Origin of the sequence: Roseococcus pinisoli (assembly GCF_018413645.1) — a bacterium.
GTDB classification, from domain to species: Bacteria; Pseudomonadota; Alphaproteobacteria; order Acetobacterales; family Acetobacteraceae; genus Roseococcus; species Roseococcus pinisoli.
Genome location: NZ_JAHCDA010000004.1, coordinates 1 through 109437 on the forward strand (window position 1 = coordinate 1; position 109437 = coordinate 109437).

112 protein-coding genes and 2 tRNA genes are annotated in these 109437 nt (G+C 70.0%); 71 read left to right on the forward strand and 43 right to left on the reverse strand.

The window, feature by feature from the left end:
• The first annotated feature begins 274 nt into the window (after positions 1 to 274).
• From KHU32_RS18175 to KHU32_RS18195, 5 genes are all read left to right on the forward strand, one after another.
• Positions 275 to 841, forward strand: a complete 567-nt coding sequence (locus KHU32_RS18175; protein ID WP_213671594.1) for a hypothetical protein — start codon at positions 275 to 277, stop codon at positions 839 to 841.
• Positions 842 to 905: 64 nt separating this feature from the next.
• Positions 906 to 1148 carry a hypothetical protein gene (locus KHU32_RS18180; RefSeq protein ID WP_213671595.1) on the forward strand — a complete coding sequence of 81 codons (243 nt, stop codon included), beginning with the start codon at positions 906 to 908 and terminating at the stop codon, positions 1146 to 1148.
• Between the two features lie 231 nt (positions 1149 to 1379).
• A complete protein-coding gene (locus KHU32_RS18185) occupies positions 1380 to 2357 on the forward strand; it encodes a Bug family tripartite tricarboxylate transporter substrate binding protein (RefSeq protein WP_213671596.1) in 978 nt (325 codons plus the stop codon).
• Positions 2358 to 2408: 51 nt separating this feature from the next.
• Positions 2409 to 3317 (forward strand): SMP-30/gluconolactonase/LRE family protein, encoded by a 909-nt coding sequence (locus tag KHU32_RS18190; RefSeq protein WP_213671597.1) that lies wholly within the window; start codon positions 2409 to 2411, stop codon positions 3315 to 3317.
• Between the two features lie 71 nt (positions 3318 to 3388).
• On the forward strand, positions 3389 to 3730 hold the full coding sequence (locus KHU32_RS18195) for a phage baseplate assembly protein (RefSeq protein WP_408887860.1): 342 nt from the start codon (positions 3389 to 3391) through the stop codon (positions 3728 to 3730).
• Positions 3731 to 3901: 171 nt separating this feature from the next.
• Here the strand turns inward: KHU32_RS18195 and KHU32_RS18200 are convergent.
• Positions 3902 to 3978, reverse strand: a tRNA-Arg gene (locus KHU32_RS18200).
• 168 nt (positions 3979 to 4146) lie between these two features.
• Here KHU32_RS18200 and speB point away from each other — a divergent pair.
• From speB to KHU32_RS18215, 4 genes are all read left to right on the forward strand, one after another.
• Complete coding sequence (gene speB, locus KHU32_RS18205) at positions 4147 to 5121, forward strand: agmatinase (protein ID WP_213671599.1); 975 nt, start codon at positions 4147 to 4149, stop codon at positions 5119 to 5121.
• A gap of 291 nt (positions 5122 to 5412) precedes the next feature.
• Complete coding sequence (locus KHU32_RS23355) at positions 5413 to 5541, forward strand: hypothetical protein (RefSeq protein WP_283771092.1); 129 nt, start codon at positions 5413 to 5415, stop codon at positions 5539 to 5541.
• A 60-nt stretch (positions 5542 to 5601) separates the two neighbouring features.
• Positions 5602 to 6012 carry a DUF6481 family protein gene (locus KHU32_RS18210; RefSeq protein ID WP_249681382.1) on the forward strand — a complete coding sequence of 137 codons (411 nt, stop codon included), beginning with the start codon at positions 5602 to 5604 and terminating at the stop codon, positions 6010 to 6012.
• Between the two features lie 125 nt (positions 6013 to 6137).
• Positions 6138 to 6902 (forward strand): arginyltransferase, encoded by a 765-nt coding sequence (locus KHU32_RS18215; protein WP_408887861.1) that lies wholly within the window; start codon positions 6138 to 6140, stop codon positions 6900 to 6902.
• A gap of 20 nt (positions 6903 to 6922) precedes the next feature.
• On the opposite strand, the gene KHU32_RS18220 is transcribed toward KHU32_RS18215, so the two are convergent.
• From KHU32_RS18220 to KHU32_RS18280, 13 genes are all read right to left on the reverse strand, one after another.
• Positions 6923 to 7306: a hypothetical protein gene (locus tag KHU32_RS18220; RefSeq protein ID WP_213671601.1), complete on the reverse strand. Its 384-nt coding sequence runs from the start codon at positions 7304 to 7306 to the stop codon at positions 6923 to 6925.
• Between the two features lie 3 nt (positions 7307 to 7309).
• A complete protein-coding gene (gene parC, locus KHU32_RS18225; RefSeq protein WP_213671602.1) occupies positions 7310 to 9541 on the reverse strand; it encodes a DNA topoisomerase IV subunit A in 2232 nt (743 codons plus the stop codon).
• Positions 9534 to 10280: a DNA repair protein RecO gene (gene recO, locus KHU32_RS18230; protein ID WP_213672075.1), complete on the reverse strand. Its 747-nt coding sequence runs from the start codon at positions 10278 to 10280 to the stop codon at positions 9534 to 9536. Before recO ends, parC begins: the two co-directional genes overlap by 8 nt.
• A gap of 2 nt (positions 10281 to 10282) precedes the next feature.
• A complete protein-coding gene (locus KHU32_RS18235) occupies positions 10283 to 10504 on the reverse strand; it encodes a hypothetical protein (RefSeq protein ID WP_213671603.1) in 222 nt (73 codons plus the stop codon).
• Positions 10501 to 11430, reverse strand: a complete 930-nt coding sequence (gene era / locus KHU32_RS18240; protein ID WP_213671604.1) for a GTPase Era — start codon at positions 11428 to 11430, stop codon at positions 10501 to 10503. The genes KHU32_RS18235 and era overlap by 4 nt, the downstream gene beginning before the upstream one ends.
• Positions 11427 to 12098: a ribonuclease III gene (gene rnc / locus KHU32_RS18245; protein ID WP_213671605.1), complete on the reverse strand. Its 672-nt coding sequence runs from the start codon at positions 12096 to 12098 to the stop codon at positions 11427 to 11429. Before rnc ends, era begins: the two co-directional genes overlap by 4 nt.
• A 10-nt stretch (positions 12099 to 12108) precedes the next feature.
• Positions 12109 to 12867 (reverse strand): signal peptidase I, encoded by a 759-nt coding sequence (gene lepB / locus KHU32_RS18250; RefSeq protein WP_213671606.1) that lies wholly within the window; start codon positions 12865 to 12867, stop codon positions 12109 to 12111.
• Positions 12868 to 12922: 55 nt separating this feature from the next.
• Positions 12923 to 13348 (reverse strand): holo-ACP synthase, encoded by a 426-nt coding sequence (gene acpS / locus KHU32_RS18255; RefSeq protein ID WP_213671607.1) that lies wholly within the window; start codon positions 13346 to 13348, stop codon positions 12923 to 12925.
• Between the two features lie 21 nt (positions 13349 to 13369).
• Positions 13370 to 15631 carry a RelA/SpoT family protein gene (locus KHU32_RS18260; protein WP_249681385.1) on the reverse strand — a complete coding sequence of 754 codons (2262 nt, stop codon included), beginning with the start codon at positions 15629 to 15631 and terminating at the stop codon, positions 13370 to 13372.
• A gap of 10 nt (positions 15632 to 15641) precedes the next feature.
• Positions 15642 to 16037 (reverse strand): DNA-directed RNA polymerase subunit omega, encoded by a 396-nt coding sequence (gene rpoZ, locus KHU32_RS18265; RefSeq protein WP_213671608.1) that lies wholly within the window; start codon positions 16035 to 16037, stop codon positions 15642 to 15644.
• A gap of 92 nt (positions 16038 to 16129) precedes the next feature.
• Positions 16130 to 16627 (reverse strand): 2-amino-4-hydroxy-6-hydroxymethyldihydropteridine diphosphokinase, encoded by a 498-nt coding sequence (folK, locus tag KHU32_RS18270; RefSeq protein WP_213671609.1) that lies wholly within the window; start codon positions 16625 to 16627, stop codon positions 16130 to 16132.
• A 129-nt stretch (positions 16628 to 16756) separates the two neighbouring features.
• Positions 16757 to 17296 carry a glutathione peroxidase gene (locus KHU32_RS18275; protein WP_249681387.1) on the reverse strand — a complete coding sequence of 180 codons (540 nt, stop codon included), beginning with the start codon at positions 17294 to 17296 and terminating at the stop codon, positions 16757 to 16759.
• Positions 17289 to 17963 carry a sulfite oxidase-like oxidoreductase gene (locus KHU32_RS18280; protein WP_213671611.1) on the reverse strand — a complete coding sequence of 225 codons (675 nt, stop codon included), beginning with the start codon at positions 17961 to 17963 and terminating at the stop codon, positions 17289 to 17291. The genes KHU32_RS18275 and KHU32_RS18280 overlap by 8 nt, the downstream gene beginning before the upstream one ends.
• Positions 17964 to 18151: 188 nt before the next feature.
• On the opposite strand from KHU32_RS18280, the gene KHU32_RS18285 reads away from it, so the two are divergent.
• The 3 genes from KHU32_RS18285 to KHU32_RS18295 all read left to right on the forward strand — a co-directional run bounded on the left by KHU32_RS18285 (position 18152) and on the right by KHU32_RS18295 (position 21885).
• Positions 18152 to 19615 carry a M81 family metallopeptidase gene (locus tag KHU32_RS18285; RefSeq protein WP_213671612.1) on the forward strand — a complete coding sequence of 488 codons (1464 nt, stop codon included), beginning with the start codon at positions 18152 to 18154 and terminating at the stop codon, positions 19613 to 19615.
• 50 nt (positions 19616 to 19665) lie between these two features.
• Complete coding sequence (locus KHU32_RS18290; protein WP_213671613.1) at positions 19666 to 21252, forward strand: ABC transporter substrate-binding protein; 1587 nt, start codon at positions 19666 to 19668, stop codon at positions 21250 to 21252.
• A 105-nt stretch (positions 21253 to 21357) separates the two neighbouring features.
• Positions 21358 to 21885 (forward strand): hypothetical protein, encoded by a 528-nt coding sequence (locus KHU32_RS18295; RefSeq protein ID WP_213671614.1) that lies wholly within the window; start codon positions 21358 to 21360, stop codon positions 21883 to 21885.
• 60 nt (positions 21886 to 21945) lie between these two features.
• Here KHU32_RS18295 and smpB read toward each other — a convergent pair whose 3' ends face one another.
• Entirely contained in the window at positions 21946 to 22440 is a 495-nt protein-coding gene (smpB, locus tag KHU32_RS18300; protein WP_213671615.1) for an SsrA-binding protein SmpB, read from the reverse strand.
• Positions 22441 to 22501: 61 nt separating this feature from the next.
• The gene (gene dapA, locus KHU32_RS18305) at positions 22502 to 23392 is read right to left on the reverse strand and encodes a 4-hydroxy-tetrahydrodipicolinate synthase (RefSeq protein ID WP_213671616.1); all 891 of its coding nucleotides are present in this window, start codon (positions 23390 to 23392) and stop codon (positions 22502 to 22504) included.
• A gap of 122 nt (positions 23393 to 23514) precedes the next feature.
• Between dapA and KHU32_RS18310 the strand changes: the two genes are divergently transcribed.
• The 6 genes from KHU32_RS18310 (at position 23515) to KHU32_RS18335 (ending at position 28773) form a co-directional block, all read left to right on the forward strand.
• On the forward strand, positions 23515 to 25467 hold the full coding sequence (locus KHU32_RS18310; RefSeq protein ID WP_213671617.1) for a lytic transglycosylase domain-containing protein: 1953 nt from the start codon (positions 23515 to 23517) through the stop codon (positions 25465 to 25467).
• A complete protein-coding gene (locus KHU32_RS18315) occupies positions 25455 to 25898 on the forward strand; it encodes a phosphatidylglycerophosphatase A family protein (RefSeq protein ID WP_213671618.1) in 444 nt (147 codons plus the stop codon). The genes KHU32_RS18310 and KHU32_RS18315 overlap by 13 nt, the downstream gene beginning before the upstream one ends.
• Positions 25898 to 26392 carry a CinA family protein gene (locus KHU32_RS18320; protein WP_213671619.1) on the forward strand — a complete coding sequence of 165 codons (495 nt, stop codon included), beginning with the start codon at positions 25898 to 25900 and terminating at the stop codon, positions 26390 to 26392. The genes KHU32_RS18315 and KHU32_RS18320 overlap by 1 nt, the downstream gene beginning before the upstream one ends.
• Before the next feature lie 24 nt (positions 26393 to 26416).
• Positions 26417 to 27403 (forward strand): S1C family serine protease, encoded by a 987-nt coding sequence (locus KHU32_RS18325; protein ID WP_213671620.1) that lies wholly within the window; start codon positions 26417 to 26419, stop codon positions 27401 to 27403.
• Between the two features lie 69 nt (positions 27404 to 27472).
• Complete coding sequence (locus KHU32_RS18330; RefSeq protein ID WP_213671621.1) at positions 27473 to 28525, forward strand: YihY/virulence factor BrkB family protein; 1053 nt, start codon at positions 27473 to 27475, stop codon at positions 28523 to 28525.
• Positions 28522 to 28773, forward strand: a complete 252-nt coding sequence (locus KHU32_RS18335; RefSeq protein ID WP_213671622.1) for a GlsB/YeaQ/YmgE family stress response membrane protein — start codon at positions 28522 to 28524, stop codon at positions 28771 to 28773. The genes KHU32_RS18330 and KHU32_RS18335 overlap by 4 nt, the downstream gene beginning before the upstream one ends.
• Before the next feature lie 38 nt (positions 28774 to 28811).
• Here the strand turns inward: KHU32_RS18335 and KHU32_RS18340 are convergent, their stop codons facing one another.
• Complete coding sequence (locus KHU32_RS18340; RefSeq protein ID WP_213671623.1) at positions 28812 to 29774, reverse strand: Bug family tripartite tricarboxylate transporter substrate binding protein; 963 nt, start codon at positions 29772 to 29774, stop codon at positions 28812 to 28814.
• Between the two features lie 147 nt (positions 29775 to 29921).
• Between KHU32_RS18340 and KHU32_RS18345 the strand changes: the two genes are divergently transcribed.
• From KHU32_RS18345 to KHU32_RS18365, 5 genes are all read left to right on the forward strand, one after another.
• The gene (locus tag KHU32_RS18345; RefSeq protein ID WP_213671624.1) at positions 29922 to 30221 is read left to right on the forward strand and encodes a putative quinol monooxygenase; all 300 of its coding nucleotides are present in this window, start codon (positions 29922 to 29924) and stop codon (positions 30219 to 30221) included.
• An 11-nt stretch (positions 30222 to 30232) separates the two neighbouring features.
• The gene (locus KHU32_RS18350; RefSeq protein ID WP_213671625.1) at positions 30233 to 30499 is read left to right on the forward strand and encodes a YMGG-like glycine zipper-containing protein; all 267 of its coding nucleotides are present in this window, start codon (positions 30233 to 30235) and stop codon (positions 30497 to 30499) included.
• A gap of 75 nt (positions 30500 to 30574) precedes the next feature.
• On the forward strand, positions 30575 to 31672 hold the full coding sequence (locus KHU32_RS18355; RefSeq protein ID WP_213671626.1) for an amidohydrolase family protein: 1098 nt from the start codon (positions 30575 to 30577) through the stop codon (positions 31670 to 31672).
• Between the two features lie 13 nt (positions 31673 to 31685).
• Positions 31686 to 32792, forward strand: coding sequence for an amidohydrolase family protein (locus tag KHU32_RS18360; RefSeq protein WP_213671627.1), 1107 nt, complete (start codon positions 31686 to 31688; stop codon positions 32790 to 32792).
• Positions 32792 to 33196: a Rieske (2Fe-2S) protein gene (locus KHU32_RS18365; protein ID WP_213671628.1), complete on the forward strand. Its 405-nt coding sequence runs from the start codon at positions 32792 to 32794 to the stop codon at positions 33194 to 33196. Before KHU32_RS18360 ends, KHU32_RS18365 begins: the two co-directional genes overlap by 1 nt.
• 213 nt (positions 33197 to 33409) lie before the next feature.
• Here the strand turns inward: KHU32_RS18365 and KHU32_RS18370 are convergent, their stop codons facing one another.
• On the reverse strand, positions 33410 to 34558 hold the full coding sequence (locus KHU32_RS18370; RefSeq protein WP_249681388.1) for a phosphoserine transaminase: 1149 nt from the start codon (positions 34556 to 34558) through the stop codon (positions 33410 to 33412).
• A gap of 85 nt (positions 34559 to 34643) precedes the next feature.
• On the opposite strand from KHU32_RS18370, the gene KHU32_RS18375 reads away from it, so the two are divergent.
• Positions 34644 to 35696, forward strand: coding sequence for an adenosine deaminase family protein (locus KHU32_RS18375; RefSeq protein WP_213671630.1), 1053 nt, complete (start codon positions 34644 to 34646; stop codon positions 35694 to 35696).
• Entirely contained in the window at positions 35693 to 36661 is a 969-nt protein-coding gene (locus KHU32_RS18380; RefSeq protein WP_213671631.1) for a Bug family tripartite tricarboxylate transporter substrate binding protein, read from the forward strand. The genes KHU32_RS18375 and KHU32_RS18380 overlap by 4 nt, the downstream gene beginning before the upstream one ends.
• A 19-nt stretch (positions 36662 to 36680) precedes the next feature.
• Here the strand turns inward: KHU32_RS18380 and KHU32_RS18385 are convergent, their stop codons facing one another.
• Complete coding sequence (locus KHU32_RS18385) at positions 36681 to 37364, reverse strand: hypothetical protein (RefSeq protein ID WP_213671632.1); 684 nt, start codon at positions 37362 to 37364, stop codon at positions 36681 to 36683.
• A 230-nt stretch (positions 37365 to 37594) separates the two neighbouring features.
• On the opposite strand from KHU32_RS18385, the gene KHU32_RS18390 reads away from it, so the two are divergent.
• Positions 37595 to 38476, forward strand: coding sequence for a hypothetical protein (locus tag KHU32_RS18390; protein ID WP_213671633.1), 882 nt, complete (start codon positions 37595 to 37597; stop codon positions 38474 to 38476).
• A gap of 9 nt (positions 38477 to 38485) precedes the next feature.
• Here the strand turns inward: KHU32_RS18390 and thiD are convergent, their stop codons facing one another.
• Both thiD and glmM read right to left on the reverse strand, forming a co-directional pair.
• On the reverse strand, positions 38486 to 39292 hold the full coding sequence (gene thiD, locus KHU32_RS18395) for a bifunctional hydroxymethylpyrimidine kinase/phosphomethylpyrimidine kinase (protein ID WP_213671634.1): 807 nt from the start codon (positions 39290 to 39292) through the stop codon (positions 38486 to 38488).
• Between the two features lie 59 nt (positions 39293 to 39351).
• Positions 39352 to 40740, reverse strand: a complete 1389-nt coding sequence (gene glmM, locus KHU32_RS18400; protein ID WP_249681389.1) for a phosphoglucosamine mutase — start codon at positions 40738 to 40740, stop codon at positions 39352 to 39354.
• 330 nt (positions 40741 to 41070) lie between these two features.
• On the opposite strand from glmM, the gene KHU32_RS18405 reads away from it, so the two are divergent.
• Entirely contained in the window at positions 41071 to 42138 is a 1068-nt protein-coding gene (locus KHU32_RS18405) for an NAD(P)H-dependent flavin oxidoreductase (RefSeq protein ID WP_213671635.1), read from the forward strand.
• Between the two features lie 14 nt (positions 42139 to 42152).
• Here KHU32_RS18405 and KHU32_RS18410 read toward each other — a convergent pair whose 3' ends face one another.
• The gene (locus KHU32_RS18410) at positions 42153 to 42707 is read right to left on the reverse strand and encodes a GrpB family protein (RefSeq protein ID WP_213671636.1); all 555 of its coding nucleotides are present in this window, start codon (positions 42705 to 42707) and stop codon (positions 42153 to 42155) included.
• Between the two features lie 90 nt (positions 42708 to 42797).
• Between KHU32_RS18410 and KHU32_RS18415 the strand changes: the two genes are divergently transcribed.
• The 5 genes from KHU32_RS18415 to parE all read left to right on the forward strand — a co-directional run bounded on the left by KHU32_RS18415 (position 42798) and on the right by parE (position 49112).
• Positions 42798 to 44084 carry an NCS2 family permease gene (locus KHU32_RS18415; protein WP_213671637.1) on the forward strand — a complete coding sequence of 429 codons (1287 nt, stop codon included), beginning with the start codon at positions 42798 to 42800 and terminating at the stop codon, positions 44082 to 44084.
• Positions 44084 to 45673, forward strand: coding sequence for an MFS transporter (locus KHU32_RS18420; RefSeq protein ID WP_213671638.1), 1590 nt, complete (start codon positions 44084 to 44086; stop codon positions 45671 to 45673). Before KHU32_RS18415 ends, KHU32_RS18420 begins: the two co-directional genes overlap by 1 nt.
• Positions 45674 to 45738: 65 nt before the next feature.
• Positions 45739 to 46221: a DNA starvation/stationary phase protection protein Dps gene (gene dps, locus KHU32_RS18425; protein ID WP_213671639.1), complete on the forward strand. Its 483-nt coding sequence runs from the start codon at positions 45739 to 45741 to the stop codon at positions 46219 to 46221.
• 97 nt (positions 46222 to 46318) lie between these two features.
• A complete protein-coding gene (locus tag KHU32_RS18430; protein ID WP_213671640.1) occupies positions 46319 to 47032 on the forward strand; it encodes a hypothetical protein in 714 nt (237 codons plus the stop codon).
• Between the two features lie 106 nt (positions 47033 to 47138).
• Positions 47139 to 49112, forward strand: a complete 1974-nt coding sequence (gene parE, locus KHU32_RS18435) for a DNA topoisomerase IV subunit B (RefSeq protein WP_213671641.1) — start codon at positions 47139 to 47141, stop codon at positions 49110 to 49112.
• A 111-nt stretch (positions 49113 to 49223) separates the two neighbouring features.
• Here the strand turns inward: parE and KHU32_RS18440 are convergent, their stop codons facing one another.
• The gene (locus KHU32_RS18440) at positions 49224 to 49715 is read right to left on the reverse strand and encodes a glutathione peroxidase (RefSeq protein ID WP_213671642.1); all 492 of its coding nucleotides are present in this window, start codon (positions 49713 to 49715) and stop codon (positions 49224 to 49226) included.
• A gap of 1 nt (position 49716) precedes the next feature.
• Positions 49717 to 49929: a hypothetical protein gene (locus tag KHU32_RS18445; protein WP_213671643.1), complete on the reverse strand. Its 213-nt coding sequence runs from the start codon at positions 49927 to 49929 to the stop codon at positions 49717 to 49719.
• Between the two features lie 88 nt (positions 49930 to 50017).
• Between KHU32_RS18445 and KHU32_RS18450 the strand changes: the two genes are divergently transcribed.
• Entirely contained in the window at positions 50018 to 50350 is a 333-nt protein-coding gene (locus KHU32_RS18450) for a DUF1491 family protein (RefSeq protein WP_213671644.1), read from the forward strand.
• Between the two features lie 17 nt (positions 50351 to 50367).
• Here KHU32_RS18450 and galE read toward each other — a convergent pair whose 3' ends face one another.
• Both galE and KHU32_RS18460 read right to left on the reverse strand, forming a co-directional pair.
• Entirely contained in the window at positions 50368 to 51366 is a 999-nt protein-coding gene (gene galE, locus KHU32_RS18455; RefSeq protein ID WP_213671645.1) for a UDP-glucose 4-epimerase GalE, read from the reverse strand.
• A gap of 55 nt (positions 51367 to 51421) precedes the next feature.
• Positions 51422 to 52204, reverse strand: a complete 783-nt coding sequence (locus tag KHU32_RS18460; RefSeq protein ID WP_347265575.1) for a phytoene/squalene synthase family protein — start codon at positions 52202 to 52204, stop codon at positions 51422 to 51424.
• A 98-nt stretch (positions 52205 to 52302) separates the two neighbouring features.
• Between KHU32_RS18460 and KHU32_RS18465 the strand changes: the two genes are divergently transcribed.
• Complete coding sequence (locus KHU32_RS18465) at positions 52303 to 52941, forward strand: superoxide dismutase (RefSeq protein WP_213671647.1); 639 nt, start codon at positions 52303 to 52305, stop codon at positions 52939 to 52941.
• A gap of 164 nt (positions 52942 to 53105) precedes the next feature.
• Here the strand turns inward: KHU32_RS18465 and KHU32_RS18470 are convergent, their stop codons facing one another.
• From KHU32_RS18470 to yajC, 3 genes are all read right to left on the reverse strand, one after another.
• Positions 53106 to 53696, reverse strand: a complete 591-nt coding sequence (locus KHU32_RS18470) for a cysteine hydrolase family protein (protein WP_213671648.1) — start codon at positions 53694 to 53696, stop codon at positions 53106 to 53108.
• Positions 53697 to 53792: 96 nt separating this feature from the next.
• On the reverse strand, positions 53793 to 54671 hold the full coding sequence (locus tag KHU32_RS18475) for an alpha/beta fold hydrolase (RefSeq protein WP_213671649.1): 879 nt from the start codon (positions 54669 to 54671) through the stop codon (positions 53793 to 53795).
• A gap of 4 nt (positions 54672 to 54675) precedes the next feature.
• Positions 54676 to 55008: a preprotein translocase subunit YajC gene (gene yajC / locus KHU32_RS18480; protein WP_213671650.1), complete on the reverse strand. Its 333-nt coding sequence runs from the start codon at positions 55006 to 55008 to the stop codon at positions 54676 to 54678.
• A gap of 114 nt (positions 55009 to 55122) precedes the next feature.
• Here yajC and KHU32_RS18485 point away from each other — a divergent pair, with 114 nt between their 5' ends.
• From KHU32_RS18485 to hisD, 11 genes are all read left to right on the forward strand, one after another.
• Complete coding sequence (locus tag KHU32_RS18485) at positions 55123 to 55965, forward strand: ATP-binding protein (RefSeq protein ID WP_213671651.1); 843 nt, start codon at positions 55123 to 55125, stop codon at positions 55963 to 55965.
• A 37-nt stretch (positions 55966 to 56002) separates the two neighbouring features.
• The gene (locus KHU32_RS18490; RefSeq protein WP_213671652.1) at positions 56003 to 56608 is read left to right on the forward strand and encodes a pyridoxamine 5'-phosphate oxidase family protein; all 606 of its coding nucleotides are present in this window, start codon (positions 56003 to 56005) and stop codon (positions 56606 to 56608) included.
• On the forward strand, positions 56605 to 57561 hold the full coding sequence (locus KHU32_RS18495) for an MBL fold metallo-hydrolase (RefSeq protein ID WP_347265576.1): 957 nt from the start codon (positions 56605 to 56607) through the stop codon (positions 57559 to 57561). Before KHU32_RS18490 ends, KHU32_RS18495 begins: the two co-directional genes overlap by 4 nt.
• Before the next feature lie 91 nt (positions 57562 to 57652).
• Entirely contained in the window at positions 57653 to 59005 is a 1353-nt protein-coding gene (hflX, locus tag KHU32_RS18500; protein ID WP_213671653.1) for a GTPase HflX, read from the forward strand.
• A 141-nt stretch (positions 59006 to 59146) separates the two neighbouring features.
• Complete coding sequence (locus KHU32_RS18505; protein ID WP_213671654.1) at positions 59147 to 59980, forward strand: class I SAM-dependent methyltransferase; 834 nt, start codon at positions 59147 to 59149, stop codon at positions 59978 to 59980.
• A gap of 121 nt (positions 59981 to 60101) precedes the next feature.
• Complete coding sequence (locus KHU32_RS18510; protein ID WP_213671655.1) at positions 60102 to 60875, forward strand: class II aldolase/adducin family protein; 774 nt, start codon at positions 60102 to 60104, stop codon at positions 60873 to 60875.
• A 131-nt stretch (positions 60876 to 61006) separates the two neighbouring features.
• Positions 61007 to 61210, forward strand: coding sequence for a hypothetical protein (locus KHU32_RS18515; RefSeq protein WP_213671656.1), 204 nt, complete (start codon positions 61007 to 61009; stop codon positions 61208 to 61210).
• Positions 61210 to 61764: a dCTP deaminase gene (dcd, locus tag KHU32_RS18520; RefSeq protein ID WP_213671657.1), complete on the forward strand. Its 555-nt coding sequence runs from the start codon at positions 61210 to 61212 to the stop codon at positions 61762 to 61764. Before KHU32_RS18515 ends, dcd begins: the two co-directional genes overlap by 1 nt.
• A gap of 9 nt (positions 61765 to 61773) precedes the next feature.
• A complete protein-coding gene (murA, locus tag KHU32_RS18525) occupies positions 61774 to 63036 on the forward strand; it encodes a UDP-N-acetylglucosamine 1-carboxyvinyltransferase (protein WP_213671658.1) in 1263 nt (420 codons plus the stop codon).
• Positions 63036 to 63725 carry an ATP phosphoribosyltransferase gene (hisG, locus tag KHU32_RS18530; protein ID WP_213671659.1) on the forward strand — a complete coding sequence of 230 codons (690 nt, stop codon included), beginning with the start codon at positions 63036 to 63038 and terminating at the stop codon, positions 63723 to 63725. The genes murA and hisG overlap by 1 nt, the downstream gene beginning before the upstream one ends.
• Positions 63726 to 63727: 2 nt before the next feature.
• Entirely contained in the window at positions 63728 to 65035 is a 1308-nt protein-coding gene (gene hisD / locus KHU32_RS18535; RefSeq protein WP_213671660.1) for a histidinol dehydrogenase, read from the forward strand.
• 6 nt (positions 65036 to 65041) lie between these two features.
• Here hisD and cls read toward each other — a convergent pair whose 3' ends face one another.
• Complete coding sequence (gene cls, locus KHU32_RS18540) at positions 65042 to 66451, reverse strand: cardiolipin synthase (RefSeq protein ID WP_213671661.1); 1410 nt, start codon at positions 66449 to 66451, stop codon at positions 65042 to 65044.
• Positions 66452 to 66644: 193 nt separating this feature from the next.
• Between cls and KHU32_RS18545 the strand changes: the two genes are divergently transcribed.
• Complete coding sequence (locus KHU32_RS18545; protein WP_213671662.1) at positions 66645 to 66980, forward strand: SWIB/MDM2 domain-containing protein; 336 nt, start codon at positions 66645 to 66647, stop codon at positions 66978 to 66980.
• A 48-nt stretch (positions 66981 to 67028) separates the two neighbouring features.
• On the opposite strand, the gene KHU32_RS18550 is transcribed toward KHU32_RS18545, so the two are convergent.
• The 3 genes from KHU32_RS18550 to KHU32_RS18560 all read right to left on the reverse strand — a co-directional run bounded on the left by KHU32_RS18550 (position 67029) and on the right by KHU32_RS18560 (position 70316).
• The gene (locus KHU32_RS18550; protein WP_213671663.1) at positions 67029 to 67505 is read right to left on the reverse strand and encodes a hypothetical protein; all 477 of its coding nucleotides are present in this window, start codon (positions 67503 to 67505) and stop codon (positions 67029 to 67031) included.
• Positions 67506 to 67636: 131 nt separating this feature from the next.
• Positions 67637 to 69835 carry a xanthine dehydrogenase family protein molybdopterin-binding subunit gene (locus tag KHU32_RS18555; protein WP_213671664.1) on the reverse strand — a complete coding sequence of 733 codons (2199 nt, stop codon included), beginning with the start codon at positions 69833 to 69835 and terminating at the stop codon, positions 67637 to 67639.
• Between the two features lie 13 nt (positions 69836 to 69848).
• On the reverse strand, positions 69849 to 70316 hold the full coding sequence (locus tag KHU32_RS18560) for a (2Fe-2S)-binding protein (RefSeq protein ID WP_213671665.1): 468 nt from the start codon (positions 70314 to 70316) through the stop codon (positions 69849 to 69851).
• A gap of 198 nt (positions 70317 to 70514) precedes the next feature.
• Here KHU32_RS18560 and infA point away from each other — a divergent pair, with 198 nt between their 5' ends.
• The 7 genes from infA (at position 70515) to KHU32_RS18595 (ending at position 74481) form a co-directional block, all read left to right on the forward strand.
• Positions 70515 to 70733 (forward strand): translation initiation factor IF-1, encoded by a 219-nt coding sequence (gene infA, locus KHU32_RS18565; protein ID WP_007003972.1) that lies wholly within the window; start codon positions 70515 to 70517, stop codon positions 70731 to 70733.
• Positions 70734 to 70747: 14 nt separating this feature from the next.
• Positions 70748 to 71335 carry a Maf family protein gene (locus KHU32_RS18570; protein WP_213671666.1) on the forward strand — a complete coding sequence of 196 codons (588 nt, stop codon included), beginning with the start codon at positions 70748 to 70750 and terminating at the stop codon, positions 71333 to 71335.
• Positions 71336 to 71383: 48 nt separating this feature from the next.
• The gene (locus tag KHU32_RS18575; protein ID WP_213671667.1) at positions 71384 to 72400 is read left to right on the forward strand and encodes a ribonuclease E/G; all 1017 of its coding nucleotides are present in this window, start codon (positions 71384 to 71386) and stop codon (positions 72398 to 72400) included.
• Positions 72393 to 72569 (forward strand): DNA gyrase inhibitor YacG, encoded by a 177-nt coding sequence (locus tag KHU32_RS18580; protein WP_213671668.1) that lies wholly within the window; start codon positions 72393 to 72395, stop codon positions 72567 to 72569. Before KHU32_RS18575 ends, KHU32_RS18580 begins: the two co-directional genes overlap by 8 nt.
• A gap of 52 nt (positions 72570 to 72621) precedes the next feature.
• A tRNA-Phe gene (locus KHU32_RS18585) sits at positions 72622 to 72697 on the forward strand.
• 192 nt (positions 72698 to 72889) lie between these two features.
• Positions 72890 to 73459 (forward strand): hypothetical protein, encoded by a 570-nt coding sequence (locus tag KHU32_RS18590; RefSeq protein ID WP_213671669.1) that lies wholly within the window; start codon positions 72890 to 72892, stop codon positions 73457 to 73459.
• 65 nt (positions 73460 to 73524) lie between these two features.
• Positions 73525 to 74481, forward strand: coding sequence for a tripartite tricarboxylate transporter substrate binding protein (locus KHU32_RS18595; protein WP_213671670.1), 957 nt, complete (start codon positions 73525 to 73527; stop codon positions 74479 to 74481).
• An 11-nt stretch (positions 74482 to 74492) separates the two neighbouring features.
• Here KHU32_RS18595 and KHU32_RS18600 read toward each other — a convergent pair whose 3' ends face one another.
• A complete protein-coding gene (locus KHU32_RS18600) occupies positions 74493 to 75401 on the reverse strand; it encodes a LysR family transcriptional regulator (protein WP_213671671.1) in 909 nt (302 codons plus the stop codon).
• A gap of 100 nt (positions 75402 to 75501) precedes the next feature.
• Here KHU32_RS18600 and KHU32_RS18605 point away from each other — a divergent pair, with 100 nt between their 5' ends.
• A complete protein-coding gene (locus KHU32_RS18605; RefSeq protein WP_213671672.1) occupies positions 75502 to 76683 on the forward strand; it encodes an MFS transporter in 1182 nt (393 codons plus the stop codon).
• Between the two features lie 109 nt (positions 76684 to 76792).
• Here the strand turns inward: KHU32_RS18605 and KHU32_RS18610 are convergent, their stop codons facing one another.
• Positions 76793 to 77113, reverse strand: coding sequence for a DMT family transporter (locus tag KHU32_RS18610; RefSeq protein ID WP_213671673.1), 321 nt, complete (start codon positions 77111 to 77113; stop codon positions 76793 to 76795).
• A 255-nt stretch (positions 77114 to 77368) separates the two neighbouring features.
• On the opposite strand from KHU32_RS18610, the gene KHU32_RS18615 reads away from it, so the two are divergent.
• Together KHU32_RS18615 and KHU32_RS18620 are read left to right on the forward strand one after the other, a co-directional pair.
• The gene (locus KHU32_RS18615) at positions 77369 to 77716 is read left to right on the forward strand and encodes an ArsC family reductase (RefSeq protein WP_213671674.1); all 348 of its coding nucleotides are present in this window, start codon (positions 77369 to 77371) and stop codon (positions 77714 to 77716) included.
• A gap of 120 nt (positions 77717 to 77836) precedes the next feature.
• Positions 77837 to 78931: a sensor histidine kinase gene (locus KHU32_RS18620; RefSeq protein WP_213671675.1), complete on the forward strand. Its 1095-nt coding sequence runs from the start codon at positions 77837 to 77839 to the stop codon at positions 78929 to 78931.
• A gap of 15 nt (positions 78932 to 78946) precedes the next feature.
• On the opposite strand, the gene KHU32_RS18625 is transcribed toward KHU32_RS18620, so the two are convergent.
• Positions 78947 to 79546 carry a hypothetical protein gene (locus tag KHU32_RS18625; protein WP_213671676.1) on the reverse strand — a complete coding sequence of 200 codons (600 nt, stop codon included), beginning with the start codon at positions 79544 to 79546 and terminating at the stop codon, positions 78947 to 78949.
• Positions 79547 to 79610: 64 nt separating this feature from the next.
• Complete coding sequence (locus KHU32_RS18630) at positions 79611 to 80606, reverse strand: NAD(P)-dependent oxidoreductase (protein ID WP_213671677.1); 996 nt, start codon at positions 80604 to 80606, stop codon at positions 79611 to 79613.
• A gap of 116 nt (positions 80607 to 80722) precedes the next feature.
• On the opposite strand from KHU32_RS18630, the gene KHU32_RS18635 reads away from it, so the two are divergent.
• Entirely contained in the window at positions 80723 to 81109 is a 387-nt protein-coding gene (locus KHU32_RS18635; RefSeq protein ID WP_213671678.1) for a c-type cytochrome, read from the forward strand.
• 46 nt (positions 81110 to 81155) lie between these two features.
• Here the strand turns inward: KHU32_RS18635 and KHU32_RS18640 are convergent, their stop codons facing one another.
• Both KHU32_RS18640 and KHU32_RS18645 read right to left on the reverse strand, forming a co-directional pair.
• The gene (locus KHU32_RS18640; protein ID WP_213671679.1) at positions 81156 to 81812 is read right to left on the reverse strand and encodes a GOLPH3/VPS74 family protein; all 657 of its coding nucleotides are present in this window, start codon (positions 81810 to 81812) and stop codon (positions 81156 to 81158) included.
• A 154-nt stretch (positions 81813 to 81966) separates the two neighbouring features.
• A complete protein-coding gene (locus tag KHU32_RS18645; protein WP_213671680.1) occupies positions 81967 to 83547 on the reverse strand; it encodes a gamma-glutamyltransferase in 1581 nt (526 codons plus the stop codon).
• A 128-nt stretch (positions 83548 to 83675) separates the two neighbouring features.
• Here KHU32_RS18645 and KHU32_RS18650 point away from each other — a divergent pair, with 128 nt between their 5' ends.
• Entirely contained in the window at positions 83676 to 85814 is a 2139-nt protein-coding gene (locus KHU32_RS18650; protein WP_213671681.1) for a malate synthase G, read from the forward strand.
• A gap of 16 nt (positions 85815 to 85830) precedes the next feature.
• Here the strand turns inward: KHU32_RS18650 and KHU32_RS18655 are convergent, their stop codons facing one another.
• A complete protein-coding gene (locus KHU32_RS18655; RefSeq protein WP_213671682.1) occupies positions 85831 to 87414 on the reverse strand; it encodes an ABC transporter substrate-binding protein in 1584 nt (527 codons plus the stop codon).
• On the reverse strand, positions 87411 to 88847 hold the full coding sequence (locus KHU32_RS18660) for an amidase (RefSeq protein WP_213671683.1): 1437 nt from the start codon (positions 88845 to 88847) through the stop codon (positions 87411 to 87413). The genes KHU32_RS18655 and KHU32_RS18660 overlap by 4 nt, the downstream gene beginning before the upstream one ends.
• A 109-nt stretch (positions 88848 to 88956) precedes the next feature.
• Here KHU32_RS18660 and KHU32_RS18665 point away from each other — a divergent pair, with 109 nt between their 5' ends.
• From KHU32_RS18665 to KHU32_RS18675, 3 genes are all read left to right on the forward strand, one after another.
• Positions 88957 to 89598 carry a TetR/AcrR family transcriptional regulator gene (locus KHU32_RS18665; RefSeq protein ID WP_249681392.1) on the forward strand — a complete coding sequence of 214 codons (642 nt, stop codon included), beginning with the start codon at positions 88957 to 88959 and terminating at the stop codon, positions 89596 to 89598.
• Between the two features lie 43 nt (positions 89599 to 89641).
• Positions 89642 to 90610, forward strand: coding sequence for a tripartite tricarboxylate transporter substrate binding protein (locus KHU32_RS18670; protein WP_213671685.1), 969 nt, complete (start codon positions 89642 to 89644; stop codon positions 90608 to 90610).
• Between the two features lie 81 nt (positions 90611 to 90691).
• Positions 90692 to 91765, forward strand: coding sequence for an AI-2E family transporter (locus KHU32_RS18675; protein ID WP_213671686.1), 1074 nt, complete (start codon positions 90692 to 90694; stop codon positions 91763 to 91765).
• A 60-nt stretch (positions 91766 to 91825) separates the two neighbouring features.
• Here the strand turns inward: KHU32_RS18675 and KHU32_RS18680 are convergent, their stop codons facing one another.
• A complete protein-coding gene (locus tag KHU32_RS18680) occupies positions 91826 to 93256 on the reverse strand; it encodes an aldehyde dehydrogenase family protein (RefSeq protein WP_213671687.1) in 1431 nt (476 codons plus the stop codon).
• Positions 93257 to 93381: 125 nt separating this feature from the next.
• Between KHU32_RS18680 and KHU32_RS18685 the strand changes: the two genes are divergently transcribed.
• The 10 genes from KHU32_RS18685 (at position 93382) to KHU32_RS18730 (ending at position 108116) form a co-directional block, all read left to right on the forward strand.
• The gene (locus KHU32_RS18685) at positions 93382 to 94788 is read left to right on the forward strand and encodes an amidase (RefSeq protein WP_213671688.1); all 1407 of its coding nucleotides are present in this window, start codon (positions 93382 to 93384) and stop codon (positions 94786 to 94788) included.
• Positions 94789 to 94840: 52 nt separating this feature from the next.
• Positions 94841 to 95725 carry a fumarylacetoacetate hydrolase family protein gene (locus KHU32_RS18690; protein ID WP_213671689.1) on the forward strand — a complete coding sequence of 295 codons (885 nt, stop codon included), beginning with the start codon at positions 94841 to 94843 and terminating at the stop codon, positions 95723 to 95725.
• Between the two features lie 36 nt (positions 95726 to 95761).
• On the forward strand, positions 95762 to 95959 hold the full coding sequence (locus KHU32_RS18695; RefSeq protein WP_213671690.1) for a hypothetical protein: 198 nt from the start codon (positions 95762 to 95764) through the stop codon (positions 95957 to 95959).
• A gap of 89 nt (positions 95960 to 96048) precedes the next feature.
• Complete coding sequence (locus KHU32_RS18700) at positions 96049 to 96933, forward strand: tripartite tricarboxylate transporter substrate binding protein (RefSeq protein ID WP_347265577.1); 885 nt, start codon at positions 96049 to 96051, stop codon at positions 96931 to 96933.
• A 105-nt stretch (positions 96934 to 97038) separates the two neighbouring features.
• A complete protein-coding gene (locus KHU32_RS18705; protein WP_213671692.1) occupies positions 97039 to 98532 on the forward strand; it encodes a methyl-accepting chemotaxis protein in 1494 nt (497 codons plus the stop codon).
• 60 nt (positions 98533 to 98592) lie between these two features.
• Entirely contained in the window at positions 98593 to 99789 is a 1197-nt protein-coding gene (locus tag KHU32_RS18710) for a M20 family metallopeptidase (RefSeq protein WP_213671693.1), read from the forward strand.
• A gap of 182 nt (positions 99790 to 99971) precedes the next feature.
• Positions 99972 to 100346, forward strand: coding sequence for a hypothetical protein (locus tag KHU32_RS18715; protein ID WP_213671694.1), 375 nt, complete (start codon positions 99972 to 99974; stop codon positions 100344 to 100346).
• On the forward strand, positions 100343 to 102919 hold the full coding sequence (locus tag KHU32_RS18720; protein ID WP_213671695.1) for a hybrid sensor histidine kinase/response regulator: 2577 nt from the start codon (positions 100343 to 100345) through the stop codon (positions 102917 to 102919). Before KHU32_RS18715 ends, KHU32_RS18720 begins: the two co-directional genes overlap by 4 nt.
• Before the next feature lie 492 nt (positions 102920 to 103411).
• Positions 103412 to 105565, forward strand: a complete 2154-nt coding sequence (locus KHU32_RS18725; protein WP_213671696.1) for an EAL domain-containing response regulator — start codon at positions 103412 to 103414, stop codon at positions 105563 to 105565.
• A gap of 67 nt (positions 105566 to 105632) precedes the next feature.
• Positions 105633 to 108116 carry an ATP-binding protein gene (locus KHU32_RS18730; RefSeq protein WP_213671697.1) on the forward strand — a complete coding sequence of 828 codons (2484 nt, stop codon included), beginning with the start codon at positions 105633 to 105635 and terminating at the stop codon, positions 108114 to 108116.
• A 123-nt stretch (positions 108117 to 108239) separates the two neighbouring features.
• Here the strand turns inward: KHU32_RS18730 and KHU32_RS18735 are convergent, their stop codons facing one another.
• Positions 108240 to 109187, reverse strand: coding sequence for a crotonase/enoyl-CoA hydratase family protein (locus tag KHU32_RS18735; protein ID WP_213671698.1), 948 nt, complete (start codon positions 109185 to 109187; stop codon positions 108240 to 108242).
• Positions 109188 to 109437 lie beyond the last annotated feature (250 nt).

Genomic DNA, 109437 nt, shown 5'->3' on the forward strand with positions numbered 1-109437 from the left:
CAGATCAGACGGATAGCGCTTTGTCTTGCGGGCAATCTCGGCCATCCGGCGGCGCGTCTCTCGGGTCCACATCCCGAGCTTGAATCACCCCATCCACGACACGCCAACCCATTCTCAAACAGTCACTTAGAGCATCGGAGCGGCGGCCGGTCTGCCAGCCTGATCGCGAGGGGTCCCCCCCGGTCTGGGCCCTTCCTACGTAACAATGTTTCACGGGGGTTTCGCGAGCGCGGGCCATCACCCGCCAAAAATTATTCTGAGGGGCGCATAATAATTGTCCAGCCAATCTGACGTCGCCCGGCATCTGCTTCTGGACCAGAGCAGCGTGTCGAAACTGATCGCGAGCGGGATCTTGCCGCGTGCTGCTCGCGGCGCGCTGGACCTCGATGCGTGTCGCGATGCCTACATCCGCCACTTGCGCGACGCTGCGGCGGGCCGCGGGACAGCTTCTGAGGAGGACAGCGGACAGCTCACCACCGAGCGCATCCGCTACGCCAGAGCGCAGGCAGATGCGCTGCAGCTGAAGAACGACCTCGCCATGCGGCGGGTCGCGCCGGTCGACGTCATGGTCGACATGGTGACCCTGACCTTCCGATCGGTCCGCAACAAGTTCCTGGCGATCCCCTCAACTGACTCGCCCGCGATCTTCCAGTGCAAGACCGTCGGGCAGGTGTTCGCCCTGCTGACCCAGCACATTCACGAAGCAATGGAGGGGATATCCCGTGGAGGAACCGATGACGCTTTTGGAGATCCGAGCAGCAGCAAAGAAGGCGGAGGAGTGAGTCCTGATGATGCTGGTGCACCTGCAGCTCCGGGCCGACGCGGCCGACGCAACAGATGAGAATCGGGTGCACCTTGCTGACGCTGAGGGGGTAGTAGCGCGTGCGCGGTTTGCTGCCGGCCATATGCCCAAGGCGGATCGGGATGCCTGGATGGAGGCGCGCCGGCGCATGACCGAGCAGCTCGTTGCTGAAACCGCGGCGGCGGTGGCACGAGACGGTGAAGCGGGTCGCCAGCACGGCCTCGCGCGCCTCGAGCTCATGCAGGACGAGGACGACCGCTGGGTCCAGGGCTACGTGCTGGCAGCGCGGCAGACCGCCACGCGCGAGATCTCGGCCATAGTGACGGACCAGTCGATCGCCGCCTGAATGTCCGCAGTCCGCATGGATGTCCGCACCCGAAATAGAGACTCCGCGCGGCTTTCCGAGGTGCGGACAGTGCGGACAACTTTTGAGCCCCTTAGCTGGGATTAAGGCGCGGTCCCGAAACACCCGTACTTCAGCGGCCGCCAGGAAGGACCCGATGGGGGCCCGGGGGCCTAGTCACCTTCATCTCAGGCAATGATAGATTGTTTTCCAACCAAAATGGAGGAAAACGAGATGAAGACGACCCGCCGGCAAATCCTGCCACTGGTTGCAGCGACCACTTGCCTCGGCACACCCGCTATCGGCTACGCCCAGACGTATCCCGCGCGACCCGTCCGCATCATCGCGCCCTTCTCGCCTGGCGGCGCGGTGGATGCGGTGGCCCGCAAGGTCGCACAGAAGCTTACCGAGCAGATCGGCCAGCAATTCTTCGTGGAGAATAAGACCGGCGCCACCGGCACGATCGGCATGGCCGAGGTCGCGCGCGCGGCACCGGACGGGCTGACGTTGCTGGCCATCGACACGACTTATTCGATGGTCCCCCACGTCTTCCACCGCCTGCCGTGGGACCACGCGAACGGCTTCGCGCCGATCACCGACAGCGCGCGCGGCCGCACGGTGCTCGTGGTGCGCGACGGCCTGCCGATCCGCACCTTCTCCGAATTCGTGGATTATGCGCGCCGCAACCCGGAGAAGCTCACCTTCGGCAGCGCCGGTGTGGGCAGTGTGCTGCACTTCTATGCCGAGGGCCTGATGATGGAGGCCGGCATCCGCTGCTTCCACGTGCCCTATCGCGGCGCGGGCGATGCGATGATCGCCATGCTGGCCGGCCAGATCGACTTCGCTGTCGCGCCCACGGCCGCGACCATCGAGCATGTGCGCGGGGGCAAGATGCGCGCGCTGGCGGTGACGGGCGATTCGCGCTCTCCCTTTGTGCCCGAGGTGCCGACCTTCGCCGAGGTGGGGCAGCCGCAATTCTCGCCCATGTACTGGACCGGCCTCGCCGCGCCCGCCGGCACGCCCGCGGCTGTCACCACCCGCCTGCGCCAGGAGGTGCTGCGCTCCTTCGAGGCGGAGGACATGAAGGACTTCCTCGCAGCCCAGGTGGCGGAGAAGGGCGGCCTCACGCCCGAGGATCTCACTCGCCTCATCCGCACCGAGACCGACCATTGGGGCCATGTCGCGGCCCAGGCGCGCATCGAGCGCCAGTAGCGACCCGGCGGGCCCGCCTGGGCCCGCTATTCCCCTGGATTGGAGAAGGCCATGTACCACCAGACGCCGCGCGTGATCCCGACGCAGGCCCTCGACGCGATGCCCGCCACGTTGCGGCGAAACATCGTCACCGACTGGGCGCGGGGCAATAAATTCGGCCAGCCGACCGACTGCTTCCTGGAAGGCCCCTGTTTCGACGCCCAAGGCCGCCTGCATGTGACCGACATCCCGCATGGCCGGATCTTCCGCCTCGACGGGCCCGGTGAATGGGCGCTCGTAACCGAATATGACGGGGAGCCAAACGGCCTCGCGCTGCACCCCGACGGCAAGCGGATGTTCATCGCCGACTACAAGCAGGGCATCCTGGCGCTCGACCTCGCGACCGGCGCCGTCACGCCGGCTCTCGCGCGCCGTAACAGCGAACGTTTCAAGGGGCCGAACGACCTCGTTTTTGCCCGCAACGGCGACCTCTATTTCACCGACCAGGGCCAGACCGGCCTGCACGACCCGACCGGCCGCGTCTATCGCCTGCGCCCCGATGGCGGGCTCGACTGCCTGCTCGCCAATGGCCCCAGCCCGAATGGCCTCGCCCTTTCACCGGATGAGAAGGTGCTGTTCGTCGCTATGACGCGCGACAACGCCGTTTGGCGGCTGCCACTGATGCCGGACGGCACCACGACGAAGGTGGGTCGTTTTGCTTCCTTCTACGGTGTCGCGGGGCCGGACGGGATGGCGGTGGATGGCCTTGGGAACCTGCTCGTCGCCCATGCCTCGCTCGGCTGTATCTTTGTGGTCTCGCCACGTGGCGAGCAGATCGCGTGCATAGAATCCTGCCGCGGTGCAGTCACGACCAACCTTGCCTTCGGTGGACCAGAGGGAAAAACAGTCTTCGTGACCGAGTCTGAAACGGGCGCGATCCTCACAGCTGAGTGGGAAGCAGCGGGCGCGAGCATCCTCTGACCCGACGCCCGCGAAGACGTCTCGTCATAGAGGGCCAGTACTCCACTCGATGAGCGCTTCCGCGAATGACGATGCGATCGAGGCGGGCGCGCCGCCTAGGCCGCAGCCAGGTGCTGGAAGTCGAGGTCGACAGCTGGCGGGACAGCGCGGGGAAGCTCTGGGAGCCGAATTTTAAGGCGCCGCAGGACCTGCCTGCGCTCAAGCTGACCAACAAGGAATGGCTCATCGCGGAGGTGCCATATCTCCGCGGCAAGAACGGCACTCGGGCGCATCTGACGCTCATGCCGGAAGAGGCTTTTCAGCCGGAGCCGGTTATCCTAGCGCCGTTCGATTGGCAGGTGCAGGAGGCGCTGGAGAGATCCCGCCCCAGTCCTCGATATGGGCATGGCGACGGCGAAGGTCCTGGCAGGTGAAAAGGGCCGATCACAGTGGTCGTCCACCCGGACTATTGCCGGCGGAGAATCCAATGCGCCGGGTGACCTCGACCGTCACCGCGCCAGGGCCGCAGCCGACTACGGTTCTGGGGACTACACGAAAGGAAAGATCAGCCGACACGGCCGTTACCCCGGTGTTACCCGAGAGCTTGGCGGACCCGAATGGATTCGAACCATCGACCTCTGCCTTCGGAGGGCAGCGCTCTATCCAGCTGAGCTACGGGTCCAGAGGGCTTCTCACTAGCGCATGCTCAGGCGTCGGGAAAGGGCCTCCTCGCCTCCTAATTTCTCGAAGAGCGCCAACTAGGCCCAAACGTCCCTCTGCAGAGGCACCCGGCACCCTTGCCCCGTCGCAGCCGCCCGTCCAGGCTCCTCAAAACCATCAGGGAGCCAGCATGACGAACGACGCGCCACGGCCCGTGGACGGGCTGGTCACCCCGCGCTTTGCCGCGCCGGCCAGCTTCATGCGCCTTCCCATCCGCGAATCGGCGGAGGGGATCGACATCGCCATTCTCGGCATTCCTTTCGACGGGGCGGTGACGAACCGGCCTGGCACGCGCCACGGCCCCCGCGCCTTGCGTGACGCCTCGACGCTCATGCGGCGCGTACACCCCGTCACGATGGTCGAGCCCTTCAAGCTCTGCCGGGTGGCCGATCTCGGCGATGCCGAGACCAATCCGGTGGACGTCATGCAGACGCTGGCCTGGGTGGAGGACCGCGTCGCCGCCATCCGTGCCTCGGGCGCCTGGGTATTGGGGGCGGGCGGCGACCACCTCATGTCCCTCCCCCTCCTGCGCGGGCTGAAGCGCGCGGCGCCCGAGATGCCGCCGCTGGGCCTCGTGCATTTCGACGCGCATTCCGACACCGCCGACACCTATTTCGGCGGCAGCCGCTACACTCATGGCACGCCCTTCCGCCGCGCTATCGAGGAAGGCCTGCTCGATCCGAAGCGCATCGTGCAGATCGGCATCCGGGGCACGCTCTACGAAACCGACGATATGGCCTGGGCCGAGGGCGTCGGCATCCGCATCCTCCGCATCGAGGAATGCGAGGAGCTGGGGCCCTCCGGCGTGATCGCCGAGGCGCGCCGGGTGATCGGCGATGAGCCTGCCTATCTGACCTTCGACATCGACAGCCTCGACCCCGCCTTCGCCCCCGGTACCGGCACGCCCGAGGTCGGCGGCTTCACGCCCCGGGAGGCGATGCGGATCCTGCGAGGCCTTCGGGGCCTGAACCTGGTGGGCGGCGACCTGGTGGAGGTCTCCCCACCCTTCGATCCCGGGGGCAACACGGCCATGGTCGGCGCCACGATGATGTTCGAGATTCTCTGCCTGCTGGCTGAAGCCCGCGCGGCATTTTCCGCGACCTGAAGCCAACAGAATAAACCCCATAAATTCGAGGCTTCACCACGAATAATGAGGTCACCAGAGTGCAGAATTCGGGAGCCGCGGAAAAAATTCTTGATTTCGGCGGCAGCTTCCTCTATCTAGCGCTCATCAAACTTTTGGCATGGGCCAGGGTTATACGACGCAATGACAGCGTCCCCGGCCGGCCCTTTTCATGAAAAGATTGATTCCGCCGGCCTATTCCGGTCCGCGGACCGAACACACCCATCAGGGATATTGGCGGTACGCGCCCCGCGCGACTGCCGGAAATTTGGAATGAATCACACGCATACCCATTCGAGCACCTTCACTGCCAAGGCGCCCCAGCCCAAGCCCGAGACGATGCAGCCGATTGGCCTGACGCAGTCCGAGCTTCGGGACATCGTCGTCGCCATCCTCGGCTGAAGCCTCGCCTCCACTCGCCTTCCACCACCACCCACGGAATCAGGAAACCAACCCATATCCATGCAGAGCACCCAGCGCGACCGCCATCAGGATCGTGCCAAGGCGTCGGAAGCGGCGCGCAAATCCGCCCAGGCGCGATTCGCCGAATTGATGGCCCGGAAAGACGATCCGGTCGTTCAGGAACGCATGCAGGAGCGCATCGCCGTGGCGGAAGCCCGGCGGGAGCGCATCGCCAAGCGTGAGGCCGAGATGCGCGCCCTGGCGGAGGCCCAGGCCGCCGAAGCGGCGCGCATCGCCGCAGCCCAGGCCGCCGAGGCCGAGGCTGCCCGCGAGGCGGCGGAGGCCGCCGAGCGCGAGCGGATCGCCACCGCCATGGCCGGCAAGGCCAGCGCCATCGCGCTCATGAAGGACCAGAAGGCGGCTCGCGACGCGCGCTACGCCGCGCGTCAGGCCCGCCAGCGCAAGCGCTGAGTTCATGGGCGCCCGGCGGGGGCGCCCAAACGTGACGAGGTTCCCGGCTGGGCCAGGGCGGTAAACGCCCTGCCGCGCCGGGATCTCGTGGCGATCCTATTGAAATCCCGCGCGTGACCCGCGAGATTGGCGCCTTGCAAAGCCGTACCCGACGCCCCCAGTATTTCTACACGACCACGCCACTCCCCTGCCCCTATCTGGCCGGCAGGACGGAGCGGAAGATCGTGACCGAGCTCACGGGCGCGGATTCCGAGGCGCTGCACGACAAGCTTTCGCGCGCCGGCTTCCGCCGCAGCCACAACATCGCCTATTCGCCGGTCTGCCCCGGCTGCCGCGCCTGCATCCCCATCCGCGTCCGCACCGCCGACTTCGTGCCCAACCGCACGCAGCGAAAGGTGCTCGCGCGCAACGCGGATCTCGAGATCCGTCCCACCGCCGCCCGCGCGACGGCGGAGCAGTTCGCGCTCTTCCAGCACTACCAGCAGAGCCGCCATTCCGGCGGCGACATGGCCGCGATGGGCTTCTACGACTATCGCGCCATGGTCGAGGACACGCCCATCACCACCGGCATCGTGGAATTCCGCGAGCCCGGCGGGAAGCTGGTGGGCGGCTGCCTCACGGACTGGCTCTCGGACGGGCTTTCCGCCGTCTACAGCTTCTTCTCGCCCGAGGAAGATCGCCGCAGCCTGGGCGCCTTCGCGGTGATGTGGCTGATCGCCGAGGCCCGGCGCAGCGGCCTGCCCTATGTCTATCTGGGCTATTGGGTCCCGGAGAGCCGGAAGATGTCCTACAAGGCCGCCTACCGGCCGGCCGAGGTGCTGGTCCGCGGCAGTTGGCGCCCGCTCGGCGAGGAAATCCCCGCGACCGGCGAGGCCGTCCTCGCCGGCTGACGGCCGAACGGGGCCTGGGCCTAGCGGCGCCCTGCGGGCCGGCGGATCAGATCGTAGGTCAGCTGGCAGTCGTTCCGGCCGGGATGCGAGCCCGTGAAGCGCCGGGCGTTGTTCGGCCCCTCGTAGATCTGCCCCGTCCCCGCGCCGAAGAGGCCCAGCCGCGGCAGGCGCACCCCGCCGGTGCCGTCGATGGTCGCCTCAATCGGCGCGTCGCCCACAAAGCCGGGGATCGTCATGGTCGATCCATGGACCTCGGCGGTCAGCAGCTGCGAGCCTGAGCGGCCGCTGCGCCGGCACTCCTGCACGCGATGGCCGGAATAAAAGCCGTCATGGGGGCCGCTCCGCTGCGCCTCAGCAGGCAGGGCGGCGAGAAGAAGCAGAGAGGAAGCCAAAAGCAGGCGCATCGATCAGTTTCCAAACCGGTTGCTGCGAGGGAAACCATTGGGCGGCAGCTTCCCCGCGCCGGCGCGGTTGCCGCGCCAGGTCGTCAGGTCCAGCTCGGTGCGGGTCCGCTCTCCAAGTGCCCAGCTCAGCCCGTCGGCGGCGGCGAAGACCTTCGCATCCGCCAGGCCGCCATCCTTGTAGGATTGCAGCTGCACGCCGCGGCCGCGCGTCATGATCGGCAGCTGCTCCAGCGGGAAGACCAGCAGCTTGCGGTTCTCGCCGAGCACGGCGACGGAATCGCCCTCCCCCGGAACGCAGAGCGTGGCGCGGCCCAGGCCTTCCAGCGTCATGATCTGCTTGCCGGTGCGCTTCTCCGCCAGCAGCTCCTCGCCCTCGACCAGGAAGCCCTTGCCGTCGGTCGCCGCCACCAGGAATTTCTGGCCCGCCACGGGCAGGAACATCGCCAGCACGCTGTCCTCGTTCGGCAAATCCACGATCAGGCGCAGCGGCTGCCCATCGCCGCGGCCGCGCGGCAGGGTGTCGCAGCGCAGCGTATAGGCCTTGCCGTTGCTGGCAAAGATCACGAGCCGGTCCGTGCTCTGCGCGTGCAGGCGAAAGGCGAGCTCGTCGCCCTCCTTGAAGCGCAGCTCCGTCTCCTCGGCGAGATGCCCCTTCATCGCGCGGATCCAGCCCTTCTCCGACAGGATCACGGTCAGCGGCTCGCGCTCGATGAAGGCACTCTCATCCACGACCACGGCGGGCGCGCCGGAGCCGATGGCCGTGCGGCGATCGCCCAGGGGCCCCGAGCCGAACTTCTTCCGGGCCTCCTCGACCTCCTTGCCGATGGCGGCCCACTGCTTCGTCTTGCTGCCGAGCAGCGCCTGGAGCTGCTTCTGCTCCTTGCTGAGCTTGTCGTGCTCCTTGCGGATTTCCATTTCCTCGAGCTTGCGCAGGGCGCGCAGGCGCATGTTGAGGATGGCCTCCGCCTGCACCTCGCTCAGCTCGAAGCGCGCCATCAGCTTGGGCTTCGGCTCATCCTCGGTGCGGATGATGCGGATCACCTCGTCGAGGTTGAGATAGGCGATGAGGTAGCCGCCCAGGATCTCCAGCCGCCGCGCGATGGCCGCGAGGCGATGGTTGGTGCGGCGGATCAGCACGACGTGGCGATGATCGAGCCAGGCCCTCAGCGCCTCGCGCAGGCCCATGACGCGGGGCGTGCGGCTCGCATCCAGCACGTTCATGTTGAGGCTGAAGCGGCTCTCGAGCTGCGTCGCGCGGAACAGCGTCTCCATCAGCACCGCGGGCTCGACCGTGCGGTTGCGCGGCTCCAGCACGAGGCGGACCACGTCCGTGCTCTCGTCGCGCACATCGGCCAGCAGAGGGAGCTTCTTCTCCTCCAGCAGCAGGGCGACCTGCTCGATCAGCCGCGACTTCTGGACCTGGTAGGGGATCTCCGTGACCACGATGGTCCAGGCGCCGGCCTTGCCCTTCTCCACTTCCCACTTCGCGCGATGGCGGAAGCCGCCGCGGCCGGTCTCATAGGCCTCGGCGATGGCGGCCGCGCTCTCGACCAGCACGCCGCCTGTCGGGAAGTCAGGGCCGGGGACGTGCTTCAGCAGGTCCGCCGTCGTGGCCTCGGGATTGGCGATGAGCTCCAGCGCGGCGGCACAGAGCTCGCCGGCATTGTGCGGCGGGATGCTCGTCGCCATGCCCACGGCGATGCCGGTCGCGCCATTGGCCAGCAGGTTCGGGAAGGCCGCCGGCAGGACCACCGGCTCCTTGTCCTCGCCGTCATAGGTGGCGCGAAAGTCGACCGAATCCTCGTCGATGCCGGTCAGCAGCGCCTGGGCGACCTCGGTCAGCCGCGCCTCGGTGTAGCGCATGGCCGCGGCGTTATCGCCGTCGATATTGCCGAAGTTCCCCTGCCCTTCGACCAGCGTGTAGCGCGCGGCGAATTCCTGCGCCTGACGGACCAGCGCCTCGTAGATCGAGCTGTCGCCATGCGGGTGGTACTTGCCCATCACGTCGCCGACGATGCGGGCGCATTTCTTGAAGCCGGAAGCCGGGTCGAGCTTCAGCTGGTGCATCGCCCAGAGGAGGCGGCGATGCACGGGCTTCAGCCCGTCCCGCACATCGGGCAGCGAGCGCGCCATGATGGTGGACATGGCATAGGCGAGGTAGCGCTCGCTCAGCGCCTCGCCGAGGTGGGTCTCACGGATCTGGCCCGGATCTTTCAGCACGAGGTCGTCAGGCATTCTCACTCGATCCAGTCAAATTGGTCACACGGTCCTGCAACATCACCCGCGCCTGGGGCAAGGGGCGGTGCTGCAGACCGAAGGCATCCCGGGCAAGGAAAAAGCCCGTAAGGCGAAGTCCTGCAAGCCATTCCTGAAGATCTGACGGCTTTGTATCGTCGCGGAGAAAAGCCGGCAGGCGCAGCAGGCGGTCCGCATAGGGCGCGCCGGCCGCCGCGCTGACCGCGCGGCCGGATCGGGGGGAGACCCAGACGAGGTCTTCCGTGCTCCCGGTGGCGGCGCAGCTGGCCAGGTCGAGGCCGTAGCCCAGCTCCGCCAGCAACGCGGCCTCCCATTGGACCAGCAGCGGCAGGGCATCCTCCGGGCCGCGGGCCAGGGCGGAGATGACGCGCACCAGGCCATGGAAACAGGCCGGATGCGCCTCGCGCTCCGGCAGCGCGCCCTCGGCCACGGCACAGGCGGCGGTGAGGAGGGCGAGCGCCAGCGGGTCGTCCATCGCGCGGGCGGCCGCGGCATGCACCATCTCGCCGGAGACGGCGCCGAGCTGGTCCGCCAGCCGGCCGACCCAGCGCGCCTCGATCAGGTTCCCGGGCTGCCAGAGCGCGGCCTGGCCGCGGGAGGCACCGCCCTTGGCGAGGCCAGCATGCCGGCCATGGGCCTCGGTCAGCAGGGTGACCACGGCGCCGCCCTCGCCATAGGGCCGTGCGGCCAGGACGATGGCGGGCGCCGCCCATTCCACGCTCATCGCCGGCGCCGCCAGGCCATGAGGCTCATTCCCAGCGCGACGATCGCGGCGAGCGCGATCACCGGCGCGCTCAGCAAGGCGATGCCGAAGCCGCTGGTCCAGGGGCAGCGCCCCAGCAGGTTGCAGCTCTCCGGCGTCAGCGCCATGGCAAGGCCTGCCACGGCGCAAAGGCCCGCCGTTACGGCCCAGGCGATCAACCAGCCTGGGCGTCGGCTCACCCCTCGTCCTCGAGGCCGAGCGCCCGGATGCGCCCACGTTCCTCGTCCCAGCCCGGCCGTTCCTTCACGTTCAGGAACAGGTGGATGGGCCGTTCCAGCAGCGCCGTCAGCTCCATCCGCGCCCTGCGGCCGATCTCCTTGATGCGCGTGCCGCCCTCGCCGATCAGGATGGCCTTCTGCGTCGCGCGGGCGATGTAGATGGTGCAATCCACCCGGGCGCTGCCGTCGGGCCGCTCCGCCCAGCTCTCGGTCTCGACGGAGGCGTAGTGCGGCACCTCCTCATGGGTCTGGCGCAGGATCTGCTCGCGCACCACCTCGGCCGCCAGCATGCGGTTGGGCAGGTCGGACAGCTCGTCCTCGGGGAACATCCAGGGGCCGGGCTGCATGGCCTCGGCCAGCTTCTCGCGCAGGCGGTCGAGGCCCTTGTTCTTCTCGGCCGAGATCATGAAGGTCTCGGCGAAGGGCAGCATCTCGTGCAGCGTCGCTGCGAGCGGCAGCAGGATCTCGCGCGGGATGAGGTCGACCTTGTTCAGCGCCAGCCAGACGGTGCGCTTCTGCTCCGCCAGCCGCTCGATGATGGCGCGCACGGCCTCGGTGAGGCCCGTCTTCGCGTCGATCACCAGCAGCGCGAAGTCGGCGTCCTTGGCCCCGCCCCAGGCGGCCGAAACCATGGCGCGGTCCAGCCGGCGGCGCGGCGCGAAGATGCCCGGCGTGTCCACCAGGATGATCTGCGCCTCTTTCTCGATCAGCACCGCGCGCACGCGGAAGCGCGTGGTCTGCGGCTTGGGCGAGACGATGGTCACCTTGGTCCCCGCCATGGCGTTGACCAGCGTGGATTTCCCGGCATTGGGCGCGCCCAGGATGGCGACGAAGCCGCAGCGCTGCTTCTCGGGAGGGGTGGTGGCGGTCGGGCTGGCGTCGCTCATGCCGGCAGCCCCCCGAGCCAGGCTTCCGCCGCGGCCTGCTCCGCCGCCCGCTTGCTTTCGCCCATGCCTTCGGCCGAGCGCCCGGCCGCATGGACCGTCACGACGAAGACGGGCGCGTGCGAAGGCCCCGTCACGGAGACGTGCTGATAATCGGGCAATCCGAGGCCACGCCCCAAGGTCCACTCCTGCAATCTGTTCTTGGCACTGACGGGCGGCTTGGCGTCGACCTCGATCGCCGCCGCCCATTCGCGTCGTACCACATTCCGGGCCGCATCGAGCCCGCCATCCAGGTAGAGCGCGCCGAGGATCGCCTCGAGCGCGTCGGCCAGCACCGTCGCCCGGGCGCGCAGGCCGGTGCGCCCCTCGGAAGGCGGCACGCGCAGCGCCTCGGCGAGCCCCATCTTCTCGGCGATGGGCGCGATCACCTCCTGCGAGCAGAGCGTCGCCAGGCGCTTGCCCAGGTCGCCCTCGCGCTCCTGCGGGAAGCGCTCGGCCAGCCATTCGGCCATGCAGAGGCCGAGCACGCGGTCGCCCAGGAATTCGAGCCGCTCGTTGGAATCCAGCATGCCCCGGCGCGGATCGGCGGCGGAGCGGTGGGTCAGCGCCTGCTCCAGCAGCGACGCCTTGCCGAAGCGGTGGCCGAGGCGCTCCTCGAGAGCGCCCTTCATGCGGCCACCATCATCGGACGGCGCTGAACAGGCGCGAGTAGCGGATGGCGAAGGGCCAGGCCCAGACCTCCCACCAGCGCGCGCTGCCGTCGACGGAGAAGAAGATGAACTCGGCGCGGCCGACCAGGTTCTCGATCGGCACGTAGCCGACGGCGCTGGGGACGCGGCTGTCCAGGCTGTTGTCGCGGTTGTCGCCCATGGCGAAGAAATGGCCGTCCGGCACGCGGAACTCCGGCGTATTGTCGAGCGGCCCGTCGTTGGACTGCTCGATGATCAGGTGCGAGCGCCCGCCCGGCAGGAATTCGCGCAGCAGCTGCACCGTCATGCGCGGCCCGTCGCCCTCGGCCACGAAGGGACCGAGATTCTCCAGGCGGACCGGCTGGCCGTTGACGTGCAGGATGCCGCGGCGGACCTGGATGATGTCGCCCGGCAGGCCGATGATGCGCTTGATGTAGTCCTGGCTGGTGTCGCGCGGCAGCTTGAATACCGCCACGTCCCCGCGCTGCGGCATGGCGCCGAAGATGCGCCCCTGGAACAGGTTCGGGCTGAAGGGCATCGAGTGCCGCGAATAGCCGTAGGAGTATTTGGAGACGAAGAGATAGTCGCCGACCAGCAGCGTCGGGATCATGGAGCCGGACGGGATGTTGAACGGCTCGAAGGCCACGGTGCGGATGCCGATGGCGATCAGCGCGGCATAGACGACCGTCTTGACGCTTTCGAGCCAGCCGCCGGTCTTCTTCTTGGCCGTCAAGGTGGTGGATTTCGCCATGGGGAGGAGCACCGCGCGTTTGAGGCCCGGGATTGAGCCCAGGGCCTGTCAGGTGTCAAGGAACGGCAACGGGGGGCACGAGCGCCACCGCCGAAATGATCACGATGGCGCTGGCATAGGGATACTCGTCCGTCATGGTCAGCGAGATCTCGGCCCGGTGCCCCGGTGGCGTCATGGCGGCGAGGCGGGCGGCAGCCCCCCCGGTGAGCCGCAGCGTGGGCTGGCCGGAGGGCAGGTTCACCACGCCCAGATCCTGCATGAAGACCCCGGCCCGGAAACCGGTGCCCAGCGCCTTGCTCGCCGCCTCCTTGGCGGCGAAGCGCTTGGCGTAGGTCCCGGCGCGGATCTTCTCCGTCCGGCGCTCCGCCTTGGCGCGCTCGATGGGCGTGAAGACGCGCTGGAGGAAGCGGTCCCCATGGCGGGCCATCACCGATTCGATGCGACGGATGTCGCAGACGTCATTGCCGATGCCGAGAATCATGACTGCTTTATCATCCGGCCTTCAGCTCCTGGAGCGATCGACGCGGATGACGCCCTCGCACGCGCGGAGCGTGCCCATGAGCTCGGCGAGATGCCGCGTGTCGCGGACCTCGACGTCGATGTTGAGGTCGCATTCGTCGTCCTCGCGCCGGCCGAGGCGGAGGTTCGTCAGCACGGCCTTCTGCTTGCTGATGGCGTTCGCGACGCTGGAGAGGAGCCCCTGGCTGTTCATGGCCGTGACCGAGAGGCGCACCACATGCGTGGCCGGGCCCAGGGCACCCTCCTCCCAGTCCACGTCCAGGAACCGCTCGGGCGTGGCCGCGAAGTTCTCCAGCATGTGGCAGTCCTGGGTATGGATGGTGACACCCTTGCCGGTGGTGACGATGCCCACGATGCGATCGCCCGGAATGGGGTGGCAGCACTGCGCGAAGTGAAGCTGCATGCCAGCCACGACGCCGGTGATGGGCACCGCCGGCACCGTGGTCTGCTTCTGCGAGCCGGCGCGGCCGAGCCGCCCCCGGCCGGCCACCAGCGCCATGGGCTCCACCGCCCGCTGCGGCGCGCGCAGCTCGGGGAAGGCCGCATGCACCACGTCGCGCGCGGAGAGGCTGCCGGTGGCGACGGCGTGGTACATCTCCTCGACGCCGGACTGGCGCAGCGCCTTCACGGCGGGCTCCAGCAGCTTCTCGGTGAATTCCAGGCCGTTCTGCCGGAACATCTTCACGATGAGGGTGCGGCCCTCGTCGCGCTGCTTCTCCTTTTCCTCGGCCTGGGCGAAGCGCCGGATGCGCGCCTGCGCCTTGCCGGACTTCACGAACTTCATCCAGGCCGGGTTGGGCTTGCCGCCCTTGGCCGTGATGATCTCGACCTGGTCGCCGTTGGAGAGCTTGTCGTGCAGCCGCACGATGCGGCCGTTCACCTTCGCGCCGACGCAGGTATCACCCACCTGGCTGTGGACGTGATAGGCGAAGTCCACCGGCGTCGCGTCGCGCGGCAGCTCGATCAGGTCGCCCTTGGGGCTGAAGCAGAAGACCAGTTCGCGATGGAGCTCGAGCTTTGTGCTCTCCATCGCCTGGTTGGCCTCGGGCTCGTTCTCCAGGATATCGATGAGGGCGCGGACCCAGGGGAAGCTGCGCGCGGGCGCGGCCTCGCCGCCCTGCTTGTAGATCCAGTGCGCGGCCAGGCCGTATTCGGCGATCTGGTGCATCTCCCGCGTGCGGATCTGCACCTCGATCTTCGCCTCCTCGCGGCGGCCCGGCAGCAGGACGCCCGTGTGCAGCGACTGGTAGCCGTTGGTCTTGGGCGTCGAGATATAGTCCTTGAAGCGGCCGGCGATCACCTTGAAGGCATCGTGGATGGCGCCCAGCGCGAGGTAGCACTGCGACCGCTCGGGCACGATGATGCGGAAGGCCATCACGTCCGAGAGGCCCTCGAAGGCGACGTTCTTCGCCTGCATCTTGCGCCAGATCGAATAGGGCGACTTCTCGCGGCCCAGCACTTCCTCGACCGGGACGCCGTGCATCTCCAGCGTCTCGCGCAGCTCCAGCTCGATCTCGGGGATGATGTCGGCGGAGCGGCCGCGCAGATAGGTCAGGCGCTGCGCGATCGTGGCCCAGGCCTCGGGGTGGAGCTCCCGGAAGGCGAGCGCCTCCAGCTCGGTCTTCAGCCCCTCCATGCCGATGCGCTCGGCCAGCGGCGCGTAGATCTCCAGCGTCTCGCGCGCCGTGCGCAGCCGGCTGGCCGGCTTCGACACGAAGGCGATGGTGCGCATGTTGTGCAGCCGGTCCGCCAGCTTCACCAGCAGGACGCGCAGGTCCTCGCTGAGGGCCAGCAGCAGCTTGCGGAGGTTCTCGGCCTGCTTGGTGCGCTCGCTCTGCACCTCGATGCGGGAGAGCTTGGTGACGCCGTCGACCAGGCGCGCGATCTCGGCGCCGAAACGCTGCTCGATCTCGGGCAGCTTGTACTCGGTGTCCTCCACCACGTCGTGGAGGAGCGCGGTGGCGATGGTGGCGGTGTCGAGCCGGTAGCTCGCCAGGATCTCGGCGACGGCGACCGGATGGATGATGTAGGGCTCGCCGTTCTGCCGCTTCTGGCTCGCATGCGCCTCGGCGGCGAAGCGACCGGCGCGCAGGATCAGGTCGGCGTTGAGCCGCGGATCCGCGCTGGTGACGCGATGGCAGAATTCGAGAACGACATCGAGCCCTGGGGGCGGGGCGGCGCTCGTGCTCAGACCCTCAGGCGCGCGCGCGACCGCCGGTTCGTCCGGTTCGGTGCGCGGTATCAATCGGCGGCCCTCAGTCGGACTGGCCGCCCAGCTCCGCGGCCAGCTGGGCCTCGAGGTCGTCGGGCGAGAATTCCTCGGCGCCCATTTCGGCCGGGAGTTCCTCGTTGACGTCCATGACGCCGAAGATGTTCTCGTTGGTGTCGATGAGGTCCAGGACCTCGTCCTCGACGGGCTCCGGCTCCGGCGCGCGGCTCAGGGACTTGATGAGGTCCTGCTCCAGAGCCGGCAGCTCGACGGTCTGGTCCGCGATCTCGCGCAGCGCCACGACGGGATTCTTGTCGTTGTCGCGGTCCAGCGTCAGCGTCTCACCCCGGCTGATGTTGCGCGCGCGCTGGGCGGCCAGCAGGACGAGCTCGAACCGGTTGGGAACCTGGAGGATGCAGTCTTCGACGGTGACGCGCGCCATAGGGTTACCTCGGGCAATGGGGGGCGGGCGCAGACGTGCTGCGCCGCGGCGAACCGTTCAGATAAGCGTTGCGGCACGACTCCGCAAGCCGCTCATGGGTCCAGCGGGCGGAGATCCTGCGGCGGGAGGGCCTCGATCAGCGCCTGGATCCCCTCCCCCGTGACCGGATGATGCCATCCGGGCGCGACCTCGGCCAGGGGGAGCAGGACGAAGGCCCGCGCCGTCATGCGCGGATGGGGCAGGATGGGCGAAGGCCCTTCCCGGACCAGCCCCTCGCAATCCAGCAGGTCGAGGTCCAGCGTCCGCGGCGCATTGGGATAGGGACGCGCGCGGTGATGCGCGGCCTCGATGGCGTGCAGCGCGGCCAGGAGTTCGGCCGGGTCGGCCTCGCCGGCGAGGCGCGCCACGCCGTTCACGAACCAGGGCGCGCCGGGCACGGGCGGGATGGGCGCGCTTTCCCACCAGCGGGACAGCGCCTCGAGCTGCAGGCCGGGCAGCGCGCCGAGCGCGGCGGCGGCAGCGCGGCAGGTCTCGCGGGGAGCCGAGCCGTCAGGCCCGGGCAGGTTCGCGCCGATCCCGACCAGGATCATGGCTGCCGTCCCGCGGCGGCATGGCGGGTCGCGGCGCAAGGTTCCTGGCGACGGGACAAGGCGGCGGGTTCGGTCATGCCACCGGGATAGGGCAGAACGAGCCGGCCGGGAACGGACCCGCGCCCTTCCTCAGGCGGCGGGCGCGGCCAGGGCGGCCTCCACGGCGCGGAGCACCTCGGGCGCCTCGGGGTCCGTGCGGGTCGAGAAGCCCTGGATATGCCGGCCGTCCCGGCTGACCAGGTACTTGTGGAAATTCCAGCTGACCGGCCCGGCCTCGCGCGCGGCCCAGGCGAAGAAGGGATGCGCCTCCGCCCCTCGGACGTGGTTCAGCCCCGTCATCGGGAAAGCGATGCCGAACATCCCGTCGCAGAATTCGCGGATCCGTGCAGCGTCCGTGCTCTCCTGGTTGAAGTCGTTGGAGGGCACGCCGATGACCGTCAGGCCGCGCGCCTGGAAGCGGTCGTGCAGGCGCTGGAGCGCCGCGTATTGCGGCGTGAAGCCGCAGAAGCTCGCGGTATTCGCCACCAGCAGCACCCGGCCGCGATATTGCGCGAGGGGGAGAGGTCCGCCCTCCAGTGCCTCAAAGCCGAAGCCGAAGGCGTCGGGCTGCTGCGCCAGGGCCGGCCCGCTCACGGCGAGGCCCGCCAGCAATGTGCGTCGGTCAAGCATAGCGCTCCTCCAGCCAGGGGTCGGCATTGTTGTGATAGCCGCGGACTTCCCAGAAGCCTGGCTGGTCCTCGGCGCGAAGCTCGATCCGGGTGACCCATTTCGCGCTCTTCCAGAAATAGTAGCGCGGAATGACGATGCGAGCGGGGCCGCCATGCACCCGTTCCAGCGGCACGTTGTTCCAGGAATGCGCGACGAGCACCTCCTCGGCCGCGAAGACCTCCAGCGGCACGTTGGTCGTGTAGCCGTCATAGGAGTGGAAGACGACGAAGCGCGCCTCGGGCTTCGGGCGAGCCAGCATCAGCAGGTCGCGCGCCGAGACGCCGTGCCAGATATTGTCGTAGCGCGACCAGGCGGTGACGCAGTGGATGTCGTTCTTCCACTCGTGCTGCGGCAGGGCGTTGAAGGCCTCCCAGTCGAGGGCCTGACGCTCCTCCACCAAGCCTTCGATGCGCAGGCGCCACCGGTCAAGCTTCACCTCGGGCTGGACGCCGAGGTCGAGCACCGGGAAATCCGTCACCAGGCGCTGGCCGGGCGGCAGGCGATCGGCCTGGGGGGTGCTGGTCTCGCCGGTGAGGAGCCGGCCCTCGCGGGCCCATTTCTCCTTGCTGGCGATGAGCTTCTCCCGGACCGAGCCGGAAAGGGTCACGCCGTCGGTGGGTTCTTTCATGTTCCGCACGTCCTTGGCCTGACGGGATAGGTGCCCTTTCGGGCCGCGGATGCAAGGGCATCACGCCAGACGGCGCACTCGGTCCCTGGCAATTCCTTATATGCTTATCCCACGGCGATTGCCGAACCGGCTTCTTCTGGGGGTAAATCCCCGCAACGAATCACCTTGTGGTGACGACGGAGGAAACGATGCGCCTTTTCATGGCCGGGCTTGCGACCGAGACCAACACCTTCTCGCCTCTCCCCACCGGCCGGGCGGCCTTCTTCGGGAACCGCTTCTACCGCCAGGATGCGAGCCGCCAACCGGCCGGCTGGGGCAACCTCGCCATGCGCGAATGGCGTTCCATGGCCGAGGCCGAGGGGATCGAGGTCACCGAAAGCCTGAGCGCCACCGCCCAGCCCGCCGGGCTGACGGTCCGCGCCGTCTATGAGGAGCTGCGCGGCCTCATCCTCGAGGATCTGCGTGCCGCGCCAAGGCCGGACATCGTGCTGCTCAGCCTGCACGGCGCCATGGTCGCCGACGGCTATGAGGATTGCGAGGGCGACCTCGCCACGCATATCCGCGCCATCGTCGGCCCCGAGGCGGTCATCGGCATCGAGCTCGACCTGCATTGCCACCTGACGGAGGGGCTGCATGAGGCGACCGACCTCATCGTGCTCTACAAGGAATACCCGCATACCGACATCGCCGACCGCGCGCGCGATCTCTTCGCCCTGGCGCTGCGCGCCGCGCGCCGCGAGATCCGGCCGGTGATGGTCTTCCGCGACCTGCGCATGAGCTCCTCCTGGCGGACGCCGGTGGAGCCGGTCCGGAGCCTGGTGGACGAGATGACCGCGGCCGAGGGGCGCGACGGCCTTCTTTCCGTCTCCTTCGGCCATGGCTTCGCCTGGGCGGATATCGCCGATGTGGGCGCGAAGATGATCGCCATCGCGGATGGCGATGCGGCGGTCGCCGAAGCGGCGGCGGAGCGCTTCGCCCGGCGCATCTGGGACCTGCGGCATGAGACCTCGCCCAGAAGGCTGACGGTGGACGAGGCGCTGGACGCCATCCTGGCCGCGCCGGCGGGCAAGCCGGTCATCGTCGCGGATTCCACCGACAATGCAGGCGGCGGCGCGCCCTCGGACGCGACGCATTTCCTGCGCCGCTGCGTGGACCGCAACCTGCGCGACATCGCGCTTGGCGCCTTCTGGGACCCCGTCGCCGTCTCGATCTGCCAGGAGGCCGGGGTCGGCGCCAAGCTGCCGCTGCGGGTCGGCGGGAAGGTCAGCCGCAATGGCGGCCTGCCGGTGGACCTCGATGTCACCATCCGGGCCCTCGCCCCGAACCACGAGCAAACCGGCCTTTCGGGGGCGCGCGGCGCGATGGGCGCCTCCGCCTGGGTCGAAGCAGGGGGGCTGCATCTGCTGCTCAACAGCAATCGCCAGCAGATCTTCCACCCCGACGCCTTCGAGGGGATCGGCTGCCGGCTGGGCGAAATGCGCGGCGTGGTGGTCAAGTCCTCGCAGCATTTCTACGCGGGCTTCGCGCCCATCGCCGGCGAGGTGCTCTACGCTTCGACGTCGGGCACGATGTCCGCTGACCTCGCCGCCCTGCCCTATACCCGGCGGCGCCACCCCTATTGGCCGCGCGTCGAGGATCCCTTCGCCAGCTGAGGCGAGCCCCGGCCGCGCCACACGCCGATATAATTCAATAAGGAAACGTCATGTCCCTTCATCGTCGAAGCCTCCTGCACGCCTCGGGGGCGGCGCTGGCCGCCGCCCTGCCCGCCTCGCCTTCCCTGGCCCAGGGCGGCAGCGTCCTGCGCTTCGTCCCGCACGCCAATCTCACCGTGCTCGATCCCGTCTGGACCACGGCCTACATCACCCGAAACCACGGCTACATGGTCTTCGACACGCTGTATTCACTCGGCCAGGACCTCACCCCCAAGCCGCAGATGGCGGCCGGGCATGTCATCTCCGACGACCAGCGCCTCTGGACCATCAGCCTGCGCGACGGCCTGCGCTTCCATGACGGTGAGAAGGTCCTGGCGCGCGACTGCGTGGCCTCGATCCGCCGCTGGGCCTCGCGTGACACCTTCGGCCAGAGCCTCGCGGCCGTCATCGACGAGATGACGGCGCTGGACGACACGCGCATCGCCATCCGACTGAAGCGGCCCTTCCCGCTGCTGACGGACGCCCTGGCGCGGGTCAACGGCGCCTTCATCATGCCCGAGCGCCTGGCCCAGGTGGACGCCTTCACCCAGCTGCGCGAGGTCGTCGGCTCCGGCCCCTACCGCTTCCTGCCGGAGGCCTGGAATCCAGGGGCCGGCACCGCCTATGCCCGCTTCGAGGGCTATGTCCCGCGCGACGAGGCGCCGGACATGCTGGCGGGCGGCAAGCGCGCCCATTTCGACCGGGTCGAATGGCGCGTCATGCCTGATCCGGCGACCTCGGCGGCGGCGCTGCAATCGGGCGAGGTCGATTGGGTGGAGGCTCCCTCGGCCGATCTGCTGCCGCTGCTGCGGCGCCAGCGTCAGGTCGTGGTCGAGCAGATCGAGCTCTTCGGCGTGATCACGCTGATGCGCCCCAACCATCTTCAGGCGCCGTTCAACAACCCGGCCTTCCGCCGCGCCCTCTGGCCCGCGATCGATCAGTCCGACGCCATGCAGGTGGTCGCCGGCAATGACCGTGACCGCTGGCGCGACGGCGTGGGCTTCTTCACGCCCGACACTTCCATGGCTTCCTCGGCCGGCATGGAGGCCCTCACCTCCCCGCGCAGCCTCGACGCGGCCAAGCGGGCCATCGAGGCGAGCGGCTATAAGGGGGAGCGCCTCGTCTTCCTCGCGCCGACCGACAATGTGGCGCTGGATGCCGTCAGCCATGTGGTGGGCGACGTGCTGCGCCGGCTCGGCCTCAACACCGACTATGCCGCGACCGATTGGGGCACCGTCGTCCAGCGCCGCGCCAATCGCGGCCCCGTCGAGCAGGGCGGCTGGAGCGCGCTCTGCACCAATATCGCCGCCGTCGACTGCGCGACGCCAACGACCCACGGCTATCTTCGCGGGCTCGGCGCCAATGGCGCCTTCGGCTGGCCGGAACTGCCCCAGATGGAGGCGGCACGCAGTTCCTGGCTGGACGCGTCGGACATGGCCACACGCCGCACCATCGCTGAGGACATGCAGCGCCAGGCCTTCCGCGACGTGCCCTTCTACCCGCTGGGCCAGTACTGGCAGCCGGCGGCCTACCGGCGCGGCCTCAGCGGCTTCGTCCGCGGCCCCCTGCCGGTCTTCTGGAATCTGAAGAAGGCCTGAGCCTGAGTCTGAGCCGGCGGGAGGCCCATCCGGGCTTTCCGCCGATGCAACCCCCGGCCGGGCACAAGGTTACCCTTTCGTCATCCAACAGAGAGGGGATCTCGCATGGCCATTCGCTCCCGCCCGCCCAAGGACATCCTGACCGGCGCCGAGCTCGATGCCGTCCAGCAGAGCCAGCACCCCGGCCTGAAGACGCTCGGCCATGCCGACCTCGTCTCGCTGGCGCGGCGCCTGCGCGACCATCGCACTAAGGCGCGCGACATCGCGCGGTCGCGGCGGCGCGTCCAGCGGGGCAAGGCGGAGCCGCGCGGCGCGGGCGCCACGCCGGATGAAAGCGGCGTGCTGGTTAAGAAGCAGATCTTCGCCGCCGCGCTGCGGCGTGTGAACGCCCGCCTCGAACACCTCACCTCCGAGACGAAGTCGGAAGCGAGGCGCGAGCGGACGACGGAGCTGCTGCGCAGCGCCCTGGCCGCCAAGGAAGCGAGCGAGCCGCATCATCCCGGCCCGGGAAGGACCGCGCGCAAGGGCATGCGCTCCGTGGAGAACGAGGTGCCGGACCTCCCGCTCGATCCGCGCCAGATCGGCAGCGTCTCCCAGCAGGTCAAGAACGCGCAGGCGAAGCGGGACTCATGACCCCGCCTTAGCCTCGATCCGCGGCCATGGGCCTATCGCCCAGGGCCGCGGCCTGGCGGATCACTCCCCGCCCTTGTTCCGCATCACGCGCGCCTTGTCGCGCTGCCAGTCGCGCTTGGCGACGTCGGCGCGCTTGTCGTGCATCTTCTTGCCCACCGCCATGCCGATCACGACCTTGGCCCGCCCCTTCTCGTTGAAGAGGATCTCCATCGGCACGAGGGTGACGCCCTCGCGCGTCACCGCGCCCGTGAGGCTGCGGATCTCCTTCTTGTGGAGCAACAGCTTCTTCGGCCGCACCGGGTCGAACTTCGCCATGAAGCTGCCGGCCTGGTACTCGGGGATGTGGCAGCCGAAGAGCCACATCTCGCCGTCGCGCTCGCCCGCCCAGGCCTCGGCGATGGAGGCACGGCCCAGGCGCAGGCTCTTCACCTCCGGCCCATGCAGCACCAGCCCGGCCTCGAAGGTCTGGCCGATCTTGTAGTCGTAGCGCGCGCGGCGGTTCTGGGCCGCTGTGCCTATGCTGATGATCGATTTCTTGCGGGGCGCTACGGCCATGGGATTTTCTCTCTCGTCGCCCGGACCGGCCTTGGCCGGGGGCCGGTCCTGGGGCGCCGTCTCAGTTCAGAAGGCCGGCACCGCGCATCGCCGCCTGGACCCGCTGGCGGGTGCTCTCGGCGATGGGCGCCATCGGCAGGCGGCAGAAATCCGTGCCGTGGCCGAGCAGGCTGGCCGCGAATTTCACGGGGCCGGGCGAGGTCTCGCAGAACAGCGCGTCATGCACGGGCACGAGGCGATCCTGGATCGCCATCGCGTCCTGGACGCGGCCCTCGCGCCAGGCCTTGTGCATGTCGGCGCAGAGGCGCGGGGCGATGTTGCTGGTCACCGAGATGCAGCCATGGCCGCCGGAGGCCATCAGCGCCAGCGCCGTATGATCCTCGCCCGAGAGCTGGATGAAGTCAGCGCCGCAGGTCATGCGCTGGTGCAGCGGGCGCGCCAGGTTCGCCGTCGCATCCTTCACGCCGATGATGTTCTTGTGCTTGGCCAGACGCCCCATGGTCTCGGGCGTCATGTCCACCACGCTGCGGGGCGGGATGTTGTAGATGATCAGCGGCAGGTCCACCTCGTCGGCGATCGCCTTGAAGTGGAGGTACATCCCCTCCTGCGTGGGCTTGTTGTAGTAGGGCGTGACGACCAGCGTCGCATCCGCGCCGGCCTTCTTGGCATGGCGCGCGAGGTCGATCGCCTCGGAGGTGCTGTTGCTGCCGGCGCCGGCCACGACGGGCACGCGCCCGCGCGCCGTCTCGACGCAGATCTCCACCACGCGCTTGTGCTCGTCATGGCTGAGCGTAGGGGATTCGCCGGTCGTGCCGACGGGCACGAGGCCCTCGGTGCCCTCGGCGATCTGCCATTCCACGAAATCGGCGAAGGCCTTCTCGTCCAGTTTGCCGTCGGCGTGCATGGGCGTGATAAGGGCGGTCAGCGATCCCTGCAGGCGAAGGGTGGACATGGCGACTTCCTCGTTTGCTTTGCGCATTGAGCACGGAAGCGGCCACAAATAGGCCCGTGCGGCCATCGCAACAAGCGCACCAACTGGATTACAGCCTTGCACCGAGAGGCTAGGATGCGCGGATGCGACGTATCCTCACCCTCTTCGCCCTGCTCGCCCTCACCGCCCCCGCTTTCGCCCAGACCGGGTCCGTCCCTGGTCGCGAAGCCGGACGGCAGGCCCTGGCCGCGGCCCAGGGGCAGAGATGGAACGAAGCCTCCTCCGCCGCCGTCGCGGCCGATCCGCTCATCGCCAAGATGGTCACCTGGATGCGGCTGAGCCAGCGCGGCGGCGCGGCCAGCGCGGCCGAGATCGTGGGCTTCATCGAGACCGCCGCCGACTGGCCCGGCCAGGAAGCCCTGGCCCAGCGCGCCGAGGAACTCCTCTCCGCCGATCCCGACGATGCGCTGGCGCTGCGCTTCTTCCTGGGCCGGGCGCCGCGCACGCTGGATGGTGCCACGCGCTACCTCACCGCCCTTCTCAATGCCGGCCGCCAGGCCGAGGCGCGGACCGCCGCCGCACGCGCCTGGGGCGACGACACGCCCTCCGACGCCTTCGGCGAGACCACCTTCCTCGAGCGCGCCGGCTCCCTCCTGACGCCCGACGACCATTGGCGCCGCTTCAACCGCCTCGGCTTCGGCGGCGACTACGCGGCCAGCCAGCGCCTGCTGCCGATGCTCGACGCGGCCCGGCGCCCGCTGGCCGAGCTGCGCCTGGCCTATGCCACGGGCGGCGGCGCCGATCCCGACCCGACGGCCGCGGCGCGCGACGCCGGCGCCACGCTGGAGCGCGCCCGCATGCTGCGCCGCGCGGAGCGCGACAGCGACGCCGCCGCCGCCTGGGCCGCCGGTGCTTCCTCCCAGGCCGGCCTGCCGGCCGCCGCGCAGCGCGCCATCTGGACCGAGCGCCAGATCCTGGCGCGCAAGCTGGTCCGGCTCGGCGATGCGCGGACCGCCTATACGGTGGCCGCGCAGCACGGGCAGACCCTGGCCGGCGAGCCGCGGCAGGATGCGGAGTTCCTGGCGGGCTTCATCGCGCTGCGCCTGCTCAACGACCCCGGCCGCGCCCTGCCGCATTTCCAGCGTCTCGCCGAGGGCAGCCGCAGCGCCATCACGCAGGGCCGGGCCGCCTATTGGCAGGGCCTTGCCGAGCGCGACCGCACCCGCGCGACCGCCCATTTCCAGCGCGCGGCCGGCTTCCCGGTGACCTTCTATGGCCAGATGGCCGCCCTCGCCTTGGGCGAGAACGGCGCGCAGATCTCCGCCCGCATCAACAACCTCGCCGTGCCGCGCCCGACCGAGGCCGAGGCGCGCGCCTTCCTCGACCGCGAGTTGCCGCGCCTCGTCCTGGCGCTGGGCGACCTCGGCGAGGCCCGCCGCGCCCGCCCCTTCCTTCTGCGCCTGGAGGCGGTGGCGCCCAACAATGCCGAACGGCTGCTCATCGCCCGGCTCGGCACCGTCATCGGCCGGCCGGACTTCGCCGTCTGGGTCTCGCGTCGCGGCGGCGCGAACGGCGCCATGATGGTGGAGGACGGCTGGCCCGCGCCCTATCCGGCGCCGGAAGGCCAGGCCGAACCCGCCCTCGTCTTCGCCATCACGCGCCAGGAGAGCAACTTCCAGATCGACGCCGTCTCGTCCTCCAGCGCGCGCGGGCTCATGCAGCTCCTGCCCACGACGGCGCAGTACGTGGCCCGGCGCATGGGCATCCCGCACCAGACCAGCTGGCTGACGACCGACCCGACGCACAACATCCGCCTCGGCTCCTACTACATCAATGACCGGATGGAGACCTTCAGCGGCGTAATGGCCTTCGCCGCGGCCGCCTATAATGCGGGCGGCGGGCGCGTGAACGAGTGGATGACCAGCATCGGCGATCCGCGCACCGGCAATATCCGCCTGCTGGACTGGATGGAGCTGATCCCCTTCGCCGAGACGCGCAACTACGTCCAGCGCGTGATCGAGAATGTCGCGGTCTATCGGGCGCAGAGCCCCGCCAGCGCGGCGCTCGACCACCCGATGGCCGCGTGGCTGCGGTGATCGCGGCGGCCCCGCGCGCCATCGCCTCCCTGGGCGGCATCGGCTTCCTCCGCCCCGCGCCCGGCACCTGGGGCTCAGCCGTCGTCCTGCCGCTCGCGCTGCTGCCCGGATGGGTCGCGCTGCTCGCGGCGCTGATCTTCGCCGTCGCCGGCTATTGGGCCGTGGCGCGCCTGCCCGAGGCCGGGCAGGACCCAGGCTGGATCGTGGTGGACGAGGCGGCCGGGCAGTCCCTTGCCCTCGCGGCGGCGGGCGGATGGCTGGGCGTGCTGCTCGCCTTCGCGCTGTTCCGCGCCTTCGACATCCTGAAGCCCGGCCCGGTCGGCTGGGCGGACCGCCAGCACGGCCCCTTCGGCGTCATGGCCGACGACCTCGTGGCCGGCGCGCTGGCCGCGGCCGTGCTGCTTCTCCTTGCCTGGGTGGGAATCGCCTGATGCTCGACGAAGAAACCCTCGCGGAAGCCGCCGCCCTGCTGGAGGCGCTGAAGGCGCGCGGCCTCACCCTCGCCACCGCCGAAAGCTGCACGGGCGGGCTGATCGCGGCGGCGCTGACTTCGGTCGCCGGTTCCTCGGCCGTCGTGCTGGCGGGCTTCGTCACCTATTCCAACGAGGCCAAGACGGCGATGGTGGACGTGCCGGCCGCGCTCATCGGCCGCGTCGGCGCCGTGTCGGAGGAGGTGGCCCGCGCCATGGCGGAAGGCGCGCTGGCTCGCTCCGGCGCCTCGATCGCGCTGTCCTGCACCGGCGTCGCCGGACCCGGCGGCGGCAGCGCGGAAAAGCCCGTGGGCCTCGTGCATCTGGCTGCCGCGCGCCTTGGCCATCCGACCCTCCATTCTCGGAAGGTTTTCCCCGGCGACCGCACCGCCATCCGTGCCGCCACGGTTCGTGAGGCCTTCGCTCTGGCCCGCTCCCTGATGGGCGCTATATGAGCTTCATCAGGAGGGCCGAATCCCATGGATGATGACGACGACGACGAATGGGAAGTGCCCGAAGCCTTCCAGCCCGTCCCCGCGGAATTCGGCTTCGACCTCGAGGAGCGGCTGGCCAGCGTCGTCGCCATCAAGTCCCGCGTCCCGGCCGATGCCACCTCCGCCGCCGCGCTGGGCGTGGAGCGCGAGGGCTCGGGCGTGTGGATCGACGAGGGCGGGCTGGTCCTGACCATCGGCTACATCATCACCGAGGCCGAGCAGGTCTGGATCACCACCAATGACGGCCGCGTGGTCGAAGCCACGCCGCTCGCCATGGATTTCGAGACCGGCTTCGGCCTGGTGCAGACCCTCGGGCGGCTGCCCGGCCAGAAGGTCGCGCCGCTCGGCGATTCCGAGACGATGCGCCACGGCACCGCCGGCGTGCTCGCCGCCGCGGGCGGGCGCAGCCATGCGCTGGCCTGCACGGTCGCGGCGCGCCAGCCCTTCGCGGGCTATTGGGAATACCTGCTTGAGGACGCGATCTTCACCACGCCTGCCCATCCCCATTGGGGCGGCGCCGGCCTCTTCGGAAGCGACGGCAGGCTGGTGGGCATCGGCTCGCTGATCCTCCAGCAGGGCCGCGAGGGCGGCAAGCGGCTGGACCTGAACATGGTCGTGCCCATCAACGAGCTGCTGCCGGTGCTGGAGACCTTGCGCAGCACGGGCGTTTCCGGCCGGCCGGCACGCCCCTGGCTCGGCCTCTACGCCACCGAGGATGACGAGGCGGTGGGCGTGGGCTCCCTGGCCAAGGGCGGCCCCGCCGAGCGCGCCGGGGTCAGGGCGCGCGACCGCATCCTCGCGGTCGACGGCCAGGCGGTGAACGACCTCGCCTCGCTCTGGACCGCCGTGCGTGCGGCCGGGCCGGCGGGGGCCGAGGTGCGACTCACGCTCTCGCGCGGCAGCCGCCAGCTCGACCTCGCGATCGTCAGCAGCGACCGCGCGCGGCACCTGAAGGCGCCCCGCCTGCACTGAGGGCGGCGGCGGCGCTGCAACCGCGCCCGCTTTCGATGGTTGAGCCCCCGCATTTGGGGGGTCGGGTGGATGCTCGCGCGGGGCTATGCCTTCGTTCTGAACGTGGTCGAGGGGTTCCTGGCGGATGAGGCGCTGACGCGCGCGGCCGCCATCGCCTATTTCGCGCTGTTTTCCCTCGGCCCCCTGCTCTTCCTCATCAGCGGCCTCGCCGGCCTCGTCTTCGGCGAGGACCAGGTGCGCCAGGCCCTGGCCGACCAGATGCGCGGCCTCATCGGGCAGGACGCCGCCGGGGCCGTGCAGCGCATGTCGGACGACGCGCTGGGCGAGACGCGGGGCGGCTTCGCCCTGGCGCTCGGCATCGTCACGCTGATGCTCACCGCCTCCGGCGCCTTCGGCGCCCTGCAGAGCGCGCTCAACGCCATCTGGAAGACGGAGGTTCCCCCCGCCGCGGATGAAGGCCCCGCCGCCGCCATCACCGCCTTCATGCGGGCCAAGGCGCTGAGCATCGGCCTCGTCGGCACGACGGGCTTCCTGCTCCTTGTCTCTTTGGTGATCAGCGCCGGGCTCAACGCCTTCGGGCATTGGCTGGACGCGCGGATGCCGGGCCTCGGCGTGGTGCTGAGCCTGCTCAGCTTCGCGGTCTCGCTGATCCTCATCACGCTGCTCTTCGCGGCGGTGTACAAGATCCTGCCCGACCGCCGCCTCCAGTGGCGCGACGTGCTGGTGGGCGCCTTCGCGACGGCGCTGCTCTTCAGCTTCGGCAAGATGGCGATCAGCTTCTACATCGGCACCTCGGGCGCGGCGCGCGGCTTCGGCGCCGCGGGCGCGCTCGCGGTGGTGCTGCTCTGGCTCTATTATTCGGCGGTGATCTTCCTGCTCGGAGCGGAGTTCACCCGCGCCTGGTCGGGCAAGGCCCCGGCTTCGGCGCCGAAGGCGCCCCCCGTCGCCGTCGAGACTCTTCCGCCCGAGCTCCTTCCCCCTGCTACGCTGCCCGATGCCGCAGTCTCCGGCCGGCAGGACAGGGTCCAGGCGGCCTGGATCGTGGCGACCATCGCCCTGCTTACCGCGCTCGGCCGACGGGGCCGGCGGGAACGGACCACCATGGAGGCTGGACGGACATGAACGGCGTAGGATTCTTCGGCGCGATCGTCATCGGCCTGCTGGCCGGATGGATCGCGGAACGGCTGATGGCACGCAGCCATGGCCTTATCACGAACCTGATCGTCGGCCTGGTGGGCGCGCTGCTCGGCGGATGGATCGCGGGCCTTCTGGGCATCGCCTATCGGGGCTGGCTGCCAAGCCTGCTCGTCTCGACGCTCGGTGCCGTGCTGCTGCTCTGGCTATTGAGCGCGATGCGCCGACGCGCCTGAATGCAGGGGCGAGGGACAGTACCCTCGCCCCCTCGCCTTCAGTTCAGCGGGACTTCCATCCGGCTCAGCACGGGCCGCCAGGCGGCCAGCTGTGCCTGCAGGAATTCCGCGAATTCGGCCGGGCTGCTGCCCACCACGTTCTGCACGTCGCCGATGACGCTCTCACGGATACGCGGATCGGTCAGCGACTGCACTGCCGCGGCATTGATGGCCTGGATGGCCGCCTGCGGCGTACGGGCGGGGGCCAGGAGGCCGAACCAGCTCAATGCATCCACGCCCGGCGCGAATTCCGAGAAGGCGGGGATGTCGGGCGTCTGCGGCATGCGGCGCAGGCTCGTCCAGCCCAGGATCCGCCCCTGGCCGTTGCGCATCACCGGCATCGCCGTGCTCCCGGCCACGACCAGCAGGTCGAGATTGCCCGCGATGAAGTCGTTCATCGCCGCCGCGTCGCCGCGATAGGTCACGTCCTGCATGGTGATGCCGAGGCCCTGCAGCACCATCAGCATGGCGACGTTGGTCAACGTCGTCGGGCCATTGGTGCCGTAGGTGATCTGGCCGGGGCGCGCCTTCGCGGCCGCGATCAGGGCCGGGATGTCCTGCGGCCCATCCGGCCGCGCGATCACGGCGAAGGGATAGGTCGTGCAGAGCGAGATCGGCGCGAAGTCCTCGAGCTTGTAGGGCAGGTTCGGCTGGACGATCGGATTGATCGTCAGCGTCGTGCCCGAGGACATCAGCAGCGTGTAGCCGTCGGGCTGCGCGCGCGCGACGGCCTCGCCGCCGATGATGGTATTGGCGCCGGGGCGGTTCTCCACCTGCACCGTGCGGCCCAGCGTCTGCGTCATCTTCTCCGCCATGCGGCGGGTGAGCACATCCGTGCTGCCGCCGGGGGCGAAGGGCACGACGATGGTGACGTTGCGCGCGGGCCAGGCGGGCTGGGCGATCGCGGGGGCGGCCAGCAGGGAGAGCGACGCACCAAGGGTACGCCGGGTGAGTTTGGACATTCATTTCCTCCTATTCCGGGAAGTATGACACCCGCTTAAGCCGGAGGCGAGCTTGGAGGCATCCGAAGGGGGTTTCACGGCGTTCCGCTGACGTTAGGCTTGGACCTCCCCGGCCAAAGTGGCCGGCAGCAGAAACCAGGAAGCGTCATGGCGAAGATCTGTCTCGTGGTTGAATTTCACCTGAAGGAAGGCGCCCACGCGGCGTTCGAGGCGGTCATCCGGGAGCATGCCGCGGGCACGCTTCAGGACGAGCCGGGCTGCGAGCGCTTTGACGTCCTGCAACCGAAAGGCAAGGATGGCCCGGATCTCAGCCGAGTCATGCTGGTGGAGGTCTATGCCGATGACGCAGCGCTGGCCGCGCACACGGCGAATCCCCGCCTGGCGCGCACCCGTGCGGCCTATGCCGATCTGGTCACGGATCGGAAGATCACCGTCTGCAACTTCTGAAGGATAACAAGATGCTGGCAACCAAGCTTCGCCTCGCCGTCGTCGTCGCGGGTCTCGGCCTCGCCGTCACCGCGTGCAACAACCCCTATAGCCCTGGCCAGCGGGCCGCGGGCGGCGCGCTGCTCGGCGCGGGCGGCGGCGCCGCCGTGGGCGCCCTCGCGGGCGGTGGCCAGGGCGCCCTGATCGGCGCCGGCGTGGGCGCGCTGGGTGGTGCGGCCATCGGCGCAGCGACGACCCCGGAGCGGCCCCGCCGCGGCGGCTACTATCGCGGCTACTAAGCCTTAGGACCGAAAGGTCCGGACTTTCATGACCTCTCAGGGCGTGGCACAGTCGCGCCCTGAGAGGAAATGAACATGGAACTGCCGAAGGGCACCATCGACGTCGATCTGCACCCCATGGTGCCGGATCTTTCCGCCCTTGCCCCGTATCTCGAACCCGTCTGGCGCGACCAGATTCGCATGCGCGGCATGGAGGGCTTCGACTCTCAATCCTACCCGCCCCGCTCGCCCAAGACCGTCCGGGCCGACTGGCGCCCCGCGACCGGCGCGCCCGCCGCGACGGTGGGCCAGCTGCGCGAGCAGGTGCTCGATCCCTGGGGCATCGCGCATGGCATCGTGACGCCGCTTTACGGCGTGCAGCTCGTCTTCAACGAGGATCTGGCAAACGGCTTCACCCGGGCGCTGAACGACTGGACGCGCCAGGAATGGCTCGATGCCGATGCGCGGCTCGCGGCCTCCATCGTGCTGCCCATGTTCAACCCCGAGCACGCGGTGGCCGAGATCGAGCGCTGCGCGCCGGACCCGCGCTTCGTCCAGGCCATGGTGCTGGTGATGGGCGAGACCCCGCTCGGCCGCCGGCACAACTGGCCGATCTTCGAAGCGCTGGTGAAGCATGACCTGCCGCTCGCCATCCACGCCGGCAGCACCTACCGCAACCCGGTGACCTCCGTCGGCTGGCCCTCCTGGTACGCCGAGGACTACGTGGCGAACCAGCAGGGCTTCCAGAGCACCCTGGCCTCGCTGATCACCGAGGGCGTCTTCGTGAAGTTCCCGACGCTGAAGGTCGTGCTGCTGGAAAGCGGCGTGAGCTGGCTGCCGGCCTTCCTGTGGCGCCTCACCAAGGGCTGGAAAGGCGTCCGCTTCGAGGTGCCCTGGCTCGACCGCTCGCCGATCGAGGTGGTGCGGGAGAATGTGCGCCTCTCCGTCCAGCCCTTCGACGCGCCCGACGACGCCGAGACGGTGCAGCGGCTGATGGATCACCTCGGCAGCGACGAGATGCTGCTCTGGTCCAGCGACTGGCCGCACTGGCAGTTCGACGGCGCGCCGAAGCTTCCCCCGGGCCTGAGCCCGGAGCTCGTCCGCAAGATCTGCGTCGACAACGCGGTGTCGACCTACAAGCGTCTCGCCGTCCCCGGCCGCGCGGAAGCGCGCGAGCCGGCGGTGCAGCCATGAAGGAGACAGTGGCATGAACGTCATCCGTCCGCAGGCTTCTCCGGGCCGGCCCCTCGCGGCCACGCAGGGGCTTATCGACGTGGATATCCATCCGCGCGCCAGATCGCCCCACGACTTCGACCCCTGGCTCTCCGCCGCGATGCGCGACCGCCTGGCCACCTACGGCATGCGGGCGCGCCACGGCTTCGTGAAGGGGCCGCCCTACTTCAAGTCGCAGCCGCTGGCCTCGCGCATCGACGCCTGGACGCCCGAGGGAGGCACGCCGGCCAGCGACCCGGCCTTCGTCTCCACGCAGCACCTGGACTTCCATGGCGTGGACATCGGCATCCTCAATCCGCTGCAGCCTTCCGGCCAGGGCGACCAGAACAATCCCTTCTCGGTCGCGATGGCGCATGCGGTGAACGAGTGGCAGCTCGCGACCTGGGTGGCGAATGACGACCGGCTGCGCGCCTCCGTCGTCGTGCCCTACGAGGATCCCGAGGCCAGCGCGAAGGAGATCCGCCTGCGCGGCGGCGACAAGCGCTTCTGCCAGGTGCTGCTGATGAGCCGCACCTCGCACCCGCTCGGCAATCCGAAGTACTGGCCGATCTACGAGGCGGCGCAGGAGGTGGGCCTGCCCATCGGCATCCACGCCTTCGGCTATTCCGGCTGGGCCATGACCAATGGCGGCTGGCCAAGCTTCTACATCGAGGAGGTCAGCGAGCACGCGACCTCCTGCCAGTCGCTGCTTGTCTCCATGGTGCTGGAGGGCCTGTTCGAACGCTTCCCGAAGCTGCGCATCGTGCTCATCGAATGCGGCTTCGGCTGGCTGCCCAGCGTCGCCTGGCGCCTGGACAAGCAGTTCCCCTCCCTGCGGCACGAGCTGCCGCACCTGAAGCGCCTGCCCTCCGAGCAGATCCGCGAGCACGTCTGGGTCAGCACCCAGCCCGTCGAGGAGCCGCCGCGGCCGGAGCAGCTGCTGGACTGCATGGGCTGGATCGGCTGGGACCGCATCCTCTACGCCAGCGACTATCCGCACTGGGATTTCGACGACCCGCGCTTCGCGATCCCGAGCTTCATCCCCGAGGCGAAACGCGCCGCCATCTACGGCGGCAACGCGAAGAAGGTGTACGACTTCTGATGGCACGCCACGTCGTAGGACCCGCCACCGAGATCGGCCCCGGCGAGCGCCGGATGGTCGAGCTCGACGGCAAGAAGATCGTGCTGTTCAACCTGGGCGGCGAGTTCTTCGCGCTGGCCGACCGCTGCCCGCACCAGGGGGCCTCGCTGTCGCAGGGCACGTCGATGGCGGTGATCGACAGCAACTGCCCCGGCGAATACGGCTATGCCCGCGCGGGCGAGATCGTGCGCTGCCCCTGGCATGCCTGGGAGTTCGATATCCGCACCGGGAAATCCCGCTTCGACCCGCGGCGGATGAAGGTGCGCGCCTTCCCCGCCTGCGTCGAGAAGGGCGAGGCGCTGCAGCTCCAGGCGGAGACCTTCCCGGTCAGCATCGAGGAAGACTACGTCGTGGTGGAGATCTGACGGGCTTCTCTTTGCGTCGGCTCCGAAACCTTCCTTCGCCTTCGCGGTTACGCGATGAGCAGAAGGAAGCTCCTCATGAACAACATCATTTATATCGTTGGTCTCGTGGTCGTCGTCGTGGCCGTGCTCAGCTTCTTCGGCCTGCGCTGACGGGATAGACGCCCGGGCGCCGCGTCCCCGTAAATCGGGACGCGGATCGCCGCGGGGGTATCCTCAGCCCGCGAATTCCTGCGCGACCCGCGCGAAGGCCACGTCGAGCCAGGGCAGCAGCGCCTCGACGTCGGAGGTCTCCACCGTCGCGCCGCACCAGATCCGCAGGCCCGGCGGCGCGTCGCGATAGCTGCCCACGTCCAGCGCCACGCCCTCTTCCTCCAGGATCGCGGCCAGCCGCTTGGCCGCCTCGGCCTGCTTTGCGGAATCCAGCGCGGTGAACCAGTCGGCGACGATCGTCAGGCATACCGAGGTCGAGGAGCGGGTGGCCGGGTCCATCGCCAGGAAGCTGGCCCAGTCGCTCCCCTCCACCCAGGCCGCGACCGCGGCGAGATTGGCTTCCGAGCGCGCGATCAACCCCGGCAGGCCGCCGACCGACTCCGCCCAGCGAAGCCCGTCCAGCGCATCCTCGACGCAGAGCATGGAGGGGGTGTTGATGGTGTCGCCCTTGAAGATGCCCTCGTTGAGCTTGCCGTCCTTGGTGAGGCGGAAGATCTTCGGCAGCGGCCAGGTCGGCTTGTGCTCCTCGAGGCGCTTCACCGCGCGCGGCGAGAGGGCGAGCATCCCATGCGCCGCCTCGCCGCCCAGCACCTTCTGCCAGGACCAGGTGACCACATCGAGCTTGTCCCAGGGCAGGTCCATGGCGAAGGCCGCCGAAGTCGCGTCGCAGATGGTCAGGCCCTCGCGGCCATCGGCGATCCAGTCGGCCGCGACGAGGCGCACGCCGCTGGTCGTGCCGTTCCAGACGAAGACGCAGTCATGCTTCGGGTCCACCTTCCAGACGTCCGGCAGGCCGCCATAGGGCGCGCGGATCATCCGGAACTCGGACAGGTTCAGCTCGAAGGCGATGTCCTGCGCCCATTCGGTGGAGAAGCTTTCCCAGGTCAGCACGTCGACGGGGCGCGGGCCCAGCAGGCTCCACAGCGCCATCTCGACGGCCCCGGTATCGGAGGCGGGCACGATGCCCAGGCGATAGTCCTCCGGCATGCCGAGGATGGCCTTGGAGCGCGTGATGACCTCGGCCAGCCGGGCCTTGGGCGCCGGGGCGCGGTGGCTGCGGCCCAGCAGCGCGCCTTCCAGCGCGGCCAGCGAGAAGCCCGGGCGCTTGGCGCAGGGGCCGGAGGAGAAGCAAGGATTTTGCGGCTTCAGCATGGCCGCTTTCCTGGCATGGCCCAGCCGCGCTGTCATCAGCGCTCCGGCCTTCCCTTCCGGCGGGCCGCGAGGCAGTGTCCGCCGCATGTCCGACGCGCTCGAAACCTTCTGCCACGCCATGCCCAAGGTCGACCTGCACGTGCACCTGCTGGGCGCCGTGCGGCAGGCGACTTTCGCCGAAATGGCCGCGCGCTGCGGCATGACCGCGGCCGAGACCGAGGCGCTCTACGCCCGGGACGCCAAGCCCAAGGGCGTGCTGCACGTGCTCCGCACCCTGGAGCAGCGCGTGCTGCGCCAGTCGGGCGACCTGCATCGCATCGCCTATGAGCACCTGCAGGACGCGGCCGCCCATGGCGTGCGCCATTCGGAGATCTTCTGGAACCCGACCGGCACGGAGCACATCTTTCCCTATGCCAAGGGCGCCGACGCCATCCTGGCCGGCTTCGCCGATGCCGCGACGGATTTCGGCGTCTCGGCCCTGCTGATCCCCTCCATCGACCGCGAGGCCACCCCGGAGGACGCGACCCAGCTCGCCGAATGGATGCTCGCCCATCGCCGCGACCCCATCATCGGCATGGGCATCGACTATCGCGAGACGGACCGCCCGCCGGAGCTGTTCTGGAAGGCCTGGCGCCTCGCCAAGCAGGGCGGCTTCCGCCTCACCGCCCATGCCGGCGAGTTCGGCTGCCACCCGCGCAACGTCGAGACCGCGCTGGACCTGCTGGAGGTCGACCGGATCGATCACGGCTACACCGTGCTGGAGGACCCGGCGCTCGCCGCCCGCTGCGCCGAGCGCGGCGTGCTCTTCACCGTGGTGCCGACCAATTCCTACTACCTGCGCACCCTGCCGCCCGAGCGCTGGGCGGAGGACCACCCGATCCGCCGCATGCCCGCCGCCGGCCTGCTGATCCATCCCAACACGGACGACCCGCCGCTGCACCAGGTCACGCCCACGCGCTGCTGGCGGATGATGGTGGAGGATTTCGGCTTCGGCCTGGCGGATCTGCGCGGCTTCATGCTCAACGGCGTCCGCGGTTCCTTCCTGCCGGAACCCGCGCGCCGCCACATCGAGGCCGCCTTCGCCGAGGAGTTCGACGCGCTGGCGGCCGAATGCTTCCCCCAGGGAGTGCTCTCATGAATCGCCGCCACCTCCTCGTCCTCGGCGCCGCCTCGCCCGGCCTGCCGGCCCTGCCGGCCCTCGCGCAGTCGCGGACCATCACGCTGATCGTGCCCTTCGCGGCCGGCGGCAACGTGGACACAGTGGCGCGCCTCGCCGCCAGCGAGCTGACGCGGCGGCTGGGCCAGAACGTCGTCGTGGAGAACGCGCCCGGCGCCGGCGGCACGATCGGCACCGAGCGCGCCGCCCGCGCCGCGCCGGACGGCCATACGCTGCTGCTGGGCGTGGAAAGCCCCTTCACCATCTCCCCCTTCGTGACGCCGAGTGCCGTGCGCTACCAGCCGCTCCGGGACTTCGCGCCGATCGGCATGATCGCCTCGCTGCCGCTGACGCTGGTGGGCCGGCCGGACCTGCCCGCGACCGACATGGCCGGCGTCATCGCCCTGTCCAAGTCGAAGCCCGAAGGGCTGACCTTCGCCAGCTCCGGCACCGGCACCTCCCTGCATCTCTGGGGCGAGATCATCGCCCGGCGCTCGGGCGCGCGGCTGGAGCACGTGCCCTATCGCGTCGCGGCGCAGATCCCGACGGATCTGATGGCCGGGCGGCTGGACCTCGCCGTGCTCAGCGTCACCAGCACGGCCTCGCTGGTCCGTGAGGGCCGGATCAAGGCCTTCGCCGTCTCCTCGCTGGAGCCCAGCCCGCAGCTGCCGGATGTGCCTCCCCTGGCGCGCCTGCCGGAATTCGCGGGGCTGGAGATGCTGGCCTGGCAGGCGCTCTTCGCGCCCGCGCGGACGGACCCGGCGATCCTGCGGCGGATCGCCGGTGAGCTCGACGCCATGCTGGCCGATGAGAGCTTCCGCCAGCGGCTCGCCGCCGTCGGCATGACGCCCTGGCAGCGGACGCCCGACGAGCTCACCGCCCTCGTCCGGAGCGAGCTCGCCCGGTACGAGGAAGTGGTGCGGCAAGGAAACATCCGCGCCGAGTGAGGCTGCCGGCCCGCCGCGGTCAGCGCCGCATGTCGTCGTGGCTGAGCGTCATGTTCTGCCAGCCGAAGCCCTCGGTATAGACTTTCGGTACGTCGTCCACGTAGCGGACGAAGCGGTAGCCCTCGTCGCCCGCGTCGCTGCCATGTGCGCGGTAGATGCCGTAGGTCGTGCCGAGATTGCCCCATTTCTGCACCAGCTTGTCGCGGAACTGGCGGGCCAGCGCGCGCTTGCCGTAGTCGCAGCAGAGGTTGATGAAGGCCTGGCCGCTGAGCTCCATCATCACGAAGACGCGCCGCGTTCCCCAGCTCTTGATCTCGATCTGGTTCGCCATGATCGCATTCGCGTCCAGCCGCGTGGTGACGGAGGCGCTCGCCGATTTCTTCTTGGTCTCGCCGCCCAGCACCGTGAGGAACCAGTTGAGCTGGACGCCCTCCGTAGGGACGCGGAAGACCTTGTCCACCTGGTTGTTCAGCAGGTCGGGCACCCGCGACGCATGGTCCAGATACAGGTCGTAGAAGGCGGTCCGATGCCCGAAATGCTTGGCGACGGCGTAGACGGCCTGCGACACGGCGCGCCGCTTCGTGAACTTGCGGAAAGTTCCGCCCTCGAAGACCGCATGCATGTGGCGGAAGACGTCGGCCATGACGAGCCGCTCGGTGAGATTGGGGACGCTGTAGGAATCGACGTTGTACTTGTCCGGCATGGCGCTGTTCCGTGGAGGAGGAAGGTGCGGCGCGGACCATGCCAGCCGCCCCAGACTGCGCCGGAGTGGAATTTCCGGAAAATCCCGGAATGCCGATGGAAATGGCGCCGGGCCGAAACGCGGCACCGCGCGGCCCGCGGTTTTCTTCGCCGGGCGTCTCGAATTCCCGACCTTGCCGGCGTAGGAATCTCCCCGGAAATTCCCGGGGCGCCGAGGAGGGTGCCGCAGCGATGGCCACGCCGACCGAGATCGCCGAGAAGCTGCGGCTGACGATGCGGGCGCTCGGCTGCAGCAGCCTGAAAGACCTATGCGGGCGGTTCCGCGCGGTGAATGCCTCGACCTATTTCGACCTCCAGCGCTCGCAGAAATGGCTGCAGGGCAAGGCCGAGCCGCGCTTCGCCGAGGTCTATCAGGACTGGGCGAAGGTACTGGCCCTGCCGCAGGACGGGGCCTGGATCGCCACCTGCAGCCTGGAGGAGTTCCAGGCCGAGTTGGTGGCGCGCTTCGGCCCGCGGACGGCGCCCACGCGTACGCCGGCGCGCGCCTCTGCCACGCTGGGGGTGGAGATCGCGGGGCGCTACGCCGCCTATTCCCTCGCCTGGTCGCCGCATTTCGCCGGCCGGGTGCTGCGTGCCTCGCTGCAGCTCAACCTGGCGCGGGCCGGCACGATCGGCGCCGAGTATCGGGAGGATCTGCCGATCGGCGCGGCCTTCTTCCAGGGCACGGCGGCCATCGCTGGCCGCACCCTGCACCTGCCGCTGCACGACGTCGCGACCGGGCTGCCGCTCTTCATGAGCTTCGCGCTGCCAGGGCCGCCGGCGGCCGTGCTCTGCGGCGTGCAATGCGGCGCAGCCCTGCTGTCGCACAGCGCGGAGCCGATGGCCGGCCGTATCCTGTTGGTGCGGCTGCGCGGCGCGCCTGAGCTGCGGGCCTCTAACCGCTACCTGGCGCCCGGCGAGTCCGTGGCGGCCGACCTCGCCGCGCTCGGCGTGGTGCTGCCGCCCGGTGGGGAGGTGCTGCTGCAGGCGGCCCTCGGCGGGCTCGACCGGGTAACGACCGCCGAGCAGACCCGGCTCTCGGAGATGTTCGATCCGGCCTTCCTGGCCGGTTGAAGGCCGCCGTCAGTCGAAGCGGCCGGCCTCCACGGTGACCCCGTGGTCGAGCGGGCCGTGCCCGCCGCCATAGCCCGGCGCAGCCAGGATCGCGGCCCGCACATAGCGCCGCGCCCGCGCCACGGCAGGCTCCAGCGCCAGGCCCTGGGCCAGGCCCGTCGCGATGGCCGAGGCCAGCGTGCAGCCAGTGCCATGGGTATGCGGCGTGTCGATGCGGCGATCCTCAAAGCGGACCACGCCCTCGGCCGTGACCAGCAGGTCGACGAGAACCTCGCCCTCCATATGGCCGCCCTTCAGCAGCACCGCCGGGACGCCATGCGCCAGGATGGCGCGCGCCGCCGCGAGCATCGAGGCCTCGCCGTCGATCGGCATGTCGGCCAGCACCTCGGCCTCGGGAATGTTCGGCGTGGCCAGGGCCGCCAGGGGCAGCAGCCGGCGCTTGAGCGTCTGCACCGCATCCGGCGCCAGCAGGTGATGGCCGCCCTTGGCCACCATCACCGGATCGGCGACCAGCGGAATGCCCCGGGCACGCGCGGTGAGCTCGTCACAGACCGCCTCGATGGTCGGCACGTCGTGAAGCATGCCGGTCTTGATGGCGTCAGCGCCCAGATCGTCCATGACGGAGGCGATCTGCTGGCGGATGAAGGCGGGCTCCACGCCCAGCACTCCCTGCACGCCCAGCGTGTTCTGGGAGGTGAGCGCGGTGATCGCCGTCATGGCGAAGCCGCCCAGCGCCGTGACGCTCTTGATATCGGCCTGGATCCCGGCGCCGCCGCCCGAATCCGAGCCGGCGCAGATGAGGACGCGCCCCTTCATGTCATTTCTTCCTGGTCAGTTCCCGCCGGCGCTCTCGCGGCGCCCGGCAAGCGGGAGAGTCACGTGGTCACCTTGGAGCGGATGGTCCCGCACAGGCTGTCGAGCACCCGGTTCAGGCGCGCCTCTTCCTCGGCCTCCACCATCACGCGGATCACCGGCTCGGTGCCGCTGGCGCGGATGAGCACGCGGCCGGTATCGCCGAGCGCCGCCTGCTGTTCCGCGATCACGCCCTGCACGCCCGCATCCTTCAGCGGCGAGGCGCCGGTGAACCGGATGTTCACGAGCTTCTGCGGCAGCGTCTCGAACTGGCGGCACACCTGGCTGGCGGGCCGCTTCTCCTCGACCAGCACGGCCAGGACCTGCAGCGCCGCCACCAGCCCGTCGCCGGTGGTGCCGAAGTCGCTGAGGATGACGTGGCCCGACTGCTCGCCGCCGAGGTTGCAGCCGGTTTCGCGCATGCGCTCGCTGACGTAGCGGTCGCCGACCGAGGTGCGGTGCAGGGCAAGCCCCTTGCCCTTCAGGAAGCGCTCCAGCCCCATGTTGCTCATAACAGTCGCGACCAGGGCATCGCCCTTGAGGCGGCCCTGCCGCGCCCAGGAGGCAGCGATGAGCGCCAGGATCTGGTCGCCGTCGATCACCTGGCCCAGCTCGTCCACCAGCACGACGCGATCGGCGTCGCCGTCCAGCGCGATGCCGAGATCGGCCCGGCGCTCGCGCACCAGCGCGGCGAGCGGGCCGGGCGAGGTAGAGCCGGCATTGCGGTTGATGTTGAAGCCGTCGGGCGCCACGGCCACGCTCACCACCTCGGCGCCAAGCTCCCAAAGGACAGTCGGCGCCACCTTGTAGGCCGCGCCATGCGCGCAATCGACGACGATGCGCAGGCCCTCCAGCGTGAGGCCGCGGGGGAAGCTCGCCTTCGCGGCCTCGATGTAGCGGCCCGGCGCATCCTCGAGCCGCGAGGCGCGGCCGAGACGCTCGGGCGTCACCAGCGCGGCCGTGAGGTCGCCGTCCATCAGCGCCTCGATGGCGCATTCCTGCTCGTCGGAGAGCTTCAGCCCGTCGGGGCCGAAGAGCTTGATGCCGTTATCCTCATGCGGGTTGTGCGAGGCGCTGATCATCACGCCGAGATCCGCGCGCAGTGAGCGCGTCAGGAGCGCGATTGCCGGCGTCGGCAGCGGGCCGACCAGCACGACGTCGATACCGGCGGAAACGAAGCCCGCGGTCAGCGCCGGCTCCAGCATGTAGCCCGAGAGCCGCGTGTCCTTGCCGATGACGACGCGGTGGCGATGCGTGCCCCGGTTGAAGAACCGGCCGGCCGCCTGGCCGAGGCGCAGCGCGGTGCCCGCATCCATCGGCGCGCGATTGGCCGTGCCGCGGATGCCGTCGGTGCCGAAGAGCTTGCGCTTCGGGGCGCCGGGATGGGTCTTGAGGGTCATGGGCTTCGTCATGGGTTGGGCAGCCTCCCGGCTGCTACAGCCTCTCGGCCAAGGGGACAATCATAGGACGCGACGCGCAGGCGGACTATCCATACCCCCGGCAAGGCCAGAATGAGGCGAAGCCGGAAGGATGACAGTCCAGGCACGCACCGTCTCGATGATGGATTGCAGGAGCGCGACACCGAACAAGTTCAGCATGACGACATACTGGAAAAGGCAACGCGCCTTTTCCACGATTATTGCCGCACACCAAAGTAAAACAATTTTCCCGCAGATTGATCCGCTCGACCACCATGCCCCACGGTGGACAATCGCCGCGTCGGCGAGCAGCCTGCTTGCATCATGACGACCGCTCGCGAACGCACCGACGCCTTCTGCACTCGCTTCGGATTGCGCGTGCCCATCCTGCAAGCGCCGATGGCAGGCGCCTCGCCACCCGAGCTCGGAATCGCGGTGGCCCGGGCGGGCGGCATGGCGGGCTTCGGCGCGCTACTGTCGACGCCGGACGAGATCGTCGGCTGGGCGCGGAAGTTCCGGGCCGAAAGCAACGGCGCCTTCCAGATCAACCTCTGGGCCCCCGATCCCGCTCCCGCGCGCGACGCCGCGCAGGAGGATGCCGTGCGCGCCGCGCTGGCGACGCTCGGCCCCGAGCCCCCGCCGCCGGGCGAGGGTCCCTTCCTGCAGGACTTCGCCGCGCAGACCGCGGCCACGCTCGCGGCCGGGCCGGCCGTGGTCTCCACCATCATGGGCGTAGGCTGGAGCCCCGACGTCGTGGCCGAGCTCAAGGCCCGCGGCATCCTTTGGATCTGCAACGCGACCACCCTGGCCGAGGCGCGCGAGGCGGAAGCGGCCGGCGCGGACGCCATCATCGCCCAGGGTGCCGAGGCCGGCGGCCATCGCGGCGCCTTCGACGCGGCGCGGGCGGAACACCAGCTCATCGGCCTCTTCGCGCTCGTCCCCCGCCTGGCCGATGCGCTGAGCGTGCCGGTGATCGCCTCCGGCGGGATCATGGACGGCCGCGGCGTCGCGGCCGCGCTGACGCTGGGGGCCAGCGCCGTTCAGCTCGGCACCGCCTTCCTGCGCTGTCCGGAAGCGGGGATCGCCCCGGCCTGGTCGGAGGCGCTGACGCAGGCCGGCCCGGAGGACACGGTGCTGACGCGCGGCTTCAGCGGCCGGCTCGCGCGCGGCATCGCCAACGAGGCGACCGCCCTCTTCGACAAGGTGCCCCCGGCGCCCTACCCCATCCAGCGCATCCTGACCGGCCCGATGCGGGCCGAGGCGGGCAAGGCGGGCGATGCGGGCCGGATGCAGCTCTGGGCCGGACAGGGTGCGGCGATGGCACGCGCGGAACCGGCGGGCGAGGTCGTTCGCCGGATCTGGGCCGAGGCCGAATCCCTGCTGCCGGGCTAGCAGCCCGCGGCACCTCAGTCGCCGGGCGGAAGGCGCCAACCCGTGGCCCGGGCCCAGAGATTGGCGCTGGCCATCAGGATGTCGAAGACCGGATCCTTGATGTCGTAATAGGCGTCCTCGTCCTTCGGAAAGCGGTCGGCCAGGCGGCGCTTGATGAGCGCATAGGCCTCGGCCGCTTCCGGCTGGGCCCGGAGATAGTCGCGACAGAGCAGGGCATAGCGCTGGTTGAAGCGGCCCTGCTCGCGGACATGCAGGTTGGCTGCCCGAGGCCCACCCCGGAAGAAGCGCTTGGCCAGTTCCCCGGACGGCAAGGGCGCGCCCGGCGGCGCATGATCCGACAGTCCCGGCCGCTCGACGAAGCCGATCCCTGCCAGCGCGGCGCCATCTACCTCGTCCAGCGAACCGACTGTCATCTGGAGGTCGATCACGTCCTTCGCCGCCAGCTGCGGCACGGAGGTGGAGCCAATGTGATGCAGCTGCGCGCCGGGGGGCGTAACCGCACGAAGGCGCTCGGCCAACGCACGGTACTCGTCCGGCCAGTCCGGCCGATACTCGACGATCCTGATCACGAGAAAACAATCCTTCGCCGCTTCGGTGATTCCACCGCTTCGCATCGCACACTAGTCTCCGGCCGGCCACGCAGGGGAGCGGCACGGTTCATGGAGCGATTCTTCAGGCTCAGCGAGAACGGCACGACGATGCGCCGCGAGATGGCGGCGGGGGCCACCACCTTCCTGACCATGGCCTATGTGCTGGTCGTGAACCCGCAGATCATGGCCGCCGCCGGCATCGACCCGGGCGCGGCCTTCGTGGCCACCTGCCTCGCCGCCGCGATCGGCTCCGCCCTCATGGGCATGCTGGCCAATTTCCCGATCGCGCTCGCGCCCGGCATGGGGCTCAACGCCTACTTCGCCTTCGTCGTGGTCGGCACGCTGGGCATTCCCTGGCAGGCGGCGCTGGGCGCCGTCTTCATTTCAGGGCTGCTCTTCTTCGCGGTGAGCGTGCTGCGGATCCGCGAATGGCTGATCGGCGGCATCCCGCTCTCGATGAAGCTCGGCATCGCCGCCGGCATCGGGCTGTTCCTCGGCCTCATCGGCATGAAGAATCTCGGCCTGGTCGTCGCCCATCCCGCGACGCTGGTGAGCATGGGCGACCTCGCCTCCACGCCGGTCGCGCTGGGCTGCGCCGGCTTCGTGCTGATGGCGGCGCTTTCGGCCCGGGGCGTCCCGGGCGCGGTCATCATCGGCATCCTCGCCACCGCCGCGGCGGGCATTCCCTTCGGCCTGACCACGATCCAGGGCGTCTTCGACCTGCCGCCCTCGCTGGCGCCGACCTTCCTGCAGCTCGACATCGCGGGCGCGCTCTCGCTCGGCATCCTTGGCGTCGTCTTCACCTTCTTCCTGGTCGACCTGCTGGACAATACCGGCACGCTGATCGGCACCACCCAACGCGCCGGGCTCATGCGCCCGGACGGCAGCGTGCCCCGGCTCGGCCGCGCGCTGATGGCGGATTCCGGGGGCGCCATGATGGGCGCCGTGCTCGGCACCTCCACCACCGTCAGCTACATCGAGAGCGCGGCCGGCATCCAGCAGGGCGGCCGCACCGGACTGACGGCGGTGACGGTCGCGGCCCTCTTCCTGATCGCGCTTTTCGTCGCGCCGCTCGCGGCCTCGGTGCCGGCCTTCGCGACCGCGCCGGCGCTGATCTTCGTCGCCTGCCTCATGGCGCAGGCCCTCAAGGGTTTGAACTGGCAGGATGAAACCGAATACCTGCCGGCGGTGTTAACCATGCTTGCCATGCCCTTCACCTTCTCCATCGCAACCGGGATCGGTCTCGGTTTCCTCGCCTATGCGGGCATCAAGACGCTGGCCGGCCGCGCCCGGGAGGTGCATGGCGCCGTCTGGCTGCTGGCCGGCCTCTGCGCCATCAAGTTCGCTGTGATCTGATGCGTCGCCCCGCCGCCTTCGCGCCGCTGCGCCACCCAGCCTTCCGGCTGCTCTGGCTCGCCAACCTCGCCTCCAATACCGGGCTCTTCATCCAGAACACGGCGGCCGGCTGGCTAATGACCAGCCTGGACCCCGCGCCCATCATGGTGAGCTTCGTGCAGGCCTCCTCGATGCTGCCGGTCTTCCTGCTGGCACTGCCGGCCGGCGCCCTGGCCGACATCATGGACCGCCGGCTCTTCCTCATCGCGGCACAGGTCTGGATGGTCCTGATGGCAGGCCTCCTGTGCCTGCTGACCTGGAGCGGCGGGCTAGGGCCCTGGGGGCTCATCGCCTTCACCTTCGCGCTCGGCGCCGGCCTCGCCATGACCTTCCCCGCCTGGGCCGCCACCACGCCGGAGCTGGTCCCGCGCGAGGATCTGGTGGGCGCGATCGCGCTCAACGGCATCGGCTTCAACCTGACCCGCGCGGTGGGCCCTGCGATCGGCGGCCTCGTCATCGCCTGGTTCAGCGTCGAGGCCGCCTTCGCGCTCAATGCCCTGTGCATCCTGACGCTGGTGGTCTCCCTGCTGCTCTGGAAGCGCGAGAAGGTGACCTCGCGCATGCCGCGCGAGCAGTTCCTCTCCGCCATTCGCGCGGGCTCGCGCTTCGTGGCGGCAACGCCTGCCATGCACGCCGCGATCATCCGCGCGGTGACCTTCTTCCTCTTCGGCTCCGCCGTCTGGGGCCTGCTGCCGCTGCTGGTGAAGCAGACGCTGCAGCTCGGCCCGCAGGCCTTCGGCCTGCTGCTCGGCTGCATGGGCGCGGGCGCGGTCGGCGCGGGCTTCCTGCTGCCGGCGGTGCGCGGGCGGCTCGACCGCTCGGGCCTGGTCTTCTGGTCCTCGCTGCTGAGCGCCCTGTCGCTGCTGATCCTGGCGACGCTCCACCACTGGGCCTTTGCCGCGCTGGGCATGCTGCTCTACGGCGTGTCCTGGATCTCCGCCGCCTCGACGCTGCAGGCCTCGGCGCAGCTGGCGGCGCCGGCCTGGGTCCGCGCGCGGGCGATGGGCGTCTACCAGATGTGCTTCTTCGGCGCGATGGCGGCGGGCGCGGCCTTCGCGGGCTGGATCGCCGGCCGCATCGGCGTCGAGTTCACCATGATCCTCTTCGCGGCCGGCGCTGCGGGCGGGGCCATCGCCGTGCGGGGCTGGCGGCTCGAAGGCGTGGTCGCGACGCCGCCGGCCACCGTGCAGCTCGCCCGCCCCGAGCCCGCCGCGGCCGAGCTGCGCGCCATGCTGCATGAGGGCGACCGGCAGGTGATGGAGGCCGTCCGCTACCGCGTCTCGCCGGCCGACCGGCCGCGCTTCCTGGCGGCGATGGCGGAATGCCGGCGCGTCCGCCTGCGCGGCGGCGCCGCCTCCTGGCGGCTCTACGAGGACGTCGCGCATCCCGAGCGATGGGTCGAGCTCTGGTCGATCGAGAGCTGGGCCGAGCATCTGCGCGAGGCCGCGCGGCTGACCGAGGAGGACCGGGCCATCCTGGCCAGGGCGGCAGGCTTCCACAACGTCGAGGGCGGCCCGGAAGCCGCGCGCTACGTGAATGTCAGGGTCTAGGCACCGCCGCGTGACGCCGCCCGGGCACCTTCCCATAATGGCCATGACCAAGGAGTCAGGAAGTCATGGCCAAGCTTGCGAAGACCCGTAACTCTCTGGGCGAGAACACGCGCATCGCCAGCGTCGCGCTGCTCAACGCCGCCCTCGTCGACCTCATGGACCTCACCAATTCGGTTCGCATGGCGCATTGGAACGTGAAGGGCCCGCATTTCGCGGCGCTGCACGCCCAGTTCGAGACCTTCTACGACCAGCTCGGCGTCGCGGTGGACGACACGGCCGAGCGCGTCGTCCAGCTCGGCGGCACGCCGACGGGCACGACACAGCAGATCGGGGCGGCCACGCGCCTCGCGCCCTACCCCGCCGATCTCAAGGACGGCCTGGCCCATGTGGCCGCGCTGGCGGAGCGCTACGGCGCCCTCGCCAACACGACCCGCGAGGCGATCGACGCCGCCGCCGAGGCCGGCGACGCCGACACGGCCGATCTCTTCACCGGCACCTCGCGCCTGCTCGACAAGGCGCTGTGGATGCTGGAGGCGCATCTCGGCTGACGATAGGCGTCGCCTATCGGATCCATCGCCACGAATATGTTGCCGCTCCCCCGGTTTGGCTCCACGAAATGAGCCACACCGCGGGGATGCCCCTCCAATGGCGACGATCGAAACATATCTGGACATCGCCCAGGCCTGCTACGCGCGGGCCGGCTCGGCGGTGGATGCGCCCGCCGACTGGACCGTCCAGAAATGGGAATGGGCCACCTGGTACGGCAATGGCTACCAGGGCGGCGTCTTCGAATCCGCTTCCGAGATCATCGTCGGCTTCTCGGGCACCAAGGGCGGCCTGACCACCGCGCCCATCTCCCAGAATTCCGGCAATGTGCGGATCGGCCTGAACGTGATCCCCAACATGTCCGGCAGCGCCTTTGCGATGGTGAAATGGGCGCAGGCCAATGCCTTCGGGCGCTCCATCAGCATCGTCGGCCATTCGCTGGGCGGCGGGTTGGCGCAGGTGGTGGGCAACTGGTCAGGCCTGCCCTTCATCTCCTTCAACGGGCCGGGCATGGCCTCGCACCTGAAGATGTCCGCCTTCAACCTCTTCAAGCCGCAGCAGATGGTCCGTTCCGCGCTGGCGAAGAACACCTCGGACACCGTCGGCATCTGCTTCACGGTGAAGGGTGATTTCGTCGGCGAGTTCGGCGCGCATGTGGGCCACGAGATCGTCGTGCCCAAGCGGAGCCCGGACGACTCGCACAGCCTCGATGCGATCCTGGCCGGCTTCACCCTCGCCAAGGCGCGGGCCTCGACGCCTCGGACCCTGCTGTCGATCTGGCCGGCGCTGGCCGGGGGCCGCGCCCGGCGCTGAGTGGAGTATCCCCTTGGTAAGGGAGAGGCCCGGGGATCGACGGCGCTGAGGTTGCGAAGGCCCCCGCGCCTCGGGTAAGGTCCGGCCCGGGGACAGCGAACACATCATGAACGACCTTTTCGGGGGGCGCGGCGGCAAGGCTGGCGCGGCCACCAGCTACAACGCCGCCGACATCGAGGTCCTGGAAGGGCTCGAGCCCGTGCGCCGTCGCCCCGGCATGTATATCGGCGGCACGGACGAGAACGCGCTCCACCACCTGGCCGCCGAGATCCTGGACAATGCCATGGACGAGGCGGTGGCCGGCCATGCCGACCGCATCGACGTGGTGCTGGAGGCGGGGAACTGGTTCTCCGTGCGCGACAACGGCCGCGGCGTGCCGGTCGATCCGCATCCCAAATTCCCCAAGCTCTCGGCCCTCGAGGTCATCCTCACCACGCTGCATTCGGGCGGAAAATTCTCCGGCAAGGCCTATGACACCTCGGGCGGCCTGCATGGCGTGGGCAGCAGCGTGGTGAACGCGCTCTCCGAGGAGCTGGAGGTCGAGGTCGCGCGCGGCGGCGAGCTCTTCCGCCAGACCTATGCGCGCGGCAAGCCTACCTCGAAGCTCAAGCGCAGCGGCGAGGTGCGCAACCGCCGCGGCACGCTGATCCGCTTCAAGCCCGACCCCGAGATCTTCGGCAGCCTGCAGTTCCGCGCCGAGCGGCTGTTCAAGCTCTGCCGCTCCAAGGCCTATCTGTATCGCGGCGTCGAGATCCGCTGGCGCTGCGACGCCTCCCTCGTGAACGGCGACACGCCGACCGAGGCGGTGCTGCACTTCCCCGGCGGCCTGTCGGACTTCCTGGCCTCGGCCGTCGAGGGCCGTTCGGCCGTGGTGCAGGCGCCCTTCGCGGGCACCGCCGAGTTCCCGAATTCCGCCGGCCGCTGCGAATGGGCCATCACCTGGCTCGACCAGGGCGACGGCTTCCTCTCCACCTACGCCAACACCATCCCCACGCCGCAGGGCGGCACGCATGAGGCCGGGCTGCGCGGCGCGCTGCTCAAGGGGTTGCGCGCCTATGGCGAGATGAAGAAGGAGAAGCGCGCCGCCAATATCACCGCCGAAGACATGCTCGGCGGCATGGCGGGGATGCTCAGCGTCTTCATCCGCGACCCGCATTTCCAGGGCCAGACGAAGGACAAGCTCACCAACGCCGACGCCCAGCGCCTGACCGAAGGCGCGCTGCGCGATCCCTTCGACCATTGGCTCGCCGGCGATCCGCAGAACGCCGACAACCTGCTCGCCTTCGCGATCGAGCGCTCGGAGGAGCGGCTGCGCCGCCGCGCCGAGAAGGACACGCCCCGCAAGTCGGCCACGCGCAAGCTCCGCCTGCCGGGCAAGCTCACCGACTGCTCCAGCGAGAGCAGCGTGAACACCGAGATCTTCCTGGTCGAGGGCGACAGTGCCGGCGGCTCGGCCAAGCAGGCGCGCGACCGCGAGACCCAGGCGGTGCTGCCGCTGCGCGGCAAGATCCTGAACGTGGCCAGCGCCTCGGCCGAGAAGCTGCGCGGCAACCAGGAGCTCAAGGACCTCATCGAGGCGCTGGGCTGCGGCGTGGGCGACCGGTTCGACATCGCGAGGCTGCGCTACGGCCGCGTCGTCATCATGACGGACGCCGACGTCGACGGCGCGCATATCGCCGCCCTGCTCATGACCTTCTTCTACAAGGAGCTGCCGGAGCTGGTGCGGCAGGGGAAGGTCTACCTGGCCCAGCCGCCGCTCTTCCGCCTGCAGGCCGGCGACAAGAGCGTCTATGCGATGGATGACGCCGACCGCGAGCGGCAGCTCAAGCGCCACTTCAAGGCGAACCAGAAGGTCGAGGTCAGCCGCTTCAAGGGCCTGGGCGAGATGCCGGCCGCGGTGCTGAAGGAGACCACCATGGCGCCCGCCAAGCGCGTGCTGCTGAAGGTGGTGCTGCCGCCGGAGGAGCGCGCGAAGACGGCGGAACTCATGGAGGCGCTGATGGGCCGCAAGCCGGAGCTGCGCTTCAAGTTCATCCAGGACAATGCCGCGACGCTGGATGCCGAGGCCGTGGATGCGTGATCCTGTTCCTCAGGCGCCGGGCGCGGCCTCTGGCCGCCTGAGACGGTAGGTCGGTCCGCCCACGCCGGCCGCCGTGCGGCCGGTCCTCAGTGCACGTGACAGGCTGGCCGGTCAGCCCTTGCCGTTCAGCAGCCCCTGGATCGCGCCCTTGATCGCCTCGGGCTTGGTCGTCGAGCCGTAGCGGCGGACCACCTTTCCCTGACCGTCGACCAGGAACTTCGTGAAGTTCCACTTGATCGACGAGGTGCCGAAGAAGCCCTTCGCCTGGCTCCTCAGCCATTGATACAGGGGATGCGCGCCCGGCCCGTTGACCTCGACCTTCGCGAACATCGGAAAGCCGACGCCGTAGGTGAGCCGGCAGAACTCGCCGATCTCCGCCTCGCTGCCGGGCTCCTGCGCGCCGAACTGGTTGCAGGGGAAGCCCAGCACCGCGAAGCCCCGGCTGGAGAATTCCTGATGGAGCTTCTCCAGTCCCTCATATTGCGGGGTGAAGCCGCATTTGCTGGCCGTGTTGACGATCAGCAGGACCTGGCCGCGATACTCGGCGAGCGGGACGTCCCGGCCGGCGAGGTCGCGCGCGGCGAAGTCGTAGGCCGTCGTCACCTCAGATCGGCTTGTGCGCGCGGTCGATCAGCCGCGAGAAGAAGCCAGGCTTCTTGGCGGGGGCCTCGGGCGCCACGACCTTGGTCGCCGCCGCGGCCTCCTCCCGGGCGCGCTTCTCCTTGTCGCGCATCCAGGCCTCCAGACTCATGCCGGCCTTGGCCGCGCGCTTCGCTTCGTAGCTGCGCTGGCCTTCCGTGAGCTTCTTCGCGTCCATCACTCAACTCCGGGGAATCTCGATTCCGCTCCTTGTGCCCATCGCCGGGGCTTGCGGCAAGCGGGGCGCAGCGCTTAACGCAGGCGTCATGGACGCACGCGTCAAAGCCCATATCTGGGTCTCCATGGCCATTCGCATGTCGGACATGGCCGGCCGCCCCGCCGCCGTGCTGCGGAAGGGCGATCCCGATTCCGGCGGCCTGCTCTGCGTGCTCGAGGGGCGCGAGGGCCAGGTCGTCCTTTCCCAGGCGCGCGACGCGGAAGGCCGCGCGGCCTGGGTCCGCGGCACCGGGCCCGCGCCCGTCGACCGCGAGACGGTCGATGCCTATGTCGAGCGCCAGGTGAAACGCGACCCGGACCTCTGGGTCCTGGAATTCGAGGCGCCGGACTACCTGCCGCCCTTCGAGGCGCGGATCATCTAAGGGGCAAAGCCCTGACCTCAGGCCGCTTCGCGCGCCGCGTAGCCCTGCGGGTTGGCCAGATGCCAGTTCCAGGCCGTGCGCACGATATCCTCGAGCGCGGCGTGCTTCGGCGTCCAGCCGGTCTCGGCCCGCAGCCGCGCCGAGGAGGCCACCAGCGACGGCGGGTCACCCGCGCGGCGCGGACCATTCTCGTGCGGGACCTTGCGGCCGGAGACGCGCTCCACCGCCGTCATCACCTCGCGCACCGAATGGCCAGCACCGTTGCCGATATTGTAGCGCACCGAGCCCTGCTCGAGCCGCGGCAGGACCGCGATATGCGCGGCAGCCAGATCCGCCACATGCACATAGTCGCGGATCGCGGTGCCGTCGGGCGTGTCGTAATCGGTGCCGAAGACATGCAGCGGCGGCAGGTGGCCGAGCGTCGCCAGGATCGCACGGGGGATGAGGTGGGTCTCCGGCGTGTGATCCTCGCCGGCGCGGCCGAGCGGATCGGCGCCCGCCGCGTTGAAGTAGCGCAGCGCCGCCGAATGCAGGCCATGCGCGCTCTCCGCCCAGGCCAGCGCCTGCTCGATCATCAGCTTGGAGAGGCCGTAGGGATTGACCGGGGTGGTCGGAGCCTCCTCCGGGATGGGCGTGGATTTGGGGACGCCGAAGACGGCGGCCGTGGAGGAGAAGACGAAGCGCAGGCAGCCCGACTGCGCCGCGGCCTCGGCCAGGTTCAGGCTGTTGGACAGGTTCTCCCGGCAGTAGCGCAGCGGCTGCTGCATGCTCTCGCCGACCAGCGAGAGCGCGGCGAGGTGGAAGACGGCGTCGAACTTCCAGGCCGCGAAGACCTCGTCCAGGCGCTTCCGTTCGGCGAGGTTGGCATGGATGAAGGTGGCCCCGGCCGGCACAGCCTCGCGATGACCGGTGGAGAGGTCATCCACCACGACCACCTCATGGCCCGCATCGAGCAGGGCCAGGACCACATGGCTGCCAACATAGCCGGCACCGCCGGAAACCAGATAACGCGACATGATTCACCCGTCCTTCTGGGTCGGATCAATGGCCGGTGATTATGGCACGAATTCGCTAGCGGCTTGGCATCTGCGCCGCAAAGAGAACGGCCAGCCGGTCGCCCAGGCCCCGGCGCACCTCCCTGCCCCGCGCGAGGCGGCGCAGGTCCCGCCGCGCCAGTGTCAACGGCAGGGCGGCGGCGACGGCGGAACGCGGCAGCCCGCGCAGGCTCGGCGCCGGCGGCGCGGCGGCCGCGAGCTGCCGGATCACGGGCGCCGCGGCCTCGGGCGCGGCGACCACCTCCTCGGGTGCGATGAGCTCGGCCGGCAGCAGGCAGCGGCCCTGCCCGGCCAGGACAGGCACCGCCCGCAGCAGCCCCGCCAGCCCATAGAGCGCGCCCCCCTGCTGCAAGGCCGGCAGCAGGGCCGGCGGCGCGCCCAGCAGGCGGCCGGCGACCACGGCGAAGCCGCCCGCCGTGCCCCGCAGATAGGCATGGAGCGCGGCCGTGGTGGGGATGCCCTCCTCGTCCATCTCCGCCTCGCGCGCCTCGGCCATGGCGATCAGCCCCTCGGCGTCCAGCGTGCCGTCGCGGATGGCGGCGTGCAGCGGGGCGGCGACCTCGTGCTGGCGGGCCGGGCGGCCGGCCACCGCCTCCTCCACGGCCTCGCGCCACCAGGTGAGGCGGATCAGCGCGATCATGGGGTTATGTGCGGCCTCGCGGGCGCGGGCGATCTCGTGGTTGAAGGCGATCAGGGTGAAGAGCGCCTCCCGCTTCTCGGCCGGCGCGAAAAGCGCGCAGAAGAAGCGGTCCGGGTCGTGACGGCGCGCGATCGCGCCGCAGGGGGAGAGTTCAGGCACGCGAAAGCGCATGGCCTCAACCGTGTCACGGTGCAAGCGGTTGACGGACGGAGATACCCTGCTTAGCTGCGGAACCAGGTTCCTCCAGGAGAAACGCCATGGCCTTCAGCCTTCCCCCCCTCCCCTACGCCACCGCCGCCCTTGCCGCCCAGGGCATGTGCCAGGAGACGCTGGAGCTGCATCACGGCAAGCACCACAACGCCTATGTCACGGCCCTGAACGGCCTGATCGAGAGCAAGGGCCTCGCCGGCAAGTCGCTGGAGACCATCGTGGCCGAGGCCGGCAAGGCCGGCGCCGACGGCCTGCCCGTCCTCAACCAGGCCGGCCAGCACTACAACCACGTGCTGTTCTGGCAGGTGATGAGCCCCGCGGGCGGCGGCGACAAGCTGCCGGCGAAGCTCGCCGCCAAGATCGACAGCGACCTGGGTGGCCTCGCCGCCTTCAAGGAAGCCTTCAAGCAGGCGGGCGTGACGCAGTTCGGCTCGGGCTGGGCGTGGCTGATCATCGGCAATGACGGCAAGCTGAAGGTCACGAAGACCCCGAACGGCGCGAACCCGATCTCGACCGGCGAGGGCAAGCCGATCCTCGGCGCCGACGTGTGGGAGCACGCCTACTACCTCGACTTCCGCAACGTCCGTCCGAACTACCTCGACAACTTCCTCAACAAGCTCGTCGACTGGAGCGTGGTCGAGAGCCTGCTGGACAAGGGCGGCCTCGAGAGCGGCCAGACCGCCTAAGGCCTTCGGCCTCAGGCTTCGTCTTTCCCCTCAGACGCCGGGCGGCCGCCTCCGCGCGCCGCACCGGCGGCCCGCAGAAGCGGGCTCGGCATCGACGGAAGCCGATGCCGTCAGGTTCAGAGCGATGAAGGGGCGCCCGGGAGACCGGGCGCCCCTTTTCTTTGTCAGGTGAGCGCGGCGGCCGGAACGACGATCGCAAAGCGGTCGGCGAGCTCGGCCAGCGCGTGGCGGTGGATCTCGGCGCCGCTGATGGCCCCACCGCCCACCGGATCGGGCAGCGCGCGGGTGGCGCAGGCATCGGCGGCGATGGTGACGCGGAAGCCCAGGTCCAGCGCCGCGCGGGCCGTGGAGCTGACGCACATATGCGTCTGGAAGCCCACGATCACGAGCTCCTTCCGGCCGGCCAGCCTCTCCGCGAGGTCCGTCTGCGCGAAGGCATTGGGCAGCGGCTTCTCGACCACCGCCTCGCCCTCCTTCGGCGCGGCGGCCGGCAGAATGGCGCCGCCGGCCGCATCGCGGTCGAAGACCCCGCCCGGCCGCCCCTTATGCGCGACATGGATGACCAGCGCGCCCGCGGCCCGGGCGCGGCCCAGCAGGCCGGCCAGGACGTCCAGCGCCGGGTCGATGCCCTCCAGGGGCAGCTTGCCGTCGCGATACTCGCCCTGGGCGTCGATCACGACGAGGGCGGCCTCGGCGAGGCGCGGCGGCACGAGGCTGGCGCCGGCAAGTTGCAGCAAGGTCTTGGGTTCGGTCATTGGGTCTGGCTCCCTGGGGAAGCGGCCAGACTGGCACTCCGGATCAGGCCTGTCCCCTGCGCAGGACGCCGCGCACGTCATGCGGCCGGAGCATGCTCAGCCAGCGAGGTCCAGCACGGCGCGCGCGAAGGCCTCAGGCGCCTCCTGCGGCGGGTTATGGCCCACGCGGGGGAGGATGCGGCGCTCGAAGGGCCCGGTGAACCGGGAAGAAGCCTTGGACGGCGGCGGGTTCACCCCGTCCGAGGCGCCGTGGAGGTCGATGCTGGGCACCGTGATCGGCGGCAGCTGCGCCAGCGCCGCCTCGATCGCGTCATGGGCCGGATCCCCGGCCACGAGCCCGAAGCGGTGGCGGTAGGAGTGGATGACGACAGGAACGTAGTCGTCATTGTTCCAGTGGAAGGCGCTCGCCGCGAAATCCGCCGACACGAAGTGCCAGTCGGGCGACCATTGCTGCCAGAGCAGCCGCCCGAGCTCACGGCGGTTCTCGGCGAGGCCACGCGCGCCGCGCTCGCCATGGAAATAATACTGGTACCAGTGCCGCATCTCGCGCTCGGGCGCGGCGGGCTCGGCGCTGCGGGCAATGTCCTGGATGTTGTAGCCGGTGCAGCTGACCAGGCCCGCGCAGCGCTCCGGATGCAGCGCCGCCACGACACAGGCCGCGCGGCCGCCCCAGTCATAGCCGGCGAGGACGGCGGAAGGGATCGCCAGCGCGTCCATCAGCGCGAGGAGGTCGGCGCCGAGAGCACCCTGGGCGCCGGAGCGCATCACGCCGGGCCTCAGCTGCGTCCGGCCATAGCCGCGCAGATGCGGGACGAGGACGCGATGGCCGGCCTCGGCCAGGAGGGGCGCCACGGCATCGTAGCTGCGTGCCGAATAGGGAAAGCCATGGAGGAGAAGGACGGGCGGCGCCTCGGCCGGCCCGTGCTCCTCGACGGCGATGACGGCCTGCGGGGTTTCGACGAACCGCAGGACCATCGCCTCAGCCCTTGGCGTCGTTGGCCGCCTGCGGGCGGATCACGCTGCTGATCGTGCCCCGGACGATGCTGACGCGCACGTTCGGGGCGATCTCGACCTCGACCTCGTCCGTGTTGTCACGGACCTGCTTGATCTCGCCGACGATACCGCCGGAGGTGATCACGCGGTCGCCGCGCTTCAGGCTGGTCAGCATGGAGCGGTGCTCCTTCATCTTCTTCTGCTGGGGGCGGATCAGCAGGAAGTAGAAGACGACAAAGATCAGAAGCAGCGGCAGAAGCTGCATGACCATGGCGCTCGCACCGGCGGCGTCCTGGGCGTAGGCGGGGGAGATCAGCATCGTTCCTCGCGTATGATTAGGCTGCGGCCAGATGAACCGCGCCGCCCCCCACGTCAACCATTGATGGCTTCGTCTCCCTTGCGTAACGCCCGATCCGGCGCTTCAAAGCCATGCATGGAAACGGAACTCCTCGCTCGCATCGCCGCCGCCCTGGAGCGCATCGCTCCGCCGCCGGCCCCTCCGCCCTCGCTGGAAGGCGCCGACGCCTTCGTCTGGAAGCCCGAGGGGAACCGGTTGATCCCCGTCCCCCATGTCAGCCGGGTCGAGATCGGGCTGCTCCAGGGCGTGGAGCGCCAGAAGGGCATCATCCTCGAGAACACGCTCCGCTTCGCCCGCGGCTTCCCGGCCAATAACGCCATGCTCTGGGGCTCGCGCGGCATGGGCAAGTCCTCGCTCGTGAAGGCCGCGCATGCCGAGGCCAATGCGCAGATCCCCAACAGCCTGGCGCTGATCGAGATCCACCGCGAGGATATCCGCACCCTGCCCGACCTGCTGACGCATCTGCGCGCCCAGCCGCGCCGCGCCCTGGTCTTCTGCGACGATCTGTCCTTCGAGAAGGAGGATGCGGACTACAAGGCGCTGAAGTCGGTGCTGGATGGCGGCATCGAGGGCCGGCCGGCCAACGTGCTCTTCTACGCCACCTCGAACCGCCGCCACCTCATGCCGCGGGACATGATCGAGAACGAGCGCAGCACGGCCATCAACCCCTCCGAGGCGGTGGAGGAGAAGGTCTCCCTGAGCGACCGCTTCGGCCTCTGGGTGGGTTTCCACAACTGTGACCAGGACACCTTCTTCGCGATGATCGACGGCTATGCCGGCGCCATGTCGCTGCCCATCTCCACCGAGGACCTGCACCGGGCGGCGGTGGAGTGGAGCGTCACGCGCGGCGGCCGCTCGGGCCGCGTCGCCTGGCAGTTCATCCAGGAGATGGCGGGCCAGCTCGAAGTGAAGGTCTGAGGCCGCCGCCGCGGCCGTCGGGACAGGAGGAGTACCCATGAAGTACATCGAATCCCTCGACGAGCTGCACGGCCATTACGGCGTGCCCGGCCCCGCCTCCACCGAGAAGGAGGCGGACTGGTTCACGCCGGAATACCGCCGGATCATCGAGGCGGCGCCCTTCCTGGCGCTCGCCACCGGCGGGCCCGAGGGGCTGGACTGCTCGCCCCGCGGGGACCTGCCCGGCCAGCTCGTGCGCGTGCTGGACGACCGGACGCTGGCCCTGCCCGACCGGCGCGGCAACGACCGGATCGACAGCCTGCGCAACATCGTCCGCGACCCGCGCGTGGCGCTGATGTTCCTGATCCCCGGCAGCGGCAATGCGCTGCGCGTGAACGGCACGGCGCGCCTCACGGCCGATGCGGCGCTCTGCGACAGCTTCCGGATGCAAGGAAAGTCGCCCCGCACCATCGCCATCATCCGGGCCGAGACCATCTACTTCCAATGCGCCCGAGCCGTGATCCGAGCCCAACTCTGGGAACCCCATGCGAAGCCCGACCTGCCGACGCCCGGCCAGATCCTGGCGGCGATGACCAAGGGGGCCGTGGGCGGCCCGACATACGACCAGGAATGGCCGGAGCGCGCCGCGAAGACGATGTGGTGAGGCTGGCCCCCGCGGTCCGCGACGCGCAGGGGCGTTTCCGCAATCCCGATGGCGGCGTGGCCGGACAGTCGCTGCGCAACGTCTTCCGCATGATGCGCGAGCGCGGCGGGACGCCCTGGCCCATGAGCCTCGTCGATCCGCCCTGCCCGCCGCCGCCGGCCAGCGTCGCGGCCGGGCATGCCGCCTTCACCTTCATCGGCCATTCGACCTTCCTGATCCGCCTGGACGACGGCACGACGATCCTGACCGACCCCATTTTCAGCGAGCGCTGCAGCCCGCTGCGCTGGGCCGGCCCCAAGCGGGCGCGCCCGCCGGCGATCGCGCTGGAGGATCTGCCCCGGATCGACGTGGTGCTGGTCAGCCACGGCCATTACGACCACCTGGACCTTCCAAGCCTGCGGGCGCTGCACGCGCGCTGGCGGCCACGGGTGGTCACCGGGCTCGGCCATGCGGCGTTGATGGCGCGGCACGGCATTCCGGACGCCGTGGAGCTCGACTGGGGCGGCCAGGCCGAACTGCCGGGCGGCCATCGCGTGACCTACCTGCCCATGCGGCATTTCTCCGCGCGCTGGATCCATGACCGCTCGAAGGCGCTCTGGGGCGGCTTCGCGGTCGAGCCCGCTTCGGGCGGACGCCTCGCCTTCCTGGGCGACACGGCGGCGGGTGGGCATCTCGACGTGATCGGCCGCGCCATGGGCGGCTTCGGCGCGGCGCTGATCCCCATCGGCGCCTATGAGCCCTTCTGGTTCATGCAGGCCGTGCACATGACGCCGGAGCAGGCGCTGGAGGCACAGCTCCAGCTCCGCGCGAAGACCGCGGTGGCCATGCATTTCGGCACCTTCAAGCTGACGCAGGAGGCGATCGACGAGCCGGGACGGCGGCTGATGGCCGCCCGCAACGGCCAGGATTTCCGCCTGCCCGACTTCGGCGGGAGCATCACGCTCCCGCTCTGATCTCCGCAACTGGCGGAGATCAGAGGCCTTCGCCGGCCATCGCGGAGGGGCCGCATTCCGGGCTTTGGCCTTCCCCGTGCTATCGTCGCCTATGGAGACAAAATCCCCGATCCCCCTTGCGGTCCTCGTCGGCATCCAGACGCCGGAGATGGACGACGTCACGCACGAAGCCAGCCTCGAGGAGCTGGGGCGCCTGGTGAAAACCCTGGGCTACACGGTTGTCGGGACGGTCTCGCAGAAGCGCGAGGGCACCGGCGCGGCGTCGCTGCTGGGCAGCGGCAAGCTGGCCGAGCTGGCGGCGCTGACCGGCGGCAGCGGCGTCGTCGGCTCGATGGCGCCGCAATCGAAGTCGAAGGCCCGGCAGCGTTTCGAAGGCGCCGACGAGAGCGACGACACGGCCGAGCCCGAAGCGGAGGCCGGCCGCAAGCCCGAATTCGTCATCGTCGACCACGAGCTCTCGCCCAGCCAGATCCGTAATCTCGAACGCGCGACCGGCGCTCAGGTGCTGGATCGGACGGGCGTCATCGTCGAGATTTTCCATCGCCACGCCAATACCCGCGAGGCGAAGCTGCAGGTGGAGATGGCGCGCCTGAAATACGTGGCGCCCCGCCTGCGGGAATCCTCCTCGGGCGGCGGGCGCCAGCAGGGCCCGGGCGCCGGCGAGACCACCCTCGACCTCGATCGTCGCAAGGTCCGCGACCGGATCTCCGAGCTCAGGACCCAGCTGGAGGCGGTCCAGCGCGACAGCGACCAGCGCCGGTCCGCCCGCCGCGACCAGCTGCGGGTGGCCCTGGTCGGCTACACCAACGCCGGCAAATCCTCCCTGATGCGGGCCCTGACGGGCAGCCAGGTCCTGGTCGAGGACAAGCTCTTCGCGACCCTCGACACCACGGTGCGCATCCTGCAGCCGGAGACCCGGCCGCGCGTGCTCATCTCCGACACGGTCGGCTTCATCAAGCAGTTGCCGCACGATCTCGTGGCCTCGTTCCGCTCCACCCTGGCGGAAGCTCTGGAAGCGTCCCTGCTGCTCTTCGTGGTCGACGCTTCCGATCCGACCTATGAGGCGCAGTTGGAAGTCAGCCGGAGCGCGCTGCGGGAGATCGGGGCGGATGCCGTGCCCTCCCGCCTGGTGCTGAATAAGCTGGACCGGCTGGATGCCGAGAGGCGCGCAGCCCTGATCGAGAAGCATCCGGACGCGATCCTCCTCTCCGCCCATGCGCCTGGGGATGTGAGCGCCCTGCGGGAGACCGTCATCGCCTTCTTCGAGGCCGCGATGGTGGAGGACATGCTGGTGCTGCCCTATGCGAAGCAGGGGCTGATCGGCGAGGTCTACGAAAGCGCGCGCGTGCTGGCCGAGGATTACGACGAGAACGGCCGCGTGTTGAAGGTGCGCGGCCTGCCGGGCGCGATCACGCGGCTCCAGCGGAAACTTGCCGCGGATTGAGGTGTCCCCCAGGCGGAGATGGCCTGCCCGCTGGCAGCTGGTTGCCTCCCTGCCCTATGCCGCCGCAAGGAGCCGCGCCGCATTCCGCTATAAGGATGGGCGTTCCACCCCATATCCTGTCCATGGGGAGCCAGGGAGCGAATGATGACGCCGGAACGGGTCAAGCTGACGGGGGCAAAGGAAACCCTCCTCGTTACCCTCGCCGCTAAGGCGGGCGAGAGCCTTCTGCCCGACAGCCTGCTGCACGACCATTTCGCGGCCGAGGCCGTGGCGCGGATCGACTATGACTTCGCGAGGCTGGGCGTCGATCGGGACCTGATGGTCGGCCTCGCGCTCCGTTCCTATCTGCTCGACGTCTGGACGCGGGATTTCCTTGCCCGTCATCCAAGGGCGGTGGTCCTGCATCTCGGCTGCGGGCTGGACAGCCGGGTGTTCCGGATCGACCCCGGCCCCGATGTCCTCTGGTTCGATGCGGATTTCCCCGAGGTCGTGGCGCTGCGCCGCCGCCTCTACCCGAAGCGCGAGGGCGTTACGCTGATCGGCACCTCGGTGACCGAGCCCGACTGGATCGCCCAGCTGCCGACGGACCGGCCCCGGCTGATCCTGGCCGAAGGCTTGCTGCCCTATATCGCCGCGGAGGAGGTCCCTCCCCTGCTCGACCGGCTGACGGCCGGCGGGCCGGGCGGCGAGCTGGCCTTCGACGCCTATAGCCGCCTCGGGCTCTGGATGATCCGCAACAACGGCGCCATCCGCCGGACGGGCGCGGAGCTGCGCTGGTTCCTGGAGGACCCGACCGAGCTCGAGCGCCAGGTCCCTCGCCTGCGCCTGCTGCAGGAGCTGCTGCCCAATGACCCCGAGGGCTGCAGCGCCGAGCAGCTCGCGCGCCTGTCGCCGGTGGCGCGCTGGGCGGCGCTGGCCTGCCGGATCGTGCCGGCCTTCGGCAAGGTCGGCCGGCTGCTGCGCTACGCCTTCTGAGGGCGGGCGAGGACGCGAAATCCCGGCCGAACCCGGTTGCATCCGGGGCCGGCCCGTGGGTTCATGACGGAAGATCATGGGCCGACGCCGTCCGTCCGCCCCCCGGGAGGAGAGAAGCCCCATGGACACCGTCACCCAGCTGCCCGCCGACCTGCTGGAAGCCCAGCGGCGGCAGGCCCGCATCGACATGGCCGCCGCGCATCGCCTGGCCGTGCTGCACGACTTCCACGAGGCGATCGACAACCACTTCACCCTCATGGTGCCGGGCCGGCCGAAGCACTACTACCTCAACCAGTACGGCCTCTACTGGTCCGAGGTGACGGCCAGCAACCTCATCGAGATCGACTACGACGGCAAGGTGACGGCGGGCGAAGGCCCGGCGGACCGCAGCGCCATCTGCATCCACACGCCCATCCACGAGATGGCCGGCGTCGAATGCGTCCTGCACACGCACATGCCCTACGTGACCGCCATCTCGCAGCTCGAGGACATGACCATCGAGATGACGGGCCAGAGCGCGCTGCAGTTCAACAACCGCATCGCCTACGACTACGACTACAACGGCTTCGCCCATGATCACGACGAGGGCGAGCGCATGGCCCGGCTCATGGACGGCAAGCCCATCCTGATGCTGGCCAATCACGGCGTGGTCGTCACCGGCAAGACGGTCGCCCAGGCCTATCACCGCCTCTACTACCTCGAGCGCGCCTGCCGCACGCAGCTCTTCAGCATGTGGACCGGCCATCGCCGCCGCTTCGTGACCGAGGAGGTGCTGGAGAAGATGCGCGCCCAGGCCGCCTGGAAGGACCCGACCATGGCGATGACGGGCCCCGAATACCATTTCGCCGCCCTGAAGCGCCTCCTCGACCGGACGCAGCCGGATTACGCGGAGTAAGGGGCACGGCCGGCCGGGCGGGCCCCGCCCTTCCGGCCCGCCGGCTTCGCCGGTAGTCAGGCGGGCTCCACCGCGGGGATATCGAGCGTGACGACGACCCATCCTGACCAGCGCGCGGCGCCGTCTGCCCCATGACGGGCCCCGACGACCGCGAGGGCCGGCTGGCCGCCGCGCTCAGGGCCAACCTCCGCCGCCGCAAGGCCCAGGCCCGGGGGCGGGAGGCGGTGCGTGCCGAGGACGCAAATCAGCCTCCCGGCCCGGCCGATGGACGCAGCGCCCCGGAAGAGGTTAGACCGGCCCTCCGCGAGGACCTCGCGCGCCGGAAGGACCCCTGATGCCGATCATGCCCGACCACTGGATCCGCCGCATGGCGACGGAGCACGGCATGATTTCGCCCTTCGTCGAGGCTCAGAAGCGCGAGGGGGTGATCTCCTACGGCCTCTCCTCCTACGGCTACGACGCGCGCTCGGCCGACGAGTTCAAGGTCTTCACCAACGTGGACAACGCGGTGGTGGACCCCAAGGCCTTCTCGGATACGGGCTTCGTCACCCGCAAGGGGCCGGTCTGCATCATCCCGCCCAATTCCTTCATCCTGACCCACACGATCGAGGTCTTCCGGATCCCGCGCGACGTGCTGGTGATCTGCCTGGGCAAGTCCACCTATGCCCGCTGCGGACTGATCGTGAACGTCACGCCGCTGGAGCCCGAATGGGAGGGCCAGGTGACGATCGAGATCAGCAACACGACGCCCCTGCCCGCCAAGGTCTACGCCAACGAGGGCATCTGCCAGTTCCTCTTCCTCAAGGGCGAAAGCGCGCCCGAGGTGAGCTATGCGGACCGGGCGGGCAAGTACATGGGCCAGCGGGGCGTCGCCCTGCCGAAGCTATAGGAATAGCCGATGGACCGTATCCGCATCCGGGGCGGGGTGCCGCTGAACGGCACCGTCCCCATCTCCGGCGCCAAGAACGCCGCCCTGCCCCTGATGGCCGCGGCCCTGCTCTCCGACGGGCCGCTGGTGCTGACCAATGCGCCCGACCTCGCCGATATCGAGACCATGCGCGCGCTGCTCACCCAGCACGGCCTCACGGTCGTCCATGACAAGGTGGCCCGGACCCTCACCCTGAGCGGCGCGGCCACCAGCCTCGAGGCGCCCTACGACATCGTGCGCAAGATGCGCGCCTCGGTGCTGGTGCTGGGCCCGCTGCTGGCCCGCTACGGCCAGGCCCGGGTCTCCCTGCCCGGCGGCTGCGCCATCGGCACCCGCCCGGTGGACCTGCACCTCAAGGGCCTGGAGCAGCTCGGCGCCGAGGTCGAGATCACCGCCGGCTACATCGAGGCCCGCGCGCCCCAGGGCAAGCTGCGCGGCGCCCGCATCATCTTCCCGCAGGTGAGCGTCGGCGCGACCGAGAACCTGCTGATGGCCGCCTGCCTCGCCGAAGGCGAGACCGAGCTGGTCAATGCCGCGCAGGAGCCCGAGATCAGCGACCTCGCCATGTGCCTCATGCGCATGGGCGCGCGGATCGAGGGCATCGGCACCGGCACGCTGCGGATCGAGGGCGGCGCCACCCTGCGCGCGGCGACGCACCCCATCGTGCCCGACCGCATCGAGGCCGGCACCTATGCCTGCGCGGCCGCCATCACCGGCGGTTCGCTGCACCTCGAGGGGGCGCGGCTTGAGCATCTGGGCGCCGTCGCCCGCGTGATGCGCGACAGCGGCGTGGACGTGGCCGAGACCAATACCGGCCTCACCGTCAGCCGGCTCAACGGGCTGCGCGGCGCCGACGTGATGACCGAGCCCTTCCCCGGCTTCGCGACCGACATGCAGGCCCAGTTCATGGCGCTGATGACCGTCGCGGAAGGGGCCTCGATGATCACCGAGACGATCTTCGAGAACCGCTTCATGCACGTGCCCGAGCTCATGCGCATGGGTGCCCGCATCAACTTCCACGGCACCAGCGCCATCGTGCGCGGCGTGCCGAAGCTTTCAGGTGCGCCCGTCATGGCGACGGACCTGCGCGCCTCGGTGAGCCTCATCCTCGCGGGCCTTGCCGCCGAGGGCGAGACGATCGTCAACCGTGTCTACCACCTCGACCGCGGCTACGAGCATGTCGAGCAGAAGCTCGCGGCGGTGGGAGCGCAGATCGAAAGGCTGGCCAACTGATGGACCTGCCCCTGCCATTAAGTGAGGCCGACGCGGCCACCAGCCTCGTCATGGCGCTGCCCAAGGGCCGCATCCTCTCCGAGCTGAAGCCTGTGCTGGCTCGCGTCGGCATCGTCCCCGCCGCGGATTTCGAGGATGAGGACAGCCGCCGCCTGCGCTTCGAGACGAACCACGCCGGGCTCGACGTCGTGCGCGTGCGGCCCTTCGACGTCGCGACCTTCGTCGCCCATGGCGCCGCGCATATCGGCGTCTGCGGCGCCGACGTGCTGATGGAATACGAGACCGACCAGATCTACGCGCCGCTCGACCTCGGCATCGGCCGCTGCCGCATCTCGGTCGCGGAGCAGGTGGCGACGGCGGGGCAGGACGATGCCTCGCGCTGGTCGCGCATTGCGGTGGCCACGAAGTATCCCAACATCGCCCGCCGCCACTTCTCCGCGCGCGGCATCCAGGCGGAGGTCGTGCACCTCAACGGCGCCATGGAGCTGGCCCCCTCGCTGGGCATCTCGCGCGTCATCGTGGACCTGGTGCAGACGGGCTCCACGCTGAAGGCCAATGGCCTCGTGGAGACGGAGGTGATCGCGGGCGTCACCTCGCGCCTCATCGTGAACCGCACGGCGCTGAAGACGCGGCCCGAGGAGATCGCGGGCTGGATCGCGCGCTTCCGCGCCGCCCTCGCCGCGGCCTGAGCATGGAAATCCTCTCCACGGCCCAGGCCGATTTCGAGCCGCGCTTCCAGGCGCTGCTGGACGATGCGCGCGAGACGACCGCGCGCGTGGACGGCGCCGTCTCGGCCATCATCGGCGAGGTCCGCGCCGAGGGCGACGCCGCGCTGCTGCGCCTGACCTCCCGCTTCGACGGCTGGGCGCCGGAGGGCGTCGCGGCACTCCGCGTCACGCCCCAGCAGATCGACGCCGCCGTCGCCTCCATCGAGCCTGGGCTGATGCAGGCGCTCGACACCGCCGCCACGCGCATCGAGGCCTTTCATCGCGCGCAGCTGCCTGCCGACATCGACCTTCCCGGCACGGACGGCGTGGCGCTCGGCATGCGCTGGAACGCGCTCGACGCCGTCGGCCTCTACGTGCCCGGCGGCAAGGCCGCCTACCCCTCCTCGGTGCTGATGAACGCGCTGCCGGCCCGCGTCGCGGGCGTGGAGCGCGTGGCCATGGTCGTCCCCACGCCCGGCGGGGCGCTGAACCCGCTGGTGCTCGCCGCGGCCAAGCGCGCGGGCGTGGCGGAGATCTGGCGCGTCGGCGGCGCACAGGCCGTGGCCGCGCTGGCCTGGGGGACGGAGAGCATCGCCCCGGTCGACCGCATCGTCGGCCCCGGCAATGCCTATGTGGCCGAGGCCAAGCGCCAGGTCTTCGGCCGCGTCGGCATCGACAGCATCGCCGGCCCTTCCGAGGTGCTGGTGCTGGCGGATGCGCGGAACGACCCCGCCCATGTGGCCATGGACCTGCTGGCCCAGGCCGAGCATGACGAGGCGGCGCAATCCATCCTCATCACCGACGACGCCGCCTTCGCGGAGGCGGTGATCCGTGAGGTCGAGAAGGCGCTCACCACCCTGCCCCGCCGCGCCATCGCCGGCGAGAGCTGGGCACGGCATGGCGCGGTGATCCTGGTGCGCGACTGGGACGAGGCCTGCGCCCTGGCCAACCGCCTGGCGCCCGAGCATCTGCAGATCATGCTGGACGACCCGCGGGCGGTCTTCGGCAAGATCCGGCACGCGGGCGCGGCCTTCCTCGGCCGACACACGCCCGAAGCGATCGGCGACTACGTGGCCGGGCCGAACCACGTGCTGCCCACCGGGCGCAGCAGCCGCTTCTCCTCGGGCCTGTCGGTCTTCGACTTCCTCAAGCGCACGACCTGGGTGCAGGCCGAGCCGCATGGGCTGCGCGCGATCGGGCCGGCCGCGGTGCTGCTGGCCGAGGCCGAGGGGCTGGGCGCGCATGGCGCCAGCGTCCAGATCCGCCTGGACGAGATGCAGCTCCGCCGCTGAGGGGCTCTACAGCAGCGGGCTGACCACCGCGACCGTGTTGTTCCAGAGCCGGCGCCAGGCCGGCCAGGCCGCGACCTCCTCGCGCGTCACCTCGCGGCTCGCGGCGATATAGGCCTCCTGCCGTGCACGCACCGCCGCCGTGGTCGCCGGGTCCTGCAGCAGGATGTTGTTCTCGTAGTTCAGGTCGAAGCTGCGCCGGTCCATGTTGGCCGAGCCGATGAGCGTCACCTCGCCGTCCAGGGTCAGCGTCTTGGCGTGCAGCAGGCCGAGCGGATATTCCAGCAGCCGCACGCCCGCCGCCAGCAGGTCGGCGTAATAGCTGCGGCTCGCCGCCGCGACCGCCCAGTTGTCGTTGCGCGCGGGCACCACCAGCGTGGTCGCGACGCCCCGGTGGCCGGCCGCGCAGAGCGCCGCCTGCAGCGGCCCGTTCGGCACGTAATAGGGCGTCGTCACCACCAGCTCCCGCCGGGCCGCGTAGATCAGCGTCTGGAAGATCTCGGGCATGGCGGAGTTGCGCTCGGTCGGGCCGCTGGCGATCACCTGCGCGGCGAAGCCCTCGCCCGAGCCTTCGCAGGCATCGCGCAGCAGGGCGCTGATGTCGTCCCCGCCCCAGCTCATCCAGTCGCTGGCGAAGAGGTGCTGGTTCTGCAGCGCGATCGGCCCCTCCAGGCGCATCATCGTGTCGACCCAGGGCGCGAAGCGCGGCTTCACGCGGAACTCCGGATCGGCGCAGTTCTGGCTGCCGCACCAGGTGATGCGGTTGTCGATGACGACGATCTTGCGGTGGTCCCGCAGGTCGATGCGGCCCTGCAGCGGACGCAACAGCGGGAAGCCCACGCGCAGCGCGCGGGCGAGGCGGACGCCGTCCCCCTCCATGGCCGCCCAGTGCGGGCTGCGCACCAGCGCGCGCGAGCCGATATCGTCCACCATCGCCCGGCAGGCCACGCCGCGACGGGCCGCGCGCCGCAGCGCCTCCACGACGCGCAGGCCGTTCCCGTCATCCAGCCAGATGTAGAAGAGGACGTGGACGTGGTCCGTCGCGGCGTCGATGTCGGCGACCAGCCCCACGATGGCGGCATTGGAATCCTCGGCCAGCCGCGCCGTGTTGCCGCCGACCGGGGGATAGCCGCTGATCGACCGGCCCGCGTGGAAAAGCTGCTCGTAGCGCGGGGGAACATCGGGCGCGGGATCGGAGACCGGCGGCGGCAGGGCTTCCAGCGCGAGCCGGACGCGGGCGGCGCGCCGGCGGCCGATGCTGGTCTCGCCCATCAGGAGATATCCGATCACCCCCACGACCGGCACGGCCAGCACCACGGCGACCCAGGAGATGCGCGAAGCGGGGTCCCGATGCGGCCGGAGCAGCACCCGGATGATGGTGGCGATCTGGGTGGCGATGACGGAAAGGGCGAGAAGCATTCCCTCAATCGTGGCCCGAAATGACCGCGCGGGCGAATTCAATTGCCGTTCCGCTGCGCTCAGGTCCACGATTTCCGCCGCGAATCGAGGAGATGGCCTTCTCGCGGCGCGTGAAACGGTGGCATTCCCGGGGCGTTAGCGACCCTGGAGCCGGGGAGTGAACGGCGCCATCCCAACCAACCGGAGCGACTCGATGCCCAGCAAGACGCCTGAGAAGAAGCCGACCGCGAAGTCGGCGGCCGCGGCAACCTCCACCAAAGCGGACGATAAGAAGGCCGCGCCGAGCAAGCCCAACGCCCTGCAGCAGCCGCTCACGCCTTCGGCCGAACTCGGCGCCGTCGTCGGAACGGCGAAGATCGCCCGCGGCGAAGTGGTCAGCAAGATGTGGGAGTACATCAAGGCCCACAACCTGCAGAACCCTGAGAACAAGCGGGAAATCCTGGCCGACGACAAGCTCAAGAAGGTCTTCGGCAAGGACAAGGTCACCATGTTCGAGATGAACAAGTACCTCTCCGCCCATCTGAAGTAGTCGAATGCCCCCGGCCGCGCGGCCGGGGGCAATCTGGCCCTGCGGCGCCTATCGGCGGGCGCAGCGCTCGACGATGGTGCCGCCCGCGGGCTCGGTCAGCACGGTGCGGGCATTGGCCAGCGGGAATTCCTGCCGCCAGTTGAGTTCCGGAATCTCGGCGACGAAGCTACGGGCGTTGCTCGCCGAAATGGCCTGAGCGGCCTGGATCACGCTCGCATCCCGGTTCGCCACGCCGTTCAGCAGCGGCATGGAGAGGCTCTGCCCGTCGACCACGAGCTGCAGGGTCTTGGGCCCGTCCAGCGAGCGGCCATGGGCTTCGACGGAGATCGACGCTCCCTGCTGGAACTCGGCATTCGAGCAGTTGAACGCGACATAGGACTGGTCGGGCGAGCGGATCATCGCTTGCAGCACGCCCTGGCCGTAGCCGGTGGCCCACTGATAGGACAGAGGCTGTTGCTGCTGCGCCAGCGCGCCGCCGGAAATGGCGCAGAGCGCGCCCAGTGCCAAAAGTGCCTTGCGGGCCATGGTTTTATCCCTTCGTTCGGATTCTGCTTCGTGACATTGAATGCAGAAGCCACCCGAAGGGTTGCCCGCCGCCCGACGGAGGGACCGCGCCCGGTACTTCCCCTGACGCGGCCCGACCGTGGTCGCGGCCGTCAGCTGCTCTGCGCCGCCGCCCGGAACTTGGCGGGCAGGAAGGGCACCGAGCGCAGCCGCACGCCGGTCGCGTCGAAGACCGCGTTCGACACCGCCGAAGGCACGATCGCGGCCGAGGGCTCGCCCGCGCCCCAAGGCACCTCAGCGGGGCGGTCGATGAGCTCGATCTCGATCCGGGGCACCTCCGGGAAGGCGATGACGCGATAGCTGCCCCAGTCAAGGCTGGTCACCGCGCCACGGTCGAAGGTGATTTCCTCGAACAGGGTGCGGCTGAGCGTGTGGATGATATTGCCCTCCACCTGCGACCGCACGCCGTCGGGATTGATGATCTGGCCGCAGTCATGCGCGCAGAAGAAGCGCGTGACGCGAATCTCCCCGCTGTTGCGGTTGACCGACACCTCAGCGACCCCGGCCACATAGGTGCGGACGAGCTCGTATTTGCAGTAGGTCACGCCCCGGCCGGTCACCCATTCGCCGGAGATGTCGCGCTGCGGGCTCGGGCGCTTCTGCCAGTTGGCCAGGCGCGCCACGCGCTCCAGCACCTCCCGCCCGCGCGCCTCGTCCGGTGGAAGCAGCCGCAACCGGTAGTCGATGGGGTCCACCTTCGCCTCGGCGGCGCATTCGTCGAGGAAGGCCTCGTTCGCGAAGGTGTTCTGCATGCGCCCGGGCGTGCGGATCCAGCTCGGCCGAAACGGCGTGGTCTCGAGCCGCCGGCAGGTCGTCTTCACCGCCGGCAGCGCATAGGGCAGCGCGAGGTTGTGGACGATGTTGCCCGGACTCAGCAGCGATTCCCGCGGTGCCCCGGCCAGCTCGGCTGCCGTGAGATCGACATTGCCGCCGGCGCCCTTCGGGATGAAGGCCTCGCTTTCCCAGCCGAGGATGCTTCCCGAGGCATCCAGCCCCGCGCGGAGATCCACCAGATGCGGCGGGCCCTTGGGGTCCCAGCCATGCTCGTCGGCCCGCATCCATTGCACGCGGACCGGCCGGCCCACGGCCTTGGCCAGCATCGCCGCATCGGCCGCCGCATCCTCGTGGCCGTTGCGCCCGTAGCAGCCGGCGCCCTCGACATAGATGCAGCGCACCGCCTCCGCCGGAATGGCGAGCATCAGGGCGAGCTGCTTGCGGAGATTGTGCGTCGCCTGGCTGGCCGACCATGTCGTCAGCCGGCCATCCTTGAACTCGGCCACCGCGCAGGAGGGGCCCATGGAGCCATGGGTGTGGATGGCGAAGTCGTAGGTCGCGGAAAGCCGCTTCGGCGCGCCGGCCAGACCCGCCGCCGCATCGCCGCGCTCCTGCGTCACCTGCGTCTGCGCGACCGGGGTGGCGCGGACATGCTCCCAGATCTTCGCCTGGTCCGGCAGGGCCTCCCAGGCGGACCAGCGCACCTTCAGCTCTCGCGCGGCCCGGACGGCCGACCATTCGTCCTCGGCGACCACACCGACGAAGGCGCCCTGGTGCACGACCCGCACGATGCCCGGGATATGGGCGATGCTGGCCTCGTCCACCGCCTCGGCCGTGGCGCCCATCTGCGGCGGCCGGATGGGGCGGCCATGCAGCATGCCCTCCCGCCGGACGTCATGCACATAGACCGGCCGGCCGAAGACCTTGTCCGGGATGTCCACGCGTGGCACGGCCTGGCCGACGACCCGCCTGGCCCCCGGCGCCTTGATGGGCGCGGCGGTGTCCACCTTCATCTCGAGCCCGCCGGCACGGACGAGCTCCCCGTAGGAGACGCGGCCGGAGGGGCCGATGACCACGCCTTCCTCCACCCGCAGGGCCGCGACGGGCGCGCCGAGCCGCCCGGCCGCCCGCGTCAGCAGCTCGCGCCGGGCCGTGGCCGAGGCGGCACGCAGCGCCACGCCGGCCACCTGGATGGAGAGCGAACCATAGGTCGGCCCCTGATCCGGCGTCAGCGCCGTATCGCCCTCGACGACGCCGACGCGCGCCAGCGGTACATCCAGCTCCTCGGCAGCGATCTGCATGAAGCCCGTGCGGATGCCGGTGCCGAGATCGACCTTGCCGACGAAGACCGTGACCTTGCCCTCCGGATCGATGGCCAGGAACGAGGCGACCTCGTCCGCCGCCACCGGCTTTTCCGTCCAGGCCGAGGCCGGGCGAGGCAGGCCCGCCGCGAAGCCGACGATCAGGGCCCCGCCGGCATTGAGCCAGGAGCGGCGGTCCATGTGGATGGCGTTCATCTGCCCGCCCCCCTCAGCCCTGCGCCGCGGCGCGCATCACGGCGGCCACGACGCGCGGATGGGTGCCGCATCGACAGATGTTGTTGGCCAGTTCCTCGCGCACCTGGTCCTCGGTGGGCCGCGGCGTGCGGACCAGCAGCGCCGCCGACTGCATGATCATGCCGTTGGCGCAGTAGCCGCACTGCACCGCCTGCTCGGCGATGAAGGCCTGCTGCAGCCGGTGCGGGCTCGCCGGCGTGCCCAGCCCCTCGAGCGTCACGATGGCCCTTCCCTCGACGGCGGAGACCGGGGTGACGCAGCTGCGCGCGGCCTCGCCGTCCAGATGCACCGTGCAGGCGCCGCATTGGCCGAGGCCGCAGCCGAAATGCGGCCCGCTCAGCCCCAGCTGGTTGCGCAGCGCGTAGAGCAGCGGCATGTCGGGGTCGTCGAAGGTGACGGTGGTGGCGCGACCATTGACGGTCATGGCCAGTGTCTGGCTCATCGTTTTCCTCCTGGCGCCGTTGGTTCGGCAGCGCGGTGAAGGCGATATTCAGCGCCGCACCGCCTGCCGAAGCAACAGAAACGCGCCTCAAACTTGACCTTATGGGGTGGAGAGCGCATTTCACGCCTGCCCGTGCCGGGGCCTGCCCGCGGCGCGATCCCGCGCGCCCGCGCAGTCTGCACCCTCGCAAGGATAAGAATGTCGAAAGAGGATATGATCGAGTTCAGCGGCCAGGTCGTTGAACTTCTGCCCAACGCCATGTTCCGCGTGAAGCTCGACAACGAGCACATGGTTCTGGCCCACACCTCGGGGAAGATGCGCAAGAACCGCATCCGCGTCCTCGCGGGCGACCGCGTGAACGTCGAGATGACGCCTTACGACCTGACCAAGGGTCGCATCACGTTCCGCTTCAAGTAAACGGGCCGCCTCAGGTGACCGCGAGCGGGGAACGCCCGCCCCTGGTCCTGGCCTCGGCGAGCCCGCGCCGGGTCGAACTTCTCGCCCGCATCGGCGTGACGCCCGATCGGGTGGCCCCCACCGACATCGACGAAACGCCCCGCCGCGACGAACTGCCCCGCCAGCTGGCCGCGCGCCTTGCCGCGTCCAAGGCCGAGGCCGCCGCGCAGGCGGACGGGCTGGTGCTCGCCGCCGACACCGTGGTGGGCGTGGGCCGTCGCATCCTCGGCAAGCCGGCGGACGAGGCCGAGGCCGCGCGCTTCCTCAACCTCCTCTCGGGACGGCGGCACCAGGTGCATACCGGCGTGGTGCTGCGGCGCCCCGACGGGCGCCTCGGCAAGCGGCTGGTGACCACCGTGCTGGCTTTCCAACGGCTGACCGACCAGCAGATCGCGGCCTATGTCGCGGGCGGCGAATGGCGCGGCAAGGCGGGCGGCTATGCCCTGCAAGGATCGGCCGAGATGTTCGTGCGCTTTCTTTCCGGCAGTCATTCCAACGTGGTGGGCCTTCCCCTCTTCGAGACGGCGCAGCTCCTCCGGGGCTGCGGCTGGCTGCGGCCGTGACCGGACATGATTGAGATCCGACTGGCCCGCTCGCCCGGAGAGCGGCGGGTGGCATTGCTCCGCGACGGCGAGCTGGAGGGCTATCGGCTCGAGCGGCCCTACCGGCCCGACGGCGTCGGCGACATCCTCCGCGGACGGATCGCCGCCGCCATGCCCGCGCTCGCCGGGGCCTTCGTGGCCCTGCCCGACGGCGAGACGGGCTTCCTCCCCGAGGGCGACGTCGAGGGGCGCCGGCTGCCGCCCGAGGGCACCTACCTCACCCTGCGGGTCACACGCGCCGCCCAGGGCGGCAAGGGCAAGCGCCTGACGGCGCGCATCCCCCAGACGCCCGGCGAGGGCGTGCTCGAGCGCGGACCGGATGCCGCGCTGCGCTGGGCCCTGGCGCATCCCCAGGCCATCGTCCTCGCCGACGACGCGGCCGAGGTCGCGCGCCTGCGCCGCGCCCTGGCCGGCTCCTCCCGCATCCGCCAGGCCGCCGCCTTCGACGAGGCGCTGGAGGACGAGACCGCCCGCCTGCACGACGCGTCCTGGTCGTTGCCGGGCGGTGGGTGCCTGATCTTCTCCCCCCTTCCCGCCCTGACCGCCGTCGACGTCGATTCGGGCGGCGCCGACCTGCGCGAGACGAATCGGATCGCCATCGCGGAATTCGCCCGGCAGCTCCGGCTGCGGGACCTGGCGGGGCCGATCCTGCTCGACCTCGCCGGGCTTTCGGTGAAGCAGCGCACGGCCCTGGAGCCGGAGCTGCGCGCCGCGCTGGCCCATGACGGGCCAACGCAGCTGCTGGGAATCGGCCCGCTCGGGCTTTTCGAGCTCCGGCGGGCGCGCATCCATCCGCCCCTGCACGAGGTGCTGGCCGATCGCTCGCTGACGGCGGGCCTCGCTCTGCTGCGCCGGGCGGCCCGGGAATCGGCCGTGGCGCCGTCGCGCCGCCTCGCGCTGCATGCGCCCGCCGCGGTGATCGCCGCGCTCGAATCGATGCCGGAGGCGCTGGCGGAATTCGCGGAAGGCGCGGGCCGCCCGATCGAGCTGCGCGTCGCCGGCCAGGAGGACGTCACCGATGCGTGAGGCCCGCTGCCCGATCTGCCGCAAGCCGGCGGCCAAGCGCGAGGCCGGCCAGAAGTCGGCCTTTCCCTTCTGCTCGGAGCGGTGCCGGCAGGTGGATCTGGGCCGCTGGCTGACCGAGAGCTACGCCGTTCCGGCCGTCGATCCGGAAGATCAGCAAGAAGAGCCCTAGGGGTGGCTGGACACCCCTTCGCCACTCCGTTATCACCCGCCCACCCAACGGCGCCCAGGTAGCTCAGTTGGTAGAGCATGCGACTGAAAATCGCAGTGTCGGCGGTTCGATTCCGTCCCTGGGCACCATTCCTCAAATTTCATTGACTGATCAGCCGTCGCGCTCGTTGCGCCGCGCACAACGTCGTTGCGGATGCTGATCCGGACGTCCGAAGAAATCCGGCACCTTCTCCCCTCGTCGTACTAGGCTGGCGGTCGGCCCCGGCCCTCCCGCAACCTCTGCGGCCTTGCGCCGTTGGCCCGAGGCAAATGGAGAATGCCATGTCCGACCGTTTCCTCGACGACCGCCGCACCGGCCTGGAAGAGGCTTTCTTCGCCCGGCAGAACGAAGAGCTCCGCCGCCGCCTCGTGGAGGCCGGCGCGAAGAACGACCGCCGCCATGACCTCGCCGAGGCCTCCCATATCCAGGACACCGCGCTTCTGGACCGGCTGCTGGAGCTCGGCCTCGGCGCCGAGACCCTGTCCGCGCTTACCCTCGTGCCGCTGGTCCTGGTCGCCTGGGCCGACGGCGACCTCTCCGACCTCGATCGCAAGGCGGTGATGGATGCCGCGGCGCTCGAGGGCATCCATCACCGCAGCCCCGGATACGCGCTTCTCCAGGGCTGGCTGCGCACCAGGCCCGGCCCTAACCTCACGGCGGCGTGGAAGGACTATGTAAGCGCCCTGGCCAAGCCGCTCGACCTCAGCGCGCGGCGCGAGCTCGAGCACCACGTCATGGACCAGGCCCGCAAGGTCGCCGACGCGTCGGGCGGCCTCCTCGGCCTCACCTCCCGGATCTCCGCCGCCCAGTTCGCCCTGATCTCGGAGCTCAGCACCGCCTTCCACCCCTAGCGCCGGGAGGCGGCGATGCGGGCGGCGCGATTGCGGCACGGGGCCATGCCGGAAAATATGCCGGCATGATCCGACCGACCCGACGCGCCCTTCTCGCCACGCCGCTCGCTGCCCCGGCCCTGGCGCAATCCGGCTTTCCGAACCGACCGATCCGCTTGATCATCCCCTGGCTGCCCGGCGGCGTCGCGGATCACCTGCGCCTGCTGGCCGATCTGGCGGGCCAGAACCTCGGCCAGACGGTCGTCCCCGAGAACCGGCCGGGTGTCAGCGGCACGCTCGGCCCGGCCCTGATCGCCCAGGAGCCGCGCGGCGACGGGCATCTGATCGGGCAGATCCCCATCACCGCCTTCCGCATCCCCGCGATGCTGCGCCGCCCGCCCTTCGATCCGATGGCGGACTTCACCTGGGTCATCCATCTCTCCGGCTATTGCTTCGGCGTGGTGGTGCGCCAGGACAGCCCCTTCACGACCTGGGAGGAGCTGCTGGCCCATGCCAAGGCCAATCCGGGCCGCATCAGCTACGCCTCGCCCGGCTCGGGATCGAGCGCGCATATCGCCATGGAGCGCATCGCCGAGGAGAACGGCGCCCCCTTCCTGCACGTGCCCTATCGCGGCGGCTCGGACACGGCGCAGGCGCTGCTCAGCGGCGCGGTGGACTGCACCGCCGACAGCACGAGCTGGGTGCCCCTGGTGCGGGACGGCACCTTCCGCCTGCTCGTCACCTGGGGGGCGGGGCGCGCGCGGTCCTTCCCCGAGGTGCCGACGCTGCGCGAGACCGGCATCGACCTCGTCTCCGACAGCCCCTTCGGCCTGGCGGCGCCGAAGAACACCGATCCGGGCGTGGTCCGCGCCCTGCACGACGCGCTCCGTCCCGCGCTCTTCGACCCGCGGCACGTCGAGATGCTCGACCGTTTCGACATGCCGATGCGCTACATGGGGCCGGAGGAATACACCGCCTTCGCGCGGCGCCTGAACGAGGAGGAAGGTGCAGCCGTGCGCCGGCTGGGCCTGCGGATGGACTGAGCAGCGGCGCCTCAGGCGTCGATCGAGATGCGTTCGGCCAGGAAGTCCAGAAAGGCGCGGACCCGCGCGGGCAGCGGCCCGCCCTGCCCCAGATAGACCGCGTGGATATCCTCGCGGTCGCCGGGATTGAGCTCCTCCAGCACCGGCACCAGCCGCCCGGCCGCGATGTCCTCCACGAGATGGAACCGGCCGAGCCGGGCGAGGCCGACCCCGCCGATCGCCAGTTCCCGCGCCACCTCACCGTCGCTGGCGCGCGCGACCGTCCGCGGGGAGGCCATCACCGTTCCCTCGCCGTCGCGGAACGGCCAGCCGCTTCGCATCCGGCGGAAGGTCCAGCCGATGCCCCTGTGCCGCGCCAGCTCCGCCAGGCTTCCGGGCGTCCCATGGCGCGCAAGATAGGCGGGGGAGGCCACGACCACGACGCGGCTCGTGCCAAGCTTGCGGGCCATCAGGCCGGAATCGCGCAGGGGCCCCACGCGGATGGCGATGTCCGCGCGCTCATGCATCAGGTCGATCACCGGATCCGACAGCATGAGGTCGAGCGTCATCTCCGGGTAGAGCGCCAGGAATTCCGGGACGAGCGGCAGCAGGTAGCGCCGCCCGACGACGACATTGCTGTTCACCCGCAGATGCCCGCGCGGCGCGGCGCCGGCGGCGGCCTCGCGCTCCGCCTCGTCGAGCTCGGCCAGGATGCGCAGGGCGCGGTCGTAGAAGGCCTGGCCCTCGGGGGTGAGCTGGAGCTGCCGGGTGGAACGGTTGAGCAGCCGCGCGGAAAGCCGGGCCTCCAGCCGCGAGACCAGCTTGCTGACGCCGGAGGGCGTCAGGCGGAATTCGTGGGCGGCGGCGGTGAAGCCTCCGAGCTCCACCACACGGGCGAAGACCTCCATCTCCGCGGCGCGGTTGGTGTCGAGGCGCGGCATGATGAATTCATCTCACATATTATTGTAATTCACGAAGACTAATTCGGCCTGCTGCGGCGCACCATCCTGGATGGCAAATCTTCCTCTGGAGCCCCGGGCCATGCCCATCGCCGTCCTTGCCCTCACCGCCGGTGCCTTCGGCATCGGCACCACCGAATTCATCATCATGGGCCTGCTGGTCCAGGTTGCCGAAGAGATGCACGTCGCGATCTCCACGGCCGGCCTGCTCATCTCGGGCTACGCGCTCGGCGTCTTCATCGGCGCGCCCGTGCTGACGCTCGCCACGCGCCGCATGCCGCGGAAGTTCGTGCTGCTGGCGCTGATGGGCATCTTCACCCTCGGCAATATCGCCTGCGCCATGGCGCCCGACTACGCGACACTGATGGCGGCGCGCGTGCTGACCTCGCTGGCGCATGGCACCTTCTTCGGCGTCGGCTCCGTGGTGGCCACGAGCCTCGTCCCCGAGGACCGGCGCGCCTCGGCCATCGCGACCATGTTCGCGGGCCTGACGGTGGCGACCCTGCTCGGCGTGCCCTTCGGCGCCTGGCTGGGGCTGGCCTATGGCTGGCGCGCGACCTTCTGGGCCGTGGCCCTGATCGGCGTCGCGGCGATGGCGATCCTCGCGGTCTTCGTGCCGGCCCATGTCGGCCGCGACGAGGCGGCGACGCCGATCGGCCAGGAGCTGCGGGCCATCGCGCAGCCGCAGGTCCTGCTGGGCTTCGCCATGACGGTGCTGGGCTTCGCCGGCGTCTTCACGGTCTTCACCTATATCCAGCCGATCCTGACGCGCGTCACCGGCTTCTCCGACGCGGCCGTCTCGCCGATCCTGCTGGTCTTCGGGGCGGGCCTGGCCGTGGGCAATATCTGGGGCGGCCGACTGGCCGACCGGGGGCTGGCGCGGGCCCTGCTGGGCACGCTGGCCGGGCTCGCCCTCGTGCTGCTGCTGCTGACGCCGGCGCTGTGGTCGCCCGTCGCCGTGGTGGTCATGCTGGGCGCACTGGGCATCGCGGCCTTCGCGACGGTCGCGCCGCTGCAGCTCCGCGTGCTGGAAAAGGCCGGTCCGGCCGGGCGCAACCTGGCCTCCAGCCTCAACATCGCCGCCTTCAACCTGGGCAATGCCCTGGGCGCCTGGGCGGGCGGCGTGACGATCGACCACGGGCCCGGCCTTGAGGCCCTGCCCATCGTCGCCGCCGCGCTGACCGTCGCGGGGCTGGCGGTCGCGCTGATCAGCCTGCGGATGGACCGCGTGGGTTCGACCGCGGCGCTGCGCCCCGCGGCCTAGAGCATCACCCGATCAGGTGGAATCATCTGGCCGGGCAAAGATGCTCGAAAAAACAAAATGCTCTAGCCATCGGGTCGGGCGGAAACGCCCGACCTCTGGGAAAATGCCGTTACGAACTGGCCGAGAGCTTCATGAGCACGAGGCCGCTCACGACCAGCAGGGCGGCGGCGATCCTCATCGGGTTGATCGCCTCCCCCAGCAAGGTCACGCCGACCAGGAAGGCGCCCACGGCGCCGATCCCGGTCCAGATCATATAGGCGGTGCCCAGCGGCAGGACGCGCATCGAGAGCGCGAGCAGGCCGAAGCTGCCCACCATGGAGACCAGCATGACGACGGTCGGCACGAGGCGCGTGAAGCCGTGCGACTGCTTCATCGCGAAGGCCCAGACGATTTCGAGAATGCCGGCGACGAGAAGATAGATCCAGGCCATGAATCGGCCCTCCTTCAAAGGGCCGGGTCGTCCCGGACAGCAGCTCCGATAGGGGAGGTCGTCCTCGCCTCCTTCATATAGGGGACCGCCGAGCCCCGGTCCAGGACGGAATGCCCCCTCGCCCGCCGCGCCCGGCATCGACAAAGCCCCGATCCTGGCCAATGGTCGCCGGCCCGCAGGGTCACCACCCCGGCCCGCAGGAAGGATCAGCCTCGCCGCCACGGGCGGCCCCAGGCCTTTTTCGGACAGGCACGCATGACGACCACGATCTATGGCATCAAGAACTGCGACACGATGAAGAAGGCCCGCACCTGGCTCGACACCCAGGGCGTGGCCTACGCCTTTCACGACTACAAGGCCTCGGGCATCGAGGCGACGACCCTCAGGGGCTGGGCCGGCCAGGTGGGGTGGGAGAAGCTGCTCAACCGCGCCGGCACCACCTTCCGCAAGCTCCCGGAGGCGGATCGCGAGGGGCTCGACGAGGAGAAGGCCATCGCCCTGATGGTCTCGCAGCCCTCCATGATCAAGCGGCCCGTCCTGGCCCATGGGTCGAAGCTGCTGGTTGGTTTCTCCGCGGACACATATTCCAAGGAATTCGCCTGAACGACCGTCGCCAGGCAGGCGAAAGCTTGCATGGGCGGGGTCGAAGCGCGACACAGGGGCGGGCGCAGGATGGACGCGCCCCTTCGTCATGACGACCAGCAGTGAAAGTCAGGTTCGACCATGACGGCACCCGACGACGATTCACCCCCGATCGAGAAGCTGCTCGACACGCCCGAGCTGGCGGCCGCGCTGGAAAGCGACCGGTTCAAGCAGTTCCTCGACCACGTACCCTTCGCGATCGCGGTGGCCGAGCTGAACCCGCAGGAGCGGATCACCTACGCCAATCCCGAGTTCCGCCGCCTCGTCGGCACGGATGAGACCGCGATCGTCGGGCGCCCCTGGAACCTCGTCGCCGCGGTCGCGGCCGCCGCGGATGGGGACCGGAAGCTGATCGAGGCGCTGGACGTCGCCGCCGCCACTTCGGGCCAGGAGGATTACGTCGGCGTCTTCGAGATCGATCATCTCGACACGCCGCTGACGGTCGATGTCTGGCTCAACCTGATCGAGGACGAGCAGGGCCAACCGGTCTTCCGCCTCCTCGCCCTCGCGCAGAGCCGCCAGCGCGATGCGGCGGAGCTCGCCGCCTATGAAAGTCGGGTGAAGGAGAAGGACGCCCTGCTGCGCGAATTGCAGCATCGCGTGAAGAACAACCTCCAGATGATCACCGCGCTGATCCGCCTGGAGGCGCGCAACATGCCGGACGACGCCTCGGGCGAGGCCTTCGAACGGCTGGCCGGGCGCATCGAATCCCTGGCGCTGCTCTACCGCTCCCTCGCCGACCAGGAGGAGAACGGCACCGTCGATCTCGGCATCTACCTCAGCCAGATCGCCGCCGCCGTGATGCGGGCCCATGCGGTGGAGGGCCTTCGCCTCGACCTCAAGGTCGATGCCTGGCCGGTCTCGGTGAATGTCGCGATGCCGGCCGGCCTCGTGGTGAACGAGCTGCTGACCAATACGCTGAAACACGCCTTCACGGGACGCGAGGGCGGGACGCTGACCCTGCACAGCCTCGTCGACGACGAAGGCTGCCGCGTGGTCATCGCCGATGACGGCGTCGGCCTGCCGGAAGGCGTCGAATGGCCCGATCCCGGCGGCCTGACGGCGATGATCGTGCAGTCGCTCAAGCAGAACGCCGGCGCGAGCATCGACGTCGTGTCGACGCCCGGCCAGGGCATGCGCGTCACCATCAGGTTCGACCGGGCCGACGCCATCTAGGCGCCGGCCGGCACCTCAGGCCCGGATCCAGGTCTCCGAAAAGGCCAGCATCGCCGTCGAGATGCGCTGCCCCGCGATATCGCGCGGGACGGGCGCTCCCGGCCTGGCCTTGCCGTTCACCGTGACGCTCGCCTTGTCGCAACCGACGAAGAGCGTCGGCATGTGGTGCTTGCCCGTGGCCGAACCGCCCGGCGCCAGCGCGAAGCAGAAGGGCTTGCCGAGGCCCGACCAGTCCAGCTTCACCGTCAGATCGCCGGCGCGCACCGTCTCGCCATAGCGGCCGATGGCATCGCCATCGGCCTCGACGTGATCGAGCTTGCGGAAGTTGATCGACTGAAGCCCCGCGAGCCCGCGCCAGGCGCCGAAATGCGAGACGTATTCGGCGATCAGCCATCGCGCCAGCGGCTCGTTATCCGTCAGGCAGACATTGCCCGGCGAGGCTTCCTGCGGCGATTGCAGCAGCACCAGCGCATGCCCGCGCCCATGCGGCGAAAGCACCACCCGGAAGAAGGAGGCCAGCGTGGTGAAGGGCCCGTTCGGGTCCTCCTTCAGCGAGATGCCGGGGTTCTCGCCGGACCATTCGACGGTGCCGGGGAAGATCGTCGTTTCGGACATGAGGCCGCTCCCTTTGTGTTCTTGCCGCCATTGGGACCGCGGGGGCGGCCCGCGTCAACGGAGCTCAGCCGGGCGCGATCCCCAGGCGCGAGAGCCGGTGCGCGGCGGCCGCATTCACCGCGCCTTCCGGCAGCCGCCCGTCCGCCAGCGCCGCGATCTGGCGCACGGTGTCCATCGCCTGGTGATAGGCGGCCTCGGGCGTCACGCCGCCGATATGCGGCGTGGCCACCACATCCGGCCGGCGCGCCAGCCGCGGGCTCGGCATCTGGTCCGGCGCGCGGCCCACATCCATGGCGGCCCCGCCGAGCTGGCCGGAATCCAGGGCCGCCTCCAGCGCCGCCTCGTCCACCAGTTCGCCGCGCGAGAGGTTGATGAAGAAGGCGCCGCGCTTCATCCGCGCGAAGGCGGAGGCGTCCATCAGATTCGCCGTCTCGGGGCTGGAGATGGCGAGGCAGACGAGGAAGTCAGCCCGCGCCTGCACCTCCTCGAGGCTGGTCTCCGGTCGCACATGGGGGTCGTGCACCAGCACCTTCATGCCCAGCGCCCGCGCGATCTCGTCGAGCCGCCGCGCGATGCGCCCATAGCCGATGATGCCCAGCGTGGAGGCCGAGAGCTGAACGTTGCGGCCCGGCGTCGGCGCTTCCCCGCGCCGGTACTGCTGGCCCAGGCGCGAGATGCCGCGGGCGAGGTCCACGATCATGCCGATGCCGAGCTCGGCGACGGAATCCACGAAGCCCGGCGTCGCCCGTGTCACCAGAATGCCGTGCGAGGAGGCGGCCGGGACGTCGATGGTGCTGATATCCACGGCGCAGCGCAGGAAGGCCACGAGGTCGGGCGTCGCCGCGAAGGTCGCCTCGGTGCCGGGCGATCCGCGGAAGGCGATGATGGCCTGGCAGCCCTTGGCCGCATCCGCCAGCTCGGCGTCCCGCAGGTCGCGGCCGGTCGGGTTGCGGACGACGTCCGCGTGCCGCTGCAATTCCGCCAGCGCCTGGTCCCCGAAATAGCCGGCAAAGGTGTCGGTGCCGTGACTCAGGAAGACCTTCAGTCGATTGCCGCTCATGATTTCCTCCCCCGGAGGCGCGAGGATGCGGCCAAGGCAGGGCTCCGTCCACCTTCCCCGGCTTGCCGGATCATGCCGAGGCGCCAAGATGGTCCCCGCAAATGGGAGCGGATTTCATGCGGTTCACGATCATGGCGGCGGCTCTCCTCGCCTTCGCCCCCTGGCAGGCAAAGGCACAGGACGTCGCGGCGGGGCAGCGCGTGTTCAACCAGTGCCGGGCCTGCCACACGATCAATGCGGGCGGCCGCAACGGCGTGGGGCCGAACCTGCACGGCGTGTGGGACCGTGCGGCGGGCGCGGTCGAGGGCTTCCGCTACTCGGCGCCGATGCGCGAGCGGGCGGCGGCTGGCCTCGTCTGGAACGAGGAGAACCTGCTCGCCTACATCACCGACCCCAAGGCGGTCGTGCCGCGCGGGTCGATGTCCTATGTCGGGCTGCGCAACGAGCAGCAGCGGAACGACCTGATGGCCTATCTGCGGGAAGCCAGCACCGCCGCCAACTAGGCGAGGCTCGTCACCGCGCGCCGGACCGGCGCGCGGTAGCCGGGCATCAATGCGAGCCGGCGAAGGCCAGCATCATGGCATAGACCTCGCGCGTCACGGCCGACAGCGTGCGGCCGAGTTCCTCGAGGTCGGCCACCTGGTCCACGCGGGGGCCCACCGCCTCCTGCTCTTCCGGCGTCAGGATCAGGGGGATGATGCCGGTGGCGCGCGCCAGGCCGATCATCAGCGAATCATGGGGCTCGGGGATGTCGTCCTCCAGCAGCACCTTCCGCAGCCGGGCGCGGACCTCCATCACATCGGCCTCGCCCTCAGCGGCCTTGGGATAGCGCCGATCGGGGATGACCCAGAGGAAACGGCCCTCCTCCTTCTTCAGCACGCCCTTCGCCACCAGCCGGTCCAGGATCATGTGGCGGAAATGGTCGCCCTGCCGGCCGAGCTCCACGATCCAATGCCGGCTGTCGCGCAAGCCGAGGCTGGTCGCGATCTGGGCCAGCGCCTCGTCCAGCACCGGGTCGCCGGAGGGCTTGTGGCTGGTGACCATCAGCCGTTCGGGATCGGTGTCGATGCGGTTGTCGAGCGAGAGCTGCATGAGGATGGCGCTGCCCAGCGCATAGTCGCCTGCCGGCGCCGGCCGGCCCACGGGGCGCCCCGTCTTGTCGTCGAGGAGGAGGAGCATGATCTCCTCCGGCATCGTGAGCTTCATGGCAGGTCCTCTTGGGCGATGCCGCCGCCGGACGGGCGGGCGCTGATCCCGGCGCGATGTTGTTCGCGGCCGCGGCGCCTGTCCAGCGCCGGGCACGCCCCGCGGACACCCCCTTACCGGCGGCGGGTCGCGCCGCCGGCCCGAGGTTGCGTGCCTACTCCGCGATCGCCGCCGACCAGGGCGACATCACGTCCGAGACGCCGACCCGCATGCCGCCGCGCTGCAGGATGAGGTTCGGGCAGGCGAAGTTGCCGGGGGCCACGGTGTGCTCCACCACCTCGAGCTCCGCATCCGCGGCCAGCGCGGCGAGCATCGCCTCGCCCAGGCGCTGATCGGCCATGACGCCGTCCGGCCCGGAGACGTCGAGGCGCGGGTGATGCGCCGCAGCCTCCGGCTCCATCGCGAAATCGGCGACGTAGGTGAGGTGCTGGAAGACCGAGGCCATGATCTTGCGGCCGCCCGAGGCGCCCATCGCGATCTCCGGATTGCCTTTCGCATCGAGCGCGATCACCGGGCACATGTTGCACAGCGGCCGCTTGCCCGGCGCGATGGCGTTCGGGCTGCCGGGCTGCGGGTCGAACCACATCACGCCGTTGTTCATCAGCACGCCCGTGCCGGGCAGCACCATGCGGCTGCCCATGGAGGAGAGCAGCGTGGTGGTCATCGCGATCATCATGCCGTCCTTGTCGGCGACGGTCAGATGCGTGGTGCAGCTGTCGGCGCCGACGGGCTCGGCCTCGGTGGGCGTCCCCTCGCCCAGGCCGGCCAGACGCTCGGCATAGGCGGCGCGAAGCGAGCGCGCGAGATAGGCGTACCAAGCGGCATCCGGCACGGCGCCGTAGGGCGCCTTCTCCATCATCGCCAGCAGGCGCTTGAGCGTCGGCGCGGCGGTGAGGCCGTTGGCCAGCATCAGCTTGCGGCCGCGGAAGGTGACCTCCATCGCCGGCAGCACGCGCGCCTCGCAGGCGGCGAGGTCCTCGGCGGTGACGAAGCCGCCCATCGCCTTCATGTCGGCCGCGATCGAGGCCGCGACGTCGCCCCGGTAGAAATCGTCCAGGCCCGCCGTCTGCAGCCGCTCCAGCGTGTCGGCCAGCCTGCCCTGCGGGAAGTAGCCCGAGGCGCCCTGGTAGGGCGGGACGGGCGGCAGGCCGTTGGGCAGATAGATCCGCGCGCTCTCGTCATAGAGCCGCAGCACCGACGCGCTGTTGGCGATCTTCAGCGTCGTGAACCAGTCCTGCGCGAGGCCGCGCTTGGCCAGCGCCACCGCCGGGGCCAGCACGTCCTTGATGGGCATGCGGCCGTAGCGCTTGTGGATCTCGGCATAGCCCGCGACGGCCGAAGGGATCAGCGCCGATTTGGGGCCGTGGATATTCGCGTCGCCCACCACCTCGGGCCAGGCGAAGAGGTCGTTCTTCATCCGCCCGGTCAGCGGATAGGCGGAGGCATCGAGGCTGCGCGGGGCCACGGGGCCGAAGTCGAAGGTCTCGGCCGCGCCGCCGGGCTTCATCACCTGCGTGAAGCCGATGCCGCCGATGCCGGAGTTCCAGGGCTCGGTCGTGGCCAGCGCGAAGGCCGCCGCGACCGCCGCATCGGCGGCCGTGCCGCCGGCGCGCAGGATGGCGACGCCCGCCTCGGCCGCGTCACGCGACTGGCTGGCGACCATGCCTCGCTCGCCGCGGCCGGCGGGCTTGCGGACGTTCCAGTGCTGCGTGGTGTGCGGAGGGTGACCCATCATGCGCTTCCTTCGTTTCGCTAAGACAAATCTGCGCCTTAACCGAGGGATAGGGCAAGCGGGCGGCCCCTTTCCCCCCGACGCTTTGCCGGTTAAGGCTCGTTCAGAAGACGTCCTGAGGAGCACTCCCGATGAGCCTGAATGTCGCCGCACCGCTGAAGAGCTTCATCGAGACCGAGGCACTTCCTGGAACGGGCCTGGACGCCGCCGCCTTCTGGGCCGGCCTCGAGGCGATCCTGCGCGACCTCGCGCCCCGCAATGCCGCCCTGCTCGCGAAGCGCGACGATCTGCAGGCCAAGATCGACGCCTGGCACCGCGCCAACCCGGCCAAGCCGATCGACGTGCCCGCCTACGAGGCCTTCCTGCGCGAGATCGGCTACCTGCTGCCCGAGCCCGCCGATTTCGCCGTGACGACCGCGAACACGGACCCCGAGATGGGCGGCGTCGCCGGCCCGCAGCTGGTCGTGCCGGTCAACAATGCGCGCTACGCGATCAACGCGGCCAATGCGCGCTGGGGCAGCCTCTACGACGCGCTCTATGGCACGGATGCCATCCCCGAGGCCGACGGCGCCGAGCGTGGCGCCGGCTACAACCCGACGCGCGGCGGCAAGGTCATCGCCTTCGCGCGCAAGGTGCTGGACCAGGCCGTGCCGCTGATGGGCGCGGGCCATGCGGAAGCGCTGAAGTATGCGGTCAAGGACGGCGCGCTGGATGTCGTGCTGCAGGGCGGCGGCTCCGTGCCGCTGAAGAACCCGGCGCAGCTGGTCGGCTTCGTGGGCGAGCCCGGCTCGCCCTCCGCCCTGCTGTTCCGCCACAACGGCCTGCACCTGGAGCTGCGCATCGACCGCGCCAGTGAGATCGGCAAGACCGATGCCGCCGGCGTCGCGGACGTCGTGATGGAAGCGGCGCTCACCACCATCCAGGATTGCGAGGACAGCGTCGCGGCCGTCGATGCCGCGGACAAGGTCGAGGTCTATCGCAACTGGCTCGGCCTCATGAAGGGCGACCTCAACGCCGACCTCGAGAAGGGCGGCCGCACCATCACCCGCCGCCTCAGCGAGGACCGCAGCTACACGACGCCCGCGGGCGGCACGCTGACGCTTCCCGGCCGCTCGGTGATGCTGGTGCGCAACGTCGGCCACCACATGATGACCGACGCCGCGACGCTGGACGGCGCCGAGGTCCCGGAGACCATCCTGGACGCCGCGATTACCAGCCTGATCGCGATGCACGACATCAACGGCAAGCGCCTGAACAGCCGCGCCGGCAGCGTCTACATCGTGAAGCCCAAGATGCACGGGCCGGAGGAAGTGGCCTGGGCCGTGGAGCTCTTCGGCCGCGTCGAGAAGCTGCTCGGCCTGCCGCATGCCACGCTCAAGATGGGCATCATGGACGAGGAGCGGCGCACCACCGTTAACCTCAAGGCCTGCATCAAGGAGGCGTCCGAGCGCGTCGCCTTCATCAATACGGGCTTCCTGGACCGCACCGGCGACGAGATCCACACCTCGATGGAAGCCGGCGCCATGATCCGCAAGAACGACATGCGGGGCACGGCCTGGATCAAGGCCTATGAGGACTGGAACGTCGATATCGGCCTGATCTGCGGCCTGCGCGGCAAGGCGCAGATCGGCAAGGGCATGTGGGCCATGCCCGACGCCATGGCCGCGATGCTCGAGCAGAAGGTCGGCCATCCGAAGGCGGGCGCGAACACCGCCTGGGTCCCCTCGCCCACAGCCGCCACGCTGCATGCGCTGCACTACCATCAGGTGGACGTGGCCGCACGCCAGGCGGAGATCGCCGCCGGCGGGCGCCGCGCGCAGCTGACCGACCTGCTGACGGTGCCGGTGGCAACGCAGACCAACTGGCCCGCGCAGGACCTGCAGGCCGAGCTCGACAACAACGCCCAGGGCATCCTCGGCTACGTGGTCCGCTGGGTGGACCAGGGCGTCGGCTGCTCCAAGGTGCCGGACATCAACAATGTCGGCCTCATGGAGGACCGCGCGACGCTGCGCATCTCCGCGCAGCACATCGCCAACTGGCTGCGCCACGGCATCGTGACGCAGGACCAGGTGCTGGAGACGCTGCGCCGCATGGCCGCGGTCGTGGACCGGCAGAACAAGGACGACGAGGCCTATACGCCGATGGCGCCCGATTTCGGCGGCGTCGCCTTCCGGGCGGCGGCGGCACTGGTGCTGGAAGGCGCCGCGCAGCCCAACGGCTACACGGAGTTCCTGCTCACCAAGTACCGCCGCGCAGCCAAGGAAGGCTGAATGGAGCGCGCCGGGCTCAGGCCCGGCGCACGTTCCAGAACAGCGGGAAGCCCTTCAGCACCCCCTCGAGGTTCGAGCGGTAGGCCGTCGGCTGGTAGAAGACGCCGAGCGGCAGGTAGGGCACCTCCTGGAAGGCGAGCGCCTGCATCTCGCGGCAGGCCGCCTGCTGGGCCGCGAGGTCCGGCGCCTGGAACCAGCGATCCCGCAGCGCCTCCAGCCCCGGGCTCGTCGGCCAGCCGAAGGTCGTCGCCCGGCCGATGCCGCGCAGATAGGCCTGGGAGGCCGGGTTCACGCAGCTCACGCCCAGCGTGTAGTTCGCCCAGATGTGCCAGCCGCCCTGGTCGGCCGGCTGCTGCGAGGCGACGCGCTGCAGCACCGTGCCCCAGTCCAGCGCCTGGTAGTCGAGGTTGAGGCCGATCCGACGGAACATGTCGCCCGCCACCTCGCTCATCGCATTCAGCGCGGCGAAATCCGTGGGCACGGGGAAGACGATGCGCTCGCCGCGATAGCCGGCCTCCTGCAGCGCGCGCTTCACCGCATCGAAGTCGCGGGGCCCACGCAGGGCCTCGAGCCCCGCATCATTCGCCATGGGCGAGCCGGGAGCGAAAAAGCCCACATCCTCCCGCCAGCGGCTGCGGTCCTCGCCCGCGACGGCGATCATGTAGTCCGCCTGCCTGATGGCGCCGAGCATCGCGCGCCGGATCGCCGGATTGTCGAAGGGCGGCAGCAGGTGGTTGAAGCGCAGCATCGGCAGGAAGCCCAGCGTGTCGAGCACCTCCACCTTCAGGTCGCGCCGCCGCTGCAGCAGCGGCAGGAAGTCGGAGAGGGGCTGATCCCACCAGTCGATCTCACCGCGCTGTAAGGCCGCCGCGGCGGTGGCGGCGTCCGGCATGGTGAGCCACTCCACCCGGTCGAAATGAACGTGCTTCGGCCCGGAGAGGTAGTTCGGCGTCCCGCTTTCGCGCGGGACATAGCCGTCGAATTTCGCATAGACGGCGCGGGAGCCGGCGATGCGCTCATTGGCGACGAAGCGATACGGCCCGCTGCCCACCATCTCCGTGACCTGGCGCAGCCCGTCCTGGGCCGCCAGCCGCTCCGGCATGATGACGCACACATTCGTGCCGGGCTTGCCGAGGACGTCGGGCAACAGCGGAAAGGGATGCTTCAGGCGGAAGCGGATCTCGCGGTCGTCGGGCGCCGAGAGCTCGTCCACCGCGGCCATCATGGTCGCCGCATAGGCGTCGCGCGAGGCCCAGCGGCGGATCGAGGCGACGCAGTCGCGCGCGCGCACCGGCTCGCCGTCATGGAAGCGCAGGTTGGGGCGCAGCCGCATCTTCCAGAGCAGCCCGTCATTCTCGACGACATGGCCCTCCACCATCTGCGGATGCGGACGCAGGTCCATGTCCACGCCGTAGAGCGTGTCGAAGACCAGCAGGCCGTGGTTGCGCGTGACGAGGCCGGTGGTCTGCACGGGATCGAGCAGCGCGAGATCGGCCTGGGGCACGAATTTCAGCACGCGCTGGTTCTGGGCGGCGACGAGCGCCGGCTGTGCGACGGCCCCCGCGCCCGCCGCCCCTAGAAGTTGTCGGCGCCCGATCATGCCGCCACCTCGCGCGCCCGTTGCGCGGCCGGCGGGCGCTTGTTGGCCCAGGGCCGCGCCGCCTCGAAGGCCGCGGAGGCCTGCAGCACGCCGAGGTCGTCGAAGCGGCGTCCCACGATCTGCAGCCCGACCGGCAGCCCCTTCTCGGTGAAGCCGCAGGGCACGCTGGCCGCCGGATTGCCGGAGAAGTTGAAGGGGTAGGAGAACTCCGCCCACATCAGCCAGTCCCAGGGATGCTGCGGCCAGTCCTCGGGCTGGAGGAGATGCGCCGGGAAAGCCGCCGTGCTGACGGCAGGCGTCAGCAGGAAGTCCCAGTCCTGGAAGGAACGGTGGATCGCCTCGACGTAGTCGAGCTTGGCGGCGCGCATGACGTGGTACTGCTCGGCCGTGAAGCTGCGCCCCGCCTCCATCATCGCGACGAGCGCGGGCTCCATCTGGTCCCGCCACTTGTCGAGGTAGAGGTTGGCGCGCGCGAGGTAGCCGGCCGGCCAGAAGAAGCGCGCGAGATCCACGCCCTTCGGTCCCCATTCGGGCCGCACGAGTTCGACGGTGGCGCCCATCTCCTCGAAGGCCGTCACCGCCTTGGCCACCAGGGCCGCGACATCGGCATCGACGCGGGCATGACCGAAGTCCGGGCTATAGGCGATGCGCTTGCCGCGCAGGTCGGCCTTCAGCAGGTTGGGATAATCGGCCGGCGGCGTCTCGCAGGAGGTGTGGTCCCAGGGGTGCGGGCCGGCCATGGCCTTCAGCATCATGGCGCCATCCGCGACGGTGCGGGTCAGCGGGCCCATATGGGTCGCGTAGTCATTGTTCGGCACCGGCCAGTAGGGAATGCGGCCATAGGTCGGCTTCAGGCCGAAGACGCCGCAGAAATGCGCGGGCATGCGGACGGAGCCGCCGCCATCCGAGCCCAGATGCAGCGGCCCGTAGCCGGCCGCCGCCCCCACCGCCGCGCCCGCCGAGGAGGCGCCGGCATTGTAGCCGTGCTTCCAGGGATTGTGGGTGATGCCGTGGAGCGTGCCCTGGCTGACGCCCTTCCAGCCGAACTCCGGCACCGTCGTCTTGCCGAGCATGACCGTGCCGGCCTCGTGCAGGCGGGCGATGCAGGGCGCGTCCTCCTCCGGCACGTCGTCCTTCGTCGCGAAGGAGCCCATGCTGGTCACGAGGCCCTTGGTGGGGTGCATGTCCTTGATGGTGACCGGTACGCCCTCGAGCGGGCGCGGCGACCCGCCGGGCGCATAGGCCGCCTCGGCCGCGCGCGCCTGGGCCAGCGCGATCTCCGGCGTCAGCATCGTGATGGCATTGAGCTTCGGATCAATCGTCTCGATCCGGTCCAGCAGGACCTTCGTCACCTCGACCGGCGAGAGCCGGCGCGCGGCATAGGCCCGCTGCAATTCCACGGCCGTCATAAAGCCGATGTCTTCACTTCCCATTTCGGACGCCTTCCTTCGAAGTTGGCTGCCAATTCCTGCCCTCGGGTCCGTGATTGCGGCGGGCGGCCGGGGGTGCCAGCCTGCGCCAAACCTCGTTGGACCTCGTTGCTTGAATAGCAAGACGCCGCGTTCCGTATGTCAATCGCCAAATGCGCCGAGCCCGATCCGGGCCGGCCGGCCGCGCAACCCCGCGATCGACGTCGCGATCCAGGAGGCGGCGAAGAGCCTGCTGGCGGAAGTCGGCTGCGGCGCCTTCACCATGGAGGGCGTGGCCGCACGGGCGGGCATCGGCAAGCAGACGCTCTACCGCCGCTGGCCCTCGCGCGGGGACCTGCTGATCGACCTCTTCTACCTGGACGAGCTGCAGGAGCCGGAGATCGCGCCCGACCTGCCGGCAGCCGAGGCGCTGGGCGCCTATCTCGATGCCAGCTTGCAGCGGCTCTACCGCCCCTGGAACCGCAACCTGCTGCGCAGCCTGGCCGTGACCGCCCAGGACGACCCCCTGCTGCGCGAGGTCATGCTGGCGCGCATCACCTGGCCGCGGGTGGAGATGGGGCGCGCCATCCTGCGCCGCCTGAAGGCCGCCGGGCAGGTCCGCGCCGACCTGGATGTCGAGATGGCGGTGGACATGGCGAACGGGGCCATCTGGTTCCACCTCCTCTTCATGCCCGATCCGATCGACGCCGCCCTGCGGGACCGCATCCTGCGGGAGCTGCTGGCGCTCGCGGCGGTGCCTTCGTTGCCTGGATGACCCGGCCCCCGCGGTGGTGCAGACTGGCCGCGGAGGAACCAACATGAAGCGTCGCTCAGCCCTCGCGCTGCTCGCCACCCCTGCGCTTGCCGCCCCTGCGCTCGCTCAGGCCCAGGCGGCCTGGCCGCAGCGGCCCATCCGCATCATGGTCCCCTTCCCGCCCGGCGGCTCGAACGACGTCATCGCGCGGCCGCTCGCCGAGCGGATGCAGCAGCGGCTCGGCCAGCCCGTGGTGATCGAGAACCGCCCGGGCGCGGGCGGCTCCATCGGCGCCGGGCAGGTCGCGCAATCGGCGCCGGACGGCCATACGCTGATGATCAGCAGCAGCAGCTTCGCCGCCTCGGCCGCCATTCAGCAGACGTCCTACGACGCCATCCGCAGCTTCGACACGGTCTCGCTGCTCGCCCGCGCGCCGTTCCTGGTGCTGACCAACCCGAACTTCCCGCCGCGCGACATCAACGAGCTCATCGCCTATTGCCGGGCCCGGCCGGGCGAGATCGACTTCGCCAGCTCCGGCCCCGGGGGCATCAACCACTTCGTGACGGAGCTCTTCGCGCTGCGGGCCGGGCTGCAGCTCAACCACGTGCCCTATCGCGGCATGCCGCCGGCGGTGACGGACCTCATCGCCGGCCACATCCCGCTGCTGATCACGACCATGGCCAGCGCCTCGGCCGCCATCCGCGAGAACCGCGCCCGGCTGCTCGCCTATTGCGCGCCCGGCGCGCCGGCCGGCAGCCCGCCCGCGCCGACCGTGAAGGAAGCGACGGGCATCGACTACGAGGCCTCCATCTGGTGGGGCCTGCTCGCCCCGCGCGGGATTCCGGCCGAGCCCCTGCGCGTCCTGAACGCCGCCGTCGCGGCCAGCCTCGCGGAGCCGGAGGTCGCGCGCATCTACGAGGCCGAGGGCGCCACGACCGACCCCTCGACCCCCCAGCACTATGCCGAGGTGCTGCGGCGGGACATCGCCGCCTTCCGGGAGGTCGCGCAGGCCGCCAATATCCGGCTGGACTAGCGCTCTTTGTCCTCCGGGGCGCCCCCCGACTTATTCCATGGACGAAGCAACCGCGGGGCCCGGGCCGTCATTGAAGCGCGCATGTCTCGCACGCTCCTCTCCGCGCTGATCCTCCTCGGCACGCTGCTGCTGCTCTTCATCCTCACGCCCGGGGTCCTGCTGGTCCTTTTCGCCGGGGTGCTGCTGGCCGTGGCCATCCGGGCCGTCGCCGTCCCCCTCGCCGCGCGGCTCGGCCTCGGCGAGGGCTGGGGCGTGATGATCGTCTCCCTGCTGGCCGTCCTGATGGCGGGCTTCGCCTTCTGGTTCGCCTCCGACGCCATCTCCTCCCAGGCGGAGAGCTTCCGGCAGCAGCTGCCCGAGCTGGTGCAGCGCGTGCAGGAGCGGTTGTCGCAATACAGCTGGGGCCGATGGGTGATCGAACAGATCGATCCCCGCCGCCTCGTGCCCTCGGGCCAGACCGCCAGCACGGCCGCCACCTACGCCTTCTCGGGCCTCGGCGGCCTGCTCGGCGGGCTGGGCGACGTGGTGCTGATCCTGCTGCTCGGCCTCTACCTGGCGAGCGATCCTGCCCCCTACCGCAAGGCGGCGCTGGCGCTCGTCGCCCCCCCGGGGCGGCCGCGGCTGCTGGCCGTGATGGACCAGGGCGGCCAGGCGCTGCGCGGTTGGCTGCTGGGCCAGCTCTTCTCCATGGTCGTCACGGGCACCTTCATCGGCCTCGGCCTCTGGGCGCTCGGCGTCCAGATGGCAGGGCTCCTGGCGCTGATCGCGGCCGTGTTCGGCTTCATCCCCTATATCGGGCCGCTGATCTCGGTGGTGCCCTCGCTGCTGGTCGCGCTGGGGCAGGACCCTTCCCTGGTGCCCTGGGTGATCGGCCTCTTCGTCGTGTCGCTGACCGTGGAGGGCAATATCCTCACGCCCATGGTGCAGCGGCAAACGGCCCATCTGCCACCGGCCTATCTGCTCGGCGCCCAGGCGCTGATGGGCTCGGGCTTCGGCCTGATCGGTGTGATCCTGGCCGCGCCGCTGGCAGCGCTGACCATGGCGGCGGTTAAGGTCGGCTATGTGGAAGGCTGGGTCGAGGCCGAAGGCCCCTTGCGGGCGCCCGAAGGCAGCCCGGCGGCAAAGGCCGCCACCGCGCCCGAAGGCCGCGGCTGACGCGCGAGGCGCGCCGGAAAGCCAGCGCCGCGCCCCGGGGGGCGCGGCGCCTTTCGCCGATCAGGCGGTCTCGTAGCCGATGACGGCCTTGATCTCCGTGAAGTCGTCGAGCGCCCACTTGCCGTATTCGCGGCCGTTGCCCGACTGCTTGTAGCCGCCGAAGGGCGCGGCCGTGTCGCCGACCGGGTAGTTCATGAAGACGTTGCCCGCGCGCATCTGCGAGGAGACCTCACGCGCCTTCTTCACGTCGCTCGCCTGCACATAGGCCGCGAGGCCGTAGATGGTGTCGTTGGCCATCTCGATGACCTCGGACTCGTCCTTGTAGGGCAGGATCGAGAGCACCGGGCCGAAGATTTCCTCGCGCGCAATGGTCATGTCGTTGCGCACGCCGGCGAAGATCGTGGGCCGCACGAAGTAGCCGCGGTTGAGGTTCTCCGGACGGCCGGGGCCGCCCGTCACCAGCTCCGCGCCCTCGTCGATGCCGGCCTGGATCAGGCGCTGGATCTTCTCGAACTGCACCTCGCTCACGACCGGACCGAGGTTGGTCTTCGGATCGGCCACGTCGCCCACGACCAGCTTCTCCGCCGCCGCCTTGGCGATGGCCTTGGCTTCCTCGTGACGCGCGGCGGGGACGAACATGCGGGTCGGCGCGTTGCAGGACTGGCCGCTGTTGCCCATCATGCCGACGACGCCCTTCGTGACCGCCGTCTGGAGGTCGACATCCGGCAGCAGGATATTGGCCGACTTGCCGCCGAGCTCCTGCGACACGCGCTTCACCGTCGTGGCCGCCGCCTGGGCGACGAGGATGCCCGCGCGGGTCGAGCCCGTGAAGGACATCATGTCGATGTCGGGATGCGAGGACATGGCGGCGCCGACCACGTGGCCCTCGCCCTGCACCATGTTGTAGACGCCCTTCGGCACGCCGGCGGCATGCATCACCTCGGACCAGATGATGGCGTTGAGCGGCGCGACCTCGGAGGGCTTGAGCACCATGGTGCAGCCCGCGGCGATGCCCGGCGCGACCTTGCAGACGATCTGGTTGATCGGCCAGTTCCAGGGCGTGATGAGCCCGACAACGCCGATCGGCTCGCGCGCGATGAGCGTCGTGCCCTCGAGCTTCTCGAACTCGTATTCCTCGAGCACCTGGATCATGCGCTTGAGGTGGCCCGTGCCGGTGGCGGCCTGGCGCTCCAGCGCGAACTTCACCGGTGCGCCCATCTCCTGCGAGAGGGCGTCGGCGATGTCCGACTTGCGCTTCTCGTATTCGGAGAGGATGGCCTTCAGCAGGTCCAGGCGCTGCTCGCGGCTGGTGCGCGAGAAGGAGGGGAAGGCGGCCTTGGCCGCGGCCACGGCACGGTCCACGTCGGCCGCGCCGCCGACGGCGATCTGAGTGAAGACTTCCTCGGTGGACGGATTGACCACGTCGAGCAGCTTGGGCTCCAAGGGCTCGACCCAGGCGCCGTTCACATAATGCTGGCGTTCGTGTTGCATGTGGAATTCCTCCGCGGATGGACCGGTGGCCCGGCTCGTTATCTTCCATTGTATATAGCGTGACGACAAGCCGAGGGGCACCCCCGGGACGTGACGCCGGCCCGCCTTCGGCGCATCCTTCCCCCATGCACGACCTGACCACCAAGACCGATCCTGCGCTCATGTCCGCGGAGGAGCTGCTAGCGCTCTTCGCCCGCCGCGCGCTTTCCCCCGTCGAAGCGCTGAAAGCGGTCTCCGAGCGCATCGCGCGCTACAATCCCTGGGTGAACGCCTTCGCGGCGCTCAATCCCCGCGCCCTGCAGCAGGCCGGCGAGAGCGAGGCGCGCTGGATGGCCGGCCGGCCCATGGGCCAGCTCGACGGCGTGCCCGCCACGGTGAAGGACCTGCTGAACCTCGCGGGGTTCCCCACCCGGCGCGGCAGCCGCACGACCGACGCCACGCCCGCCACGGAGGACGCCCCCTCCGTCCTCGGCCTCAAGCAGGCGGGCGCCGTGATCGTGGGCAAGACGACGACGACGGAATTCGGCTGGAAATCGCCCGGCGACTGCCCGCTGCACGGCATCACCCGCAATCCCTGGAACCGCGAGCGCACGCCCGGCGGCTCCTCCAGCGGCGCGGGCGCAGCCGGCGCGGCCTGCTTCAGCCCGCTGCATATCGGCACCGATGCCGGCGGCTCGATCCGCATCCCCGCCGCCTTCTGCGGCCTGGTCGGCCTGAAGCCGAGCTTCGGGCGCGTCCCGCAATGGCCGCTCGGCGCCTTCGCCCATGTCGCCGTCGCCGGCCCCATGGCGCGCTCGGTCCGCGACGCGGCACTGATGTTCAACGCCCTCGCCCGGCACGACCTGCGCGATCCCTTCTGCCTGCCGGACGACAAGCGCGAATGGCGCGACGGCATCGAGGACGGCGTGAAGGGCATGCGCGTGGGGCTGGTGCGCCGGCTCGGCTTCGATGCCCCGCTGGATGCCGACGGGGAGACCGCCCTGATCGAGGCGGCCCGGGCGCTGGAGGAGGCTGGCGCCATCGTCGAGGAGGCCGATCCGGGCCTGCCGGACACGCGCGCCATCTTCGGCCGCGTCTGGGGCGTGGCCCTGGCCCGGCTGGTCGCGACCGTGCCGGCGGAGCGGCGCGCTTTGCTCGACGCCGGGATCACCGACGTCGCCGAGGCGGAGTCGGCCATGAGCGCGGTGGATTTCCTGGGCGCCGAGGCCCTGCGCTTGGAGGCGGCCCATGCCATGGCACGCTTCCACCAGCGCTACGACGTGATGCTTACCCCCTGCACGCCGACCGCCGCCTTCGCCGCGGACCAGCCGACGCTGCACCCCCAGATGGCCCTCTGGCGCGACTGGGCGCCCTGGACCTTCGCCCATAACCTGACCCGCCAGCCCGCGATCTCGGTGCCGGTCGGCCTCGATTCGGAGGGGATGCCCCGCGCCGTCCAGATCGCCGCGGCGCTCTATCGAGACGACCTCTGCCTCCGCGTGGCGCGGACTCTTGAAATCGCAAGGCAGATCCCCACCGCCCCGGCCTTGTAACGTAAACGTAAAGCTGCTTACTCCGCCCCCAGGACTTGGGCGGAATTGCAGCATGCGGCTGGTCACATTCACCCGCGCCGGACAGGTGCGGCAGGAAGTGGGTGCGCTCGACGCGGAGGGAGCTGTGCTCGACCTCTGCGCGGTCGAGCCCCTGCTCCGCGGACAGACCATGATCGACGTCGCGGCCGGCGAGCCCGCCCTCCTCGACAAGCTGCGCCAGGCGGCGGCCAAGGCCCCCGTCGTGGTCGATGCCAAGCTCTGCGCGCCCATCCCCCGCACGCCGAAGAACATCTTCTGCGTGGGCAAGAACTACCATGAGCACGCCAAGGAATTCGCGGGCTCCGGCTTCGACGGCGGCGCCAAGGACGTGGTGCCGCCCTTCCCCGTCGTCTTCAGCAAGCCGCACACGGCCATCATCGCCGATGGCGAGCCCATCCTGGGCCATCTCGATCCGACCGGCGGCCTCGACTACGAGGGCGAGCTCGGCGTGGTCATCGGCAAGGGCGGCCGCGGCATCTCCAAGGCCGACGCCCTTTCTCACGTCTTCGGCTACACCATCGTCAACGACGTCACGGCGCGCCACCTGCAGAAGCGCCACAGCCAGTGGATCCTGGGCAAGGGGCTCGACAGCTTCTGCCCGATGGGCCCGGCCCTCCTCACCGCGGACGAAGTGCCCGACCCGACCCAGCTCACCCTCACCACCTGGGTGAACGGCGAGCGTCGGCAGCACGCCCCCGTCTCGGACCTCATCTTCGATATTCCGACGCTGATCGAAGCCATCAGCGCCGCCATCACGCTGGAGCCGGGCGACCTCATCGCCACCGGCACCCCGGCCGGGGTGGGCATCGGCTTCAATCCACCCGTCTTCCTGAAGACGGGCGATGTCGTGCGGATCGAGGTGCCGGGTATCGGCACCCTGGAGAATCGAGTGGCCTGAGGGCCGGATTGCAGCCCCCGCTGCAGGAGATGACGAATGCGTGGCTTTAATCCCCTTCCGGCGGCCCGCCGCCGCTGCGTGACCGCCGGCCCGGCGAAACGGACCGAGCGCCTGCCGGACGCGGCTTCCTTCTACGAGCCCCCCCGCTCGCTGGAGGAGCCCGAGGGCCGTAACGCCGAGGACCGGCTGTCCTGGCACAGCCAGACCGTGACCTGGATCGGCCCGAAGGAATGAGGGCGGCGTCGCTATCGCGGCGCCTCCTCCTGGCGGCGCCCCTCGCCGCCCCTTCCCTGGCCCATGGCCAGGACTTTCCCAGCCGGGCCGTGACCGTCATCGTCGGCTTCCCGCCCGGCGGCCAGGCCGATCTCGCGGCACGCCCCGTGGCCGCCGCGCTGGAGCGGATCTTCCGCCAGCCGGTCGTGGTCCAGAACCGTGCCGGCGGCGCGGGCGCCATCGGTTCGGGCTTCGTCGCCCGCGCGCCCGCGGACGGGCATACCCTGCTCATGGCCCTCTCCTCCCTCGCCGTGATCCCCGAGGCGGAGAAGCTCTTCGGGCGCCCGCCTCCCTATACGGTCGACCAATTCACGCCCGTCGCGCTGGTGAATGCCGACCCGACCATGCTCGCCGTGCCGGCCGAGGCGCCCTGGCGCTCCATCGACGACTTCGTGCGCGACGCGAAGGCCCGCCCCGGCGACATCCCCTATGGCTCCTCGGGCGCCTATGGCACGCTGCATGCGGCGATGGAGATGTTCGCCACCGCCGCCGGCATCCGCCTGCTGCACGTGCCCTTCCAGGGCGCGGGCCCGGCGATCACCGCGCTGCTCTCCGGCAATATCCAGGCCCTGGCGACGGCACCCGGCACCCTGACCCAGCACACGCAGTCGGGGCGTCTGCGCGTGCTCGGCTGCTGGGGGCGTGAGCGCGCGCCGGCCTTCCCCGAGGTCCCGACCTTCATGGAAGCGGGCTTCCCGGAGGTGGAGTTCTACATCTGGGCCGGCCTCTTCGCCCCCGCGGCGACGCCGGCGCCGGTCCTGTCCCGCCTTCGCGAGGCGATGCGCGGCGCCATGCAGGACGCCGATCTGCGCCGCGCCTTCGAAGCCGCCGGCTCGCCCCCGCGCTACCTGGACGCCCCGGATTTCGCCCGCTTCTTCGCGGAGGACAGCGCGCGCCTGGTCGCCGCCGTGCAGCGCATCGGCCGCGTGGAGTAGGCCGATCGCCACCGCGCCAGGGCGCGCGTTTCACCCGATGTTAACCGGCTTCCCCGACCCTACCTCCGCCTCCGGATTTTCCGGACGCGAAGGAAAGCCGCACGCATGTTCGACGCCATCCGATCCCGGCTGCACTCCCGGGCGCAGGCCCGGCTGGATGCCGTCCATGCCTCCTATGCCGTGATCGAATTCGCGCCCGACGGGACCATCCTCCGTGCCAATCCGCATTTCCTGGCCGCGACCGGCTACAGCGCCGAGGACCTGCGCGGGCAGAAGCACGCCCTCTTCGTCGACCGGCGCATGGCCGAGAGCGAGGATTACCGCCGCTTCTGGGAGACGCTGCGCAGCGGCCGCCACCTGACCGACGAATTCCGCCGCCTGCGCAAGGACGGGCGGCCCATCTGGATCCAGGCCTCCTACTGCCCCGTCCTCGATCGGCGTGGCCGGGTGGCGAGCGTGATCAAGTTCGCCACGGACATCACCGACCGCCGCCTGCGCGCGGCGGACCATGCCGGGCAGGTCGCGGCCATCGGGAAGTCCCAGGCGGTCATCGAATTCGACGTCGACGGCACCATCCTCGGCGCCAACGCCAATTTCCTGAACGCGCTGGGCTATACGCTCGAGGAGGTGCGCGGCCGTCATCACCGGCTCTTCGTCGATCCCGCCGAGGTGGCCCGGCCGGACTATGCTGCCTTCTGGGCCGCGCTCGGCCGGGGCGACTATCAGGCGGGCGAATATCGCCGCCTGGGCAAGGGCGGGCGGGAGGTCTTCATCCAGGCCTCCTACAATCCCATCCTCGGCCCCGACGGCGCGACGTGGAAGGTCGTGAAATACGCCACCGACGTGACAGCCCAGGTCCGCGAGCGGCAGCGCCGCGCGGAGGTGGGACGCGACGTCGATGCCCGGCTGGGCGAGGTCGCGGGCGCCGTCTCCTCGACCAATGAGCGGGCCAGCGGCGCCGTCGAGGCCTCGCGCGAGACCTCCATGAGCGTCCAGGCCGTGGCGGCGGGCGCGGAGGAGCTCGCGGCCTCGGTCGGCGAGATCGGCCGGCGCCTGCTCGACGCCTCGCGCTCCACCTCTTCCGCCACCGACCAGGCCGAACGCGCGACGCGGATCGTGGGCGAGCTGGTGGCCGCCGCGCAGCGGATCAGCCAGGCGATCGGCCTCATCAACGACATCGCGGGGCAGACCAACCTCCTCGCGCTCAACGCCACGATCGAGGCCGCCCGCGCGGGGGAGGCCGGCAAGGGCTTCGCCGTGGTGGCGAGCGAGGTGAAGGAGCTCGCGAGCCAGACCGCCCGCGCCACGGAGGAGATCTCGGGCCAGGTCGGGCAGGTGCAGGGCGCGGTGGAAGGCGCGGTGCGCGCCATCGATTCCATCGCCAAGGCCATCGCCGATATCGACGGCATCACCACGAGCATCGCCGCCGCCGTGGAGCAGCAGGCGACAGTGACGCGCGAGATGTCCTCCCGCATGCAATCCGCGGCCTCGGGCGTGGAGAGCGCCAATCGCACGCTGGAGGAGATCGCGCAGGCGGCGACGGGCGCCGCGGCGCTCACGCGGCAGGTCGCCGAGAAGTCGAGAACGCTCGCCGCCTGAGGTTGCGCCGCGGGACGGGCCATGCTCGCCTGCGGCCGAACGACGGCAGGAGTAGCCCAGATGAATACCGAGACCACCGAAGGCAAGATCCTTGCCTGGCTCGCCACGCAGCAGCAGGCGATGATCGACACGCTGGAAGCCATGGTGAACACCGATGGCGGCAGCTACGACAAGGCGGGCGTGGACGCGACCGGCAAGATCGTGAAGGATTTCTGCGAGGCCCAGGGCATCACGGTCGAGACCGTGCGCGGCGAGAAGTATGGCGACTGTCTGCGCGCCGTCCTGCCGCATGAGGGCACGGGCGCGGTGCGCACGCGCGGCAACCAGGCCGCCAACATCGTGCTAATGGGCCATCGCGACACCGTCTTCCCCAAGGGCGAGCCCACGCGCCGGCCCTTCACCATCAAGGATGGCCGCGCCTATGGCCCCGGCGTCGCCGACATGAAGGCGGGGCTGGTGATGAACATGTATGTCCTCGCCGCCTTCAAGAAGTTCGGCGGCGCGCCGGGCCCGATGGTCGGCCTCTTCACGGGCGACGAGGAGATCGGCTCCCCCGAGGGCCGCGCGGTGATCGAGGAGGAGGCCCGCGGCGCCCGCGTCGTCTTCAATTCGGAGCCGGGTCGCCCGACGGGCAATGTGGTCACGGGCCGCAAGGGCGGCGTCTTCAGCATCTTCGAGATCGAGGGCAAGGCCGCCCATTCCGGCGGCAACTTCGAGGCCGGCATCTCGGCCATCGGGGAACTGGCGAACAAGATCGTCGCGATCCATGCGCTGACCGACCTCAAGCGCGGCATCACGCTCAATGTCGGCCTTGTCTCGGGCGGGCAGAGCGTGAACACGGTGGCACCCTCGGCCACTGGCCAGATCGACCTGCGCTACGTGAACCCGGCCGACCGCGACGAGATCATGGGCAAGATCCACGAGATCATCGCCAAGAGCTACGTGCCCGGCACCAAGGCCAAGCTCACCATCAAGGGCGAGTTCCTGCCCCTCACCCAGGACGAGGCGGCCGCCCGCCTCTTCAGCATGTACCAGGGCGCGGCGAAGGATGCCGGGCTGGACGTGAAGCCGGAATTCTCGGGCGGCTGCGCGGATAGCGGCTTCACGGCAGCCCAGGGCGCGCCGACCATCTGCTCGGTCGGTCCGGTCGGCGGCCTCGCCCACAGCCCGGAAGAGTATCTGGAGGTCGCGAGCTTCGTGCCCCGTGCGCAGGCGATGGCGAGTGCCATCCTGCGGCTCGAGAGCGCCAGCCTCTGATTTTCGGCCGGCGCGGGGGCAAATCCCCGCGCCGCCTGCCCGCGCCCATGAATTCGCATTGAGCTTAACAGAAGAATTTGCAGCACTCGCAACCTCCAGTTGCGGGCCGTCGTCATCATCGATAGACGTGATTTACGATGCGACAAGAACGGCCGCAGGTCTCATTTCTTCCGGAGATCGCCGTGTCCGGCGGGCCGCTTCGCGTGCCTGCGAAGCGTGGCGCGTCGCCTCCTGGCAAATTCGGCTCCGCCCTCGCCGTCCTGCTGTTCCTGGCCTTCGGCCTCGCCGGCCCCCTTGCGATCGGCATGATGCCGCGGGACGGGCAGACGCAATTCGCCGTCATCGCGGCGCCCTGGCGGGGGCTGGAGGAGACGGCGGCGCTGGTCGCCGCAGCGGATGGCCGCATCGTCGATGCCGGCGGCCTGCCGAATGTCATTTTTGCTCAATCCGATAGCCCGGCCTTCGTCGCCGCGGCCTATCGCGCCGGTGCCTGGCTCGTGCTCGATCCGGTGCTGCTGCGCGGTTGCCTTCAAGCCCTTGGGAGGGCCTCGTCATGACCGAAATTGAGATGCTGCGGAACCGCTTCGGTCGCGCAATGGTCTGGATCCTCTGGCTCCACGTCCCGATGATCGCGCTGGCCGCCTACCTCCTCGGCCATGCGCCGGCCCCAGCCGCGGCCTTCTCGGCCGTGCTGGTCGGCGCCTATCACCTCTGCTGGCGCCTCTGGGGCGCGGCGCCCGTCACGCGCTACATCTCCGCCATCGCCATCATGGGACAGCCGGCGCTGATGCTCTACCTGCTCGCGGGCCACCCGTGGCAGATGGACGTACATATGTACTTCTTCGCGGCGCTCGCCCTGCTGATCGGCTGGAGCGACTGGCGCACCATCATCGTCGGCGCCGTGACCATCGCGCTGCATCACCTCATCCTGAACTTCGCGCTGCCGCTGGCCGTCTTCGCCAACGGGTCCGACCTGCCCCGCGTCTACCTCCATGCCGCGATCGTGCTCTTCCAGAGCGCGGTGCTCGTGACGCTGAGCAGCACGCTGGTGCGGACCTTCGACCGCATCGCCGCCATGGGGACGGAGGTGCTGATCCAGACGCAGGAGGCCCAGGCAGCGAACAACGCGAAGACGCTGTTCCTGGCCAATATGAGCCATGAGATCCGCACGCCGATGAACGCGATCCAGGGCTTCAGCCACCTGGCGCTGCGGACGGAGACCGACCCCCGGCAGCGCGACTACCTGCTCAAGATCAAGACGGCGAGCGGCGCGCTTCTCGGCCTCATCAACGATATCCTGGACTTCTCGAAGATCGAGGCCGGCAAGCTGCATCTGGAGCGCTCGCCCTTCGATATTCGCGCGGCCCTGGACAGCGTCGTGGCCATCGCCGAGCTGCGGGCGCGGGAGAAGGGCATCGGCCTGCGCGTCGACATCGACCCGGCCGTGCCGAAGGTGCTGATCGGGGATTCCCTGCGCCTCAACCAGGTCATCCTCAACCTCGTCTCCAATGCCATCAAGTTCACCGAGCGCGGCTCGGTCACCGTCTCGATCCACTCCGCCTCGGATGTGAGGGACGATATTGCGCTCGAGATCGCCATCCGCGACACGGGCATCGGCATGACGCCGGAGCAGCAGGCGCGCCTCTTCGCCTCCTTCAGCCAGGCCGATAGCTCCACCACGCGCCGCTTCGGCGGGACCGGCCTCGGCCTTGCCATCAGCAAGCAGCTGGTCGAGCTCATGGGCGCCAATATCCTGGTTGAAAGCGCGCCCGGCGAGGGCAGCTGCTTCCGCTTCACCATCCGGCTCGGCGTCGCCGACGCCGCCACCACGGCCAACCGCCCGACGATCGAGGCACTGGGGGCCCTGCGGGTCATGGTGGTCGACGACAACCCCGCGGCGCGCATGACCCTCGAGGACATGTTCGCGGAGTGGTCGATCAACGTGGAGCTCTTCGCCTCCGCCGCGGAGGCCCTGGCCGAACTGGACGAGTCGGCGCGGCGTGGCACGCCCTTCGACCTCGTTCTCATGGACTGGAAGATGCCGGGCATGGACGGCATGGAAGCCGCCCGGCGGATCCAGACTTCCGATATCTCCGCGGCCAAGCTCCCCGTGGTGGTCATGGTCAGCGCCTATGGCCGCGAGGAGATGATGGCCAAGGCCGAAGTGAACGGCATCTCCGCCGTTCTGGTGAAGCCCGTGGACCCCGGGCTGCTGCTGGAGACGCTGACGAACCTCTTCACCGCCGCCTCCGCCCCGCCCCCTGCCCCCGTGGCCACGCCCCAGGCGCAGGACGCGCTCCCGCAGGTGGCGCCGCAGTTCCGGGGCGCCCGCGTCCTTCTCGTGGAGGACAACGAGATCAACCGGGAGCTGGCGACGGAGCTGCTGATGGATGCCGGCCTCGTCGTCGACACGGCGGAGAACGGCCGGATCGCCTGCGACAAGGTCTTCGCCGACCCGACGGGCTTCGCCGTGGTGCTGATGGACATCCAGATGCCCGAGATGGACGGGCTCGAGGCCACGATCCGGATCCGTGAGCAGCTTTCGCCGGTCGATCTGCCGATCCTCGCCATGACCGCGCATGCCTATGAGCAGGAGAAGCAGCGCTGCCTCGAGATCGGCATGAACGACCATATCGCCAAGCCGGTCGATCCGGCCGTGCTGGTCGCGACGCTCGATCGCTGGCTCGGCGCGGCCCGCCCGCCGGCCCGTCCCGCCGCCCCGCCGGCGCCTGCCCTCGGCCCCGACGACCTGCCGCCCTCCCTGCCGCCCTATGATCTCGCGGCCGCGCTGATCCGCGTGAACGGGAAGCGGAAGCTGCTGCGCAAGCTCATCGTGGATTTCGGCACCAGCTTCGGCAGCACAGGCGAGACCCTGCGCCAGCAGATCGCCGAAGGACGCATCGACGAAGCCGCCCGCACCGCCCATGCCCTCAAGGGAACGGCCGCGACGCTCGAGGCGCGTGGCGTGGCCGAGGCGGCCATGCAGCTGGAGGACGCGCTCACCGGCCGCAAGCCCGGCGATACCGCGCAGCTGGTGAACCGTCTCGAGGCAGAGCTCCGCCCGGCCATCGCGGCGGCCCGGTCGCTCGGGCCCGCGGCTCAGAAGGAATTGGCGGCGCAGCCGCGCTGACGCCTTGGCGGCCCGGCCGCCCTTTCAATAACGCGATTTGGGCCGCCCGCACGGCCGGGCGGCCGCTCCAGGCTTTGAACAGTCCGGAAAGCCCCTTCATTTCAAGGCGTGAAGCCCCCCTCCTCGACCCACCGCTGCATCTGCGCGGTGGACGTCCGCGCCGTCAGCCCGCAGGATGAGATTCTCCGGACAAGATGCCCGGGGCGGATCGTGCTGATATTGTAGAATGACGGCGACACCCTTGCCGCTTTTGCTTTGCCAGCCGGCCATGGACCTGGGCACGATACATGGTCGGGGATGGCGACGCGGGGAATGGGGGAAAATCCTTGACTGTCCATGGACTTCAATCGCGGAGCCCCCCGGGGCCGCCCTCGTCCGATCGGGACGGGCTGGCGACTGGGATAGTCCGCCCATGGCCATGACGCACAGGAAGGTGCATTGGCAATGCACGGCGGTGATACCGTCGGTTACTCAACCTCGGCCAGCGCCAGCATGTCTCTGATCCTGATCCTCGACGACCGCGGCACCAATCGTAAGATCCTGGCCCAGCTCGCCGTGTCGGTGGAGCCGTCGGCGGAGGTCGTCACCTTCGGCAATCCCCTCATCGCCCTCGCCTGGATGGACGAGCACCGGCCCGACCTCGTCATCAGCGACTATCGCATGCCGCATCTGGACGGCGCCGAGGTGGCCGGCCGCATCCGTTCCAAGACCACGGGCGCCGACGTCCCGATCATCGTCGTCACGGCCTATAACGACCCCGTCTTCCGCCTGCGCGCGCTGGAAGCCGGTGCCACGGATTTCCTCATCTCGCCGGTCGACCATGCCGAGTTCCGCACGCGCGTGCGCAACCTCCTCGCGCTGCGCCAGCACCAGATCCACGCCCGCCAGCGGGCACAGGACCTGGCGCGCGACCTGGAAGCCTCGGAGCGCTCGCTCCACGCCATCGTCCGCGAGAGCCGTGAATCCCTGGCCCAGCTGATCGACACCGTGCCGGCCATGATCAGCGCGACCGATTCCGCCGGGAAGCTGATTTTCGTGAACGCCCGCCAGGCAACGATCGCGGGCTCGACCCCGGCCGCGCTCGTCGGCCAGGAAGCCCAGTGCATCCTGGGCGAGGGCCGCCTGGAAAAGGCGCTCGCGGCCGATGCGGAGGTCTTCACCTCCGGCCTCCCCATGGCCGGCTTCGAGGAAGAATTTTCCGACGGGCACGGTGGCTCGCGCACGCTCTTCACGACCAAGGCGCCGCTGCGCGACGGCGAGGGCCGGGTGATCGCGGTCGTCACCACCTCGATCGACATCACCGACCGCAAGCGCGCCGAGGAGCAGCTGCTCTATCTCGCGCGGCACGATGCGCTCACCGGCCTGCCCAATCGCTCGATGCTCAGCGAAAGGCTGCGCGACCGCTGCGTCCATGGCCGCCACGGCCGGGTGGGCGCCCCCTTCGCGCTGCACTTCCTGGACCTCGATCGCTTTAAGGCGGTGAACGACGCCCTCGGCCACGCGGCGGGCGACCGGATGCTGCGCGAGGTCGCGGCGCGGATCACCGAGGCCCTCGGCGAGGACGACATCGTGGCCCGGCTCGGCGGCGACGAATTCGCCATCCTGCAGGCCGGCGCCAGCTCAGCCCAGGAGGCCGCGCAATTCGCGCTGCGCATCCGCGACGTGCTGGAGCGCCCCTTCACCCTGCTCGGCCGCAGCGTCCAGATCTCGGCCAGCACCGGCATCACCCTCCATCCGGAGGACGCGACCTCCGCCGAGGAGCTCCTCCGGCTTTCCGACCTCGCCATGTACCGGGCGAAGTCCGAGGGCGGAAACGGCTACAGCTTCTTCGACCCGGCGATGGACCGTGCGGCGCGCGAGGCCATGCAGCTGGAGGCCGACCTGCGCAGCGCGTTGGTCCGGGGCGAGTTCGAGCTGATGTGGCAGCCCCAGGTCTGCCTCGCCACCAACCGCATCGTGGGTGCCGAGGGGCTGCTGCGCTGGCACCATCCCGAGCGCGGCCTGCTCGCGCCTGGCGCCTTCCTGGGCGCTGCCGAGGAAACCGGCCTCATCACCCCCATCACCGCCTGGGTCCTCCGCGCGGCGGCGCGCCAGGGCGCGGCCTGGGCACGGCTGAAGGGCGGCGGCATCCGGGTCTCGGCCAATATCTCGCCCTCGCTCTTTCGGCAGGCCGACGTCCGCGGCCTCGTCGCCGCGGCCATCGACGAGGCGGGGCTGTCGCCCGAGATCTTCGACATCGAGCTCACCGAGCGCGTGCCGATGGACGATCTGGAAAAGGTCGCGGCCACCCTGCGCGAGCTGCGCGAACTCGGTGTCTGTCTCTCGATCGACGATTTCGGGGTCGGCTATTCCTCCCTCGTCTATGTGAAGAGCTTCCCCGTCCAGCGCCTGAAGATCGATCGCTCCTTCGTTTCGCAACTGCCGGAGAACCATATCGACGCCGCCATCGTCGCCGGCGTCGTCTCCCTCGGCCACAATCTCGGCATGCGCGTCGTGGCGGAGGGCGTGGAGACGCAGGAGCAGCTGGACACCGTGCGCGCGCTCGGCTGCGACGAGATCCAGGGCTATTTCGTGAGCTATCCCGTCACCGCCTCTGCCCTGGAGCAGCGGCTGATCGAGGCCGACGCGCCGGTCCACGGCGCGTGACAGGCTGGCCGATGACGCCGGCATCACCCTCGCGACGACCACCGGAAGGCGCCCAGGGCGGCCGGCCATGAGCACGCCGTCCTCGCCCACGCCGCGCGCCCGCCTGTTCAGCTTCCGCACGCTGCGGGGGCGGCCGGACACCGAGCACGAGATGAGCTTCAACCGGCTCGCCTTCGCGCTCATCATCACCGTCTTCCTGCTGCTGGAGAACGCCCCCCGCCACACGCTGGAGGTCGTGGGCGCCTATTGGCTCCTCGGCCTCGCCATCTTCGCCCACATCCTGATCTTCCCGGCGGTCAACAACCCACGGCGCGTCTTCACCATGTTCGTGGACGTGGCGCTCCTCTCCTACGAGCTCCATGTCGGCGGCGAGAAGACCTCGGTCATGGCCTCGCTGTACCTCTGGGTGATCATCGGCAACGGCTTCCGCTTCGGCGTCACCTGGCTGCGCATCTCCCAGGCGATGAGCCTGGTGGGCTTCACCTGCGTCTTCCTCTTCACGCCCTTCTGGCGCGACCAGGTGCATCTCTCGGCCGGCTTCATCCTGGGCATCATCGCGATCCCGACCTATTCGGCCACGCTGATCCACAAGCTCTCGGCAGCCAAGGCGCAGGCCGAGGCGGCCAACCAGGCGAAGAGCATGTTCCTGGCCAGCGTGAGCCACGAGCTGCGAACCCCGCTGAACGCCATCATCGGCATGGGCGGGCTGCTGCAGATCTCGGAGCTGAACGCCGAGCAGCGCGAGATGGCCAGTACGGTCACCGACGCCGGCAGCAACCTGCTGCGCCTCATCGAAAGCATCCTCGACTTCTCCCGCATCGAAGCGGGGCAGATGCTGATCAAGCCTGCGCCCTTCGATCTGCCGGTCCTGCTGGACGAGGTCCGCCGGATGCTGGCCGCCACCGCGCGCGAGAAGGGCCTGCGCTATTCCTTTCACCTGACGCCCCGGACCCCCCGGCATCTGGTGGGCGACGTCTCCCTGACGCGGGAGGTTTTACTGAACCTGGTCGGCAACGCGCTGAAGTTCACCTCCAAGGGCGGCGTGGTGGTGGCCGTCGACGCGGAGGCCTCGAATACCGGGACCCGGCTGCGCTTCGAGGTGACGGATACCGGCATCGGCATCGCGCCCGAGGCCCAGACGCGCATCTTCGAAGCCTTCTCCCAGGCCGATGCCACCATCATCAACCGCTTCGGCGGTACCGGCCTGGGCCTGGCGATCAGCCGCCGGACGGCCCAGCTGCTGGGCGGCGAGATCGGCGTCGACAGCATGGAGGGGGTGGGCAGCACCTTCTGGTGCACGCTGCCCATGGAGGTGCAGACCGGGGCCGAAGAGGCCGCGCCGGGCGAGGCCGTCCTTCTCGCCCCCGGCACCTTGGAGCAGGCCGAGGCCTGGCGCGCGGCCGGGCTGCAGCTGCGGCCCGCGACTACGCTGGCCGAAGCCGTGGCGGCGCTTGAGGTGCTTCCGGCGGCCGTGCCGCGGATCCTGGTCGTGGATTCGGAGGCGCTGGCCATGCCACCCACCTCCCTGGCCCAGACGCTGGAGGCGCTGGATCCGAATGGCGCCTGGCGGACGATCCTGCTGGCGCCCGAGGGAACGGAAGGTCTTCCGGCGGTGCCGCTGCGCCGCGCCTTCCTCTCCGTATTGCCCCCTGCCCCGGCGGCCGCTCAGCTGGCGGCGGCACTGCGCTTGGCCGGCAGCGCGACACGAAGCCAAGAGGAAATGCTGCCGCAGCGGCTGCCGCGCCGCCGCCTCAACGTCCTGGTCGCGGACGACAACCGGGTGAACCTGCGCGTGGTCTCGCGCATCCTCGAGACGGTCGGCCACGAGCCCACCCTCGTCTCGGATGGCGAGGAGGCGCTGGATATCCTGGAGGAGCGGGAATTCGATTTGGTCCTGATGGACCTGAACATGCCCGGCATCGGCGGGATCGAGGCCGCGAAGCTCTATGCGATGCAGTCGCTCGGGCGCCGCACCATCCCCTGGCTCGCCGTCACGGCGGATGCGACGGATGAGGCGAGGCAGCGCTGCGAGGAGGCGGGCTTCGCGGCCTGCCTCGTGAAGCCGCTCACGCCGGCGGCGCTCCTGGCCGCCATCGACGAGCTCGACCTGCCGGACGAGCCGCAGCAGGAAAGGCCGAAGGAAATCGCGGCCATCGCGAGCCATCCGCGCTTCCGGCCGACAGGTCCCGTGCTGGTCGACCAGCGCGCGCTGGACGATCTGGAGCTGCTCGGCGGCCCCGAATTCGCGCGCGAGGTGGTGACCGAGTTCCTGGAAGACGCCGAGATCACCCTAGGCGAGCTGGCCCGGGCCGTGAGTGCCGGCGATTCCAGCACTTTCCGGGCGAAGGCCCATGCGCTGCACAGCGCGGCCGCCAATGTCGGCGCCCGCGCCCTTTGCGAGCTCTGCCAGCTCTGCCGGAACGTCGGGCCCGACGTCCTGAAGGAGCAGGGCCGCTCGATCGTCGACCGCCTCGCCACCGAGGTGGAGCGCGCCCGCCCGCTGCTGCTGCGGGAAGGCACGGGTAGCGGGATGGGCCAGCGGCGCAACTGACCTCCCCGCTCCCGCCGGTCTCCGCTAACGCAGCGGCGCCGCGTGAACGGGACCTCCGGCCGACGGGCCTGCTCGGGCCCCGTCGGCTGCCCTGCTCCGGGCTTTCCGCGTCTCGCCAAGGCGTCACTCCGCCGCCATGGCCACCGGCATCCGCACGCCGACTTCCGCCGTCAGGCGCTTCTCCTGAGCCTGGGTGAGGCGCAGCATCTTGCGGATATCCATGTCGGAAACGCCCAGCGCCGTCTCGGCCCAGATGTCCACGACGTCCTTGAGCTCGGGCAGCGTCACCGGGTTCACGCGGCGGCGGACGCGCAGCAGCGCCTGCTGGGCATTGTGCTTGCGGGTGCCGTTGGCGATGTAGTCGCGGACGGCCGCCTCGCCCTCGCCCGGCTCGGCCAGGACGTTCACGATGCCCATCGCGTGCAGTTCCTCAGCCGAATAGAGGCGGCCGGACATGATCATCTTCTCCGCCTCGAACTGGCCGATCCGGCGCGAAAGGAAGCTGTAGGCGCCCATGCCGGGGAAGAGGTTGAAGAGGATCTCCGGCAGGCCGAACTTCGCCTGGCGCTCGGCCACAATGACGTCGAAGGCCAGGGCGCATTCGAAGCCGCCGCCGAGCGCGTCGCCCTGGACGAGGGCGATGGTGATCACCGGGGCCTGGAACGCTTCCGCATTGCCGTGGATGGCCTCGACGCAGAGGTGGCCGTAGCGGCGCAGCGCGGTCAGGTCGCGGTTGCGGATCTTCTCCGCGAAGAGGGCGAGGTCGCCGCCGAGGTTGAAGATGCCCGGCAGCCGGCTGCCCATGACGTAGTAGCGCAGCGCCGTGCCGAATTCCGACCGCCGCTCGGCCGAAAGGGCATCACGGAGCAGGGCCTGCTGGGCCAGGATGTCCTGCAGCAGCTCCAGCGTGAAGCTCGGCTTCGGGCCGGGGCGCATATAGGCCCAGAAGCTCGCCGTATCGGCCTCGAGACGGGTCTCGAGCGCGTTGAAGCGGGCGGCCGCCAGAAGCGCGGAAGGATCGCCGAAGGAACGCGGGGCGGTCTGGGTTTCCGGCTGGGAGAGGAAGGTCATTTTGGAGCTCCATTTTGGGGGTGATCGGCAGTTGTGGCGGGTCCGAAGGCCGGCTGGCCGACGGACCATTTTAACCACGAACGCATCGCGCTTGAGTTGTAAACCGTGGCGACGACTCGCATCCGACGCGAGGAAGCCGATGGTTGAACGACGCGCGATGACTGACCGTTTTCAAGTCACCTGCAAAATAAGAAGCCCATGCCTCTGGCAATCTTCAGAAGATCGAACAGCTTTCCGACATCATTTCGAT

Excerpts from the sequence above, each read along its gene's own strand:
- KHU32_RS18180 (WP_213671595.1), top strand. The coding sequence starts at position 906 with ATGCCCAAGGCGGATCGGGATGCCTGGATGGAGGCGCGCCGGCGCATG.
- KHU32_RS18185 (WP_213671596.1), top strand. The coding sequence starts at position 1,380 with ATGAAGACGACCCGCCGGCAAATCCTGCCACTGGTTGCAGCGACCACT.
- KHU32_RS18190 (WP_213671597.1), top strand. The coding sequence starts at position 2,409 with ATGTACCACCAGACGCCGCGCGTGATCCCGACGCAGGCCCTCGACGCG.
- KHU32_RS18195 (WP_408887860.1), top strand. The coding sequence starts at position 3,389 with ATGCGATCGAGGCGGGCGCGCCGCCTAGGCCGCAGCCAGGTGCTGGAA.
- speB (WP_213671599.1), top strand. The coding sequence starts at position 4,147 with ATGACGAACGACGCGCCACGGCCCGTGGACGGGCTGGTCACCCCGCGC.
- KHU32_RS23355 (WP_283771092.1), top strand. The coding sequence starts at position 5,413 with ATGAATCACACGCATACCCATTCGAGCACCTTCACTGCCAAGGCGCCC.
- KHU32_RS18210 (WP_249681382.1), top strand. The coding sequence starts at position 5,602 with ATGCAGAGCACCCAGCGCGACCGCCATCAGGATCGTGCCAAGGCGTCG.
- KHU32_RS18220 (WP_213671601.1), bottom strand. The coding sequence starts at position 7,306 with ATGCGCCTGCTTTTGGCTTCCTCTCTGCTTCTTCTCGCCGCCCTGCCT.
- parC (WP_213671602.1), bottom strand. The coding sequence starts at position 9,541 with ATGCCTGACGACCTCGTGCTGAAAGATCCGGGCCAGATCCGTGAGACC.
- era (WP_213671604.1), bottom strand. The coding sequence starts at position 11,430 with ATGAGCGACGCCAGCCCGACCGCCACCACCCCTCCCGAGAAGCAGCGC.
- rnc (WP_213671605.1), bottom strand. The coding sequence starts at position 12,098 with ATGAAGGGCGCTCTCGAGGAGCGCCTCGGCCACCGCTTCGGCAAGGCG.
- lepB (WP_213671606.1), bottom strand. The coding sequence starts at position 12,867 with ATGGCGAAATCCACCACCTTGACGGCCAAGAAGAAGACCGGCGGCTGG.
- acpS (WP_213671607.1), bottom strand. The coding sequence starts at position 13,348 with ATGATTCTCGGCATCGGCAATGACGTCTGCGACATCCGTCGCATCGAA.
- rpoZ (WP_213671608.1), bottom strand. The coding sequence starts at position 16,037 with ATGGCGCGCGTCACCGTCGAAGACTGCATCCTCCAGGTTCCCAACCGG.
- folK (WP_213671609.1), bottom strand. The coding sequence starts at position 16,627 with ATGATCCTGGTCGGGATCGGCGCGAACCTGCCCGGGCCTGACGGCTCG.
- KHU32_RS18275 (WP_249681387.1), bottom strand. The coding sequence starts at position 17,296 with ATGCTTGACCGACGCACATTGCTGGCGGGCCTCGCCGTGAGCGGGCCG.
- KHU32_RS18280 (WP_213671611.1), bottom strand. The coding sequence starts at position 17,963 with ATGAAAGAACCCACCGACGGCGTGACCCTTTCCGGCTCGGTCCGGGAG.
- KHU32_RS18285 (WP_213671612.1), top strand. The coding sequence starts at position 18,152 with ATGCGCCTTTTCATGGCCGGGCTTGCGACCGAGACCAACACCTTCTCG.
- KHU32_RS18290 (WP_213671613.1), top strand. The coding sequence starts at position 19,666 with ATGTCCCTTCATCGTCGAAGCCTCCTGCACGCCTCGGGGGCGGCGCTG.
- KHU32_RS18295 (WP_213671614.1), top strand. The coding sequence starts at position 21,358 with ATGGCCATTCGCTCCCGCCCGCCCAAGGACATCCTGACCGGCGCCGAG.
- smpB (WP_213671615.1), bottom strand. The coding sequence starts at position 22,440 with ATGGCCGTAGCGCCCCGCAAGAAATCGATCATCAGCATAGGCACAGCG.
- dapA (WP_213671616.1), bottom strand. The coding sequence starts at position 23,392 with ATGTCCACCCTTCGCCTGCAGGGATCGCTGACCGCCCTTATCACGCCC.
- KHU32_RS18310 (WP_213671617.1), top strand. The coding sequence starts at position 23,515 with ATGCGACGTATCCTCACCCTCTTCGCCCTGCTCGCCCTCACCGCCCCC.
- KHU32_RS18320 (WP_213671619.1), top strand. The coding sequence starts at position 25,898 with ATGCTCGACGAAGAAACCCTCGCGGAAGCCGCCGCCCTGCTGGAGGCG.
- KHU32_RS18325 (WP_213671620.1), top strand. The coding sequence starts at position 26,417 with ATGGATGATGACGACGACGACGAATGGGAAGTGCCCGAAGCCTTCCAG.
- KHU32_RS18330 (WP_213671621.1), top strand. The coding sequence starts at position 27,473 with ATGCTCGCGCGGGGCTATGCCTTCGTTCTGAACGTGGTCGAGGGGTTC.
- KHU32_RS18335 (WP_213671622.1), top strand. The coding sequence starts at position 28,522 with ATGAACGGCGTAGGATTCTTCGGCGCGATCGTCATCGGCCTGCTGGCC.
- KHU32_RS18340 (WP_213671623.1), bottom strand. The coding sequence starts at position 29,774 with ATGTCCAAACTCACCCGGCGTACCCTTGGTGCGTCGCTCTCCCTGCTG.
- KHU32_RS18345 (WP_213671624.1), top strand. The coding sequence starts at position 29,922 with ATGGCGAAGATCTGTCTCGTGGTTGAATTTCACCTGAAGGAAGGCGCC.
- KHU32_RS18350 (WP_213671625.1), top strand. The coding sequence starts at position 30,233 with ATGCTGGCAACCAAGCTTCGCCTCGCCGTCGTCGTCGCGGGTCTCGGC.
- KHU32_RS18355 (WP_213671626.1), top strand. The coding sequence starts at position 30,575 with ATGGAACTGCCGAAGGGCACCATCGACGTCGATCTGCACCCCATGGTG.
- KHU32_RS18360 (WP_213671627.1), top strand. The coding sequence starts at position 31,686 with ATGAACGTCATCCGTCCGCAGGCTTCTCCGGGCCGGCCCCTCGCGGCC.
- KHU32_RS18365 (WP_213671628.1), top strand. The coding sequence starts at position 32,792 with ATGGCACGCCACGTCGTAGGACCCGCCACCGAGATCGGCCCCGGCGAG.
- KHU32_RS18370 (WP_249681388.1), bottom strand. The coding sequence starts at position 34,558 with ATGCTGAAGCCGCAAAATCCTTGCTTCTCCTCCGGCCCCTGCGCCAAG.
- KHU32_RS18375 (WP_213671630.1), top strand. The coding sequence starts at position 34,644 with ATGTCCGACGCGCTCGAAACCTTCTGCCACGCCATGCCCAAGGTCGAC.
- KHU32_RS18380 (WP_213671631.1), top strand. The coding sequence starts at position 35,693 with ATGAATCGCCGCCACCTCCTCGTCCTCGGCGCCGCCTCGCCCGGCCTG.
- KHU32_RS18385 (WP_213671632.1), bottom strand. The coding sequence starts at position 37,364 with ATGCCGGACAAGTACAACGTCGATTCCTACAGCGTCCCCAATCTCACC.
- KHU32_RS18390 (WP_213671633.1), top strand. The coding sequence starts at position 37,595 with ATGGCCACGCCGACCGAGATCGCCGAGAAGCTGCGGCTGACGATGCGG.
- thiD (WP_213671634.1), bottom strand. The coding sequence starts at position 39,292 with ATGAAGGGGCGCGTCCTCATCTGCGCCGGCTCGGATTCGGGCGGCGGC.
- glmM (WP_249681389.1), bottom strand. The coding sequence starts at position 40,740 with ATGACGAAGCCCATGACCCTCAAGACCCATCCCGGCGCCCCGAAGCGC.
- KHU32_RS18405 (WP_213671635.1), top strand. The coding sequence starts at position 41,071 with ATGACGACCGCTCGCGAACGCACCGACGCCTTCTGCACTCGCTTCGGA.
- KHU32_RS18415 (WP_213671637.1), top strand. The coding sequence starts at position 42,798 with ATGGAGCGATTCTTCAGGCTCAGCGAGAACGGCACGACGATGCGCCGC.
- KHU32_RS18420 (WP_213671638.1), top strand. The coding sequence starts at position 44,084 with ATGCGTCGCCCCGCCGCCTTCGCGCCGCTGCGCCACCCAGCCTTCCGG.
- dps (WP_213671639.1), top strand. The coding sequence starts at position 45,739 with ATGGCCAAGCTTGCGAAGACCCGTAACTCTCTGGGCGAGAACACGCGC.
- KHU32_RS18430 (WP_213671640.1), top strand. The coding sequence starts at position 46,319 with ATGGCGACGATCGAAACATATCTGGACATCGCCCAGGCCTGCTACGCG.
- parE (WP_213671641.1), top strand. The coding sequence starts at position 47,139 with ATGAACGACCTTTTCGGGGGGCGCGGCGGCAAGGCTGGCGCGGCCACC.
- KHU32_RS18445 (WP_213671643.1), bottom strand. The coding sequence starts at position 49,929 with ATGGACGCGAAGAAGCTCACGGAAGGCCAGCGCAGCTACGAAGCGAAG.
- KHU32_RS18450 (WP_213671644.1), top strand. The coding sequence starts at position 50,018 with ATGGACGCACGCGTCAAAGCCCATATCTGGGTCTCCATGGCCATTCGC.
- galE (WP_213671645.1), bottom strand. The coding sequence starts at position 51,366 with ATGTCGCGTTATCTGGTTTCCGGCGGTGCCGGCTATGTTGGCAGCCAT.
- KHU32_RS18465 (WP_213671647.1), top strand. The coding sequence starts at position 52,303 with ATGGCCTTCAGCCTTCCCCCCCTCCCCTACGCCACCGCCGCCCTTGCC.
- KHU32_RS18470 (WP_213671648.1), bottom strand. The coding sequence starts at position 53,696 with ATGACCGAACCCAAGACCTTGCTGCAACTTGCCGGCGCCAGCCTCGTG.
- KHU32_RS18475 (WP_213671649.1), bottom strand. The coding sequence starts at position 54,671 with ATGGTCCTGCGGTTCGTCGAAACCCCGCAGGCCGTCATCGCCGTCGAG.
- yajC (WP_213671650.1), bottom strand. The coding sequence starts at position 55,008 with ATGCTGATCTCCCCCGCCTACGCCCAGGACGCCGCCGGTGCGAGCGCC.
- KHU32_RS18485 (WP_213671651.1), top strand. The coding sequence starts at position 55,123 with ATGGAAACGGAACTCCTCGCTCGCATCGCCGCCGCCCTGGAGCGCATC.
- KHU32_RS18490 (WP_213671652.1), top strand. The coding sequence starts at position 56,003 with ATGAAGTACATCGAATCCCTCGACGAGCTGCACGGCCATTACGGCGTG.
- hflX (WP_213671653.1), top strand. The coding sequence starts at position 57,653 with ATGGAGACAAAATCCCCGATCCCCCTTGCGGTCCTCGTCGGCATCCAG.
- KHU32_RS18505 (WP_213671654.1), top strand. The coding sequence starts at position 59,147 with ATGATGACGCCGGAACGGGTCAAGCTGACGGGGGCAAAGGAAACCCTC.
- KHU32_RS18510 (WP_213671655.1), top strand. The coding sequence starts at position 60,102 with ATGGACACCGTCACCCAGCTGCCCGCCGACCTGCTGGAAGCCCAGCGG.
- KHU32_RS18515 (WP_213671656.1), top strand. The coding sequence starts at position 61,007 with ATGACGGGCCCCGACGACCGCGAGGGCCGGCTGGCCGCCGCGCTCAGG.
- dcd (WP_213671657.1), top strand. The coding sequence starts at position 61,210 with ATGCCGATCATGCCCGACCACTGGATCCGCCGCATGGCGACGGAGCAC.
- murA (WP_213671658.1), top strand. The coding sequence starts at position 61,774 with ATGGACCGTATCCGCATCCGGGGCGGGGTGCCGCTGAACGGCACCGTC.
- hisG (WP_213671659.1), top strand. The coding sequence starts at position 63,036 with ATGGACCTGCCCCTGCCATTAAGTGAGGCCGACGCGGCCACCAGCCTC.
- hisD (WP_213671660.1), top strand. The coding sequence starts at position 63,728 with ATGGAAATCCTCTCCACGGCCCAGGCCGATTTCGAGCCGCGCTTCCAG.
- cls (WP_213671661.1), bottom strand. The coding sequence starts at position 66,451 with ATGCTTCTCGCCCTTTCCGTCATCGCCACCCAGATCGCCACCATCATC.
- KHU32_RS18545 (WP_213671662.1), top strand. The coding sequence starts at position 66,645 with ATGCCCAGCAAGACGCCTGAGAAGAAGCCGACCGCGAAGTCGGCGGCC.
- KHU32_RS18550 (WP_213671663.1), bottom strand. The coding sequence starts at position 67,505 with ATGGCCCGCAAGGCACTTTTGGCACTGGGCGCGCTCTGCGCCATTTCC.
- KHU32_RS18555 (WP_213671664.1), bottom strand. The coding sequence starts at position 69,835 with ATGAACGCCATCCACATGGACCGCCGCTCCTGGCTCAATGCCGGCGGG.
- KHU32_RS18560 (WP_213671665.1), bottom strand. The coding sequence starts at position 70,316 with ATGAGCCAGACACTGGCCATGACCGTCAATGGTCGCGCCACCACCGTC.
- infA (WP_007003972.1), top strand. The coding sequence starts at position 70,515 with ATGTCGAAAGAGGATATGATCGAGTTCAGCGGCCAGGTCGTTGAACTT.
- KHU32_RS18580 (WP_213671668.1), top strand. The coding sequence starts at position 72,393 with ATGCGTGAGGCCCGCTGCCCGATCTGCCGCAAGCCGGCGGCCAAGCGC.
- KHU32_RS18590 (WP_213671669.1), top strand. The coding sequence starts at position 72,890 with ATGTCCGACCGTTTCCTCGACGACCGCCGCACCGGCCTGGAAGAGGCT.
- KHU32_RS18595 (WP_213671670.1), top strand. The coding sequence starts at position 73,525 with ATGATCCGACCGACCCGACGCGCCCTTCTCGCCACGCCGCTCGCTGCC.
- KHU32_RS18600 (WP_213671671.1), bottom strand. The coding sequence starts at position 75,401 with ATGCCGCGCCTCGACACCAACCGCGCCGCGGAGATGGAGGTCTTCGCC.
- KHU32_RS18605 (WP_213671672.1), top strand. The coding sequence starts at position 75,502 with ATGCCCATCGCCGTCCTTGCCCTCACCGCCGGTGCCTTCGGCATCGGC.
- KHU32_RS18610 (WP_213671673.1), bottom strand. The coding sequence starts at position 77,113 with ATGGCCTGGATCTATCTTCTCGTCGCCGGCATTCTCGAAATCGTCTGG.
- KHU32_RS18615 (WP_213671674.1), top strand. The coding sequence starts at position 77,369 with ATGACGACCACGATCTATGGCATCAAGAACTGCGACACGATGAAGAAG.
- KHU32_RS18620 (WP_213671675.1), top strand. The coding sequence starts at position 77,837 with ATGACGGCACCCGACGACGATTCACCCCCGATCGAGAAGCTGCTCGAC.
- KHU32_RS18625 (WP_213671676.1), bottom strand. The coding sequence starts at position 79,546 with ATGTCCGAAACGACGATCTTCCCCGGCACCGTCGAATGGTCCGGCGAG.
- KHU32_RS18630 (WP_213671677.1), bottom strand. The coding sequence starts at position 80,606 with ATGAGCGGCAATCGACTGAAGGTCTTCCTGAGTCACGGCACCGACACC.
- KHU32_RS18635 (WP_213671678.1), top strand. The coding sequence starts at position 80,723 with ATGCGGTTCACGATCATGGCGGCGGCTCTCCTCGCCTTCGCCCCCTGG.
- KHU32_RS18640 (WP_213671679.1), bottom strand. The coding sequence starts at position 81,812 with ATGAAGCTCACGATGCCGGAGGAGATCATGCTCCTCCTCCTCGACGAC.
- KHU32_RS18645 (WP_213671680.1), bottom strand. The coding sequence starts at position 83,547 with ATGATGGGTCACCCTCCGCACACCACGCAGCACTGGAACGTCCGCAAG.
- KHU32_RS18650 (WP_213671681.1), top strand. The coding sequence starts at position 83,676 with ATGAGCCTGAATGTCGCCGCACCGCTGAAGAGCTTCATCGAGACCGAG.
- KHU32_RS18655 (WP_213671682.1), bottom strand. The coding sequence starts at position 87,414 with ATGATCGGGCGCCGACAACTTCTAGGGGCGGCGGGCGCGGGGGCCGTC.
- KHU32_RS18660 (WP_213671683.1), bottom strand. The coding sequence starts at position 88,847 with ATGGGAAGTGAAGACATCGGCTTTATGACGGCCGTGGAATTGCAGCGG.
- KHU32_RS18670 (WP_213671685.1), top strand. The coding sequence starts at position 89,642 with ATGAAGCGTCGCTCAGCCCTCGCGCTGCTCGCCACCCCTGCGCTTGCC.
- KHU32_RS18675 (WP_213671686.1), top strand. The coding sequence starts at position 90,692 with ATGTCTCGCACGCTCCTCTCCGCGCTGATCCTCCTCGGCACGCTGCTG.
- KHU32_RS18680 (WP_213671687.1), bottom strand. The coding sequence starts at position 93,256 with ATGCAACACGAACGCCAGCATTATGTGAACGGCGCCTGGGTCGAGCCC.
- KHU32_RS18685 (WP_213671688.1), top strand. The coding sequence starts at position 93,382 with ATGCACGACCTGACCACCAAGACCGATCCTGCGCTCATGTCCGCGGAG.
- KHU32_RS18690 (WP_213671689.1), top strand. The coding sequence starts at position 94,841 with ATGCGGCTGGTCACATTCACCCGCGCCGGACAGGTGCGGCAGGAAGTG.
- KHU32_RS18695 (WP_213671690.1), top strand. The coding sequence starts at position 95,762 with ATGCGTGGCTTTAATCCCCTTCCGGCGGCCCGCCGCCGCTGCGTGACC.
- KHU32_RS18705 (WP_213671692.1), top strand. The coding sequence starts at position 97,039 with ATGTTCGACGCCATCCGATCCCGGCTGCACTCCCGGGCGCAGGCCCGG.
- KHU32_RS18710 (WP_213671693.1), top strand. The coding sequence starts at position 98,593 with ATGAATACCGAGACCACCGAAGGCAAGATCCTTGCCTGGCTCGCCACG.
- KHU32_RS18720 (WP_213671695.1), top strand. The coding sequence starts at position 100,343 with ATGACCGAAATTGAGATGCTGCGGAACCGCTTCGGTCGCGCAATGGTC.
- KHU32_RS18725 (WP_213671696.1), top strand. The coding sequence starts at position 103,412 with ATGTCTCTGATCCTGATCCTCGACGACCGCGGCACCAATCGTAAGATC.
- KHU32_RS18730 (WP_213671697.1), top strand. The coding sequence starts at position 105,633 with ATGAGCACGCCGTCCTCGCCCACGCCGCGCGCCCGCCTGTTCAGCTTC.
- KHU32_RS18735 (WP_213671698.1), bottom strand. The coding sequence starts at position 109,187 with ATGACCTTCCTCTCCCAGCCGGAAACCCAGACCGCCCCGCGTTCCTTC.